Source organism: Enterococcus sp. DIV1421a (assembly GCF_051711025.1).
In the GTDB taxonomy this organism is placed as follows: Bacteria; Bacillota; Bacilli; order Lactobacillales; family Enterococcaceae; genus Enterococcus_B; species Enterococcus_B hirae.
The window spans coordinates 2,247,501-2,362,843 of the sequence record NZ_JBIOLU010000001.1 but is presented as its reverse complement, the minus strand read 5'-3'; the positions used below and the strand labels follow the sequence as shown (position 1 = coordinate 2,362,843).

The 115,343-nt window shown below is 37.1% G+C and carries 101 protein-coding genes, 2 rRNA genes, 1 other RNA gene, 4 pseudogenes, 2 riboswitches and 1 other annotated feature (2 of these 111 cut by a window edge); of the genes and pseudogenes, 85 read left to right on the top strand and 23 right to left on the bottom strand.

The features are described 5' to 3' along the window. From IGK21_RS10710 to IGK21_RS10700, 3 genes are all read left to right on the top strand, one after another. On the top strand, nucleotides 1-135 hold the 3' portion of the coding sequence (locus IGK21_RS10710; protein ID WP_034700648.1) for a ribose-phosphate diphosphokinase. Its footprint begins 840 nt before the window's first position; only the last 135 of its 975 coding nucleotides appear in the window; its start codon lies off the left edge, out of view; it ends in the stop codon at nucleotides 133-135. A 176-nt stretch (nucleotides 136-311) separates the two neighbouring features. Further along, nucleotides 312-1,442: a cysteine desulfurase family protein gene (locus IGK21_RS10705; RefSeq protein WP_034700646.1), complete on the top strand. Its 1,131-nt coding sequence runs from the start codon at nucleotides 312-314 to the stop codon at nucleotides 1,440-1,442. Nucleotides 1,443-1,517: 75 nt separating this feature from the next. Then, nucleotides 1,518-1,859: a DUF1831 domain-containing protein gene (locus IGK21_RS10700; protein WP_010720816.1), complete on the top strand. Its 342-nt coding sequence runs from the start codon at nucleotides 1,518-1,520 to the stop codon at nucleotides 1,857-1,859. Between the two features lie 124 nt (nucleotides 1,860-1,983). On the opposite strand, the gene IGK21_RS10695 is transcribed toward IGK21_RS10700, so the two are convergent. Then, nucleotides 1,984-2,760 carry a hypothetical protein gene (locus tag IGK21_RS10695; RefSeq protein ID WP_034700645.1) on the bottom strand — a complete coding sequence of 259 codons (777 nt, stop codon included), beginning with the start codon at nucleotides 2,758-2,760 and terminating at the stop codon, nucleotides 1,984-1,986. Nucleotides 2,761-2,966: 206 nt separating this feature from the next. On the opposite strand from IGK21_RS10695, the gene IGK21_RS10690 reads away from it, so the two are divergent. Continuing rightward, nucleotides 2,967-3,578: a metallophosphoesterase gene (locus IGK21_RS10690; protein WP_034700644.1), complete on the top strand. Its 612-nt coding sequence runs from the start codon at nucleotides 2,967-2,969 to the stop codon at nucleotides 3,576-3,578. A 119-nt stretch (nucleotides 3,579-3,697) separates the two neighbouring features. On the opposite strand, the gene IGK21_RS10685 is transcribed toward IGK21_RS10690, so the two are convergent. Further along, nucleotides 3,698-5,638 (bottom strand): YiiX/YebB-like N1pC/P60 family cysteine hydrolase, encoded by a 1,941-nt coding sequence (locus IGK21_RS10685; protein ID WP_034700643.1) that lies wholly within the window; start codon nucleotides 5,636-5,638, stop codon nucleotides 3,698-3,700. A 664-nt stretch (nucleotides 5,639-6,302) separates the two neighbouring features. Between IGK21_RS10685 and IGK21_RS10680 the strand changes: the two genes are divergently transcribed. The 9 genes from IGK21_RS10680 (at nucleotide 6,303) to IGK21_RS10640 (ending at nucleotide 14,398) form a co-directional block, all read left to right on the top strand. Next, entirely contained in the window at nucleotides 6,303-6,923 is a 621-nt protein-coding gene (locus IGK21_RS10680; RefSeq protein WP_034700642.1) for a hypothetical protein, read from the top strand. A 230-nt stretch (nucleotides 6,924-7,153) separates the two neighbouring features. Further along, on the top strand, nucleotides 7,154-7,933 hold the full coding sequence (locus IGK21_RS10675) for a hypothetical protein (RefSeq protein WP_252703171.1): 780 nt from the start codon (nucleotides 7,154-7,156) through the stop codon (nucleotides 7,931-7,933). Nucleotides 7,934-8,031: 98 nt separating this feature from the next. Continuing rightward, nucleotides 8,032-8,316 carry a hypothetical protein gene (locus tag IGK21_RS10670; protein WP_010720808.1) on the top strand — a complete coding sequence of 95 codons (285 nt, stop codon included), beginning with the start codon at nucleotides 8,032-8,034 and terminating at the stop codon, nucleotides 8,314-8,316. Between the two features lie 38 nt (nucleotides 8,317-8,354). Continuing rightward, a complete protein-coding gene (locus tag IGK21_RS10665) occupies nucleotides 8,355-8,618 on the top strand; it encodes a hypothetical protein (protein ID WP_051641786.1) in 264 nt (87 codons plus the stop codon). Nucleotides 8,619-8,745: 127 nt separating this feature from the next. Further along, entirely contained in the window at nucleotides 8,746-8,934 is a 189-nt protein-coding gene (locus tag IGK21_RS10660; RefSeq protein ID WP_181915102.1) for a hypothetical protein, read from the top strand. 11 nt (nucleotides 8,935-8,945) lie between these two features. Then, complete coding sequence (locus tag IGK21_RS10655; protein WP_181915101.1) at nucleotides 8,946-9,356, top strand: hypothetical protein; 411 nt, start codon at nucleotides 8,946-8,948, stop codon at nucleotides 9,354-9,356. Nucleotides 9,357-10,628: 1,272 nt separating this feature from the next. Continuing rightward, nucleotides 10,629-11,750, top strand: a complete 1,122-nt coding sequence (gene mnmA / locus IGK21_RS10650) for a tRNA 2-thiouridine(34) synthase MnmA (RefSeq protein ID WP_010720804.1) — start codon at nucleotides 10,629-10,631, stop codon at nucleotides 11,748-11,750. A 438-nt stretch (nucleotides 11,751-12,188) separates the two neighbouring features. Then, on the top strand, nucleotides 12,189-13,316 hold the full coding sequence (locus IGK21_RS10645) for an aminotransferase (RefSeq protein ID WP_034700652.1): 1,128 nt from the start codon (nucleotides 12,189-12,191) through the stop codon (nucleotides 13,314-13,316). Between the two features lie 380 nt (nucleotides 13,317-13,696). Continuing rightward, entirely contained in the window at nucleotides 13,697-14,398 is a 702-nt protein-coding gene (locus IGK21_RS10640) for a hypothetical protein (RefSeq protein ID WP_225792577.1), read from the top strand. Between the two features lie 301 nt (nucleotides 14,399-14,699). On the opposite strand, the gene IGK21_RS10635 is transcribed toward IGK21_RS10640, so the two are convergent. After that, nucleotides 14,700-16,001, bottom strand: a complete 1,302-nt coding sequence (locus tag IGK21_RS10635) for a multidrug efflux MFS transporter (protein ID WP_010737145.1) — start codon at nucleotides 15,999-16,001, stop codon at nucleotides 14,700-14,702. A 149-nt stretch (nucleotides 16,002-16,150) separates the two neighbouring features. Between IGK21_RS10635 and IGK21_RS10630 the strand changes: the two genes are divergently transcribed. The 3 genes from IGK21_RS10630 (at nucleotide 16,151) to IGK21_RS10620 (ending at nucleotide 19,223) form a co-directional block, all read left to right on the top strand. Next, on the top strand, nucleotides 16,151-16,717 hold the full coding sequence (locus IGK21_RS10630) for a TetR/AcrR family transcriptional regulator (protein ID WP_034700638.1): 567 nt from the start codon (nucleotides 16,151-16,153) through the stop codon (nucleotides 16,715-16,717). A gap of 123 nt (nucleotides 16,718-16,840) precedes the next feature. Further along, nucleotides 16,841-17,218 carry a DUF1033 family protein gene (locus tag IGK21_RS10625; RefSeq protein WP_010720800.1) on the top strand — a complete coding sequence of 126 codons (378 nt, stop codon included), beginning with the start codon at nucleotides 16,841-16,843 and terminating at the stop codon, nucleotides 17,216-17,218. Next, nucleotides 17,151-19,223: a DNA topoisomerase III gene (locus tag IGK21_RS10620; protein ID WP_080704624.1), complete on the top strand. Its 2,073-nt coding sequence runs from the start codon at nucleotides 17,151-17,153 to the stop codon at nucleotides 19,221-19,223. The genes IGK21_RS10625 and IGK21_RS10620 overlap by 68 nt, the downstream gene beginning before the upstream one ends. A gap of 230 nt (nucleotides 19,224-19,453) precedes the next feature. On the opposite strand, the gene IGK21_RS10615 is transcribed toward IGK21_RS10620, so the two are convergent. Next, a complete protein-coding gene (locus IGK21_RS10615; RefSeq protein WP_034700635.1) occupies nucleotides 19,454-19,939 on the bottom strand; it encodes a prolyl-tRNA synthetase associated domain-containing protein in 486 nt (161 codons plus the stop codon). A 92-nt stretch (nucleotides 19,940-20,031) separates the two neighbouring features. Continuing rightward, nucleotides 20,032-20,262: a binding site (T-box leader), on the top strand. A 203-nt stretch (nucleotides 20,263-20,465) separates the two neighbouring features. On the opposite strand from IGK21_RS10615, the gene IGK21_RS10610 reads away from it, so the two are divergent. The 6 genes from IGK21_RS10610 to rlmN all read left to right on the top strand — a co-directional run bounded on the left by IGK21_RS10610 (nucleotide 20,466) and on the right by rlmN (nucleotide 28,410). After that, entirely contained in the window at nucleotides 20,466-21,107 is a 642-nt protein-coding gene (locus tag IGK21_RS10610) for an amino acid ABC transporter permease (RefSeq protein WP_010720797.1), read from the top strand. A gap of 11 nt (nucleotides 21,108-21,118) precedes the next feature. Continuing rightward, a complete protein-coding gene (locus IGK21_RS10605) occupies nucleotides 21,119-21,754 on the top strand; it encodes an amino acid ABC transporter ATP-binding protein (RefSeq protein WP_034700633.1) in 636 nt (211 codons plus the stop codon). Between the two features lie 16 nt (nucleotides 21,755-21,770). Then, complete coding sequence (locus IGK21_RS10600; RefSeq protein ID WP_010720795.1) at nucleotides 21,771-22,589, top strand: amino acid ABC transporter substrate-binding protein; 819 nt, start codon at nucleotides 21,771-21,773, stop codon at nucleotides 22,587-22,589. Between the two features lie 272 nt (nucleotides 22,590-22,861). Then, nucleotides 22,862-24,298 carry a glycoside hydrolase family 1 protein gene (locus IGK21_RS10595; RefSeq protein ID WP_181915100.1) on the top strand — a complete coding sequence of 479 codons (1,437 nt, stop codon included), beginning with the start codon at nucleotides 22,862-22,864 and terminating at the stop codon, nucleotides 24,296-24,298. A gap of 346 nt (nucleotides 24,299-24,644) precedes the next feature. Beyond that, complete coding sequence (locus tag IGK21_RS10590) at nucleotides 24,645-27,086, top strand: DNA translocase FtsK (RefSeq protein ID WP_034700630.1); 2,442 nt, start codon at nucleotides 24,645-24,647, stop codon at nucleotides 27,084-27,086. 250 nt (nucleotides 27,087-27,336) lie between these two features. Then, nucleotides 27,337-28,410 (top strand): 23S rRNA (adenine(2503)-C(2))-methyltransferase RlmN, encoded by a 1,074-nt coding sequence (gene rlmN / locus IGK21_RS10585; protein WP_010737151.1) that lies wholly within the window; start codon nucleotides 27,337-27,339, stop codon nucleotides 28,408-28,410. 251 nt (nucleotides 28,411-28,661) lie between these two features. Here rlmN and IGK21_RS10580 read toward each other — a convergent pair whose 3' ends face one another. Beyond that, entirely contained in the window at nucleotides 28,662-29,273 is a 612-nt protein-coding gene (locus IGK21_RS10580) for a hypothetical protein (protein WP_034700628.1), read from the bottom strand. Between the two features lie 668 nt (nucleotides 29,274-29,941). Here IGK21_RS10580 and IGK21_RS10575 point away from each other — a divergent pair. After that, nucleotides 29,942-30,490, top strand: coding sequence for an aminoglycoside 6'-N-acetyltransferase (locus tag IGK21_RS10575; protein ID WP_034700626.1), 549 nt, complete (start codon nucleotides 29,942-29,944; stop codon nucleotides 30,488-30,490). 353 nt (nucleotides 30,491-30,843) lie between these two features. Beyond that, nucleotides 30,844-32,508, top strand: coding sequence for a peptide ABC transporter substrate-binding protein (locus tag IGK21_RS10570; protein ID WP_438719360.1), 1,665 nt, complete (start codon nucleotides 30,844-30,846; stop codon nucleotides 32,506-32,508). Between the two features lie 79 nt (nucleotides 32,509-32,587). Here IGK21_RS10570 and IGK21_RS10565 read toward each other — a convergent pair whose 3' ends face one another. Further along, a complete protein-coding gene (locus tag IGK21_RS10565) occupies nucleotides 32,588-32,932 on the bottom strand; it encodes a DUF3899 domain-containing protein (protein WP_010720788.1) in 345 nt (114 codons plus the stop codon). 83 nt (nucleotides 32,933-33,015) lie between these two features. Here IGK21_RS10565 and opp3b point away from each other — a divergent pair, with 83 nt between their 5' ends. From opp3b to IGK21_RS10540, 5 genes are read left to right on the top strand one after another with little or no spacing between them, the layout of a single operon-like run. Then, nucleotides 33,016-33,957: an oligopeptide ABC transporter permease gene (gene opp3b, locus IGK21_RS10560; RefSeq protein ID WP_010720787.1), complete on the top strand. Its 942-nt coding sequence runs from the start codon at nucleotides 33,016-33,018 to the stop codon at nucleotides 33,955-33,957. Further along, nucleotides 33,958-35,001 (top strand): ABC transporter permease, encoded by a 1,044-nt coding sequence (locus tag IGK21_RS10555; RefSeq protein ID WP_010737155.1) that lies wholly within the window; start codon nucleotides 33,958-33,960, stop codon nucleotides 34,999-35,001. A gap of 5 nt (nucleotides 35,002-35,006) precedes the next feature. After that, the gene (locus IGK21_RS10550) at nucleotides 35,007-36,083 is read left to right on the top strand and encodes an ABC transporter ATP-binding protein (RefSeq protein WP_010720785.1); all 1,077 of its coding nucleotides are present in this window, start codon (nucleotides 35,007-35,009) and stop codon (nucleotides 36,081-36,083) included. Then, nucleotides 36,058-37,014: an ABC transporter ATP-binding protein gene (locus IGK21_RS10545; RefSeq protein ID WP_010720784.1), complete on the top strand. Its 957-nt coding sequence runs from the start codon at nucleotides 36,058-36,060 to the stop codon at nucleotides 37,012-37,014. The genes IGK21_RS10550 and IGK21_RS10545 overlap by 26 nt, the downstream gene beginning before the upstream one ends. A 13-nt stretch (nucleotides 37,015-37,027) precedes the next feature. Further along, the gene (locus tag IGK21_RS10540) at nucleotides 37,028-38,035 is read left to right on the top strand and encodes an RNA-guided endonuclease TnpB family protein (protein WP_034700625.1); all 1,008 of its coding nucleotides are present in this window, start codon (nucleotides 37,028-37,030) and stop codon (nucleotides 38,033-38,035) included. A gap of 311 nt (nucleotides 38,036-38,346) precedes the next feature. Here the strand turns inward: IGK21_RS10540 and IGK21_RS10535 are convergent, their stop codons facing one another. Together IGK21_RS10535 and IGK21_RS10530 are read right to left on the bottom strand one after the other, a co-directional pair. Continuing rightward, nucleotides 38,347-39,168, bottom strand: coding sequence for an NUDIX domain-containing protein (locus IGK21_RS10535; RefSeq protein WP_010737158.1), 822 nt, complete (start codon nucleotides 39,166-39,168; stop codon nucleotides 38,347-38,349). A gap of 102 nt (nucleotides 39,169-39,270) precedes the next feature. Beyond that, entirely contained in the window at nucleotides 39,271-39,549 is a 279-nt protein-coding gene (locus IGK21_RS10530; protein WP_010720781.1) for a hypothetical protein, read from the bottom strand. Nucleotides 39,550-39,980: 431 nt separating this feature from the next. Here IGK21_RS10530 and metG point away from each other — a divergent pair, with 431 nt between their 5' ends. The 4 genes and pseudogenes from metG to IGK21_RS10510 all read left to right on the top strand — a co-directional run. Further along, nucleotides 39,981-41,990, top strand: a complete 2,010-nt coding sequence (metG, locus tag IGK21_RS10525) for a methionine--tRNA ligase (RefSeq protein ID WP_094940090.1) — start codon at nucleotides 39,981-39,983, stop codon at nucleotides 41,988-41,990. Nucleotides 41,991-42,562: 572 nt separating this feature from the next. Next, on the top strand, nucleotides 42,563-43,156 hold the full coding sequence (locus IGK21_RS10520; RefSeq protein ID WP_034700624.1) for a type IV toxin-antitoxin system AbiEi family antitoxin domain-containing protein: 594 nt from the start codon (nucleotides 42,563-42,565) through the stop codon (nucleotides 43,154-43,156). 12 nt (nucleotides 43,157-43,168) lie between these two features. Then, on the top strand, nucleotides 43,169-44,011 hold the full coding sequence (locus IGK21_RS10515) for a nucleotidyl transferase AbiEii/AbiGii toxin family protein (RefSeq protein WP_181915099.1): 843 nt from the start codon (nucleotides 43,169-43,171) through the stop codon (nucleotides 44,009-44,011). A 320-nt stretch (nucleotides 44,012-44,331) separates the two neighbouring features. After that, nucleotides 44,332-44,487 (top strand): annotated as a pseudogene (locus IGK21_RS10510) (P-loop NTPase fold protein); the annotation flags it as partial. 72 nt (nucleotides 44,488-44,559) lie between these two features. Here the strand turns inward: IGK21_RS10510 and IGK21_RS10505 are convergent. Continuing rightward, on the bottom strand, nucleotides 44,560-45,186 hold the full coding sequence (locus tag IGK21_RS10505; RefSeq protein WP_010720777.1) for a helix-turn-helix domain-containing protein: 627 nt from the start codon (nucleotides 45,184-45,186) through the stop codon (nucleotides 44,560-44,562). 344 nt (nucleotides 45,187-45,530) lie between these two features. Further along, nucleotides 45,531-45,664: riboswitch (FMN riboswitch) on the top strand. A 109-nt stretch (nucleotides 45,665-45,773) separates the two neighbouring features. On the opposite strand from IGK21_RS10505, the gene ribD reads away from it, so the two are divergent. The 4 genes from ribD to ribH are packed head-to-tail and all read left to right on the top strand — an operon-like array spanning nucleotide 45,774 to nucleotide 49,104. Next, complete coding sequence (gene ribD / locus IGK21_RS10500; protein WP_053766320.1) at nucleotides 45,774-46,847, top strand: bifunctional diaminohydroxyphosphoribosylaminopyrimidine deaminase/5-amino-6-(5-phosphoribosylamino)uracil reductase RibD; 1,074 nt, start codon at nucleotides 45,774-45,776, stop codon at nucleotides 46,845-46,847. Then, nucleotides 46,832-47,452 (top strand): riboflavin synthase, encoded by a 621-nt coding sequence (ribE, locus tag IGK21_RS10495; protein ID WP_438719354.1) that lies wholly within the window; start codon nucleotides 46,832-46,834, stop codon nucleotides 47,450-47,452. The genes ribD and ribE overlap by 16 nt, the downstream gene beginning before the upstream one ends. Next, the gene (locus IGK21_RS10490; RefSeq protein ID WP_034700614.1) at nucleotides 47,449-48,624 is read left to right on the top strand and encodes a bifunctional 3,4-dihydroxy-2-butanone-4-phosphate synthase/GTP cyclohydrolase II; all 1,176 of its coding nucleotides are present in this window, start codon (nucleotides 47,449-47,451) and stop codon (nucleotides 48,622-48,624) included. Before ribE ends, IGK21_RS10490 begins: the two co-directional genes overlap by 4 nt. An 18-nt stretch (nucleotides 48,625-48,642) precedes the next feature. After that, nucleotides 48,643-49,104 carry a 6,7-dimethyl-8-ribityllumazine synthase gene (gene ribH / locus IGK21_RS10485; RefSeq protein WP_010720773.1) on the top strand — a complete coding sequence of 154 codons (462 nt, stop codon included), beginning with the start codon at nucleotides 48,643-48,645 and terminating at the stop codon, nucleotides 49,102-49,104. Between the two features lie 180 nt (nucleotides 49,105-49,284). Here ribH and IGK21_RS10480 read toward each other — a convergent pair whose 3' ends face one another. Beyond that, entirely contained in the window at nucleotides 49,285-49,872 is a 588-nt protein-coding gene (locus IGK21_RS10480) for a hypothetical protein (RefSeq protein ID WP_034700613.1), read from the bottom strand. 172 nt (nucleotides 49,873-50,044) lie between these two features. Between IGK21_RS10480 and IGK21_RS10475 the strand changes: the two genes are divergently transcribed. From IGK21_RS10475 to IGK21_RS10450, 6 genes are all read left to right on the top strand, one after another. Then, nucleotides 50,045-51,364, top strand: a complete 1,320-nt coding sequence (locus tag IGK21_RS10475) for an APC family permease (protein WP_034700612.1) — start codon at nucleotides 50,045-50,047, stop codon at nucleotides 51,362-51,364. Between the two features lie 162 nt (nucleotides 51,365-51,526). Beyond that, nucleotides 51,527-52,303 (top strand): TatD family hydrolase, encoded by a 777-nt coding sequence (locus IGK21_RS10470; protein WP_034700611.1) that lies wholly within the window; start codon nucleotides 51,527-51,529, stop codon nucleotides 52,301-52,303. After that, a complete protein-coding gene (rnmV, locus tag IGK21_RS10465) occupies nucleotides 52,296-52,862 on the top strand; it encodes a ribonuclease M5 (protein ID WP_181915098.1) in 567 nt (188 codons plus the stop codon). The genes IGK21_RS10470 and rnmV overlap by 8 nt, the downstream gene beginning before the upstream one ends. Next, a complete protein-coding gene (rsmA, locus tag IGK21_RS10460) occupies nucleotides 52,855-53,745 on the top strand; it encodes a 16S rRNA (adenine(1518)-N(6)/adenine(1519)-N(6))-dimethyltransferase RsmA (RefSeq protein ID WP_034700610.1) in 891 nt (296 codons plus the stop codon). Before rnmV ends, rsmA begins: the two co-directional genes overlap by 8 nt. A gap of 328 nt (nucleotides 53,746-54,073) precedes the next feature. Next, a complete protein-coding gene (locus IGK21_RS10455; RefSeq protein ID WP_034700608.1) occupies nucleotides 54,074-54,538 on the top strand; it encodes a hypothetical protein in 465 nt (154 codons plus the stop codon). Nucleotides 54,539-55,242: 704 nt separating this feature from the next. Next, a complete protein-coding gene (locus IGK21_RS10450) occupies nucleotides 55,243-55,869 on the top strand; it encodes a hypothetical protein (protein ID WP_438719349.1) in 627 nt (208 codons plus the stop codon). A gap of 171 nt (nucleotides 55,870-56,040) precedes the next feature. Here the strand turns inward: IGK21_RS10450 and IGK21_RS10445 are convergent, their stop codons facing one another. Continuing rightward, complete coding sequence (locus IGK21_RS10445; RefSeq protein ID WP_010720765.1) at nucleotides 56,041-57,150, bottom strand: ABC transporter ATP-binding protein; 1,110 nt, start codon at nucleotides 57,148-57,150, stop codon at nucleotides 56,041-56,043. Nucleotides 57,151-57,323: 173 nt separating this feature from the next. On the opposite strand from IGK21_RS10445, the gene mgsA reads away from it, so the two are divergent. Both mgsA and IGK21_RS10435 read left to right on the top strand, forming a co-directional pair. Beyond that, the gene (gene mgsA, locus IGK21_RS10440) at nucleotides 57,324-57,749 is read left to right on the top strand and encodes a methylglyoxal synthase (protein ID WP_014834468.1); all 426 of its coding nucleotides are present in this window, start codon (nucleotides 57,324-57,326) and stop codon (nucleotides 57,747-57,749) included. Nucleotides 57,750-57,904: 155 nt separating this feature from the next. Next, nucleotides 57,905-58,003: riboswitch (THF riboswitch) on the top strand. A gap of 37 nt (nucleotides 58,004-58,040) precedes the next feature. After that, nucleotides 58,041-58,577 carry a folate family ECF transporter S component gene (locus tag IGK21_RS10435; protein ID WP_010720763.1) on the top strand — a complete coding sequence of 179 codons (537 nt, stop codon included), beginning with the start codon at nucleotides 58,041-58,043 and terminating at the stop codon, nucleotides 58,575-58,577. Between the two features lie 330 nt (nucleotides 58,578-58,907). On the opposite strand, the gene IGK21_RS10430 is transcribed toward IGK21_RS10435, so the two are convergent. Together IGK21_RS10430 and IGK21_RS10425 are read right to left on the bottom strand one after the other, a co-directional pair. Beyond that, nucleotides 58,908-59,339 (bottom strand): thioredoxin family protein, encoded by a 432-nt coding sequence (locus IGK21_RS10430; protein ID WP_034700606.1) that lies wholly within the window; start codon nucleotides 59,337-59,339, stop codon nucleotides 58,908-58,910. Nucleotides 59,340-59,352: 13 nt separating this feature from the next. Continuing rightward, nucleotides 59,353-60,195, bottom strand: coding sequence for a hypothetical protein (locus tag IGK21_RS10425; protein WP_034700604.1), 843 nt, complete (start codon nucleotides 60,193-60,195; stop codon nucleotides 59,353-59,355). A gap of 299 nt (nucleotides 60,196-60,494) precedes the next feature. Here IGK21_RS10425 and IGK21_RS10420 point away from each other — a divergent pair, with 299 nt between their 5' ends. Continuing rightward, nucleotides 60,495-61,385, top strand: coding sequence for a helix-turn-helix domain-containing protein (locus IGK21_RS10420; protein ID WP_034700603.1), 891 nt, complete (start codon nucleotides 60,495-60,497; stop codon nucleotides 61,383-61,385). A gap of 283 nt (nucleotides 61,386-61,668) precedes the next feature. On the opposite strand, the gene IGK21_RS10415 is transcribed toward IGK21_RS10420, so the two are convergent. Both IGK21_RS10415 and IGK21_RS10410 read right to left on the bottom strand, forming a co-directional pair. Then, entirely contained in the window at nucleotides 61,669-63,435 is a 1,767-nt protein-coding gene (locus tag IGK21_RS10415) for an ABC transporter ATP-binding protein (protein WP_010737174.1), read from the bottom strand. 1 nt (nucleotide 63,436) lies between these two features. Further along, complete coding sequence (locus tag IGK21_RS10410) at nucleotides 63,437-65,152, bottom strand: ABC transporter ATP-binding protein (RefSeq protein ID WP_034700600.1); 1,716 nt, start codon at nucleotides 65,150-65,152, stop codon at nucleotides 63,437-63,439. A 374-nt stretch (nucleotides 65,153-65,526) separates the two neighbouring features. On the opposite strand from IGK21_RS10410, the gene IGK21_RS10405 reads away from it, so the two are divergent. The 7 genes from IGK21_RS10405 (at nucleotide 65,527) to IGK21_RS10375 (ending at nucleotide 72,953) form a co-directional block, all read left to right on the top strand. Then, complete coding sequence (locus IGK21_RS10405) at nucleotides 65,527-68,295, top strand: sigma 54-interacting transcriptional regulator (protein ID WP_034700598.1); 2,769 nt, start codon at nucleotides 65,527-65,529, stop codon at nucleotides 68,293-68,295. A 76-nt stretch (nucleotides 68,296-68,371) separates the two neighbouring features. Further along, the gene (locus IGK21_RS10400) at nucleotides 68,372-68,791 is read left to right on the top strand and encodes a PTS sugar transporter subunit IIA (RefSeq protein WP_034700596.1); all 420 of its coding nucleotides are present in this window, start codon (nucleotides 68,372-68,374) and stop codon (nucleotides 68,789-68,791) included. Nucleotides 68,792-68,803: 12 nt separating this feature from the next. Continuing rightward, nucleotides 68,804-69,274 carry a PTS sugar transporter subunit IIB gene (locus IGK21_RS10395; protein ID WP_010720758.1) on the top strand — a complete coding sequence of 157 codons (471 nt, stop codon included), beginning with the start codon at nucleotides 68,804-68,806 and terminating at the stop codon, nucleotides 69,272-69,274. A 17-nt stretch (nucleotides 69,275-69,291) separates the two neighbouring features. Further along, on the top strand, nucleotides 69,292-70,065 hold the full coding sequence (locus IGK21_RS10390; RefSeq protein ID WP_181915097.1) for a PTS mannose/fructose/sorbose/N-acetylgalactosamine transporter subunit IIC: 774 nt from the start codon (nucleotides 69,292-69,294) through the stop codon (nucleotides 70,063-70,065). Continuing rightward, nucleotides 70,052-70,873, top strand: a complete 822-nt coding sequence (locus tag IGK21_RS10385; protein ID WP_010720756.1) for a PTS system mannose/fructose/sorbose family transporter subunit IID — start codon at nucleotides 70,052-70,054, stop codon at nucleotides 70,871-70,873. Before IGK21_RS10390 ends, IGK21_RS10385 begins: the two co-directional genes overlap by 14 nt. Before the next feature lie 16 nt (nucleotides 70,874-70,889). Next, nucleotides 70,890-71,939, top strand: coding sequence for an SIS domain-containing protein (locus tag IGK21_RS10380; RefSeq protein WP_034700594.1), 1,050 nt, complete (start codon nucleotides 70,890-70,892; stop codon nucleotides 71,937-71,939). A 12-nt stretch (nucleotides 71,940-71,951) separates the two neighbouring features. Further along, nucleotides 71,952-72,953, top strand: coding sequence for an SIS domain-containing protein (locus tag IGK21_RS10375; RefSeq protein WP_034700593.1), 1,002 nt, complete (start codon nucleotides 71,952-71,954; stop codon nucleotides 72,951-72,953). A 170-nt stretch (nucleotides 72,954-73,123) separates the two neighbouring features. Here IGK21_RS10375 and IGK21_RS10370 read toward each other — a convergent pair whose 3' ends face one another. The 3 genes from IGK21_RS10370 to IGK21_RS10360 all read right to left on the bottom strand — a co-directional run bounded on the left by IGK21_RS10370 (nucleotide 73,124) and on the right by IGK21_RS10360 (nucleotide 75,764). Beyond that, nucleotides 73,124-73,768: a lytic polysaccharide monooxygenase gene (locus IGK21_RS10370; RefSeq protein WP_034700590.1), complete on the bottom strand. Its 645-nt coding sequence runs from the start codon at nucleotides 73,766-73,768 to the stop codon at nucleotides 73,124-73,126. A gap of 343 nt (nucleotides 73,769-74,111) precedes the next feature. Continuing rightward, entirely contained in the window at nucleotides 74,112-74,759 is a 648-nt protein-coding gene (locus IGK21_RS10365) for a lytic polysaccharide monooxygenase auxiliary activity family 9 protein (protein WP_010737182.1), read from the bottom strand. Between the two features lie 132 nt (nucleotides 74,760-74,891). Next, nucleotides 74,892-75,764: a helix-turn-helix domain-containing protein gene (locus IGK21_RS10360; RefSeq protein ID WP_053766334.1), complete on the bottom strand. Its 873-nt coding sequence runs from the start codon at nucleotides 75,762-75,764 to the stop codon at nucleotides 74,892-74,894. A 217-nt stretch (nucleotides 75,765-75,981) separates the two neighbouring features. Between IGK21_RS10360 and IGK21_RS10355 the strand changes: the two genes are divergently transcribed. From IGK21_RS10355 to IGK21_RS10285, 15 genes are all read left to right on the top strand, one after another. Then, nucleotides 75,982-77,715, top strand: coding sequence for a fibronectin type III domain-containing protein (locus IGK21_RS10355; RefSeq protein ID WP_034700588.1), 1,734 nt, complete (start codon nucleotides 75,982-75,984; stop codon nucleotides 77,713-77,715). Between the two features lie 561 nt (nucleotides 77,716-78,276). Then, nucleotides 78,277-79,296, top strand: coding sequence for an NAD(P)H-dependent glycerol-3-phosphate dehydrogenase (locus tag IGK21_RS10350; RefSeq protein ID WP_034700587.1), 1,020 nt, complete (start codon nucleotides 78,277-78,279; stop codon nucleotides 79,294-79,296). A 31-nt stretch (nucleotides 79,297-79,327) separates the two neighbouring features. Beyond that, a complete protein-coding gene (gene galU / locus IGK21_RS10345; protein ID WP_034700586.1) occupies nucleotides 79,328-80,197 on the top strand; it encodes a UTP--glucose-1-phosphate uridylyltransferase GalU in 870 nt (289 codons plus the stop codon). Between the two features lie 169 nt (nucleotides 80,198-80,366). Next, on the top strand, nucleotides 80,367-80,723 hold the full coding sequence (locus IGK21_RS10340) for a hypothetical protein (RefSeq protein ID WP_010720747.1): 357 nt from the start codon (nucleotides 80,367-80,369) through the stop codon (nucleotides 80,721-80,723). A 779-nt stretch (nucleotides 80,724-81,502) separates the two neighbouring features. Continuing rightward, nucleotides 81,503-82,102, top strand: a complete 600-nt coding sequence (locus IGK21_RS10335; RefSeq protein ID WP_010737187.1) for an SIS domain-containing protein — start codon at nucleotides 81,503-81,505, stop codon at nucleotides 82,100-82,102. Between the two features lie 679 nt (nucleotides 82,103-82,781). Then, nucleotides 82,782-84,521 (top strand): putative basic amino acid antiporter YfcC, encoded by a 1,740-nt coding sequence (yfcC, locus tag IGK21_RS10330; RefSeq protein ID WP_010720745.1) that lies wholly within the window; start codon nucleotides 82,782-82,784, stop codon nucleotides 84,519-84,521. A gap of 235 nt (nucleotides 84,522-84,756) precedes the next feature. Continuing rightward, entirely contained in the window at nucleotides 84,757-85,941 is a 1,185-nt protein-coding gene (gene iadA / locus IGK21_RS10325) for a beta-aspartyl-peptidase (protein ID WP_034700585.1), read from the top strand. 88 nt (nucleotides 85,942-86,029) lie between these two features. Beyond that, nucleotides 86,030-86,254 (top strand): CsbD family protein, encoded by a 225-nt coding sequence (locus IGK21_RS10320; protein ID WP_010720743.1) that lies wholly within the window; start codon nucleotides 86,030-86,032, stop codon nucleotides 86,252-86,254. 756 nt (nucleotides 86,255-87,010) lie between these two features. After that, on the top strand, nucleotides 87,011-88,690 hold the full coding sequence (locus IGK21_RS10315) for a ribonuclease J (protein WP_034700583.1): 1,680 nt from the start codon (nucleotides 87,011-87,013) through the stop codon (nucleotides 88,688-88,690). A gap of 154 nt (nucleotides 88,691-88,844) precedes the next feature. After that, nucleotides 88,845-89,318, top strand: a complete 474-nt coding sequence (locus IGK21_RS10310) for a YbaK/EbsC family protein (protein WP_034700582.1) — start codon at nucleotides 88,845-88,847, stop codon at nucleotides 89,316-89,318. Between the two features lie 153 nt (nucleotides 89,319-89,471). Continuing rightward, entirely contained in the window at nucleotides 89,472-90,152 is a 681-nt protein-coding gene (locus IGK21_RS10305; RefSeq protein ID WP_010720740.1) for a metal-dependent hydrolase, read from the top strand. A gap of 9 nt (nucleotides 90,153-90,161) precedes the next feature. Beyond that, nucleotides 90,162-91,493, top strand: a complete 1,332-nt coding sequence (locus IGK21_RS10300) for a DRTGG domain-containing protein (protein ID WP_034700581.1) — start codon at nucleotides 90,162-90,164, stop codon at nucleotides 91,491-91,493. A gap of 14 nt (nucleotides 91,494-91,507) precedes the next feature. Next, a complete protein-coding gene (locus IGK21_RS10295; RefSeq protein WP_034700579.1) occupies nucleotides 91,508-92,458 on the top strand; it encodes a DHH family phosphoesterase in 951 nt (316 codons plus the stop codon). 140 nt (nucleotides 92,459-92,598) lie between these two features. After that, nucleotides 92,599-92,931 carry a zinc ribbon domain-containing protein YjdM gene (locus IGK21_RS10290; protein WP_010720737.1) on the top strand — a complete coding sequence of 111 codons (333 nt, stop codon included), beginning with the start codon at nucleotides 92,599-92,601 and terminating at the stop codon, nucleotides 92,929-92,931. 77 nt (nucleotides 92,932-93,008) lie between these two features. Further along, complete coding sequence (locus IGK21_RS10285; RefSeq protein ID WP_010720736.1) at nucleotides 93,009-93,716, top strand: zinc metallopeptidase; 708 nt, start codon at nucleotides 93,009-93,011, stop codon at nucleotides 93,714-93,716. A gap of 201 nt (nucleotides 93,717-93,917) precedes the next feature. Here the strand turns inward: IGK21_RS10285 and IGK21_RS10280 are convergent, their stop codons facing one another. Further along, entirely contained in the window at nucleotides 93,918-95,381 is a 1,464-nt protein-coding gene (locus tag IGK21_RS10280; protein WP_010737192.1) for a helix-turn-helix domain-containing protein, read from the bottom strand. Nucleotides 95,382-95,825: 444 nt separating this feature from the next. On the opposite strand from IGK21_RS10280, the gene IGK21_RS10275 reads away from it, so the two are divergent. Together IGK21_RS10275 and IGK21_RS10270 are read left to right on the top strand one after the other, a co-directional pair. After that, nucleotides 95,826-96,368 carry a hypothetical protein gene (locus IGK21_RS10275; RefSeq protein WP_010720734.1) on the top strand — a complete coding sequence of 181 codons (543 nt, stop codon included), beginning with the start codon at nucleotides 95,826-95,828 and terminating at the stop codon, nucleotides 96,366-96,368. Nucleotides 96,369-96,527: 159 nt separating this feature from the next. Then, the gene (locus tag IGK21_RS10270) at nucleotides 96,528-96,863 is read left to right on the top strand and encodes a hypothetical protein (protein ID WP_010737193.1); all 336 of its coding nucleotides are present in this window, start codon (nucleotides 96,528-96,530) and stop codon (nucleotides 96,861-96,863) included. Between the two features lie 106 nt (nucleotides 96,864-96,969). On the opposite strand, the gene IGK21_RS10265 is transcribed toward IGK21_RS10270, so the two are convergent. Then, complete coding sequence (locus IGK21_RS10265; RefSeq protein ID WP_010720732.1) at nucleotides 96,970-97,830, bottom strand: helix-turn-helix domain-containing protein; 861 nt, start codon at nucleotides 97,828-97,830, stop codon at nucleotides 96,970-96,972. Nucleotides 97,831-97,938: 108 nt separating this feature from the next. Here IGK21_RS10265 and tadA point away from each other — a divergent pair, with 108 nt between their 5' ends. The 10 genes and pseudogenes from tadA to IGK21_RS10215 all read left to right on the top strand — a co-directional run bounded on the left by tadA (nucleotide 97,939) and on the right by IGK21_RS10215 (nucleotide 106,178). Next, a complete protein-coding gene (gene tadA, locus IGK21_RS10260; protein ID WP_181915096.1) occupies nucleotides 97,939-98,430 on the top strand; it encodes a tRNA adenosine(34) deaminase TadA in 492 nt (163 codons plus the stop codon). Between the two features lie 40 nt (nucleotides 98,431-98,470). Continuing rightward, nucleotides 98,471-98,555: signal recognition particle sRNA small type (ffs, locus tag IGK21_RS10255), an RNA gene on the top strand. A gap of 205 nt (nucleotides 98,556-98,760) precedes the next feature. Then, nucleotides 98,761-99,207, top strand: coding sequence for a type II toxin-antitoxin system HicB family antitoxin (locus IGK21_RS10250; RefSeq protein WP_034700578.1), 447 nt, complete (start codon nucleotides 98,761-98,763; stop codon nucleotides 99,205-99,207). Between the two features lie 433 nt (nucleotides 99,208-99,640). Then, entirely contained in the window at nucleotides 99,641-100,012 is a 372-nt protein-coding gene (locus IGK21_RS10245; protein ID WP_053766345.1) for a phage holin family protein, read from the top strand. 263 nt (nucleotides 100,013-100,275) lie between these two features. Next, nucleotides 100,276-100,683, top strand: a pseudogene (locus IGK21_RS10240) (phage tail tip lysozyme); the annotation flags it as partial. Between the two features lie 75 nt (nucleotides 100,684-100,758). Continuing rightward, nucleotides 100,759-101,727 (top strand): annotated as a pseudogene (locus IGK21_RS10235) (peptidoglycan amidohydrolase family protein); the annotation flags it as partial. A gap of 960 nt (nucleotides 101,728-102,687) precedes the next feature. Further along, nucleotides 102,688-104,073 carry a bifunctional metallophosphatase/5'-nucleotidase gene (locus IGK21_RS10230; RefSeq protein ID WP_034700573.1) on the top strand — a complete coding sequence of 462 codons (1,386 nt, stop codon included), beginning with the start codon at nucleotides 102,688-102,690 and terminating at the stop codon, nucleotides 104,071-104,073. Nucleotides 104,074-104,109: 36 nt separating this feature from the next. After that, nucleotides 104,110-104,768 (top strand): annotated as a pseudogene (locus IGK21_RS10225) (YutD family protein). A 2-nt stretch (nucleotides 104,769-104,770) separates the two neighbouring features. Next, a complete protein-coding gene (locus IGK21_RS10220; RefSeq protein WP_034700572.1) occupies nucleotides 104,771-105,535 on the top strand; it encodes a TIGR01457 family HAD-type hydrolase in 765 nt (254 codons plus the stop codon). 1 nt (nucleotide 105,536) lies between these two features. After that, nucleotides 105,537-106,178 carry a TIGR01906 family membrane protein gene (locus IGK21_RS10215; protein ID WP_034700571.1) on the top strand — a complete coding sequence of 214 codons (642 nt, stop codon included), beginning with the start codon at nucleotides 105,537-105,539 and terminating at the stop codon, nucleotides 106,176-106,178. A 577-nt stretch (nucleotides 106,179-106,755) separates the two neighbouring features. On the opposite strand, the gene IGK21_RS10210 is transcribed toward IGK21_RS10215, so the two are convergent. Both IGK21_RS10210 and IGK21_RS10205 read right to left on the bottom strand, forming a co-directional pair. After that, entirely contained in the window at nucleotides 106,756-107,265 is a 510-nt protein-coding gene (locus IGK21_RS10210) for a phosphatidylglycerophosphatase A family protein (protein ID WP_010720723.1), read from the bottom strand. 120 nt (nucleotides 107,266-107,385) lie between these two features. After that, nucleotides 107,386-108,384, bottom strand: a complete 999-nt coding sequence (locus IGK21_RS10205; protein ID WP_181915095.1) for an NAD(P)/FAD-dependent oxidoreductase — start codon at nucleotides 108,382-108,384, stop codon at nucleotides 107,386-107,388. A gap of 327 nt (nucleotides 108,385-108,711) precedes the next feature. Between IGK21_RS10205 and IGK21_RS10200 the strand changes: the two genes are divergently transcribed. Beyond that, nucleotides 108,712-109,296, top strand: coding sequence for a peptidylprolyl isomerase (locus IGK21_RS10200; protein ID WP_010720721.1), 585 nt, complete (start codon nucleotides 108,712-108,714; stop codon nucleotides 109,294-109,296). A 141-nt stretch (nucleotides 109,297-109,437) separates the two neighbouring features. Here IGK21_RS10200 and IGK21_RS10195 read toward each other — a convergent pair whose 3' ends face one another. Next, entirely contained in the window at nucleotides 109,438-110,604 is a 1,167-nt protein-coding gene (locus IGK21_RS10195) for a MalY/PatB family protein (protein ID WP_034700567.1), read from the bottom strand. Between the two features lie 91 nt (nucleotides 110,605-110,695). On the opposite strand from IGK21_RS10195, the gene IGK21_RS10190 reads away from it, so the two are divergent. From IGK21_RS10190 to IGK21_RS10175, 4 genes are all read left to right on the top strand, one after another. Beyond that, nucleotides 110,696-111,076, top strand: a complete 381-nt coding sequence (locus tag IGK21_RS10190; protein ID WP_010720719.1) for a CvfD/Ygs/GSP13 family RNA-binding post-transcriptional regulator — start codon at nucleotides 110,696-110,698, stop codon at nucleotides 111,074-111,076. A 73-nt stretch (nucleotides 111,077-111,149) separates the two neighbouring features. After that, nucleotides 111,150-111,512 carry a hypothetical protein gene (locus IGK21_RS10185; protein WP_010720718.1) on the top strand — a complete coding sequence of 121 codons (363 nt, stop codon included), beginning with the start codon at nucleotides 111,150-111,152 and terminating at the stop codon, nucleotides 111,510-111,512. A 691-nt stretch (nucleotides 111,513-112,203) separates the two neighbouring features. Further along, nucleotides 112,204-113,763: ribosomal RNA gene (locus IGK21_RS10180) — 16S ribosomal RNA — on the top strand. 232 nt (nucleotides 113,764-113,995) lie between these two features. After that, nucleotides 113,996-115,343 (top strand): 23S ribosomal RNA (locus IGK21_RS10175) (it continues 1,566 nt past the right edge of the window). Together the 16S and 23S rRNA genes form the textbook arrangement of a ribosomal RNA operon.

The following is a 115,343-nucleotide window of genomic DNA, read 5'->3' as shown; positions in this document are numbered from 1 at the left end:
ACTCAAGAAGAACGTCATCCTAACAATTTAACGATTGTTACTTGTTCAGAGTTGATGGGAGAAGCGGTTAAACGAATTCATGAAAATACACCAATGAGTCCATTGTTCCGTCTAGAAGAAAAAGTATTTGATTAATCATTTTTTGTTATGTGATGAAATAAAATTCGTTCGACAATCGTGGTAGCACGAATTGTGGAACGAATTTTTTTCTAAAAGTTGGGAAACTATCCTGGTTTAGTGATTGTTTCTTTGGTAACTTGCTTATTTTATGCTAGAATGTGCCTAGTTCTATTTGGAAGGGATGAAAGAAGTTGGAAAAAATCTATTTGGATCATGCAGCGACGACGCCCATGCATCCCTACGTCATTCAAGAAATGACCACAATGATGCAAGAAACCTTTGGGAATCCTTCGAGTATCCATGGCTTCGGCCGAATTGCCCATGAAAAGTTAGAAACAGCAAGACAACTTATTGCTGATAGTTTACAAGTCAATGATCATGAAATCATTTTTAATAGTGGAGGGACAGAAGGCGATAATACAGCGATCCTTGAAACGGCTTTTTCACGAAAAAAAGACGGGAATCATTTGATCACTACCGCTATCGAACATCCTGCTGTCTTGAATACAATGAAATATCTGGAAACACAAGGCTTTGAAGTCACGTATTTACCAGTAGATGAAAAAGGCAATATTTCACTAACTGACTTTGATGAAGCATTAAGTGATGAAACGATTTTAGTCTCGATCATGTTTGGGAATAATGAAATCGGGAATTTGATGCCAATCAAAGAAATCGGCGAACGGTTGCGGGAACACCCTGCTTATTTTCATACCGATGCGGTTCAAGCTTATGGGAATCAGACGATTCATCCAAGGGAGTTAGGTGTTGATTTACTTAGCATCTCTGCCCATAAAATCAATGGACCAAAAGGCGTAGGATTTTTATATAAAAAAGATGGCATAAATATTCCTTCACTACTTTTAGGTGGAGAACAGGAAGAAAAGCGGCGAGCAGGTACTGAAAATCTCGCAGGTATCTGGGGAATGGCGCAAGCGGTCAAGCTTCTAACCGCTGAAGAACGTGAAGCTCGAAGTGAAAAATATGCTGGATTCCAAGAATTGATTTTGAATACCTTGGAAAAAGAAGGAATTTCTTATCAAGTCAATGGTGATTTAAACAACAAATTACCACATGTGTTAAACCTTCGATTACTTGGTGTTGCGAATGACTTACTTTTGATGAAGTTGGATCTTAATGGGATTGCGATATCTACTGGGTCAGCATGTACAGCTGGTAATATCGAACCTTCGCATGTGCTGGAGGCAATGTATGGGAAAGATACACCAATCCTTAAAGAATCCATACGAATCAGTTTTGGTTACGGTAATACCAAAGAAGAAGTCCAACGTTTTCTTGATGTATTGATCCAATCAATCTAAGTTGGAAAAAACCTAGTAAATGATGCAAGAAACTTTTATAATAAAAGTAGAAATCAATTTACCGAGGTGAAAATCATGGCATTTGAAAAAACAGCCACAGTTTTAGGAGCAAAAACAAGTTATCGTTTACATCCAGATGCAAAACGTTATACATTGAGAGACAATGGGTTTACCGAAACAAATGGCGGCAACTATCAGTTGATCCGTCCGCTAGATGCAACCCCACAAAGCAAAGAAGGGTTTAAACTAAAAATCACTGTTTCAAAGGATATCCAAACACTAAAAATGTCTATTACGACAGCTAACGGATTGAAAGCAGTCAATATTTTTAAAGACGACCGACAAAAAATGAGTCAAGATAAATTTTATTTTTTGATGGATGGTATGATCAGCCGAGGATTATTTGAAAAAGTCTAAGGAAGTCTAACGTATCTATCATTGTTGCCAGTAAAAAAAGCAAAGAGAACAGCTAGTAAAGCTGATTTCTTTGCTTTTTTACTATCTATTGAAACGGGACAATCGCTAGAGAATAACCATTCCTCTATTCTACTTTTGTCCACTCATCTAAGGATTTACCATTTTCATCAATGATTTCTAACCAGCTGTTTGTTCCACCGAAGTAGAGTAACAGACTTGCTTCATTGACGCTTTTGACGATAATATCTTTGATTGTTTTATTTCCTACAATGCTATCTTTATAATCATCACGTAATTTATCCCCATATTTTGCCGCATAACTGACGGAACCGTCTTTATTTAAAGGAGCTTCCGCTAATAGTATAGCCCCCTTTTTGATCAATAGTTCATTTCGACTGATCCAATAAAGTGTTGCCTGACTGTTTCTAAAATTAACGGTAAAAGGGATCTCACTAACTTCCTTTGTCCAACGATGTCTTGCTTTTGCCGGCTTTTTCTTTTGAGGACTGCTTTTTTCTAAAGAGTAACCAAATACTGCCAAGATTTTTGTGATTTCTTCGACTGGTTCCGCTAACTTTTTGACTTGTACTTGAGGGATCGTTTCTTTTGCGGAATCATCGATTTCTACTGTCAATCCCGTTGATTCTGCCTGTTCTTGAAGTAGGTAGCTTAGATGACTGGCTTCAAGATCCCAAGGAAGTTGAACCAATACGATGTGATCCCAACTTTTAGGTGCCACGGTTTGACCGATTGCGATACATTGTTTGTTTTTGAAAAATAGATAAAGTGAATGATCAGGTAGAGCTGGTTTTTCTTTTGTGATAGTCATCTTCCCATGTTCATTTGGTAACGTAATCTCGATTGCTGAAGGAGTCAGAGTAGTATGAAAGCTGATAGGCATAATCAATACCTCCTGTTTTTCCTTAAGTTTACCATGATTTACTTGTGATTACTTTTTTCTAGCATTGTACACAATAGGCAATGGGAACAATGAATAACCGCTTTTTAGTTAAACAGACAATCACTTTTGCTAGAAAAAGAGCTAACATTTGTTTAATTCTTTGATGTTGTTTACCCTAAAAGAAAAGGAAGTAAGAAGGGATCAGTATGAATTTTTTTATTAGTGATATGCACTTTTTTCATAAAAACTTGTTAGGCAAAAATGATTTTGCCCCTCGTTTATTTGCTAGTGTGGAAGAAATGAATCAGCAACTAATAGATAGTTGGAATAAAGTTGTCAAAGAAACCGATCACGTGTATCACTTAGGCGATCTGGCGATGCACCCACAATATGAAAAAGGTGGCCAAGACATACTGGAGTTGGTGCAACAACTCAATGGGACAATCCATTTGATCAAGGGGAACCATGACAGTCGTGCTTTTTTCAGATATTTAGAAAAACATGATCCAGGAAATAAGACCGGTTCAAAAAAATTTTATTTTTATGATGTCGGAACTATCATCAAATTCAATCATCAGCAATACTATTTGACTCATTATCCAATGTTGTTGGGATCAAACGATAGTATCCGTAATCTTCATGGACATATCCATCATTATAGTGTACCGATCGGTAATGATGTGAATGTCGGTGTAGATGCGCCAGAAAGAGAACTGTTGAAAGTGCAACAACCCTTTGGCACCCCATTATCAGAAGATGACATTGAAGAAATTTACGAAGCCAAACAACAAGAATTAGCACGTCTTCAACAAAAATAAGAACGTAAAACATTTCTGCTAGTCTAGAAAAAATAATCCTCTTAAGTTCGCTGTTAAAGCGACCTTAAGAGGATTTTTAATCATATGATGGATAGTGATTTTTTTGTTCAGTCTAGTCCTTATAAAATGCAATAGACATATTGACCATTGTCATTATACCCTTTAGAGACTGTTGCGGTACCTTGATTTAGTTTGCTCACGTCTTGCGCGATATCTTTTGAATAAACGATCAAAGTTTTTTCTGTCGTATGTTGATTCAACCAATCGATCCCGTAATCAACTGTTTGGTTCTTGATGATATTGTTGTAATATTTGCCGTATTTTTCTTTAGCTTCTGCGGTCATATGGTAATCATAATTCAGACCATAGCCATTTCGGTAAGCGACGGCAGTTGAAAAAGAACCATGGAATCGCAGATACGTCGCATAACGATAGGTGCCATTTTCTAGTTTGACTAAGGCGTAAAAATTGTTGTAGAAATAATACCAGCCACCCGCCATTTTATTATGAGAAACATCGGCATTTAAGGGATTAGGGTTGCTCAATTCATAAAGTTCATAGATCGACAAGTTATCCGTATAATCAAACCGTTGTTGAGTAAAAGCCGGTGGCGTATGAATGATTTGATTGACTTGATAACTATGGATCGGATGAGCTTTTTCGGCGATTTTCGTATAACTAGGATTGTAACTTAAGTGATTAAAATCGGTCGTGATATCTGAAGAATAGACGACCTCAAAGGAACATTCGGTATAAACGTTGATCCAATTCATGACGTAGTTCGCCCTGTCTTCTGGAGTGACCATTTTGGGAATCACAGGGATTTTGGGATCTGCATATTTTTGTTCGGCTTCTTTAGTTAACTGGAAGTTGGCAAAAGCATTTAATTGCGCCACCACTTTCCCAAAAACATTACGACCTAAAGTCAATTCCGTGCTCCGGTAAGGTTTATGGGTGTTTTGGTCGATGGCGATGAAGTAATAGTCATTTCTTAGGTTGTGCATGTTAGAAGTTTCACTAAAAGTAAAATCGGCCAGTTCGCTACCAGATACTCCAATTGGTGAACTGATAATATTTTGCAAGTAATATTGATAATCTACAAAGGAAGGGCTGGTTTCTTTCACTTTATCCGAGTGTTTTATTTCATTGGGAGAAACGATATCTGATTCCAGTATATTTTTAGCTTCTAGATCGATTCCTTGAAACCGACTATCATTTTCATCAGTTATTTCATCGATTCGTCCATCAGGTGTAGCATTCATATAAGCAGCCCAGACTAACATAGAGCAATACCAGTCTTCTCTATTCGATGTTCGATCTCGGTTAATTGTATCTAATCCTAAATGATACGGCTTTCCTAGTTGATCACGCATAAATGTAATTGCCGCTTTTTTCTGTAGAGTGGTAGCTTCCGGGACTCGTAAAATCGTTGCTTCAGTATAATCAAATCGTTGATCATCTAATACTCCATAGACCACTCCTCCTGCCTTATCTGGAAGGCCCTTACTTTTATTAGTTGCTTCGATAGTCCGAATATATCGGAAAGTTTCTGCTTTCCCATTAATCATATGGGTTTCTTCATAAATTCCTTCGACAATCATCACATGATGAAGAAAGTAGAGAGTTGGTAGGATTTCAGCCCGATTTTCCTCAAAAATAATGTCCCCTGGTTGCACGGTATTCAATAAATCATAGGTTCCGTAAGTCGGCTTTTCTTCAAAAGTAATATTGTCTAATGAATTGCCGATATTAAAGGACCACAACGGAGCGATTTTTGCTAAACGTTCTGCTTCTGCTGGTAAATATTGGTCGTTGACGGATTGCAGATACTCTTTTAATTGGTCTTCGTCTGACAAGGTATCTTTCAAGGTGGTTTGCTGATAATAATTAGCGGTGAATTCTTCAAAGGTTTGATCGAAGGAAGCGTATTCATTTTTGAAAAAATCATAGTATTCAGTCAGTTGTTCATCAGTTGTGATATCTCCATGGGCATTGGTGACAGGAACAGCAAACAAAAGTGTCCATAAAAAGGTGACAATAAAAAATAATTTAAATTTCACGGGTATTCCTCCTAATTTTTATGATAAAATAATAACATATAAAAAATAATCTAGCATCTATAAACGCTCGTTAGTTATGTTTTTTATTGACGTGAAATACGAGACATAACAGCTAGAATGGAATAAATTAAAATAAGATTGTAAGCGTTGTTATTTTGTTTTTATGATAATGACGGAGTTTTTTTGTTGTTTTTGTAGCTTTTATTTAGGGTTTTATAGAAGGGGGAATAAAAAAGAATATAACCTAGTTAATGCGTATAATGATTATTTGTTATTAAATTTTAGGTTTTATTTAATTTAAGATAACATTTTTTAAATAAAAAAGTTTAACCTTTTTGCTGAATCTAGATTTTGTAATCGATTATTTCTAGAAAAAATGGTAACAGGGTAGTTTTTTTAATAAATTTTTTTTTCACAGATTATGATAATTCTATTTTACTTTGTTCATTAATATAAAAGGAGAAGATGAGAATGAAGGCTTATCTAGTTGGTTTGGTGCTATCCATGGCGGTGTCTCTTAGGTATGTGACAGCGCTTTACATGTATTATCTTGTTCTTAAAACTTTGGTTCCGTTCTTTCTTATCATGGTGTCAGGATTGGTCGGTTTATTTTTTGCTACATTTTTAAAAAATTAGTTAGGAAAATAAAAAAGGAGTGGTACAAATGCTATCGCTAGACAGTAAAACGTGTATAAAGGTTTCAAGAAATTTCTTAATCGGTAGTTTTTTCTTAATGATGTTGATGATTGTTGGTTTGCTTGGTAAAGTTTATGGATTTATTCCGTTAAGTGATCTTCCAGAAGGAAGTCTGATGATTTTCTATTATCTTAGCTGTTTGCTCAGTGGGCTCAGTTTGATTTTTTCTACAGGTGCGCATTCAAAAATTTTAAAACGGACAGCGGCGATTGTCCATTTTAGTAGTGTTTATTGGTTTTCTCTCTTTATTTTTGCTTTTCTTTTCCATCTACTTTTTTTTATCATTCTTTATTTGTTCCTAGCTATCGTTTTACTGACAGCAAGCAAGCAGAAATGGCTAGCAATCACTTTCTTCGGGATACCGATGATTATTTCAATTGGCTTTTTTATCAAGCTCAATTACGAACTAATCCTTTATGGGGGGGAATGGTCATGGGACACCATTGGATACATAGTCATTCTTCATTTATCAGGTTTAAGTGGTCTGATTCTTTCAACGCAACTCGATAAGGGAAAAGCCAAGTGGGTACTTTTGGGTATTAATTATTTATTTGCAACTTATTACCATATCTACATCTTTCTTCATTGAGACGTCTTACATACATATCGATTACTGGAAAGGAAAGTAGCTTGTTAGAATATAAAAAGGTTTTTTGTTAGAAAGGAGTAGTATGGATGTTGTCGCTAACAAGTAAGACCTGTACGAAGTATTCTATGATTTTCTTCGTCTGTAGCATTTTTCTAGGTACATTATTGGTAATGAGGGGCTCTGTTGGGATAATTGTGAAATCTTTTCACAACCTTTCAGAAGTAAGTTTAGTGTTCATCTATTGTCTTTGCTTTTTACTCAGTGGACTTAGTTTGTTGTTTTCTACCGGAGTGTATGCCACCCCTTTAAAAAAATGGACAGCTATCGTTCATTTTGGCTGTCTTTATTGGGTTTTATATATTTTTATCGGTTTTATTGGCATTCAAAGATATGATTTAATTGCCTATTTGCTACTAACAATTTGGCTACTGAAAAAAAAGGATCAGAAACGCGAGGCGATCATTTGTTTGGGATTGCCAATGGCTTTGTCAGTCGGACTTTTTATAGAGATCAATCTAGTGTTCATCTATTATCTTTGTTGTTTACTCAGTGGACTAAGTTTACTTTTTTCTACTGGTGTGCATTCAAAACTTTTAAAAAGATGGGCAGCTTTCATTCATTTTGCTTGTGTTTTTGGAGTCGTATTTATTTTTATCGGCTTTGTTAGTATTGCAAGATTTGATTGGCTTATTGCGCTAATTGCTTATTTGCTACTATCTATCTGGTTACTGAAAACAAAAGATCAGAAACGAGTAGCGATCATTTGTTTAGGATTACCAATGATCTTGTCAGCTGGCTTTTTTATCAGGGTCCACTACAGTTACCTTACCTCTGGGGATTATTTGCGTACGCTTGGATTTTTGATTTTACTAAGTTTGTCTGGGTTGGTTGGTCTTATTCTTGCGGCGAACCTCAAGAACGAGAATAGAAAAGTCAAGTGGGTTCTCTTAGGGATCAATTATTTTTTTGCAACCTATTTCCATATCGTCGTTTGGATTTTTGGTCTATAACTATCAGGTATTTGACAAAGGCAAGTGTTTAGGAGAGATGGGTATTCTTATTAAAAATACTAAAAAATGTGTTTGAAGAATGAAAAGGAGAGAAGAAAATGATCCCATTAAAAAGTAAAACCTGTACCATCATTTCATTTGTTTTGTTAGCGTTATCTTTTAGTGTTGCTTATGTTGGCTATATCCAAACAGATGAGCTTAATTTTCTATTGTTAGTGAGGATTACGTGTTGGTTATTAGGTGGCGCTAGCCTTTTCTTTGCTACCAAGATCAAATCTAATTATCTAAAAATAGTAGTGATCCTTCTAAATTTTATCAGTCTCTATAATTGGCTGTATAGCTGGCTTGATAATTGGTTTGATATTTGGCGAAGATTTAATTGAATCGGTTTGGCATTTTTAAAATTATTGAAGGAGAAAAGATGAAAAAAATAGTTGACCATAAAGGGCTATGTCTTGCTATGATTCTATCGATTAGTTGTTTCCTAACGCTGTACTATATTTATGATTTTTACTTAGATATCGAAGGGTTATTTTTAGAATTATTGATGATTATTCTTGGTATTACAGGAATTTACTTATCAATGAAGATCCGACAGACACGTTGGCGATGGTTCTTATTAGGGATCAATTATTTTTTTTTGCTACCCATTTGCAAATACTTGTCGTTTTCAATACCTTTGTGAAATTTTTTTGGCAATGAGCGTAAAAATAAGAGCAAACGAACTTAAATGAGTAAGAACCAAGCAATGAACGGTGAGAGAAATGTTTCTATTGAAATTAGATCCAGTCTATAAAAAAGGAGCTGTGTGGATGATTTCAAAAAATAGTAAAACCTGTACGATTGTTTCGTTGGGGGTGTTAGGTAGTTGTATCGCTTTAGGTGTTGTGCCATTCGTTATAAAGGAACAAGCAGCGTGGTTGCTCTTATCCTATTATTCTTGTTGCGTGTTGAGTGGAGTCAGCTTGATTTTTTCGAGAGGTAGCCGGTCTAATTCTTAAGAGGATTCGTCGTGATTGTCCATTTTCTTTGTGTCCATGGACTTGCCATTTTTATCGTTTTAGGACTTTTTATTTTTGAACCCTCTGGTTGGTTAATAATTATGGTAGGATTGTGCTATTTATTTGTATCAACGATGCTATTTTTTAGTTCACAAAAAAAATGGGGAAAAATGGTTATAGTTAGTTTACCATTGCTATTTTCACTTGCCTGTTTTATTTGGGGGAATTACTTATTAGCTGGACATTTTTCTTGGGAGATAATTGGGGCGTTGATTTTACTGACTTACTTTGGCTTGATTGGACTTATTCTTTCCGCACAACTCGAGGATGGAAAAATTAAGTGGGTATTAGTAGGCATTAGTTACTTCTTTGCTACTTATTTTCACGTGGTTCTTTTGATTAACGAAATTTTTTGGCTATAAGGAATAAGTTAGGAGTGGGGGAAAAGCAAAAAATTAATTGGCTAACAGGTAGTAATTAGTTCTTCACCACCTACTTTAAGCAATTTATTTATTAATAGAAGGCTATATTTTTTAGGAATATCCCTTGGTTTTATTATGCTTATTGTACAAGATACAACGTTGATTTTCTTATGCGATCGATTGTTTCTTGTTGGAGATGTAGTAGAGGGAGCTTGCTTTTTTTGAAAGTATTGCTTCTCAAGGATTAAAAAGATTAGTGATTATACTTAATCTTATTTGTATCTATGGTTGGATTTGGCTTTATTGTCATAGCGGATGAAAGGAGGAAAAAAGTGAATAAAAAATTTTATTTAATATGTCTAGGTTTGTCTATGTTTTGGTCAATTAGTAGCTTAGTATGTGTGCATTTTTATTATGGAGTAAATAGCCCCCAAGGACTGTTTTTAATCATGAGTATGATTATACCTGGAATAATTGGGCTCTACTGCTCCACCAAGGTTAGCCATCAAAAAATAAGAGGGATCTTACTTTTTACCAACTATCTATTTTTTACATATTTCAATTTTATGCAACTTATGGAAATTATAGGTTATTTACTTAACTTTTTACAAAACAAATAAACAAAAAACATCACTTTTATTTCAAAGGAGAAAAAAGATGCCGTCATTAAAATTAAAAAAAGCTACAATGCTAACATCGTTTTTGTTACTTAGTCCGATTGTTTTGACTAGTTTGTACTTCATTCCACGTATCAACAACTATCATTACGTCTTTTTTATATTCGTGATGATGAGTTGTTGGATCATCGGAGGGGTTAACTTGTTTTTATCCACAAAAATTGAATCCAAATTCTTAAAAAGAATCATTATTTTCCTTAACCTAATCTGTATTTTGGGCTGGCTTTTTTTTGGGGGGTGAAAAAAATGATACAAATTGAAAAGAAGAAAAATCATTTTATTTAATGTATCAGGTATATCTTTTAACAAAGATGGTGCTATTAATCCTCAATTATTTGTTTGCTACTTATATTCTTTCCTTACGCTTATTTTCTTCATGTGGATAGTCTTTAACTATGATCAATCGACTGAACAAAAGCAAATGATAAAAAGACGATTCCAATTTTTTTGAAAGTCATTAAAAGGCTCTACTGATACTTTGATAAATAAGGGATGAAATTTTCAAAAATATATCGTATAATGTAAAGCACTGAAAAGTTGCGACCTTCAACTCGTAGATGATTTCAGAAAATCTAATTGAAATGATGGTGATACCATGAAAGACAACAGCAAGACACGTGTTGTCGTTGGGATGAGTGGCGGTGTCGACTCATCTGTAACAGCACTTTTACTAAAGGAACAAGGCTACGACGTCATTGGGATCTTTATGAAAAACTGGGATGACACGGATGAAAATGGTGTATGTACAGCTACGGAAGATTATAAGGATGTAGCGAAAGTTGCTTCACAAATCGGGATTCCTTATTATTCTGTCAATTTTGAAAAAGAATATTGGGATCGTGTATTTGAATATTTCTTAGCTGAATACCGAGCAGGACGGACACCTAATCCAGATGTGATGTGTAATAAAGAAATCAAATTTAAAGCATTTTTAGATTATGCGATGGATCTAGGTGCTGAATACGTAGCGACTGGGCATTATGCGCAAGTAGTGCGTGACGAAAATGGCGTAGCACATATGCTTCGCGGTGTAGATAACAACAAAGATCAAACTTATTTCTTAAGCCAATTGTCACAAGAACAATTAGCGAAAACAATGTTCCCACTAGGTGGTATGGAAAAAACACAAGTACGTGAAATTGCGGAACGTGCAGGTTTAGCAACTGCTAAAAAGAAAGATTCCACTGGGATTTGTTTTATAGGCGAAAAGAATTTTAAACAATTTTTAAGTAATTATTTACCAGCTAAAAAAGGAAATATGGTGACACTTGATGGAGAAGTCAAAGGTCAACATGCTGGATTGATGTATTACACGATCGGTCAAAGACAAGGCCTAGGGATTGGTGGTGGCGGTGCATCACAAGAACCTTGGTTTGTAGTCGGAAAAGATCTTGCAACGAATACGTTATATGTAGGACAAGGATTTCATCATCCTGCCTTATATGCAACAAGCCTTGATGCGAGCGAAATCCATTTTACAACGAATGAACCAATGCCAAAGGAATTTAAATGTACAGCTAAATTCCGCTACCGCCAACAAGATGTGCCGGTAACGGTTCGGTTATTAGAAGGCGATCGTGCCGAAGTGATTTTTGATGAACCTGTACGGGCGATCACACCAGGTCAAGCTGTCGTCTTTTATGATGGAATGGAGTGCCTTGGTGGTGGCTTGATTGATCATGCCTACAACAAAGAAAAAGTCTTGCAATATGTGTAAATCTTGCTTGCGAACAGCTCTTTGAACAACTTTCTTTTGTTAGAAGAACAAGAAAAGAGTTAAGACAAGTTTAGTTCTGAGAAATAAGCCGAAGAATCCGAAAATAGTTTCGCCTATTTTTGGTATTCCTCGGCTTTTTTTGCTAGAGTGTCTTCTGAAATATCAGTAAGAGGTTTTTGAAGCAAAGAGTTTTCAGATTTTTGTCTAATAATTTTTTCTGAAGAAAACAGTGTCAGGCGACTTTTTCAACAGGCGGTTCTATCTATTTGAAAGCGTTATTTTTAAAAAGAGAGTATAATAAAAAAGGAAACCGACCGTTTATCTCATTTACATGGCATCTAGGATTAGGAGAGACGAATGGTTCTTGGTTTGTTTGAGTATCAACGAATAGAAAGTAGTGAATCAAAAATATTGAAGAAAGCAAAAGGAGCGAAAAAGATGGAAATCACACATTTTGGACTGGAAGAATGGTTGAATAAGTGGGAAAAAGAAGCAGTATATGACCTTGCACAAAGTTCCATCGAAGCACTGACGTTAGAAGAACTGATTGGGTTAGACGGAACGACAGTTACTGATTTTTTTCAATCTTTGAGTAAAACGTCGTTGGATTATGGGTGGAGCGAGGGGACGGCAACTTTCAAAAAAGAAGTCGCTTCTTTGTATCAATCGCTTTCTTCAGAAAACATTATTCAAACCAATGGGGCGACTGGGGCGAACCTTTTGGCGCTGTATGGATTGATTGAACCAGGAGATCATGTGGTCTCCATGTTGCCAACCTATCAGCAATTGTATGACTTACCCAAATCTTTAGGTGCAACTGTTGATTTCGTACCACTCACAGAAGAAGAGGAATGGCGTTTTGATAGTGTGAAATTAGTTGATGTGATCCAACCAAATACTAAAATGATTTGTTTAAACAGTGCCAATAATCCAACAGGTACATTGTTGGATCGCCAAACATTGGAAGAAATTATCGAAATTGCCGAAAAAGTCGATGCGTATATTTTGATGGATGAGGTGTATGCCCCATTAGCAGGGGGAGATTTTGTCTCAATCGTGGATCTGTATGACAAGGGGATTACGACTAATTCATTGTCAAAGACTTATTCTGTTCCTGGTATACGCATCGGCTGGGTAGCAGCGAATCAAGAAATCATTGAGCGTTTAAGAAAATACCATACCTATTTAGTACTTAGCGGTGGTGTTTTGTCAGATGCATTAGCGGTTCACGCACTGAGGAATAAAGAAAAGATCCTTGCACGAAATAAAAAAATCGTTTCGGAGAATTTAGCCATCGTTGAAAAATGGCTGGCTGATGAACCAAATGTCCAATTAGTGTTGCCGAATCACGTGTCAACGTCATTCATTCGCTTGAACATAACAGAAGATGATGAGCAATTTTGTATTGATCTTCTGAGAGAAACTGGTGTCTTACTGGTCCCAGGTAGTGCCTATGGGGTGCCTCAACATGCGCGCTTAGGGTATTGTTGCAGGAAAGAAACATTAGAAAAAGGGTTAGCCTTACTTTCAGAATATCTAAAAGAACGTGGAAATAACAAAGCTTGAGAAATTGAAGAGATCTCCAAACGTTAGATTTTTTGGTCTATCTTTTGGAGGTCTCTTTAATTTAAGGTGTGTTTTTATCAATTTTGTTAGGAATAAAATAATTATTTTTGATGTTGCCAAACACGCTCTTTTTTATTTTTTGTTCTTCAAATTTTTTATAATATAAGTGATAGAGAGGACTACTAAAATAATAACTAAAAATGTAAAAATAAGTCTAAAAGATAACACGAGTTTTATAATTAAATTCCCCATTTTAATTATTCTCCTTTTTATAAAAAAGCTTTATTTTACTACAAGAGAGCGTTTTCTTTGTATATTTTTTAATAAGTGTTATTATAACCTTGTGGAAAATAATATCATATACTATAGGAGGAATGCAAATGTTTTTTAGGAAGATGGTTGGATTAGGAATATTAAGTGTTACAGCTTTAACATGTTTTAATGGTGTTACTAATGTTCATGCTTCAGATATAATTTCATCACAAGCCAATGAACCATTAGAATTAAGTCTTGATAATGTTTATAATTTGGAACAAAAAACTTCAAGAATAAGCAAATATGTGTTTGAAACAAAAAATTATACTAATAACAGAACGACAAGCACATTTGAAAAGATTCAGGTAGATTTTACGGATGCAGTATTTTATGATGAAGAGGGAAATATAGTCAATAAAAATAGTGTAATAGAAAATATCGCAAAGGATATTGAAGACTCTCAAAATACAAATCAAAAACGTAGTACTTGGAGAGAAGGTGGAAGTTGGACTAGCGGATCTGGGTATTCTATTTGTAAAGGGACAGCTATTCATGGATTTTCATTTGGGTTTGAATTAGTTTTTAAAGCTGATTATACAAGTGTGCAAGGTGGATATGATCAAATTGATAGAATCTATGGTGTAAACTTTGCTGGTTTTGGCTCTTGGTCTCCGATTTCTAGTGGGATATTTAGAAAAAAAGAACAAGCAGGTTATTCAGCATATGGTGGAGTAAAAGGTGCCTTGTCTAGCAATGGGCTCACTAAGTCAATGTACCTTTATCTTCGAGTAGGTAATGATACTGCTTGGATTGACAGTAATATGTAAAATGATCATTCATTTATAACTTAGAAAATATAAAATTTATGAGTGTGGAACAATAATCCTTTCTCAAAAAGAAGATAAGTCTAATTTTGATTTATAACATCAAAATTAGACTTATCTTTCCTATTATTGACACCTTGTCCTTTATTTTCCAAATTTTATCAATCTAAATCGATATCAATCGTTGCTCCTTGTTTCCAAATGTAAATAAAAGCAATGGAACGCCAATTGAGCTTTTGGGGGTCTCTTCAATCTGGAATATGACGATAGTTCTTGTTTATCCAGATTGACTATTAGTAAGCAATCAATGTCCATGAGGTTGTGTGTGTTTGTCTGAAGAAAGGACAGGTGTATCGGATGTTTCTGATGAGTCAACAAGCTCATTGTCATGGATTTCTTGTGTGTTACGACGTACTAGTAAGAAGTTCACTAAAACAAGTAAAGAAGTGGAAAGAAAGACTCCTCGGTAACCAAACACGCTTGAAACGCTCGAACCAATCATTGGACCAACGACATTCCCAGTTGCTTGGAAGGATTGATTGTAGCTAAAAATCCGACCGGCGGCGTGATGTGGGGAATATTTGGTGATCAAAGCTTGGACAGCTGGAAGCAAACAAGCATCTGAAATACCGATCAAAAAACGCAACGCAGCCAGTTCCCAGACATTCGTCACAAAGGCCATTGGGATATAAACTAAAATTGCAAATCCTAAGCCAATGGCTAAAATACGTTCACTCCCGATTTTATCGCCTAAGCGACCAAAACGAGGAGCGGCGATCAATGTGGCAATTCCTGGGATCGAAGCAATGATCCCACTAATCAGCGTGACACTGCCATGTCCATTTAGTAATTGACGAATATATAAACTAATGATTGGGCTAATAGAATTATTCGAAGCTTGAATAATCATTGTTGTGACGAACATACCAATCACGACATGGGGATATTTCAATTCTTTGAATATTTGTTTGGCAGAAGCCATATTTTCCTTTTTAATAGGTACAAATGTTTCATGAACAAAGAAAAGACTTAATAAAAAGACGAAAAATAAAATGATTCCTGTGATGAAGAAAGTTGGACGATAACCAAATGCTGAGGCTGAAATCCCCCCAAGTAAAGGACCAAGCAACGTTCCTGTGACGGAACCAGTAGCCAATGTTCCTAGGACTTGACCACTTTTTTCTTTCGGCGTACCAGTAGCGACAAGGGCAGTAGCATTACTGATGTAACCAGAAAAGATCCCTTGTAACAACCGAAGTGCAACGAGTTGATACACACTGGTCACACAACCCATCAAGGCAATAACGACAGCCATCCCTAAGGAAGCACGCAAGAGCATCAATTTTCTGCCTTTCTGATCGGCTAATTTGCCCCACCAAGGAGAAATCAATGTGGTGACGAAGAACGTAGAAGAAAAGGTCAACCCACTCCAAAAATTCAATTGCGACGTACTATAGTTACCTAACGTATCTATGTATAGTGACATAAACGGCATGACTAAGCTAAACCCAATTCCTGCCATAAAAGTCCCAAACCATAAGACAAATAAGTTTTGTTCCCAAGTTTCTCTTTTCCTAAATAATTTTTCTTTGATGCGTGTGGTCACTGTTATGTCCTTCTTTCTGAAAATTTTCATTTACATTCGCTTATTATAAACTACAATGTGTAGTTTATCAATGGAAGCCTCTTTTTTAAGTTCGTTTTTCATGGTAAACTAAAGTTGTTAAGTAGTTAACATACGAGAGGAACAACGAAATGAAAAAAAGAAATCTATCTCAAGAAAAAATCATCGCTTGCTTTCGTGGACTAGCGGAAGAGATGGATGTTCAACAAGTCACTTTTCAACACCTGGCTAAGGCGCTAGACGTCAAGTCTCCTTCCCTCTATAATCATTTTAAAAATATGCGTGATGTAAAGACCGCATTAACTGCAAAATTATTACAAGAGTTAAACGATGCGTTGCGTCGTTCTTTGGTTGGAAAAAGCGGAGCAGAGGCGCTGCGTGTCTATGCACAAGTCTATCAGTCTTTTGCCTTTGCGAACCAGGCCGTTTACGAGTTACTGATCAGTGTCCCTCACACCAATGAGGAGATTTTGTTAGAAGGAATCTATGAAACGAACCAGATCATTCTACAATTATTTGATGCCTTTGACTTGACCCGAAAAGAAAAAACGCATCGCAGCAGAGAATTGCGAAGTATCATCCATGGCTATTTGTCTTTACGATTTTTAGGCTATTTCACAAAGGAAGCAACTGTGTCTCCTGAAGAGAGTTATTCTTGGATGATCAATGACTTTATTGCCACTTTACCAAGTAAATAAGTAGTACGTTTCTTTAAAATAGACAAATTCATAAAATGTCCCTTTTATAAGAGAAATTTCTTGCAACTTTCTTGAAAAGTGTCTAAGATGAGTCTAGTAAAATCGTAGAGAAGGAGCACGAGTATGTATCAAGTAGTGACAATGTTCGGAGATAATGAGCCTTGGTGGTTCTTTGAGAATTGGGAAGAGGATATCGAAGTAGAAGAAACATTTGATTCTTTTGAAGAAGCACAGGTTAATTATGAACAAAAATGGCTTGCAATCAAAAATAAATACGAATATATCCATGCAAAAAGCAACTTTCTAAGTGCCTTCTGGAATGACGGAGACGAGCGCTGGTGTGAAGAATGTGATGATGATCTTCAACAATATAAAGGGTTAGCCTTATTGAAAAATCATCAGCCAATCACTTTAGAAAGCAGAAAGGAATTTTATGAAACAACTAATTCTAGCGGAAAAACCAAGCGTTGCGAAAGACCTAAGCAAGGTGCTTGGTGCTAATCAAAAACACAAAAATTATTACGAAGGACCCAAGGTGATCGTTACTTGGGCCCTTGGTCATTTGTTAGGGCTGAAAATGCCTGAAGACCTCAATAAAGAATGGCAAAGTTGGCAAATGGAAACGTTGCCGATGATTCCTAAAAATTTAGGAATCAAACCACTGCCTAAAACAGGTCACCAATTAAAAACAATCAAGCAATTGGCGCAACGTAAAGATGTGTCAGAGGCTGTGATCGCTACGGATGCCGGAAGAGAAGGGGAATTGGTTGCTCGGTGGATCTTGGAATATGTCCGCTTCAATAAACCAGTGAAACGTCTTTGGATTTCTTCCCAAACAGATAAAGCAATCAAGACAGGATTCAAACAATTGAAGCCCGCAAAAGACTATGATGCACTTTACTATTCGGCGCTAGCTAGAGCAAAGGCTGACTGGTTAGTAGGATTGAACGTGACACGGGCGCTGACTGTGAAGTATCAAGATAATCTATCTGCTGGTCGAGTTCAAACTCCAACACTCGCATTGGTTAGAACACAAGAACGGAAAATTGAGACATTTAGACCACAAACCTATTTTTCAATTTTATTAGATGTGCAAAAACAACAAGCAAAGATGGTTCAAAAAAATCAATTCGCATTGAAATCTCATGAAGAAGCTCAATCATTAGTGAAAGAGTTAGCTAAAAATAAAGGGACTGTGACAGCCATCCAAGAAAAAGTAAAAGTGGAGCCGGCACCATTACCTTATGATCTAACGGAGATCCAGCGAGAAGCAAACCAACGTTATGGCTACTCTGCTAAAAAAACTTTGGGACTGGTCCAAAGTTTATATGAAACGCATAAAATCGTGACGTACCCTCGTACAGATAGCAAATATCTGACGAGTGATATGAAAAGTACGATGAAAGAGCGTTTACAGGCGGTCAGCGATTTTTCTCCAGAAGTGAAACAGTATTTAAAAAATGGGGCAGTTGTTCGACAAACAAAAGTCTTCCAAGACAGTAAAGTCACTGATCACCATGCGTTATTACCAACTGAAAATCGTCCACGCTATGAGAAACTTAGCAACGAAGAACAAAAAATCTATCAGATGATTGTTACTCGATTCTTAGGATTATTCGCTGAACCACACAAAATCAGTCAAACAAAAGTGACTGTGACATTTGGCAAAGAACAATTTGTATTCCATCAAAATCAAGTCCTTCAAGCTGGTTGGAAAGATGTCAGTCAAAAGGAGAGCAATGAAGTGGACTGGATGGAGGGAATGCGTATCCAACCAGAATTTACGATCAAGAAAGAACTATCGGCACCGCCTAAGCCTTTGACAGAGGCGAGTTTACTAGGACTTATGGAAAAACATAGTTTAGGAACACCGGCAACTCGCGCCGAAATCATTGAAAAGTTGATCAAATCGGAATTGATGGAACGAACACCGCAAGGCTTGCAAGTCTCACCAAAAGGGAAGCAATTATTGGAATTAGTCAATCCTTCCTTAGTGACCCCTGATTTAACAGAAAGTTGGGAGAAAGACTTAGAAGCGATTGCAGCGGGGCAAAAACAAGCTAGCCAATTTTTAAGGGGCATTGAAAAAGAAACAAAACGATTGGTACAAGAAATCAAAACAAGTAAACAATCTTACCAAGATTTCTCGATCACACAGAAAAAATGTCCAGACTGCGGTTCCAATCTTAGAGAAAAAAATACTCGAGATGGCAAAATCTATGTCTGCACGAATCAAGATTGTCATTACCGTAGAAGAAAAGATCCAAAAGTCTCGAACCATCGTTGTCCACAATGTCATCGGAAAATGGAGATCATCGAAGGCAAAAATGGCGCTTATTTCCGTTGTAAATATGATGGGACGACCGAAAAAATGTTAGATAAAAAAGAACAAAAGAAAAAAATGACGAAGCACGAAGAACGTCGTTTATTGAAAAAGTACACGCAAGCAGAAGAACCGGAAGAAAGCCCACTTGCTGCAGCTTTAAAAGCAGCAATGAAGAAATAGCGTGTCGTTTGTTGAAAATCAGCAATGGTTTTTGAGACCACTATTGTATGTTAAAAAATGGTGATTGGTTTCAAGTGATTGCTGTTTATATAACATGGTTTAGAATGTGAAAGAAGCTTAGTCTGAGACATAAGTCATGAGGTTCCTCTTAGAAATTGTTGTTTTTACGTACAATTTTAGGAGGAACCTCATTTTTTGTATGTTGGGTTTTTTATCACAAATAGCCGTGCTTATAAATCTTCGTAGATAGGTGGATGTTCAAGGTATTCTAAAATCTTGATGAAATCTAAAAATGATAAGATCAATGTTGTCGTGTTGACATTTGGATGAAATCCTACGGTAGAGGTTTGATCAATGGCTGAGTCAATGACTACTTGAATCGCTTTTTCTTGATCATGCATCAATGCAAAAGGTGTAACAGTACCGGGAGCTACCCCTAATAAATCAAGGAGCTGTTCTTCTGAAAGAAAAGACAAACGCTTCTCATTCAGATGTTCTGCAAGTTGTTTCAAATTTGCCTGCTTTTCATCAGGTAAGATAACAAGATAAATTTGTTTCCCTTTTTTTGCTTTTAACACGAGATTCTTCACTTGAGGTCCTGGTAGTGTAAATGGCAGATTTTTGACAGAAGTAATCGGTGGATGATCCACCTTTTGATAGGAAATGCCTAGTAAATCAAGTAATTGATAGGCTTCTTTTTCAGTAGCAAAAACCATCGATTGATCGCTTCCTTTCTTTTTCTTTCATTCATTATAAAAAAATAATTGACAAAAGAAAAATAATCGTGTAAATTACACGTAAGTTAAAATCAACGACATCGAAAAGAAGAGTAGCGATTAAATGTTTGAAGAGAGTCTCTGGCAGGTGGAAAGAGATAGCAGTTAATGGTGAAACACATCTTGGAGTCGATTTTCTGAAATACAGTAGGAAAATCCGGGAAGCCCGTTACAGCTGCGGTCATTGTTTGATGACCAGATAAGGTTAGTTTCCGTGAGGGACTAGCAAAAAAAGGTGGAACCACGTAATTTACGTCCTTTGGTCATTTGACCGAAGGACGTTTTTTTTTTATTTTCGTGTGAAGTAAATGTCCAACAACAATTACTTTTGTTTTACCTCATTTTCTGGAATGACTGCGTGAGGTTTCTTTTGTGAAAAAGAAACAAACAGAGGTGGGAACACGTGTAATGCGTCCTCTTGACGAGAGTCAAGGGGATTTTTTTATTTAAAAGGAGGAAGAAAAAAATGAATTATTTGCTGGAAGTCATGCCACAACTATTAGTAGGGGCTCTTACAACGTTGAAATTATTTATTTTTACCTTGATTGGTTCATTGCCATTAGGGATCATTTTAGCATTAGGGTTGTCTTTACATTTTAAACCAATTCGTTATATCTTGCAGACCTATGTCTGGGTCATGCGTGGTACACCGTTATTACTACAATTGATTTTTGTTTTTTATGGATTGCCAACGATCGGGATCGTCTTTGACCGTTTTGAGGCAGCATTATTGGCTTTTGTTTTAAATTATGCCGCTTATTTTGCTGAGATTTTTCGTGGGGGGATTCAATCGATTCCCCAAGGACAATATGAAGCTGCGCAAGTGTTACAGTTGAGTCCTTTTCAAACCGTCACAAAAATCATTATCCCACAAGTGACAAAAATCGTTTTACCATCGGTTGGGAACGAAGTGATTAACTTAGTGAAAGACTCTTCATTGATCTATATCTTAGGACTAGGAGACGTTATGCGAGCAGGGAAGATTGCGATGGAACGTGATGCAACATTGCTACCATTACTAGGTGTGGCTTTCATCTATCTAGCACTAACCGGGATCTTAACGATCATCATGAAACAAGTAGAAGGAAAATTAAACTATTATCGCTAGGAGGAATGGACATGATTGAATTAAAGAAAGTAAATAAAGCATTTGGAGAAAAGAAAGTAATCAACGCGTTAGATCTAGTCATTCCAGATGGTCAAACCATGGCGATCGTCGGTCCTTCTGGTGGAGGGAAAACGACACTTTTGAGAATCTTAGCAGGATTGGAAAAAGCAGACAGTGGGGAATTTTATCTGGATGGTGTAGCCTTTGACCCATTTGAATTGAAAACGAAAGAGCAAGTCGTAGGTGTTGTTTTCCAAGATTTTCAACTGTTTCCACACTTAAGTATTTTTGACAATATCACTTTAGCGCCTAAAATGGTGTTGAAGCAATCGAAAGAAACGTATACGAAAAAAGCACAGGAATTAGCCGATTCACTTGGGATCAGTGATTTACTCAACAACTATCCTTATCAATTATCTGGCGGTCAAAAACAACGGGTAGCGATCGCACGTGCCTTGGCAATGAATCCTCGAGTTCTTGCTTATGATGAACCGACAAGTGCCTTAGACCCTGAGCTGCGACAACAAGTAGAAAACTTGATCGTCTCATTGAAGGCAGAAGGTGTGACACAAATCATCGTAACCCATGATTTGGTGTTTGCGGAAAATGTGGGAGATCAACTCGTGAAGGTCATCCCAAACAAGTAAGAAGGAGGGACACTTGATGAAAAAAATCAGTTTGCTACTTGCGATAGTTGCAGGGATCGTCTTTCTTTCTGGTTGTAGGAATGAAAAGACAGATAAAGACAATTGGTCAACGATTCAATCAGAAAAAAAGATCATCATCGGGTTAGATGACACCTTTGTACCGATGGGGTTTCGTGATAAAGAAGGAAAACTAACAGGTTTTGATATTGACCTTGCTAGAGCAGTTTTTAGAGAATATGACATCAAAGTCGTTTTCCAACCCATTGACTGGTCCATGAAAGAGTTTGAATTGAATAATGGGACGATTGATCTCATTTGGAATGGGTATACTAAAACAGCTGAAAGAGCAAAAAAAGTCCAATTTTCAAAACCTTATATGCAAAACGAACAAGTCCTGATCACTACGAAAAAATCAGGGATCACCAGCTTTGCTCAAATGAAGGACAAAATCCTAGGAGCTCAAAATGGTTCTTCTGGTTATGATGCCTTTATCAAACAACCAAAAATATTAAAAGATATTGTAAAAAATCAGGATGCTGTTTTATATGATAGCTTTAATGAAGCATTGATCGATTTGAAGAGTGGACGGATCGATGGGTTATTGATGGATAAAGTATATGCTGGTTATTACTTGAAGCAAAAAAATGAGTTGGATCAGTTCAATATGATCAAAGGGGATTATCAAAGCGAAGATTTTGTCGTGGGTGCCCGAAAGAAAGACAAGGAATTAGTGAAGAAAATCAATGAAGGGATTGCGGAATTAGAAAAAACAGGAGAATTCCAACAAATCTCAGACAAATGGTTTGGTGAAGACGTGACACCCGTTCAGAAGTAAACAGGCAATCTAACATCATTGAGTGTCTTAAAAAGAAGCGTGGTAATTTGAGTGTCTCTCAGTTCACACGATGAAACCTATGAAATTAACCTGCGCCAAATGAATAAGCAAGAATTTTTGAAACACATATTTTAAAAAATTCTTGCTTATTTTTTGTCTGAAAAATTCCAATGATCATAAAATTGTTCAATGATTGATTTCTCCTTTTGTATTGAAAGGGGTTTCGTGTTATCCTTTTTTAGTAAGGATTGAAGCAAGAAAGGAAGAGATTGATGGAACACCAAAAATTAACTGAATTTCCCCAAGATTTTCTTTGGGGATCAGCCTCAGCGGCTTATCAAGTTGAAGGAGCCTGGCAAGAAGACGGCAAAGGAGAATCGGTCTGGGATCGTTTTGTCCGTATTCCAGGGAAAACTTTTAAAGGAACAAACGGCGATCTAGCGGTTGATCACTATCATCGCTTTAAAGAAGATATTGCTTTAATGAAAGAACAAGGATTGAAAGCGTATCGTTTTTCAGTTGCTTGGACTCGCATTTTTCCTAATGGTCGTGGGGAAATCAATCAAGCAGGGTTAGCTTTTTATGAAGAGCTGATCGACGAGTTGATTGAAAACGGGATTGAACCAATGTTGACATTGTATCATTGGGATCTTCCACAAGCCTTGCAAGATGAGTATGCAGGTTGGGAATCACGCCAAATCATTGAAGATTTCACTAATTATGCTGAAACATTATTTAATGCTTTTCGAGGAAAAGTCCATTATTGGATCAGCTTGAATGAACAAAATATTTTTACTTCACTAGGCTATTTATTAGCTGCTCATCCACCAGGTGTTACTGATCCGAAACGGATGTATCAAGTGAACCATATTGCTAACTTAGCAAATGCAACAGTGATCAATAAGTTTCATGAATTAGGAATGCCAGGTAAAATCGGTCCAAGTTTTGCTTACACACCTAATTATCCAATCAACAGCGATCCTAAAAATATTTTAGCTGCAGAAAATGCGGAAGATTTGATGGCTCATTACTGGATGGATGTCTACATGTGGGGCAAGTACCCGATCGCCGCTATGAAATTTTTAGAAGAACGTGACTGGGCACCTGAAATGGTTGAAGGAGACGCAGAACTGCTTGAATCTGCTAAACCAGACTTCTTGGGGATCAACTATTATCAAACAGCGACTAATGCCTTTAATCCGTTGGATGGTGTAGGAGCTGGCAAAATGAATACCACTGGGAAAAAAGGATCTTCTGAAGAAACAGGCGTCCCAGGGATGTACAAAAAAGTCGACAATCCTTTCGTTGAACGTACGAATTGGGATTGGGAGATCGACCCAGAAGGATTGAGGATCGCTTTAAGAAGGATTACGAGTCGCTACCGGATGCCTGTATTGATTACTGAAAATGGTTTAGGGGAATACGATGAATTGACAGAGGACAAAAAGATCCACGATGAGTATCGTATCGCTTACCTTTCAAGTCATGTCAAAGCGATTAAAGAAGCGATCTCAGATGGTGCTGAAGTCCTTGGCTATTGTACGTGGTCTTACACTGATCTGTTAAGTTGGTTGAATGGCTACCAAAAACGTTATGGATTTGTTTATGTCGATCAAGATGAAACTCAAGCAGGATCATTGGATCGCTACAAGAAAGATAGTTACTATTGGTACCAACAAGTGATCAAAGAAAATGGCTCAACGATCTGACCTTTTTGATAGTAAACGTTCAGGGAAATAAAGCGTGATCGCTTTTTTCTAAAAATAGAAGCAGTGAGGATAAAACTTTCCAGCTTCATTGAGTTCACTGAATGAACCAAATGAATTGAATGAACCGAAATTCCCAAAAACTTTCTTGGTTTTTGTGGAATTTCGGTTTTTTTATCATAGTTTCTCGATAGGGGTGCAGGACCTAGCCATTGGTTATTTGAAAAAGTTTCTTAAAGTATTTGGCATAAATACAGTGTTCGAAAAGAAAAACTTTAAACTTAGAAACAAAACTTTTGTTCCCTCGCTTTTTTTTGTATAATGGAACTTGATGAAATGAGGGATAAAAATGGCAAAGAAAAAACGTCCTGCAAAGAAAAAGAAAAAGACGAAAAAGCAACAACAGCAGCAGGAACAACTTCTTGCGATCAGTATCGGATTTGCATTGATCTTATTTGCCGTATTTGGCTTTTTAAAACTAGGTTTTTTAGGTATTTTAGTGGCAAATGGTTTTCGGATCATTGCAGGGAACACTTATCAGCTTCTCTGTATATTATTAGCTATTTTAGGTTTTTGGGTCGTTGTAAAAAATACCGATTTTAAAATCGGTAAAAGCCGTCGATGGTTTGGAGGCATTCTTTTTTACTTAGGAATTCTTCTCTTTTTACATGCCCATCTATTCGGAAAACTCCATAGTGGCGAACCAAACATTCTAGGAACCACTTGGGATCTGTTAGCAAGTGACATCCAGCATGCTCGAGTCAGCAGTAATGTTGGTGGTGGGATGGTTGGAGCAGCACTCTATAATTTTACGTATTTCTTGATTGCTCAACCTGGTAGTTACTTTGTTGCCATTTTATTATTAATAAGTGGTGCAATTTTATTTAGCAATATCGAAGGCTATCAATTAGTCAATAGCTTGCAAGTGATGGGAGAACGAATGCAAGAACTGCTGGAAGGAGATCCTGCAAAGCAAGCGAAGAAACAAGCGGCGAAAGAAGAACGGCAAAAGCAACGAGCGAAAGCACGAGAAGAGAAAAAATTAGCAGCAAAAGAAGCGGCAGAAGCTGAGATTGCTGAGCTGGAAAAACGTCGTTCCGCTGAACAACAAGCAAAGTCTGCGCCTTCTTATGAAAAAATAGCAGATGATGAACCAGAACAACTCAGTTTTGTACCGATCGATAGTTTTCAAGGAACTGTCCCATCTGCGACAATGGATATGCCAAAAGCAGAGCCAACGGTCACAACGCCTACTGCATCTGAACCGTTAGAAGCAGAGAGCTTAGAAGATGATGGGACAGCATTAGAATTTGAAATCGAAGCAGAGCAGGAAAATCAAGATTATGAGTTACCGTCAATCGATTTACTCGATTCAGTAAAAACGACGGATCAAAGTGACGAGTATAAAAAAATCGAGAAAAATATCGGAGTCTTGGAACAAACTTTTCAAAGTTTTGGCGTAGATGCGAAAGTTGTTAAAGCAAGTTTAGGACCCTCTGTGACAAAATTTGAAGTCCAACCAGCAGTGGGTGTCAAAGTAAGTAAAATCGTCAGTTTAACGGATGACATTGCATTAGCATTAGCGGCTAAAGATGTTCGGATGGAAGCACCGATCCCAGGTAAATCATTGATCGGAATCGAAGTACCGAATAGCAAGATCAGCATGGTGTCATTTAGAGAAATCATCGAAGCGCAACCCAATCATCCAGATAAGCTGTTAGAAGTACCATTAGGAAGAGATGTTTCTGGGCGAGTCCAAACCGCAGACCTTTCTAAAATGCCTCACTTATTAGTAGCCGGATCGACAGGTAGTGGGAAATCGGTAGCAATCAATGGGATCATTACCAGCATTTTGATGCGAGCAAAACCCCATGAAGTCAAATTGATGATGATCGACCCCAAAATGGTGGAATTGAACATGTACAATGGGATTCCTCATCTTTTGACGCCAGTTGTGACTAACCCGAGAAAAGCTGCTCAAGCGTTGCAGAAAGTTGTTCAAGAAATGGAAGAACGTTATGAAAAATTCGCTGCTACTGGTGTTAGAAATATTACTGGTTATAATGAATTTGTCCAACAAAAAAACTTGGAAAATGGAACGAAACATCCTACCTTGCCATTTATCGTGGTGATCGTGGATGAATTAGCTGACTTGATGATGGTTGCCAGCAATGAAGTCGAAGATGCTATTATTCGTTTGGCACAAATGGCACGGGCAGCGGGAATCCATATGATTTTAGCGACCCAACGTCCAAGTGTGGATGTTATCACAGGGATCATCAAAGCGAATGTTCCTTCTCGTATGGCATTTGCAGTCTCAAGTGGAACGGACTCACGTACGATCATTGACTCCAATGGTGCGGAAAAGCTTCTCGGACGTGGGGATATGCTCTTCTTGCCAATGGGTGAAAACAAACCGATACGGGTTCAAGGTGCGTTTATTTCTGACCACGAAGTAGAACGAGTGGTCAACTTTGTAACAGATCAACAAGAAGCACATTATGAAGAAAAAATGATGCCTTCTGATGAAGTAGAATCAGGCGGTACCGCAGAACAACCACAAGATGAATTATTTGAAGAAGCTAAAGCACTTGTCATTGAAATGCAGACAGCAAGTATTTCATTATTGCAAAGAAGATTTAGAATTGGTTATAATCGGGCAGCACGCTTAGTCGATGAATTAGAAGCGCATGGCGTAGTAGGACCTTCAGAAGGAAGTAAGCCAAGAAAAGTCTTCATTGAGCAAGTCGAAGAACCAATGGATATGATGCCAACGGATCACGAAACATAGAAAAAGTGCGTATGTGCTTGTCAGTTCTAACAATGAAACCGAAGAAACGCCAAAAGTAATTTTGGGTGTTCTTCGGTTTTTTTATGAGATTGATCACTTATTCATAAAAATCAAAAAAACGATAGCTAAAAAAGGAGGAGCATTCATAAACAGCCTAAGATTTGGTATCTTTGTTTTGTGAACTATTGCATTAGTTGTTAGAATCAGTTATAGTATGTAGCGATACTTTGAAAAAAAGAGGGAAACGATTTTGGAAAAACAATCCATTTATGGTTTAACAATCGAAGAATTAACCAATTGGTTTTTAGAAAACGGCGAAAAAAAATTCCGTGCCGCCCAAGTGTGGGAATGGCTTTATCAAAAGCGTGTCAAAGACTTCTCCGAAATGACCAACTTGTCAAAAAACTTGATAACAAAGTTAACGGATCAGTTTGTGATCAATCCGTTAAAACAAATAGTGGTTCAAGAAGCAACGGATGGCACAGTCAAATATCTATTTGAATTACCAGATAAAAATATGATCGAAACAGTCTTGATGAGACAAGAATATGGATTATCTGTATGTGTGACGACACAAGTCGGCTGTAATATTGGTTGTACTTTTTGTGCAAGTGGTCTGTTAAAAAAGAATCGAGATTTGACAGCTGGAGAAATCGTGGCACAGATCATGATGGTTCAACACTATTTTGATGAACGACAAGAAGGAGAAAGAGTGTCCCATGTGGTTGTGATGGGCATTGGCGAACCGTTCGACAATTATGATAATGTCATGAACTTCTTACACATCATCAATGATGCCAAAGGGTTGGCAATTGGCGCACGACACATTACTGTTTCAACAAGTGGTTTGGCAAATAAGATCAAAGAATTTGCTGATAATGGGTTGCAAGTCAATTTAGCGATCTCATTACATGCACCAAATAACGAGATTCGGACCTCCATCATGCGGATCAATCGGAGTTTCCCAATTGAAAAATTGATGGCTGCAGTAGATGAATATCTTGAAAAAACCAATCGACGAATCACGTTTGAATACATCATGTTGAATCAAGTCAATGATCGTCCGGAGCATGCACAACAATTAGCGGATCTATTAAAAGACAAAAAGAAATTAACGTATGTGAATTTGATCCCTTATAATCCAGTCAGTGAACATGACCAATACTCTCGCAGTCCTAAAGCAGATGTGCTGAAATTTTATGATGTATTGAAAAAGAATGGCATCAATTGCGTGATCCGTAAAGAACACGGTACAGATATCGACGCTGCGTGTGGTCAATTACGGAGTAAACAAATGAAAAAAGAAAAAGCAACGACTAAATAGCATTAGCTAATATCCAGCATCTATGGAGAAGAAACAACAAAGACGACAAAGCCTTATGCTTTGTCGTCTTTTGCTGAGTTTTCTTAGAACCTCAATTTACTGTTTGTTCTTGCGGTTCATCCCAATGCCATACAATATCCATGAGAGAACAAAACAGGATAATGCATACAGAATATCTTTTGTCACGTTCAAGACAGCGAGACTTGAGATGATTGATAATGATAAAAATATCAGAAACTTTCTATTATTCATTATACCAAACATTTGATACTCATTAAGCCTAAAGCAGCAACTACTACTGGGATGGTAAATTCGGCACCAGCTACTTCAAAAACAAGAGCAGCTATTTCTTGCCATGCTTTTTTCTGGATCAATGCCCATAATCCACCAGCAGTTAGACTCATATAGATCGTATCTCCTACATACTCTTTAATACTCTTGCCCATACAATCGGTAAAGCCTCTTCCATTTATAGAATCGATTTCATGCATGGAGCGTTCATTTTCGAAAAATTGCTTAAATAGATAATATGAATTTGAGTTAATTTGTTCAGGAAATTGTGATTCAATTCTAGTGAAATTAATTCCGATAACTTCACCAACACTATTTTTTATTGGTGCTTTTTCAAACATAAACGCTAGCTCTTTAGCAATTTTGTTGATTTCTATTTGCTTTTGATCCTCAGATAATAGGGGTAATCGATTATTTTTGATATCCATACTCAATTGTTTTTGAAATTCTTCAGGGGAAGTACTCTCGTTGGCATAAACAACTGTACCTGTACTAATCAGTAGATTTAAAACCATCAAAAATGACATTGCCAAACAAAAAAATTTTGAATTTCTTGATACATGTAATTCCATCTATAATCACTCTCCTATTTTTTTGGTAACAAGCACTTGTTGTAATAATCTTAATAGAATATACATATTTATACATTAAATCAGTATTTAATTTTTATTAAAATATAATATTTATATCATTTGTTTTTTAAATTTTTTTATTTTTAAATTAAATTTTTGTCAACTTTTATATACAATATTTCTTTATTATAATTATAAAAAATAACGAAATGTATTGAAATGTTGGGTCTGGTATTTATTTATTATAAGATGCTTATATGTATTTTTATTTATTTCGAGAGAGTTAAACATAAAAATTGATATTTCGTTTTCTATTATCTATTTAAAAAAGCAAAATTTTAAAGTAAATCGTTTCTGTTATGACCTCCTTTACGGCGTTCAAGAAGCAACTCCTCAGCAATAAGCGATGATTTTCTAAAATATGAGAAGCTATTTTAAAAAATCCTCTCTTATTCGCTCGGAGCTGAACGCTTCTTTCACGACCTTATCCACGGCGTTCAAAGAGCTGCCCTTCGGTATTAAGTCAAAAAATCTCAAAACATGAAAAGCTGTTTCGAGATTTTCATCCTTAATACTCAGGGCAAACCGCTCTTTTCACGACCTTAAGCATAAACTTTTCTTTTTTCTTTCTAGTACTGCTAAAATAGGCAGAAAAGGGAGGGATAGCGATGATTATCAGTGAGTTTGATCGTGAGAATATTGTCTTGCGAGATCAGCTTGCAGATCTTTTAAGATTGACTTGGCCTGATGAGTATGGAACAGAGCCGATGAAAGAAGTCGAACAGTTGATGGCTCCAGAACGGATTGCTGTATCGGCGATTGAAGGGGAGGAATTGGTCGGTTTTGTTGGAGCGATCCCTCAATATGGCAAAACAGGGTGGGAGTTACATCCTTTGGTAGTAGCAAGCGCGCATCGCAAACAACAAATCGGGACACGATTGGTTTCCTATCTGGAAAAAGAAGTCGCTTCATATGGTGGCCTGGTCATCTATCTAGGGACAGATGATGTTGAAGGACAAACAAATTTAGTTGAAACGGATTTATTTGAAGATACCTTTGCAAAGTTACAAGAAATCAAAAATATCAATCATCATCCCTATACATTTTATGAGAAACTTGGCTATCAGATCATCGGTGTGATCCCAGATGCGAATGGGTGGAACCAGCCTGATATTTGGTTAGCAAAACGAGTGGCCAAAAGAGAGCCAACGGAATAAATTAAGACACTAATATTAGAGAAATGAACGATCCATTTTGTTCTCTAGTATTAGTGTTTTTTTGTTAGAATAAAAAATTATAATCTTTTTATGAGCTAAATCCGAACATTATAGCTGTTTTTACGATTTATTTTTTTTTGATGAAAATTATTTTATTTTTTTATCAAGTAGAAATAAAACCTTATAAAATAAGTGTATTTTCAGAAAAGAACAATAAATATTTCACTATAATGACATTATTTAAAAAAAAACCGAGAAAAAAGTATTGCTTTTTTAATAATTATTCATTAAACTCTTAAACAACTCAGAAAAAACTAATTATTCTGAAAATTTCGACAAAAGGGGTACGGGAAATGAAAAAGAAATGGGCATTTAGTGTTGTAGCCTTGAGTGGGCTGGTACTTGCAGGCTGTTATGGCGGAAGTGCAAATACAAAAAGTAGTAATTCAGCGAGTGGCAACTCTACAGATGGAGGCGGAGTATTCAATTTAGTCGTACCTCAAGAAATGCCAACAGCAGATTTATCGTTAGCAACGGATACAATTAGTTTTACTGCATTAAATAATGTGTATGAGGGAATCTATCGTTTAGATAAGGATAGTAAACCACAACCAGCAGGAGCGAGTGAGCTGGCAGAAGTTAGTGAAGATGGGTTGACTTACAAGATCAAATTGCGTGAAGACGCTAAATGGTCCAATGGTGATCCAGTAGTTGCGGCTGATTATGTTTATGGTTGGCAACGTACAGTGGATGCTGCCACAGCTTCTGAATATGCGTATCTTTTTGCTCCAGTAGCGAATGCAGAAGAAATCACAGCAGGCAAAAAAGATAAATCAGAATTAGGAATCAAAGCAGTAGGCGATCATGAATTAGAAATTACATTAACGAAACAAACGCCATACTTCCAATATTTACTTGCTTTCCCATTATTCTTCCCGCAAAAACAATCAGTGGTGGAAGAAAACGGTGATGCTTACGCTTCAGCAAGTGATAAAGCAGTATACAATGGACCGTTTACCTTAACAGATTTTGACGGACCAGGGACAGATACTGAATGGTCATACAAGAAAAATGATAATTATTGGGATAAAGATGCAGTGAAGTTATCTGAAATCAAAGTTAGCGTGGTCAAAGAATCTTCTACAGCGTTGAATCTCTTTAAAGACGGACAAGCAGATGACGTCATCCTTTCAGGGGAACTCGCTCAACAAAATGCGAATGATCCAGCATATACGTCAGTCAAAGAAGCACGTACGAGCTATATTGAGTTGAACCAACGTGAAGCTGATTCACCATTTAAAAATGTCAACTTAAGAAAAGCTATTTCATACTCAATCAATCGTGATGCGTTAGTGAAACAAGTTCTAGGAGATGGATCGGTTGTGTCAACTGGCTTGATCCCAGCGGATATGTCTAAAAATCCAGAAACAAATGAAGATTTTGCGAAAGAAGCAGGCAAACTTGTTTCTTACGATAAAGACAAAGCAAAAGAATATTGGGAAAAAGCGAAAAAAGAACTTGGCATTGATTCCCTTGAATTCAATTTGATGGCTTCAGATGATGATGCATCGAAAAAAGTGATCGAGTATATCCAAAACTCAATCCAAGAAAATTTAGATGGCGTAAAAGTTAAACCAACACCAGTCCCATTCTCTGTTCGTTTAGACCGTTCGTCTTCAGGAGATTTTGATACTGTATTAGGCGGTTGGGCAGCAGACTATGCTGATCCAAGCAGCTTTACGGACCTATTTGTTGCAGGTAACTCTTATAACCGTGGACAATGGAGTAATGCGGACTACGACAAAGTAGTAGATGACTCAGGGAATAAAGATGCGGGCGATGAGCAAGCACGTTGGGCGGATCTACAAGAAGCAACTAAAATCATGGCAGATGATATGGGTGTGATCCCAGTTTACCAAAAAGCTGAAGGACACTTAGTCAATGAAAAAATCAAAGGAATTGTCCATCACGCTGCAGGAGCTTCATGGGATTACAAATGGACTTATGTAGAAGAATAGGCAAACATTAAGACAAAAAAAGCGGACTAGAGATTAAGGCAGTTGTCTTAATCTCTCTCCACTTTTTAAAGGTTACGTATCATAGAAACGAAAAAATCACCAGCACGATAGAAAGAGCAAGCAAGATTCCGGCAATGATCAGCCAAAAGGTATACATACCATAGCTGGCAGACGAGAGTGAAGAAAATTCTGGTTTTTTCTTGCGGTTTCTTGTTCGGGCTAAATAGATCGATCGTTGAAAATGATCAAAGAAACCCGAGGAAAAAACCCATAAAAATCCGCCGATAATCAAAAACGGCATCGCACATAAAAATAAATCATTTGATAATTGAGTGAGTGTTAGTTGATGATTCAAACTATTTTTTACAATAATCAGGAGAATCAAGACACCAGCAATCAGGTAGGGAAGAGACTTCTTTTTCATCAGTTTGCTCCTTTATCTTTGGTTCATTCATTAATAATGTAGCGAAACATTTGTCAGAAGTCAAAAGCTAGGGGGAAACATTAGTGAATAGTTATCTAAAATATGTATTGAAACGTGTCTTCTTTATGGCCATTACGCTTTGGTTGATTGCCACAATCACGTTCTTCTTAATGCAATTATTACCAGGAACACCTTATACCAACCAAGAGCGCTTGAGTCCTGAAACGATCGCTATGTTGAATCAACAAGTTGGACTGGATAAACCTGTGATCGTCCAATATGGTATTTACTTGTCAAATTTACTTCAAGGAGATTTCGGTATCTCTTTCCAATTTAAAAATCAGCCTGTCGCTCATTTATTAGCTGGTAGAGTAGGTCCTTCATTACAACTAGGACTACAAGCGATTATTTTTGGAACAGTGATCGGTACGATCTTAGGAACGATTTCAGCAATGAAGCAAAACACTTGGGCAGATACTTCTTCCACGTTGGTTGCTATTTTGGGTCGCTCGATCCCTAACTTTGTTTTTGCAGTCTTATTACAATATATTTTTGCGATCCGCTTGCATGTACTGCCGATTGCTAAATGGGACGGCTTCATTTATACGATCCTTCCAACCATTGCATTGGCTATGTCACCTTTAGCCGATTCAGCTCGTTTTATCCGAACAGAAATGGTCGAAGTATTACACAGCGATTACGTGGAATTAGCGAGAGCCAAAGGATTAAGCCGTTGGGAGATCGCCTTTAAACATGGTCTTCGTAATAGTTTGATCCCATTAATGACATTGTTAGGACCGTTAGCAGTTGCTTTGATGACTGGTTCGTTAGTAGTCGAAAACATTTTTGCCATCCCCGGTATTGGTGAGCAATTCGTTAAATCGATCACGACGAATGATTATCCAACGATCATGGCAGTAACGATCCTTTACTCATTTATGTTGATCTTTGTGATTTTAGTCGTTGACCTGCTGTATGGTTTAGTTGATCCAAGAATCCGTGTTTCAGAAGGGAGTCGAAGCTAGATGGAACTGATACCAAAACGTTATGAAACAATAGCAGATATTCCTGCAGATAAATTTCTTCCGCTACAAAAAAACACTGAAGAAGAACGAGAACAAATTGCAGCTCCATCGCTAAATTTCATTCAAGATTCTTGGCGACGTTTAAAGAAAAACAAAGCTGCAGTCGTTTCGATGATTTTACTATCAGTGATCATTTTGATCTCGATCGTTACGATCTTTGTTTCGCCACACAACCCAACAGCACAAAATATTGATTACATCAATCTACCCCCACGTATTCCAGGGTTAAATATCGATGGATTGAATGGAAAAGCGATGGTTGGTGGTGAGTTAGTCGATAAATATGCCCAAGCAAATGTTCCAGCAAATGTGAATTTCTTTTTAGGAACGGATGGTCTAGGACGTGACGTATTAAGTCGGCTATTCATGGGAACACGAATTTCCTTACTGATCGCTTTTATTGCTGCATTATTAGATGTGACGATCGGTGTTGCTTATGGGCTGATTTCTGGTCTGCTAGGCGGACGAATCGACAACGGAATGCAACGTTTCTTAGAGATCTTATCTGGGATTCCTAATCTGGTAGTCATGATTTTAATGTTGGTTGTTTTTGAACCAGGTATTTTTTCCATCGTGGCAGCAATGGCGATCACGAACTGGATTCCGATGGCTCGTATCGTTCGAGCGCAAACCCTGAAACTGAAAGATCAAGAATATGTGTTAGCTGGTATGACATTAGGTGAATCGAAATTGAAAATTGCCTTCAAACATATTTTACCGAACATTTCCAGTGTAATCATTATTCAAATGATGTTTAGTATTCCATCGGCAATTTTCTTTGAAGCCTTTTTAAGTTTCATTGGATTGGGGCTAACGCCACCATCTGCTTCATTGGGAACAATGCTGAGTGATGGCTATAAAACTTTCTTGTACCTGCCATATCTATTATGGATCCCTGCGGCAACGTTGTCTGTTATCATGATCGGCTTCAATTTACTAGCGGACGGATTACGTGATGCCTTTGACCCTAAAATGAAAGAGTGAGGAATATGACAAAAGTTCTTGAAGTTAAAAATTTGCAAATCTCATTTGATACGTACGCTGGGAAAGTCCGAGCGATCCGTGGTGTCAATTTTCATTTAAACAAAGGCGAGACTCTAGCAATTGTTGGAGAATCTGGTAGTGGGAAATCAGTCACTACCAGAAGTATCATGAGATTGTTATCAAGTAATGCTACGATCGATTCGGGCGAGATTTTATTCAAAGGAAAAAATATTGTCGATCAATCAGAAAAAGCCATGCAAAAAATTCGTGGGAAAGAAATCGCAATGATTTTCCAAGATCCAATGACTTCTCTCGATCCTACGATGACGATTGGGAAACAAGTGGCTGAATCCTTGCGAAAACACAATAAAGTTTCGAAAAAAGAAGGACAAAAAGCAGCATTGGAATTACTAAACTTAGTCGGGATTCCTGAGGCTGAAAAACGGATCAACAGTTATCCTCACCAATTTTCAGGAGGACAACGGCAACGGATCGTCATTGCGATTGCGTTGATCTGTTACCCGGAGATCTTGATCGCTGATGAACCAACAACTGCATTAGATGTTACGATTCAAGCCCAGATTTTAGAACTGCTAAAAGAAATCCAAACGAAAATCGATACCTCGATTATCTTTATCACACATGACTTAGGTGTAGTAGCAAATGTAGCGGATCGGGTAGCGGTGATGTATGGCGGAAAGATCATTGAAGTCGGTACCTCGGAAGAAATTTTTTATCATCCGCAACATCCTTACACTTGGGGCTTGTTAGGTTCGATGCCGACCTTAGATAGTGCGAATGAACGACTTTATGCGATCCCAGGTTCACCACCTGATTTATTGAATCCACCTAAAGGCGATGCCTTTTATCCACGGAATGAATATGCCCTGCAGATTGATGCAGAAGAAGAACCACCATTTTTTGAATTATCAAAAACACATCAAGCAGCAACTTGGCTTTTAGCACCTCAAGCACCAAAAGTAGAGCCACCTGAAGAAATCAAACGTCGTTGGGCGATTTTTGAAGAAAAGCAAAAAGCGAATGGAGGGATGACGAATGCCAAAAAAACTGCTAGAGGTTAATGGTCTAAAACAATATTTCAATATTGGAAAGAAAAATGAAGTTCACGCAGTCAATGATATTAGCTTTCATATTTATGAAGGGGAAACCTTTGGCTTAGTTGGTGAATCAGGTAGTGGTAAATCAACCACTGGGCGGACAGTCATTCGCTTAAATGAACCGACCGATGGCGAGATTTTCTTTGATGGAAAAGATGTCACCAAGCTAAAAGGAAAACAAGAAATGGCTAAGTTTCGCCGTGAGGTTCAGATGATCTTCCAAGACCCTTATGCATCATTGAATCCCCGAATGAAAGTTCGTGACATCATTGCAGAAGGGATCGATGTCAATGGATTGGTCAAGTCTCCTGAAGAACGTTCAGAAAAAGTGGATGAGCTTCTTCGAACGGTAGGATTGAATCCGAGCCATGGTACACGTTATCCTCATGAATTTTCAGGTGGACAACGACAACGGATTGGGATTGCACGTGCCTTAGCAGTTAACCCTCGTTTTATTATTTGTGATGAGCCGATTTCGGCTTTAGACGTATCGATTCAAGCACAAGTGGTCAATTTATTACAGGATCTGCAAAAACAACAACAACTAACGTACTTATTCATTGCTCATGATTTATCCATGGTCAAACATATCAGTGATCGGATCGGTGTCATGCACAACGGTCGTTTATTGGAAATGGGAACAAGTGATGAGATTTACCACCATGGGGTTCATCCTTATACGGAAAGTTTATTATCTGCAATTCCACTACCAGATCCCGATCATGAAAGACAGCGGAAAAGAATCAAGTATCAACCAGAACCAGAAGATGGGCAAAAACGGACATTAAGAGAAATTGCCCCAGAGCATTTTGTCTATGCGACAGAGCAAGAAGTGGCTTATTACGCAAAAAAATTGAAACGGCAAAAAGAAGCGAGCTTACTTGTGACGTCTTAGGAGGTAAGTGCTGATGCTAAAAGCCTTTAAATTCCGAATTTATCCCACGGCTTCACAAAAGCAATGGTTTGTTCAAAATTTTGGCTGTGTTCGTTTTACGTATAACCACTTACTAAAAGCCCGTCAGGAAAGCTACGCTAAAACAGGTGTCATCGATTATACACTGACTCCTGCTTCTTTAAAAAAGCAATATGATTTTTTAAAAAAAGCAGACAGCTTAGCGCTTGCGAATGCACAACTAAATCTAGATCGTGCGTTTCGTAATTATTTTAAAAAACGTGCCAGTTTTCCAAAATTGAAAAATAAAAAAAGTATGTGGCAGTCTTATACAACAAATAATCAAAAAGGCACAATTTATTTGAAAGATAAGTATCTAAAACTGCCAAAACAGAAAGAACTCATTCAGGTAAACCTCCATCGACCGATCGAAGGAGAGATTCGTTCAGCGACGATCTCCTCACGGTATAATGAAGCTTTTTATGTTTCTTTACTCTGTGAGGTTTCAGCGAAAGAAATAACAGAGTCTCGTCGTTGGATCGGTGTGGCTTATGATCCGCAAAAACTAATCGAGACATCCTCTCCAGTTGATGTACCATTACCATTGTTGAAAAAAACTGAAAAAGAAATGCAGCTGGCTAAGAGAAAATTAGGGATTAAGGGACGGGCAGCTCAGAAACGAAAAGCTCGTTTGGAACGATCGAAGAACTATCAAAAACAAAAGCGTAAAGTAATGGATCTTTATTTAAAACAAAAATTTCAAAAAGAAAATTATTTGGAACAGTTATCTGGCAAATTGATTCGTTATTATGACTATTTGTTTGTAGAAGCTGTCCCTAATGAAACTTTCTTGTCAGACTTCTCACTTCAAGATTGGTATAAATTAGTGACTAAGCTGAGGTATAAAGCAAACTGGTATAATAAAACGTTGATTTTGATTAATATGAATGAACAAACCGATCCTTTAGTGATTAAAAAAAGTCTAGAACTAGAAAAAATCGGGAAACAAGTGATTTTTGAATAAATGAACTGGTAGGAGCGCTAGGGATCGCCTTGTTGATAAAAAACACTTGCTGTTTTTGTTTCTAGGAATTTTCTTCTCAAGAAAAGCTCACTAATTATGATAAACCAAACAAGGAGGTAATGACCTTTCTGGCTAACCTCTAAAATAAGCCGAAGAATACCAAAAGCATTGCTTTTGTGTAATTCTTCGGCTTATTTATGAGAAGTATTTATCCATCAGATGGTCATTAATGGGTGACTGATCAGGTATTTGCTGATTGCAGAAAAATCGAATAAAAATCTTTGGTATTTCAGCTTTCTGAAATCTTCACCTTATTCATAGTTTCCAGGCTTCAACTGATAAATCTTGGATGGACGACCAATTCCTACTGGTCGTTCACCAATTTCATCAAAGTATTGCAGCATCGCTTTTTTGAAATTTGAATGATCAATCATTTTAAAATCGATCCCTAAAAATTTTGCAAATACTTTTCGGGCTTCTGTGATCGTAAAATCTTTACCTAATACTTGTAAGACTTGTGGTTCATGTTCCATTTTATTTGTCACTCGATTAAATGCTTTCGTAATGATCTCACTATGGTCAAATGCTAAAGTATCTTTGCCAGAAGATTCACTTGTCAGTAAATCTAAAGAAATAGCAACTTCATCACTCGTTAGATGGATTTTGTTTCCTTGGCGTGTCAAGGTAAACCATCGGACTTCTTCTGCATCGTCACCAGCAATCAACGGTTCTTCACCAATAAAAGCCAAGTAACTGACAGTTACGACCCAGCCTCGAGGGTCTCGGTTCGGTGTGCTGAAGGTGTGTAGCTGCTCAATATTTTCCTGAGAAATCACGACACCCGTTTCCTCTTTGGTTTCACGTAAGACACTTTCACCAGTGGATTCATTCTTTTGGACAAAACCACCTGGTAAAGCCCATGAATTTCGGTAGGGATGCCCTTTTCTTTGGATCAGTAAAATTTTTAACTGGTCTTCTTCCTTGTTGTAACACATCAACACGATATCAACAGTCAAAGAAGGTTTGTCATATTCTGGGCGTTCTTGCTTTTGATACCAGTCAAGAAAATCAGCTTCACTTGCTTCATGTTCATAATATAACTTTTCCTCTTCTTTAGAAGCAAATTGTTTCATCTTTTAACCTCCTGATGACGTTCTTGTTTAAATATACTTTTATCTTATTTTAGCAGACTCCAAAAAAAAACCAAAGTTTTCCTTGGAGAAAGACTTCTATACTTAGATAGGGAATAAAAACGGTAGGAGTAAATTGAACAAGAAGAAAAGTAAATAGATCAGTAACAGTTTTCTATTTTCTTCACGAAGCGTTACATACCCACAAAAAATGATATAAAAATTGAGAACAAAACGAAAAACTTGGGTAAATAAAAGAAACTGATTCAAGCTTCCTTGGAGGTTAAAATAACCATATAATCGTATATAAAAATAGCTGAACAGCCAGTGTAACACTGAAAGCAGTGCAATACTGATTGTAAAATAAAGATGTTTTTTTTGCATAAAATTTCAGCCTTTCTTGGACAATGGAATGTCTATTAGTCGTAAACATAAACAACCGAGTTCAGATCCACTTGCTTTTGGGTTGTTATAAAAAGGTTTATTTAGAAGGGAGAACGATGTATTCTTCCTATAAGCAGCTACTAAGTCGAAACCATGTTTCATCAAAATAAAACAACAGAACTGCTACAAGATTCCGTGACATTGTGAGAGATAACCTACATGTAAACATGCTGCTTACTAAAAATGAAACTTACTGATTCCTAGGTTTCTTCTCACACACTATTAATTATTATAGCATGTTTTACTAGGAAAATAATAAAGAGGAAAGGCATTTGTTAGAGGGTAGCGAAAAAATCGTCGCAGTCTTTTTGATTTATGGTATACTAGCAAGGAAATGAATTCGCATCATGCGATAAAGGAGGAAGAGCCCCATGGCAGAAAAGGAAACTTTTTATATTACGACGCCAATCTATTATCCAAGTGGCAAACTGCATATTGGTAATTCGTATACAACGATTGCCTGTGATGCAGTTGCACGTTATAAGCGATTGATGGGCTTTGATGTGTTTTATCTAACTGGGGTGGATGAACACGGTCAAAAAATAGAAAAAAAAGCAGCAGAATTAGGTGTTGAACCACAAGCCTATGTCGATAAGATGGCTGCGGATGTGAAAAAACTTTGGAAAACGCTGGATATCAGTTATGACAAATTCATTCGAACAACGGATGATTATCATAAAGCGGCTGTTCAAAAAATCTTTGATCGTCTAGTTGAACAAGGCGATATTTATCTTGGCGAATATGAAGGCTGGTATTCTGTTTCGGATGAAGAATTTTTCACTGAAACACAATTAGCAGAAGTTTATAAAGACGAAGAAGGAAATGTAATCGGTGGGAAAGCTCCAAGTGGGCATGAAGTCGAATTAGTCAAAGAAGAATCTTATTTCTTCCGTATGAGCAAATATGCTGATCGTCTTTTAGAGTATTACCAAGAGCATCCTGAATTTATCCAACCAGAATCTCGTAAGAAAGAAATGATCAATAACTTTATCAAACCAGGGTTAGAAGATCTTGCTGTTTCCAGAACGACATTTAGTTGGGGGATCCCTGTGAAAGACGACCCTAAACATGTCGTTTATGTTTGGATCGATGCGTTATCCAACTATATTACTGCATTAGGTTACGGCTCTGATGATGATAGCTTATTCCAAAAATATTGGCCGGCAGATGTCCATATGGTTGGAAAAGAAATTGTCCGTTTCCATACGATCTATTGGCCGATCATGTTGATGGCATTAGATTTACCGTTACCGAAAAAAGTCTTTGGTCACGGTTGGTTGTTGATGAAAGACGGAAAAATGTCTAAGTCAAAAGGAAACGTTGTTTATCCAGAGATGCTAGTTGAACGTTATGGTCTCGATGCGCTGCGTTACTATTTACTTCGTGCTGTTCCATTTGGTTCAGATGGCGTATTTACACCAGAAGATTTTGTTTCTCGGGTCAACTATGACTTGGCGAACGATCTTGGAAACCTATTGAATCGTACCGTTGCAATGATCAATAAATATTGTGATGGGATCGTTCCTGACTATGCTTCTTTAGTGACGCCTTTTGATAGTGAATTATCAACAACAGCTGCAAATGTCGTCGGGCGATATCATGATGCGATGGAAAAAATGGAGTTCAATACGGCATTAGCTGAAATTTGGGTCTTGATTTCTCGTGCAAATAAATATATCGATGAAACAGAGCCATGGGTTTTAGTCAAAGACGAGGACAAGAAAAAAGAATTAGCGAGTGTAATGATCCATCTAGCAGAATCATTACGGATCACTGCGATCTTATTGCAACCGATCATGACAGAAACGCCAATTAAAATCTTTAATCAATTAGGACTAGACCCAGAAACGATGAATCTTCAAGGCTTGCACTTTGGAGAATTTCCTTCTGGAACAAAAGTAGTTGCTAAAGGTACGCCAATTTTCCCACGGTTGGACATGGAAGAAGAAATCAGCTATATCCAAGCGAAAATGTCTGAAGGAACACAAACGAATGAAGAATCAGTGAAATGGGACCCCGAAGAAACTGAGCTTGTTTCAACTAAAGACAAACAAATCAAATTTGATATATTTGAAAAAGTGGAATTAAAAGTAGCTGAAGTCATCAACTGTCAAAAAGTTGAAGGAGCAGATAAGCTATTGCAATTCCGTTTAGATGCGGGAGATAACCAAGACCGCCAAATTTTATCAGGTATCGCTGAATTTTATCCTGATCCAAGTGAATTGATCGGCAAAAAACTAGTGATCGTAGCGAATTTGAAACCACGTAAGATGCGTGGACAAATCAGTCAAGGGATGATTCTTTCTGCAGAAGCACCAGATGGCACGTTACAAGTAGTCGAAGCGCCAAAATCAATGCCAAATGGTTCAGAAATTGGGTAAGATGAACATCCATATGATTTAGGTCAATAATCAGTAAGCGTGAATGGTGAGCCAATCATCATAAAAAGTAGTGTAGTCAAATGATGTTGGTAAAGAATAATCTTAGAATAATTTGGACAGAAAGAAGAAATACTTCTTTCTGTCTTTTTTATTTGGTTGGTTTTAATAGGACGAATTATAAATCGTCGCAATAATTGTCCTTCTAATAAATGATCCTAGAGGAGACGACAAATAACAATGTGGATATTCTTCGGGCGTGTATTGAAGAGTATCTTTGCCAATCAATTAAATTTGCCATTATATTTTTTTGGGTTAAATTATTTTCCTCAAAATAGATAATTAGGTTTAGAATATTTAAAGTCCTTCGATAAGCTGAGTATAAGACATTTTGAGTCCTCCTATGAATTGATTCGTCAAATTAATTCTAAAGGATTCCAGGTGTCTTTTTTACCCTTTTACATCATAAAAAAGATGTTGGCGAATTTCATCGACATCAAAGTTCATCTTGTTACAATTAAACTACCATGATATAATTTAAGTAGTGTATTTGTAACGAAAGAAGAGGTAAGTAAATGCAAGATAAATTGAAAGAATTGTTGGCTATTCGCGATGGAAATTTATCTATGAAGGAAGCCAGAAAATTTGGAATCGCAGCAACCACTGTACAAAGATTGGTGAACCAAGGAAATTTGATCAAAGTTGATCGTGGTTATTATGTAGAGGATGGTCATGGAATAGATGATTTATTTTGGCTTCAGCAACGATTTTCCAGGGGAATCTTTTCTCATGAAACGACTTTAGATATTTACCAGCTTTCTACGAATATGCCGAAATTCATTCATTTAACTTTTCCCCATGGATACAATGTTGATCGTTCAATTACAAAAGAGCAGCAGTTACAATTTCATTTCGTGAAGAAAGAAGTTTATGAGCTAGGAAAAGTAGAGGGAACTTCCTTCCAAGGGAATCCTATTACTATGTATGATAAAGAGCGTACACTTTGTGATATTTGGAATCCGAGATATGAAATTGAATACGAAATGAAATTAGCAGCATTAAAAGAGTACATGGAAGATCCATTGAGAGATCCGAGCAAATTAAGAGATTATATGACAAAACTACATGTAGAAAAAGAAATGAAATACCACATGCAAAGCTTATATTAATGGAGGGAAAAGATGACACCGACACAATTTGCATCAAAAACCAGAAATTTAGCAAAGAGTACAGGGCTAAATGCACAGTTAGTACAACGGCATTTTATGATGGATCGTTTAATTGAACAAATTTCTGAATCAAAGTACAAAAATGACTTCATTTTGAAAGGTGGCTTTTTATTAGGATCAAAATATGGAATCGATAGAAGGACAACAATTGATATCGACACGACATTTAGAAATAGCAAATTAACTGAAGAAAAATTGAAGAATATTTTTAATGATTTGATTAGGAAGCCCACGAAAGAAGGTATTGTTTTCTCTATTCAAGGAATGAAGGAAACAAGAGAAGCCGATTTTTATCCTGGATTTCAAATTAAATTGGTGGCTAATTTAGAGAAAGTGCGTGTGCCGTTTAAAATGGACGTGACAACAGGAGATTCTATTTATCCTGAAGTAGATACACACTATCACCAATTAATGTTTGAAGATAAAAAAGTGGAGATTCCAGCTTATCCAACAGAACAAATTATTGCAGAAAAGCTAAGTGCTACGTTCAGCTTTGGTACAGATAATTCGAGAGTAAAAGATTACTATGACTTATTTACCATACCAAAATTAGAAAATATTGATACGAAAGAGTTATATAAAAGTGTTCGAAATACATTCACAAAACGTGGAGATACCGAATCTTTGTCTTTTTATTATGAAAGAGAAATGGAAAAGATCAGAGGAAACGACTACTTGGAAGAACAGTGGGAAAAATATCGTTCAGTTAACACGTTTGCGAAATCCATTTCATTTACAGATACAGTCAACGAAATTGAGCACCTAATGAAAAGCATGATTAAAATTGAAAAGTGAGAAACGAAGAGATTAAGCTGATAAATAATGTAACTTTAGAACGTATAGTACCATAACTAAGTTGAGCAATAGGAAATAAATCGCTAGTTAGTATTAGTACCAAATTGTGCTAAATTCTTATTTGGCAGTTATGTGAATCGCAAACTATTTTTACTATATATAATTCTAATGAACTGAAATATATTAAAAAAGATACACTTGGGAAATTTATTTCTTAGGAGGGGATTGTCATAAAGCAAATAGAGTTAGAAAGAATTGATACTACAGAAGCAGTAAAAATGTTTTCAAAATTAATTAAAGAAAAATAGACATTTTTTTTAAATGGAACTTGGGGATCTGGAAAAACTGAATTTTTAAATAGGGTAAGCAATCAAGCAGAAGAAAAAAATTTTATATTTTTAAAATTGTGGGAGTTGAAAGATGAGATTGTCGATAGTCATTCAAGAATGTCGTTTTGGACACACCGACATTTTTGAATGACTATTGACAGTCTTTATCAAAATTAGGACTTATTAACTTGATTTTAAACTGACGAAATTAATAATAAATTAATTAGGAGAATAAGCGATATAAATATTTTTTAAGCGAGGGTATTCGATTAAATCGATAGTAAACACTCCATCGTATGGGATAAGTTTATTTGATTTCAAAGATTTATTTTTTGTTTTATAGAGGCTAACTGTCATTTCGTCAGCACCACTTTCTACATAATACCCAGCTTCATTTCCTGTGATATGTAAAATAATTTTTAATTGATGGTCTTCAAGAAAAACTTCCTTTATTTCATGTTTCTTTAAGGTGGAAATTTCAGAATTTTTTGGAAGAACATCCTTAACAAAAATTATCGTAGGTTTTTTTGGATATAAAAGAAAAATGATAGTCCCAATAGCCACTAATAGTAATCCAGCCAAAATAACAGAGATCTTTTTTATCTTTTTTTTCTTTGTTAAATCATTATCCACGGCTTCCATTATTTTTTGATCTTCATTCAAAAGATAATCAAGAGATACACCTAAAACATTAGATATATCAATAATTGTTTGAATATCGGGATAATTTCTACCAATTTCCCAATTTGAAATCGCTGAACGACTTACATTTAACTGTTCAGCCAAATCCGCTTGGGTCAAATTCATTTTCTTCCTTTCTTGTTTTAACAGTTTTCCAAATTCCATAAAAACCTCCTATATTTCTTTTTCCTTTTTAATTATATTTAAACATAAAAAGAGGTACAATTAGTCAGAAATTGTGGAATATGACCATTATCATGATGTCACAGATTGTGACTTCATACAATCGAGATAACCAAGTTTTTGTAAACGATTTCAAAAGACGGAAAATAACAAAGCTGATATTTATGTAAAATGAATCAATTTTTAGGAGACTATTTTATAAATATGTAATACTTGTTCTAATCATATGATTAGCATTAAATAAACGCGGACGTCCATACGCCATTTTCTCTTTATTTTTTAGGTTGACACAATTAAGCTTTAAGAATATACTCTAAACGAATTGAATATTTCTTCGGGGCAGGGTGTAATTCCCGACCGACGGTGACGAGTTTACTCGAAGTCCGTGACCCACATTTTTGTGGTTGAGCCAGTGAGAATCTGGCACCGACAGTTAAAGTCTGGATGGGAGAAGAAAAATCGACTGAAGATCGGTTTTATTTGTATTAAAATCGATTATCTTTAGGTTTATTTAGTTATGCCCTGTGAATAATTTCGCAGGGCTTTTTTTGTTGAAAGGGGGAATTTATATGCACCAGTCTTTCATGATGGCTGCGATTGAAGAGGCAAGAAAAGGAAAGGGAAATACCTTTACCAATCCATTAGTTGGAGCAGCGATTGTAAAAGAAGGAAAGCTACTCTCACTAGGTGCCCATTTACAATATGGCGAGTCCCACGCTGAAGTAAATGCTATTCAAAATTGTGATTCCCCCGAAGAACTGTTTAATTCAACTCTATATGTTACCTTAGAACCTTGTAACCACCAAGGGAAACAGCCGCCTTGTACGCAAGCCATTATTCAGTCTGGTATCTCAACGGTAGTCATAGGTCAGCTTGACCCAAATCCTTTAGTAGCAGGAAAAGGGAAAGAATTTCTACAAAAGCATGGAATCAAAGTAATTGTAGGTGTGGAAGAAGAGAAATGTAGAGCACTGAACCCTTTTTATAACCATTTTTTTGAAAGGGATCGTCCCTATATCACATTAAAACAAGCTATTACACTAGATGGAAAGATTTCTTTAAAAGAAGGTTCGCGGTACTCAATAACAGGTACAGAGGCAATCTCAAGAGTACGGAAAGAGCGAGGAGAACATCAAGGAATTGTAGTGGGAAGCGAAACCGTTCTAGTTGATAACCCTATTTTGTTGCCTGATATCGTAACTAACTTTCCACCAGTGCGCATTGTTTTGGATCGTAGAGGGCGGATTCTTAAAAATCCTAAACTCAATCTTTTTCAAACGACAACAAATCCAGTCTGGATATTTACGGAAAACCCTAAGCTAAAGGAACTGTTTCCCCATGTAACTATTTTTTATACGCCTAAGTTTTCTTTTACCTTCTTTATTGAGACCATGAGAAAAAGAGGTGTTCAGTCGCTGTATATAGAAGGTGGAGCGAAAATTCATGATGCTTTTTTAGCAGAAAATCTCTGGGATGAAGTCATCAGTTATATTGCGCCCAAACTTTTTGGTGGAAAAAGTCCGATGTCCTTTCATAGTGAACGTTTAGTTTCTAAAGAACAACAATTAGTATTTTTGGAAGTTGAACAGCTTGGAAAAGACATTCGAGTTAGGGGGAAACGAAAGCAATGTTCACAGGATTAATCGCCGAGCAAGGAAAAGTCAAAGAAATTAGACGAAACCAACAAATGATCCAACTCACTTTCCAAGCTTCAAACAGTATACTAAGTGATTACAAAATTGGAGATAGCATGGCAGTCAATGGCGTGTGTTTAACTGCTATTGAGGTTTCAAGCACATTTTTTAAAGCTGAAATAATGCCTGAAACTTTTAAACGGACTACTTTCTCCACCGTAAAAGTTGGAGAGAGGGTAAATCTAGAACGAGCAGTTTTGATGACGCAACGCTTTGAAGGACATTTTGTTTCGGGACATATTGATACTGTTACAAGATTTATCAAAAAAATAGAGAATCAAAACGCATTAATTTTGACGTTTGCTTATCCAACCAAATATGCAGGTGAAATCATTCCGCAAGGATCAATTGCAATTAATGGAGTAAGTTTAACAGTTACGGATACTACAGCAGCAAGCTTTTCAGTTAGTCTGATTCCACATTCTAAATCCTTAACAAATCTGGGGAATTTAGGTGTAGGACATCTTGTGAATATAGAAACGGATATCGTTGGGAAATATGTAAAGGCACAGAGAAATAAATTTGAAATGTACAAGGAGAAGGACTTACTATGAGTAATATTACTGAAGCAATCAAGACTTTGAAAAAGGGTGGTCTAATCATTGTAGCTGATGATGAAGATAGAGAATCAGAAGGAGATTTGGTTGGTTTAGCCGAATATGTGACACCTGAGGCAGTAAATTTCATGACCAAATTTGGTCGAGGATTAATCTGTGCGCCAATATCGAAGAAGATTGCGCAACGCTTATCTTTAGGAGAAATGACAACTCATAATACTGATGCGTTTGGTACAGCTTTTACGATTAGTGTGGATCATAAACATACGAAGACTGGTATTTCAGTATTTGATCGAGCTACTTCCATTAAAGCATTGGCTGATCCTCATTCGAAATCAAGTGATTTTCTTAGACCAGGACATATTTTTCCTTTGATTAGTGTAGATGGCGGAACGCTTATACGTCGAGGACACACCGAAGCTGCAATTGATTTAGCCAAATTAGCTAATAGTGTAGAGGCTGCTTATATCTGTGAGATTCTGAAAGAAGATGGAACGATGGCAAGAATGAAAGATTTGACCCGTTTATCTGAAGAATGGCAATTACCCTTAATTACGATTGAAGAGTTGGCAAATTATTTAGAAGAAAATAGTCATATAACCGTAAATTTACCGACAGATTATGGTGATTTCAAATTGACTATTTATGAAGACGAAGAAAAACGGGAGCATCTATTGTTAACAAAGGGAGATATTCAAAATAGTCAGTTTCCTACATTAGTCCGAGTTCATTCGGAATGTCTAACTGGTGATGTCTTCGGGTCTCAGCGTTGCGATTGTGGGGAACAGTTACATGAAGCGATGAGAATGATCGAGGAAGAGGGGACTGGAGCTATTCTTTATCTTCGTCAAGAAGGCCGCGGAATCGGATTGAGGAATAAGTTAAAAGCGTATCAATTGCAGGAAAAAGGATTGGATACTTATGAAGCAAATACTGAATTGGGTTTTGCTCCGGATGAACGGGATTATCACTTTGCAGCAGAAATTTTAAAATCAATTGGTGTAACGTCCATTCGTTTACTTACAAACAATCCCGATAAAGTAATAGAGTTACAACAAGATGGAATTACGATTGTCGATAGGGTACCAATTGAAACCGTTCCGAAAAAGGAAAACCAAGCCTATTTAAAAACAAAAAAAGATAAGTTTCACCATTACTTATCAGTATAAAAATAAAGGAGCAAGAAAATGACAATTTTTGAAGGAAATTATTCTCCAAAGGATCTTCGAATCGGAATTGTAGTCGCGCGTTTTAATGAATTTATCAATCAAAAATTATTACAAGGAGCATTGGATAATTTAAAAAGGCACGGTGTGAAAGAAGAACAAATTGATATTTATTGGGTACCAGGAGCTTTTGAAATTCCTTTTATTACCAAAAAGCTCAGCAAAAAGGACAGTTACGATGGGTTGATTACGTTGGGGACAGTTATCAGAGGTGCAACTACTCATTATGAATTGGTTTCCAATGAGGTAGCCAAAGGAGTCGCACATATTAACCTGGAGTCCAATATTCCAGTGATGTTCGGGGTATTAACCACGGAATCCATTGAACAAGCAATTGAACGAGCAGGGACGAAAGCAGGGAATAAAGGCAGTGAAGCTGCGCAAGGGTTAATTGAGATGATTTCTCTTTCACAACAAATTTAAGAATTCCTATTTTTTAGAGTATGATGAGTTTACTGTGTAAATAGCATCCCATCAGTTTATTAAATGTAACAAACGTAAATATTAATCTTAGTATGTTTTGCCTGGAATAGATACATTAAAGCGACCACCTAAAGTTAGAGCAAAAAATCTAACTTTAGGTGGTCGCTATACAAATTGACACTATTTTTTTGAGGGTATTTTTTTGAATCGCTCTTTTAAACGAGTTGGTAACAAGAAACTTAAAAGAGTAAAAGGTATCGATACAATGTACCAAAAAATCGTTCGGCCAATCCCATAGCGTTGGTAAAGTTTTTGCAACATCAAATGGAGTAGCACTAACCCAGCGAATAAACTGCTATAAAGGAACCAAGGATTATCGAGATGTGAGAGCGTTCTTAACGACATGATCGTTGCAGGGTAAAAATAAAAGAAACCAGCAACTAAAGTGACTCGCCAATTTTTGGTGAAAGTACTGAGATTCAATAGAAAGAAAAGCGCAGATAAAATGATACCTAGAGGAGGAAAAAGGCTGATTAAAAAAGCATAAATGGCTCCCCATAGAATCATTCCGGAACCTTTGATCAGTGCAACGAGCAGAATCAAGCTAAACAACAAAAGCAACTGTTGAGTGAAAGTAGCAAGAATGAATGTCCCGAACAAAATCAGTATGAACCAATGCCAAAGTGATTGTTGTTGTGATTTTCTGGAAATGGCAAAATGATCCTTTAGGAAAGATGCCAGTTTTGGGTAAGAACGATTAAATTCCATAATTGGTCCTCCTTTATCTAACCTACATTAATTATAATTGAGGTGAATGGAGGATTCATAGGTCTAAGGTGGTATCTTTCAATAAATTTACTGAAAAAAATGATGGTAAAACAAAATATTCTCCGTTATACTGAAAATTATATTAAAAACTGCGGGGAAAAGGGGAATGTGAATGAAAGGCAAGTTAAAACGAGAGATCAACTTATTTGGCGCATTAGCAACTGTTATGGGAACTGTAATTGGGGCAGGAGTTTTCTTTAAAACAGCGGCTGTTACGGCAAGTACACAATCGACTAGTTTGACCTTATTGGCATGGCTATTAGGAGGATTTTTAACGATCTGTGCTGGTCTAACGGTAGCTGAGTTGGCAACTGCGATCCCAGAAACGGGTGGTGCAGTCAAATATATTGAAGCCGCTTATGGAAAATTACCGAGCTTTTTACTGGGTTGGTCCCAAAGCTTGATTTATTTTCCAGCGAATATTGCGGCACTTTCGATTATTTTTGCGACACAAATGACGAACTTATTACAAATATCTACGGATTATCTTCTATTAATTGCGATTATTACTGCTATTTCTGTTACTGGTTTGAATTTACTAGGAACAAAAGTGGGTACGACTGTCCAGTCTGCGACACTGATTATCAAATTGATTCCATTAGCTGTCATCGTTATTTGGGGACTGTTGACACCAGGTAGTGGAACGATCCAACTATTCCCATTTGAAGCAGGGAAAGATGTGTCGTTTGCAGAAGGCTTAAGTAGTGCTTTACTAGCAACTTTATTCGCTTATGATGGCTGGCTTGGTGTCGGCGCAATGGCGGGGGAAATGAAACGTCCCGAAAAAGATTTACCTAAAGCAATTATTTTAGGGTTAAGTTTTGTAACAGTGGTTTACTTATTGATCAACTTTGTTTTCTTAAAAACTCTGCCAATTGATCAGATTGCAGGTAACCTTAATGCAGCATCTGATGCATCAGCGGTTATTTTTGGAAATATCGGTGGAAAGATCGTGACGATCGGTATCTTGATTTCTGTTTATGGGGCACTGAATGGGTACACGTTGACCGGAATCCGTATTCCTTATGCGATGGCTTTGGAAGGTGAGTTACCTTTTAGTAAACAGTTAACGAAATTATCAAAAAAATTCACAGTGCCATATGTTCCAGCACTTTTTCAATTAGTGATTGCGTGCATTATGATGAGTTTAGGTTCATTCGACTTTTTAACTGATATGCTAATTTTTGTTATGTGGCTGTTTAGCTTATTGATATTTATTGGTGTATTTGTTTTAAGAAAAAAACAACCAGACTTACCAAGACCATACAAAGTACCTTTGTATCCCGTGATTCCATTGATTGCAATCTTTGGCGCTGTCTTTATTTTAGGGATGACTTTATTTACTCAAACAGCTTTGGCAATGATCGGGATCGTTGTCACATTACTAGGTATCCCAGTGTATTATTACAAGAAAAAACAAGAAGCGCGTTAATTTAATAGTCATGTAAAAGGACTTAAGAGAGGGAACTTGCTTAAGTCCTTTTATTTACAACTAGAAATTTGCATTTCAATAAATTTGACCTGATTTTTGTCTTTCCTACTTCTGCCATAGCCACTTATATGCTAAAGTAATGAAGAAAAGGAGCGATAAAAAATGATATTTGATTCTCATACCCATTTGAATGCGGAACAATTTAATGATGATATTCCTGAAACTATTGAACGGGCCAAAGAGTTGGGCGTGACAAAAATGGCGGTAGTAGGTTTCGATACCCCAACGATCGAAAAATCATTACAGCTTAGTCACGATTATTCAAACATATATAGTATTATTGGTTGGCATCCTACTGAAGCAGGAAGTTATACTAAAGACATTGAGAAAAAATTACAAGTGCAATTAACGATGCCAAAAGTGGTAGCGTTAGGTGAAATCGGCTTAGATTATTACTGGATGGAAGATCCGAAAGAAGTGCAAGCTGAAGTTTTTCGTAGACAAATTGCGATTGCGAAAGAAATGAATCTGCCGATCAGTATCCATACCAGAGAAGCGTTAGCAGATACTTATCAAATTTTAAAAGAAGAAGATATTCGTGATATTGGTGGAATCATGCACAGTTTTAGTGGCGATTTTGAATGGGCCAAACGATTTCTTGATTTAGGAATGCACATTTCATTTAGTGGGGTCGTGACTTTCAAAAAAGCGCAAGATGTTCAAGAAGCAGCCACTCATGTTCCACTCGATCGATTGCTAGTAGAAACGGATGCGCCTTACTTAGCTCCAGTACCTTATCGTGGGAAACGAAACGAGCCAGGTTATACCCGTTATACAGTTGAAAAAATTGCCGAATTACGTAATCTTCCGGTAGAAGAAGTGGCGCTCCAAACTTGGAAAAATGCTCATCGTCTATTTAGGATCGCTGAAAATGACTAAATTAAAAATCCAAGAAATTGTAGTCGTTGAGGGAAAAGACGATACTAGAAGACTCCAAGAAGTAGTCGACGTCGACACGATCGAAACGATTGGTTCAGCGATCAATGATGAAATACTCATGCAGATTGAACATGCGCAGGAAACACGTGGTGTAATCATTTTTACTGATCCTGATTTTTCTGGTGAGAAAATCCGCAAGACGATCATGGAAGTCGTTCCTCAGGCAAAACATGCTTTCTTACCTCGTCAACAAGCACGTCCCAAAAAACAAGGAAGTCTTGGCGTTGAACATGCTAGTGATGAGGCCATCTTAGAAGCATTGAAAAAAGTAATCACCCCATCTTTTGAGGAAGACGAAACGGAAATTACTAGACAAGTGCTGATTTCTCATTGTTTAATAGCGGGAGCGCAAGCAAAAGAAAAACGTGAAAAACTAGGGGACGAATTAAGAATTGGTTATACCAATGGGAAACAACTGGAGAAGCGTTTGAAAATGTTTCGAATCACACCAGAGGAATTTGCCCAAGCAATGAAAAAAGTGGAGGAACAACATGAGTGAACAGCGTGATATTGCGACACCTTCTAGAACAAAAGAAATCTTATTGAAACATGGATTTTCATTTAAAAAAAGTTTAGGTCAAAATTTTTTGACTGAGCCCAATATCTTAAGAAAAATCGTGGAAACTGGCGAAATCGATCAACAAACAAATGTCATCGAAGTTGGTCCAGGTATTGGAGCGTTGACGGAACAACTAGCACGTAATGCCAATCAAGTCGTTGCCTTTGAAATCGATGATCGCTTGATTCCTGTGTTAAAAGATACGTTAGCTCCTTATCCTAATGTGACTGTTGTTCATCAAGATATTTTAAAAACCAATTTAGATCAGGCAGCAACAACCTATTTTGAACAAGCTTTACCGATCAAAGTTGTTGCAAATTTACCTTATTATATTACGACACCGATCATGATGCATTTTTTAGAATCAGATCTGCAAGTAGAAGAAATGGTTGTGATGATGCAAAAAGAAGTCGCTGACCGTATTTCTGCTAAGCCTGGTACAAAAGCATATGGCTCATTATCAATCGCTGTACAGTATTATATGGAAGCATCTGTTGCTTTCATCGTACCTAAGACTGTTTTTGTTCCACAACCGAATGTCGATTCAGCTATCTTGAAACTAACCAGAAGAAAGCAACCAGCTGTAGCGGTTACTGATGAAAAGGCATTTTTCCGATTGACAAAAGCAGCGTTTCAGCAACGAAGAAAAACATTATGGAATAACTTACAATCTTCATATGGCAAAGATGAAGCAACGAAAGCTTGGTTAACGACTAGTTTAGAAAAAGCTAACATCGATCCTAAACGTCGTGGAGAAACCCTCTCATTAGCCGAATTTGCTGCATTAAGTAATGCAATGGAAGAGCTGAGCGAGAAAAATTAATTTCTAATCTAATTCAATAAAGAAAGCAAAACGCCTAAAAGTCTAGCATGCTAGCTTTTAGGCGTTTTGTTTATCTAAGTCCAATAAAATGAGTTGGATGGTCATCACTAATTGAAAAATAAGTAAATGACTACTGTAACCCGATTCCTGTAATCTCAGTTTAAGATCATAATCGTTCATGTATTTAAGAATGGCTAACGGTTTAGACCGAAAAATAGTTTCTTATGAAAATAAATTTTTTTAGAATAAAACGATACTATAATCATAAATGAACACGATGAATTTTTAGAACTGATTTTGATTACTAAGGAGAAAGAAGGGTGAGTTAATGAACAAAATGAACCAATCGATTGTTTTGGGGTTAACATTGATTACCGTTGGCGGATCAATTGCCCCTGTTACCAATGTATTTGCTTCAGAAAAAGCTACGAACTTTACCGCCACAAACGAATTTGATAAATACTACAACGATTTATCAAATGAAAAGAAAGCAGAATTTGAACGATTAGTATCCGGGGCTCACTTATCCCAAGTGGAGCAATTACAAATATTAAAAGAAAAATACGAGTCCGATAGACAACCAACTCCTCGCTGGAAAATTGCCGTCATTAAAAAGATAGCCAAATGGTTAGTAGCTAAAACAGGTGAAAAAACGGTAAGTGATGTTACTAATTACTTATTCGAATGGCAAGATAATTTAGAACAAGGTGCAGAAAATTGGTTAGTGAATCATGGGTGGAATAGAACCGCAGCTCATTGGACTGTTAAGACTGCTAGCTTCATTTTCTTATAGGATGAGTGTAAGAAAATGAAAGGAACAAAGAGACTGATTTTTTGGGGACTGACACTATTTTTTTGTGTATCTAATTTCATTAGATTATTCATTCATGATGATTTTGGAAAAACAATAAGAGTTTATTTCAGGGATGTTCCTGTCTATTTAAAAGTAATTTTTTTTATCGTGTTCATACTGTTGTTTTGGTGGAGCTATCCTTATAAAAAAGAAAAAAATTTTTTTGATTGAAGTAAAATAACCAAAAATAAACCTGTCATAAACTTCAGTGAGGGTGGACGGGTTTATTTTTGTATTAAAATCAGCAACCATTAAAATGGACTATACTTCAAGAGGGTGAGCCCAGTGTATCTCGTTGTTTTAGTGTATACCTTAGGGTAGGGAATTAGAATGATACTGGGGCTAAATAGGGTTCCAGGAAATATTGTTGTTGACATGTACATAGGGCGTACTTCTTTTTTGTATTTATCTTTCATCTATATAGACAAAAATTGAAGGAGATGATGTAGCTAGCAGAGACTGTAGTTTAAAACATATTTCTTGTATAAGCTTCATTCAAAATTTACTTTATCTGGTGTCGGATAATTGAATACATGAAAAAGGCTCATTCAACGTTTTTCTGATTGATGTGTCTTGACACATTTTGTTGTTAAAGTTAAAATAAGACATCATAAAGGTGTCAAGACACATTAGGAGAGAAAAAAATGAAAAAAAAATCAGTACGATCCCTGACTATTTCTGCCTTGTTGATAGCTATGGGGGTTATTATTCCAATGGTTATGCCAAAAATCATGATTCCACCTGCTTCTTTTACTTTGGCTTCTCATGTACCAATATTTATTGCGATGTTTTTTTCACCAGGAATTGCGATTACCGTTGCTTTGGGTACAACATTTGGCTTCTTTTTGACCACACCAGTAATTATTGCGCTGCGTGCATTATCTCATTTGATTTTTGCAGTGATTGGTTCTTGGTATTTGCAAAAGAAACCAGAAATCGTTTTAAAAAATGGCCAATTTACTTTAGCCAACTGGCGCTTCCAAAGTTTCAATTTTGTGATAGGTATCATTCATTCGATTGCGGAAATGTTAGTGGTTAGTGTCTTTTTCTTTTTAGGGAACATGCCAGAAACTTATTATTCTGAAGGCTATTTTTATACAGTCTTTATCCTAATGGGGATTGGTGGGTTGATCCATAGTTTAGTCGATTACAATATTGCTTATTTTGTAGCCGGAACATTGAGCAAATACTTTGATATTCCAGTTTTCACTAAAGCTAAGCAAGTAAGTCAGAAGACACCTTCAACGAAATCAATCAAGAAAATGGCTTGAAAAAAGTACCATTATCAATCAGTTTTTCCTCTTTAACTAGAGATAACTCCTTTAAAATGAATAAGCCGAAAGTGCTGTGTATGAACACAGCACTTTCGGCTTATTTGTTATAGTTCTAGCTTTTGGCATAGTTTCTGCCAAAATTTACATCAAAAGCTGATTTTTTAATTTTTATGGCAATCCGATCACTTCTTCAGTTGATTTGTCAAAGAAATGTCCTTTGCTGATATTGAATGCTAAGTCGACCATTTCCCCTGGTTTATGGAAGTCACGTGCATCGACTTTTGAAATAAATTCAGTTGTACCTGTTCGGGTATAAAGCATGGTTTCTGCACCTAACAATTCTGATACAACAACTTCTGAATGAACAACTGCTTCGGGTTGTGCTTCTAACACCACTTGTTCACTGTGGATATCTTCAGGGCGAATACCAAAAACAACTTCTTTCCCTTCATAGCCTTTTTCAACTAAGACTTTGTTTTTTCCTTCAGGGATTTTTAATTTTAAGCCATGACCGTCACTGATTACTCCATTGTTTAAAGTAACGTTGAAGAAGTTCATTGCGGGTGAACCGATAAAGCCTGCGACGAACATATTGACTGGTGTGTCATACACTTCTTTTGGCGTACCAATTTGTTGGATAAAGCCATCTTTCATGATAACGATACGATCTGCCATCGTCATTGCTTCTGTTTGGTCATGGGTTACATAGATGGTTGTTGTTTCTAAACGTTGATGGAGTTTGGCGATCTCAGCACGCATCGCTACCCGTAATTTTGCATCTAAGTTTGATAATGGTTCATCCATCAAGAAAACTTTTGCATCACGAACGATGGCACGTCCTAAAGCAACCCGTTGACGTTGTCCACCTGAGAGAGCAGCAGGTTTACGTTTCAAATATTCAGTAAGCCCTAAAATCTCAGCAGCATTTTCTACCCGTTTTTTGATGTCTGCTTTGTCATACTTTCTCAACTTCAACCCAAAAGCCATATTGTCAAATACAGTCATGTGTGGGTATAACGCATAGTTCTGGAATACCATAGCGATATCACGATCTTTTGGTGCTACATCGTTCATTACTTTACCGCCGATGCTTAATTCTCCTTCCGAGATATCTTCTAGCCCAGCAATCATTCTTAATGTAGTTGATTTTCCACAACCAGAAGGTCCAACAAAGACAATAAATTCACGATCATCGATTGCTAAGTTAAAATCCGTTACGGAATAATTTTCTGCGTTGTCATATTGTTTGTATACATGTTTCAGTGCCATTTCTACCATGATTCATTCCACGCTTTCTGTTTAGTTTTAATGTTGAATTAAGTATAAATGAAAGCGTTATCTATGCTCAATGGCAACTTGAACAAGAATTGATTGTCTTTTTGGGCAATATGCTACACCTTGAGGTAGAATAGAGTAGGAACAAGATGTTGAGAGAGGAAAGGATGATCAATATGAAAATTGCTTTAATTGCTCATGACCGCAAAAAGCCCTTGATGATCAAGTTGACAACCGCCTATAAGGCAATCCTGGAAAAACATGAATTATTCGCAACTGGGACAACAGGTGGTAAAATCACCGAAGCAACTGGCTTAAAAGTCCATCGCTTTAAATCCGGTCCTTTAGGTGGTGACCAACAAATTGGTGCAATGATCTCAGAAGATCAATTAGACCTCGTGATTTTTCTGCGAGATCCGTTGGCTGCACAGCCTCATGAACCGGATGTGACTGCACTGATCCGCTTATCGGATGTTTACGAAATTCCTTTAGCAACTAATATTGGAACAGCAGAAGTACTGTTGCGAGGACTAGAAGCTGGCTTTCTGGATTTCCGTACTGTAGTTCATGAGTTAGAAAATCGACCGTTGTCTCTGGAATAAAATTCGTTATTTGCTATTGATCGTCCATTTATGTTCGTTGAATGTGTGATTTTTCACGAACATGAATTACTTTTTATTCGGGAATGTATGTTTTTTTATTTACAGTCGTGTGTGATCTATGCTATAGTTTTGCTGGGAATGACTTCCCAAAAATAAACAGAGTAGAAAATAAAGCGTTAAGTGCTGAGAGGATGGGATGTTGCCTCTTTGACGAAGGACAAGTTGTTCGCGGTTTTATTTTCGCATTCGCTGCATGTAGGATGTAGCAGCTCTTAAAGGAGATGCTAAGAAATGAAGAAAAATCGGTTAGACGCACGCATGATCGCTATCATGGGATTGTTGATTGCTTTGATGGTCACTTTATCCCGTTTGGTATCGATCGAAACCCCTTTTGTGAAGATCAGTGTCACATTTATTCCACAAATGATCATGGGGATTTTATTTGGCCCGTTTTGGTCTGGAATTGGGGGTGTATTAGCTGACTTAGTAGGAATGGCGTTATTTTCAAAAACAGCTTTCTTCATTGGTTTTACTTTGAATGCCTTTATTGAAGGAGCAATTTATGGTTTCTTTTTTTATCGAAAAGAGATTACTTGGAAAAATTCGCTATTAGCTACACTTTCGGTCACGCTGATCATTAATTTGCTATTGACCCCTTTGTGGCTAGCGATGATGTATCATGTTCCATTATTTAGTTGGATCGTCTGGGCACCAAGGTTATTAAAAACAGTCGTTTGGATTCCTATTCAAACCATTGCGATGTATTACGTCGGACGTAGTATTCCATACAAAAAGATTTTAAGAAGTATGACTCTTCACGCAAAATAGTCAACTCAGAAACCAAAGAAGCAACCTTCCCATCCCAGAAGGTTGCTTCTTTTGCTTATTTATTGTAAGAAAGGAGACGTTTATTTCTATAAAATAGTGAACAACGATTGAAAGAGATGATATATGGCCATACCACCTAGAATACTACTGATGATGGTCAAAAGGATTGTGACACTTTTAGAGGGCTTTGTTAATGAAAGATAGTAATAGGCAAGCCCAATTTGAAGATTGAAGTAGAAAATAGCACTTCCAGATCTAAAATTAGGGAAAAGTGTCATAATAATATTTATACACAGTGATATCTTTAACAATTCTTTGTACCAATTCTTTTTAGCCATTTAGGATAAACTCCTCGATTGCTTTTTCATTTTTTAGGCCAATTATTCGATCAATAACTTTCCCATCCACAATTTTTATTATGGCCGGGATAGAATTAATTCCTAAGCTGTCAGCCATTATTTCCAACTTATCCTCATTCTCTTTACGAGCGTTATCTGTATTATAATATCCCATAGATTGGTGCTGGTTGTTTAGTACTTTTCGCAAAATAGGCTCAAATTCTTTACATTGGGGGCATGTAGGTCTCCCTACATAAACAAATAAAGTATCCTTTCCATTCATTATTTTTTCTAAAGAAATACTATTCACTTCATATAAACCTTCTTTAGATGTTGCCATTTGAGTATAGACATATAAAATAGTAGGTAAACTAAAAATAATTAAAATGAAACACATCAATTTTTTTGGATTAATATTTATCATAAACACAACCAGTTTATAATTTAAAACATGCGACTACTCCACCGATGGCACCACCAGCAAGAGCGACAAAACCTGTTATACAAGCAGCACATACTAATGGAACTGCAAGACAAGCAGCAGCACATGTAGGGGCAATGATGTTAGCAACTGCACGGATTATTCCTAAAACAATTGCTAGACAAGTTGCTTTTTCAGCCATTCCACGGGCTTGCTTCAAATGAAGAAACTCCCTTTGAACTTCTTGTAACTGTTTTTTCAATTCATTATTTGGTATAAATTTATCTTCAAGAATTTGGTGAGTCATTTCTTCGCCATTGGAAAATGTTCTAATCTCGAAAGTATCTTTTTCTGATTGAGTGATCAAAGATTCTTGGACTCCCTTAATGTTGTACATCATATCAAAGATTACCGTAACACTGCTGAATAGATTAGAGTGTTCATTTGTGATTGGTACAGTCAATGAATAATAATCTTTATTTTCTCCATTTTCACTTATAATTTGTAACGCTGTAGCATTGTCCAATGTTAAATATTTTTCTGAAACATGTAATTGAATAGTAGAGTCAAGTTTAGATGAAAATACGTCCATTAGTTTGTTTTTTTCTTTCGAGCTAATTTCTTTTGCTGTTTCAGACAAAATGACCATATTTTTAACGATTGATGTAGCTTCTTTCGAATTTATACCAGGAACCGTCACTGGATTACTTTCAAAATAGGTACTAATCGTTTGTGTCACTGGCACATAGTCAGTCTCTTGAATCATCTCTGCATTGACAATCATAGAAAAGTTAGGAATGATAAAGGAAGCTAGAGTTATAACAGCAATAAGACTTATAATGAATTTGTTTTTTAACATATTTTTTTAATTCCTTTCGATGATCCAGTTTAAGTAAAAAATAGTTACTCTTAGTCGTGTGAATTCTTACATAACATTTATTTTTTGTACTTTGCAGTAAAAATAAGCACTTTATAACAATTTAGTGAATAAAACATAATCACCAAATAACTATATTCACAAATCTCCTGATATTTTCTCCTTTACTATTATTTAAAGCGCTTTTATTGCTTGTATCCATAGTATAGAATGAAAACGAGTATATTATTTTATATGGTATCAATAGTCACATTGAATTTAAAAAAGGAAGTGAACGACGAATGGAAATTCATGAATTACTACGTAAATTTCGAAAGGAAAGGGGGTTATCTCAAAAAGAGTTAGCACATAAAATAACTTCTAGAGAATCTTTAGTAAAATACGAAAGTGGTAAAAATCAGATTCCATTGATTCCTTTATTAGCTTTTTTAAAAAAGATGAACATTGAGTTAGACGAATGTTTATTTTATTTAAATAAAATAAACGGAAATCATCCAAGACAAAAGTTAAATCAGCTACTTAGTCAATTGGAAGATGTCAAGTTACCAATTGACGACCGATTAAGAAATTTAGAATTAGATACCAAAAAAACAAAAAGCATTGTTGATAAGCGGAATTATCTAATAGCTAAAGGCTATCAATGGCATTTACTACCGAATGATGAAAGAAAGTTTACCCTACATGATAAGGTTTATATCAAAGCGATCATGAACCATCTAGAAAAAGTAGCAGAATATGGTCGTTTTGAAATAGTCACATTTACTTCACTGGCTTTTCTTTTTACAACAGAATTTATTCAAATGCAAGCTTCGAAAGTAGAAAGAATGGGTGATAACGAAAATTTTCTCTCTTCACTTTGCACGTTGTATCATGTTCTCTTTCTTTTAATGCTAGAAAGAAAAGAAAGCGGCTATTCAAAAGAATATCTAGAAAAATTAAAGATGGTTCGAGGTAGACTAGTGACACCACAAAAAACAGAGGTACACGAAAGGTTTGACGATTTGCTACTGAATAGCTTGGTCGAGCGTACAGCTAATCCTAAGCAATTAACAGATTTTTTTATGGGGATTAGGTTAATTGGTGCAACTCAACTTGAAAAGGAGTTTCTTTTAGCTTTAAAAAAATATGAGAGACTTTATGGTCTTTCTCTTTTACCTTCAATTATAGAATAAAAACCGTTGGTAGTAAGGAAGTTTTGGGCAGCTAAGCTATTTAAAGATGAGCTAGGGATGAAATGTTTTGCTTTTGTTTTTTTATGAAGAAGTATAGTTTTGATAACCATTTACATATAAAGTGAGTCATGTCGCAAAGACGTTGTTCATGTTTTAGGAGTGAATGAATAGGTTCTTTTAATGCTTTTCTCTAATAAAATAATAACTGTCCCACAAAAGTTAGTGAAAAACTAGCTCTTGAGGGACAGTTACACTGATTTATTACAACTACTTTTTGATTGAGTTAACTATTTTTAGTAAACTGCGCTTGATATAGTTGATGGTAGTACCCGTCTTTTTGTAGTAATTCATCGTGGGTACCCATCTCAACGATGGCGCCTTGCTCCATGACTAAGATTTGATCGGCATTTTTGATTGTCGATAAACGGTGGGCAATCACAAAGCTCGTTTTGCCTTCCATCATTGTTAAAAAGGCATCTTGAATTTTCTTTTCCGTCAAAGTATCGACTGAACTAGTTGCTTCATCTAGGATCAACATAGGAGGGTTGCTGATCATTGTACGGGCGATCGTTAACAATTGTCTTTGTCCGTCAGAGATTTTCAGTCCTTGTCCGCCGATTTTTGTTGCTAACTTTTCAGGCAAGCGTTCCACAAATTCATACATATACGAAGCTTTGAGTGCTTGATTGATTTCTTCATCACTAGCATCTGGATTGCCATACTGTAGATTTTCTTTTAACGTACTGTCAAAGAGCCAAGTATCTTGTAAAACCATTCCAAAGCTTTTTCGCAAGCTATCTCTTTGGATATCTCGAATATCATACCCGTCGATCGTAATGGTTCCACCTGTCGCATCATAAAAACGCATCAACAGGTTAACTAACGTGGATTTACCAGCACCAGTCTTACCTACAATCGCAATCGTTTGCCCTGGTTTAGCAACGAAACTGAAATTTTCGATCAATCGTTGACTTGGTTCATAAGAAAAGGATACATGATTGAACGCTACTTCACCTTTGATTGTTGCTGGATTCAACGCATAAGCATTAGGTTCATCTGGCGTTTCTTCGGGTTGATCGATGAGTTCAAAGGCACGTTCTAATCCAGAAAAAGCGGTTTGGATCTGTGTCGTGATTCCAGAAAGTTCAATAAACGGTTTAGAAAACTGACTAGAATAGATCGTGAAACTAGAGATCACACCGACTGTAATGGCTGAGCCACTTCTTAATGCTAGTAAACCACCAACTAATCCAATCGAAAGATAAGCCAAGTGATCCACAAAACGAGAAGACGGATTCGTCAAAGAAGAAGAAAATTGGGCACGTTGTCCTTTTTGATAAAGATCAGTGTTCAATGCTTGGAATTGTCGTTGATTCATTTCTTCTTGTTGAAAGGCTTTGACGATTTTCTGATTCCCGATCCGTTCGGTAACAAAGCCAGAGATATTCCCGATAATCTTTTGTTGATTGTCAAAGTCGTTTTGTGATGCACGGGCAACGATCCAACTCACAAGAAAAATGATCGGTGTGGAGCAAATCACGACGAGTGTCAATAACGGGCTAAGGCGTAACATAAATATAAAAGACAAGACGATGATAGCCACGCCGGCAAACATTTGGTTAAAAGCCGCAGAGATCGCAATGGAAATATTATCCATATCGTTGGTAAAACGACTAACGATATTCCCGTGTGAATTTTGATCATAGTAACGAAGCGGTAATTTATTCAAACGTGCAAAGGCATCTTTTCTTAATTTTGCTACGGAAAGATAAGCCAAGCGATTACTTAAGACTTGGATCAGCCATTGACTGATCACGTTGATCAATACGATCCCGCCAAATAATAATAAGAGGTGGAACAATTGAGCAAATCGAACTTGACCTGCGCCGATCATTTGGTCAATACTTTGACCAATCTGTAAAGTCATTACCACAGTAGCGATCCCGTTGATGATCCCTAAAAGGATCGCAAACCAGATATCTTTTGAATAGGCTGTAAGGTAAGGAACGAATCGTTTGAGGGTTTTCCAGGATAATTTTTTTGTTTTCATCTTATTCTTCCTCCTGTGATGCGACGATTTCGCGATACTCAACGGAATCCTTCAATAAATCTTCATGTTTCCCTTGCGCAACGATCTTTCCTTGATCCATCACGAGGATCTTATGTGCTTCTTGAATCGAGCGGATTCGTTGAGAAATAATAATGACTGTCGTATCTAGTGAGGTTTGTAATGCTTTTCTTAAGTTAAGATCGGTTTGATAATCTAACGCGCTTAAAGAATCATCTAAAATCAATAATTCAGGTTTGGCAATTAACGCACGTGCAATCGTTAGACGTTGTTTTTGACCGCCAGAAAAGTTTTTTCCGTTTTCCATTACCTTTGTTTCTAATCCTTTAGGAAGTTGTCGAACAAAATCTTCTGCTTGAGCAATTCTAAGAGCTTCCCAACATTCTTCATCTGTGGCATCTTCTTTTCCCCATTGAAGGTTTTCACGGATAGTTCCAGTGAATAAAACAGCGGTTTGAGGAACTTGTGAGATTTGGCTTCTTAAAGGATCAAGTTTCCATGAGCGAACATCCACGTCATCAAAAGCAACGGAACCTGCGTTGACGTCATAGAAACGTGGAATCAATTGAGTTAAAGTTGTTTTTCCGCTACCGGTTGGTCCAATGATCCCCAAAACCGTGTTTCGTTTCAAAGCAAAAGTAATGTCTTGTAAAGATAATCCTGACTTTTCAGTATAACGAAAGTCGACATGTTCAAATTGAACGATATTTTCGGATTGGAAATTCGGTGTCAAGGCATCTTCTGCATCTGTCAGTGTAATGTCAGTTTCTAGGACTTCTTTGACCCGATTACCTGAAGCTTCGGCCCGGGTAAAGATAACGACCAGGTTAGATACGACGATCAATGCCAGTAACATTTGATTCATGTAATTGATCAACGCAAGGACTTGACCTTGTTGCAAATGTCCGATATTGACTTTGAGCCCACCAACAGTCAACAAACAAATAATACCGATATTCATGATCAATGTAGTAGCCGGTGATAAGAGAGCTGAGATATTTGAAACACGTAAGTAGTTTTTAGCTAATTCATCGGTGTCCTCATCAAAAGTATCAATTTCTGTTTTTGTGCGGGAGAATGCTCGAATTACACGAACACCGCTTAGATTTTGACTAACCGTTTCATTTAAACGATCCAGTTTTTCTTGGACTTTTTGGTACAGTGGAATTGTTTTTTTGATGATAAAGTATAAAATGATTGAAAAAATCGGTAGGATAGCTAAGAAAAACAAGCCGATTTCCCAGTCAATCACAAAGGCCATGACGACTGAACCGATACTTAGAAATGGCGCACGGATCAATAAACGGATTACCATGGCTAATGCTAATTGGAGTTGGTTGATGTCGTTCGTCATTCGAGTGATCAATGTATCTGTACCAAAATGATTTAATTCACTATGTGAAAAGGAATTGATTTTCTTGATTAGTTGATTTCTAAGCTCAGTACCAAATCCTTGTGAAGCTATTGAAGCATAATATTGACAAATGATCGCACAAATCAATCCAACAACTGACATCACGACCATCCAGATCCCCATTTGGATGATCACACCACGATCATTCATCTTTAGACCGTTATCAATCAATGAGGCCATCAATAATGGCAAAATCAATTCAAAGACAGCTTCTAAGAATTTAAAAACGGGACCCAGAATGATTTGTTTACGGTAATCTTTTGCATAACGCAATAACTGAATCATATGATTCCTCCTAAAATATATTTACCATTAGCTAAGAAAAAGCCAAATAAATTTTCTCGAATTTCTTTCTTAGCTACTTAAACGGTAGGCACGGATTTAAGAGAAAGGGGAGTCAGTTGCAAGAAATTTCTGTCTATTTTACATTGATGACCCTTTGTCTTAAACGAGTACTTTCCTATGTATAAGTAGGTACTCTCACATTGTATCTTATGAAATTTAGAATGAAAAGTGAATAAGCCTTTTCATAAATGAAACTTTGAAGTGAATTAGCAAAAAAAGTCATTGACGAATCTCGTTTGTTTCTCCTTCTTTTTAGATAAAAATAGCTATTGACAAAATGAATGCGTTTCCTATGATGGAGAAGAGGTGAGAGAATGTTAAAAGAAGAAATCCAAGATTATTTAGAAAATCAAACGGCATTTATCGATTTAGCACAATTAAGTGATGTTTTTACAGCGAAATATTTAGCAGCATACTTTAAAGTGAAACGTAATACGGTCAGTCATTATCTTAATCAATTAAATGAAGCTAGCATTTTGGTTAAGATCAATTCTCGTCCGGTCTATTACTTTCATAAAATGGCTTTTGAACAGCAATTTTTTGCTTTAAGTAAAACGTACTATGCCTCAACTGAAGAAATAAGGGCTGAACAGCCTATTTTTTCAAGAAGTAAAGATCTTTTTTCTTTAGTGATCGGTCACGAAGCAAGCCTGAAAGAAAGCATTGAACAAATCAAAACAGCTCTTTTTTATCCAGATGGTGGGCTACCTGTGTTATTAACTGGAGAAAGTGGTACAGGGAAAAGCTTCTTAGTCAATATCGTTTATCAATACTGTTTAGAACATGATCTCTTACCAGAAAATGCGCCTTTCGTGACGTTGAATTGTGCCCAATATGCCGACAATCCAGAATTGTTGACGAGTAATTTATTTGGACATGTCAGTGGAGCATACACCGGTGCGACACAAGATAAGGTTGGCGCTTTTGAGGCAGCCGATGGGGGTTTATTATTTTTAGATGAAGTTCATCGACTTAGCCCTGAAGGACAAGAAAAATTGTTTACGTATCTGGATCAAGGGATTATTTATCGAATGGGAGAAACGAATCAGGGGAAAAAAGTCGATGTTCGGCTCTTCTTTGCTACGACTGAAGAAGTCACCAAACATTTTCTGCCCACTTTTATGCGTCGGATTCCTTTTAAGATTGATCTGCCTTCTTTACGTGCTCGTGGAAAAGAAGAACGATTGGAGCTGATTTATTCTTTTTTCTTAAATGAACAAAGAAAAATCGAGCGACCAATGAAAGTGAGTGGTCAAGTGCTGTCATTATTGACGAACCAAAGTTTTTCGGGAAACATCGGCGAATTGAAAAATAGCGTAAAAGTAGCTGTAGCCAAAGCATTCGCTGAACAAAAAGAGGAAGAGAGCCTATCGATCAAACTCCAACATTTACAAAGATATCTTTTGAAGGTTCCCCATCAAGACAGCCCAGCCCAATCAGCTGTGTGGATCACTGAGAAAAAAGAATTAGCTCATTTGGTTGAAAAAAGACAACCAGAACAGGAGCGAATGATCCGCTGCTTTGAACAACTATTATTGACCTTTAAGAAAAATGGCGCAACAGTAAGTAACTGTGAGGAAAAATTAAAAGAAGAAGTCGTTTATTTATTTGATTTTTTACTCTTTGAAACGAGTCGCCAAGAAAAACATGAACTACTAGTCTACTGGTTGCACTCCATTCGAGAAACGCTAAAACAAATGGAAAGTGCCTATCAGATCAAGTTTGATGGTAACAGCGTCTATGCGCTAAGTTATTATCTCTATCAAAGAAGCACAGTAAAGTGGTTACCAGAAGATGGAGAAATCGAACAATTAATCAAGGAACTAGACCGCCAGTTAGAACTAATGTATCCAGCAAACTATCACTACGCCCATCGGATCTTGGAATTGACACAAGCCAAGTTAGATTTAGAAGTTACTTTATTAGATCATATTTTATTAACGATCTATTTGAGACGGACGAAATGGACAAAAGAACAAAGTGTGCCTAAAGCAATCATTGCTGCTCATGGTTATGCTACCGCTAGTAGTATGGCAAACGTCGCTAATCGACTGTTGGGAAATGATCTGTTTGAATCCTTTGATATGCCCTTAGATGTGACACCCCAACAAATTGCGGATGAAATGATCGATTACAGTAATCGTCATGATATCTCTAATGGACTGATTATTTTAGTTGATATGGGCTCGCTAAAAGAAATCCATCAACTATTCAAAGATCAGGTCTTTGCCCCAATCGTTATTTTGAATAATGTGACAACACCATTAGTTATCAGTATTGGAGAAAAAATGCAAAAAATGACTGATCTGGAAGAAATCGTCAAGGAAGCGGTGGCCTCCTTGGAAGCAGAGTGGACGATCATTTACCCTCAAAAAAATAAACAAAAAGCATTACTGATCACTTGCATGACGGGGATCGGAACGGCTGTCCATATGAGTGAACTACTTGAAAAAAGTTTACCAGCAAACAGCGCACTTAAAATCATCCCTTATGAATACCAAGTATTAACCCAAAGAAAATTAACGGAATCGGTTTTTTCGATGTACGATGTGATTGGCATCATTGGGACAACGAATCCTCAAATCGACACGATGCCATATCTTTCGTTAGAGTCATTGATTTCAGGAGAGAAAATGGATGAACTTGTTCAATGGCTGGCTCCTATTTTTTCATTGAAAGAACAAGCTAACTTTGATCAGCAATTTGTCCGAAATTTTTCATTAGAAAAAGTACTGGAGTCGGTGACGATCCTTGATACAGAAAAAGTGATGACAGAAATCGAGCTGTTTATGCGTGAATTGGAGATGCGTTTTGATAAGAACATCACGACGCCACAAAAGATCGCCCTTTTTGTCCATGTCAGTTGTTTGATCGAGCGATTGATCAGGCAGATCCCGATTGAAAGTTACCATGGTCAAGAACAGTTGTTACAGTGTCAAAAAGAAACCTTGGATCGAATCAAAGAAGCATTTAGTGTCATCGAAGAACATTATAGTGTCACGATCCCACCATCAGAAGTCGCTTATATTTATGATATTCTCGAAAATGTAGAGGATAAAATAGGCTCAGAAGAAGAATTTTAATCGTAAGCAAGATACCGCCACTATGTTGGCACGTATCTTGCTTTATTTGTAGTGAGAGTAAGAAAGAGGTGGAAACATGGAAAGAACAATTATTCTAGCCTCCCATGGACGTTTTGCTTCAGGGATTTTAGATTCTTTGGAACTTATTTTTGGTAAAACGCATTCGATCCTAGCGTTAGATTGCTATGGAACTGAAACGTTTGATTTAGCAAAATCAGTGCAGCAATTGATCAACGATCATCAAGGGCAGGAGTTGATCATCATCACTGACTTATTTGGTGGCAGTGTAAACAATGAATTTTTGCAGTACGTTAACCGACCGAATATCTACTTGATTGCTGGTTTGAATCTGCCATTGTTGATCGAGATTGCCACAAAAATTGAGACAGCTGATTCAATCGTTGAATTGATCCATCAGGTATTGAATGATTCAAAAGAAATGATCCAATTTTGTAATGAAAGTATTGAAAAAAAAATGGAAGAAGAAGAATTTTAGGAGGGATTGGAAATGATTATTTTAACAAGAGTCGATCATCGTTTATTACATGGTCAAGTCGCTTTTTCTTGGACACAGTCAATTGGCGCAGATTGTATTTTGATCGCAAATGATGATGTGCCAAACAATGAAATACGCAAAACAACCATTAAGCTGGCAAAGCCACAAGGAGTGAAACTAGTGATCAAATCGATTGAAGATTCGATCGCTGCATTACAAAGTGGCGTAACGGATAAATATAAACTATTTATCGTAGTAGAGTCTGTGAAAGATGCGTATCAATTAGCAAAAGCTTGTCCACAGATCAAGCAAATCAATTTAGGTGGGATTAAAGCAAAGGAAGGAACGCGGAGTCTAGGTAAAGCGGTCAACGTATTACCTGAAGAAGAAAAATTGTTGGAACAAATGATCGCTGATGGGATAGAAGTAGAAATTCGTCAAGTACCAGCAGATAAAAAAATAGCAGCAAAGGAAGTCTTATGAGAAAGGAAGAATAAAAGATGATCCTACAAGCAATTCTTTTAGGTCTGGTTGCCTTTATTGCGCAATCAGAGTATGCGTTAGGAACTTCCCTGCTTTCTCGTCCGATCGTAACGGGATTATTTACAGGGATTGTTTTGGGAGATGTAAAAACAGGTATCATTATGGGAGCAACTTTGGAATTAGCTTTTATTGGTTCATTCTCAGTTGGAGCATCGATTCCACCAGACGTTGTGACCGGTGGAATCTTAGGAACTGCATTTGCCATTACTGCAGGAGCAGAAACAGCATTACTATTAGGTTTACCAATTGCGACACTTACCCTTATTTTAAAAAATGTTTATTTAGGACTATTGATTCCGATCATGAACCACAGAGCAGATCGTTATGCGGAGGATGGGAATTATAAAGGGGTCGAACACATGCACTTACTAGCTGGTTTCGGCTTGTCATTGATGCTTGGTCTGGTAGTCATGATTTCTTATTTAGTCGGAAGTCAAACGATCGGGAATCTCTTAGCGAAAATACCAGATTTTGTGCAAAACGGCTTGACCGTTGCAACTGGGTTGATTCCAGCGCTTGGATTTGCCATGCTGGCACGTTTATTGATCAATAAAAAAGTAGCACCTTATTTCTTTTTAGGCTTTGCTATAGCAGCTTACTTAGAGATTCCAGTAACAGGTATTGCCATCTTTGGGGCGATCTTAGCCGTCGTTGTCGTCAATATCATGAACGTACGTCAAGTATCCGTTCAAACTTCAGCAGGGGAGGTAGAAGAGGATGAAGACTTCTAATCAAGAAGAACACAAAGTGACCAAAAAAGAATTGAATCAGGTCTTTTGGCGCTCATTTCAAATGGAATTTTCATGGAACTATGAAAGACAGATGAATATGGCCTATGTCTTTGCCATCATTCCCATCTTGAAAAAGCTCTATCATACCAAAGAAGAAATGTCAGCGGCGCTTAAACGACACTTGGAATTTTTTAACACGACACCACATATCGTGACCCTGATCTTAGGGATCAATGCAGCAATGGAAGAAGAAAATAAAAATGACCCAGAGTTTGATGTAACAGCTATCGATAGTATCAAGACCTCACTAATGGGTCCTTTAGCAGGGTTAGGCGATTCATTCTTTTGGGGAACGTTGCGTTTGATTGCGACGGGTGTTGGGACTTCGCTAGCACTACAAGGAAATATTTTAGGACCAATTTTATTCCTTTTGATTTTCAATATCCCTCATGTTTTGTTTCGTTACTTGGCAACAAGTTGGGGCTATCGACTAGGTACTGGATTTTTAAAGAAAATCCAAGCAAACGGAATGATGGAAAGTTTAACGTTAGGTGCTTCAATCATTGGATTGATGGTAGTTGGCGGAATGACTGCGACGATGATCGATATCAATATTCCTTTGAAAATCGGAACAGGTGAAAATGCCGTCACGATCCAAAGTATTTTTGATGATATCGTTCCTCATATTTTAAGTTTAGGTGCCTTTGGAGCAGTCTTTTATTTATTGAAAAAAGAAGTCAAACCATTGATGATTTTGATTGGATTAGCTATTTTTGGGATCGCTGGTTCATGGATTGGTATCTTTTAGAAAAGGAGAGAACAAGATGGTCACAATGCTTGATTATATTCATGAAGAAAAAACAGCTTTATCAGCGATTCTTGAAAAGAATGATTCGTCACTTCATGTGTCTTATCAAAACATGCAACACGTTCTGATTCTGGCGACAGGCTCTTCGTATAATGCTTGTCTTGCTGCAAAGCCGGCACTAGAAAGCTATGGAGACATCACTGTGGATATCCAAGAACCTTATCATTTTAATCATTATGGGAAATTGTCAGAAGAAGTTGATACAGTCATCGCTGTTTCTCAAAGTGGGAAAAGTGCTTCGACAGTCGATGCCATTCGAAAGATCCGATCATCAAAACGACGGACGATCGCTTTAACTGGAGATGATCAAAGTCCGATCACCAAAGAAGTGGATCAAGTGATTGACTTGAATATGGGCGTGGAAAAAGTGGGATTTGTTACCAAGGGCTATTCAGCAACCGTTCTTCAGTTGATTCTCTTAGGTCTAGCGATTGGAACCAGTAAAGATCGAATAACAGCAGCGCAAAAAGAAGAAAAACTAGTTCAACTAAGAGAAATCGTGATGAAAATTCCTCAGATCATTGCGCAAACAGAACAATTTTTTGAAAAAAATGAAGCACTCTTTCGTGTAGCAAAACGATTTATTGCGATCGGGTATGGACCGAATTGGGGAACAGCGAAAGAGTTTGAAACCAAGTTTACGGAAACTGTTCGGGAACCTTCCCAAGGCTTTGAATTAGAGGCATACATGCACGGTCCGTATTTAGAAGCCAATCCTGGTCATATCCTATTCTTCTTGGAAACCAACAGTGATAGTCAGCAACGTTCCCAGCGATTAGCACAATACATGAAACAATATGTTGGACAGGTCATTGTTGTAACGACTGAAGGAGAAACGACTGAGAATCAGCTTAGTCTGGGAATCACTAGCGAAGAAGATCTTTCTGTTTTAGCTTTAGTTGTACCGATCCAAGTTTTGGCTTATAAAATTGCGACTGCCAAAGGGATTGATTTAGGACAAAGAATTTTTGATGATTTTGATGAAGTATTAAAAAGTAAAATTTAAGAGGTGGAGACTATGTTAAAATTCAATGAACAAAAACAAATCGAGGATATCAATGGGGCGCTCGCTTTACGTCCGCAAGTGGAACAAATCATTGACGGATTGGGAGAGGGATTCGATGCAATTTATTATTTAGGAATCGGCGGAACCTACGCGTCAGCGATGCAAGCTGTGACTTATATGAATGGTAAAAGTAACCTACCTGTTTATGTCCAACATGCAGCAGAATATTACACAACTGGCAACAAACGCCTAACAGAAAAATCAATTGTTGTCTTGTCTTCAGTTACTGGTACCACGCAAGAAGTCGTGCAAGCGGTCAAAGAAATCAAAACAGTGGGTGCGACACTGATCGGGTTTATTGATACAAAAGAGAGTATTCTCGCTGAACTTTGTGACCATACAATCACTTATCCTGCACCTGGAACCGAACAAATCAAATTCTTTATGGTCGCAGATCGTTTGATGTATAATCATGGCGAATTTGAAGACTACGAAACCTATTATCAACAATTAGAAGAGCACTTAGCAGTTGGCTTAGTCGAAGCCGAAAAACAAGCAGATGCTTTTGGATTAGTGTTTGCTGAAAAACATCGTCATGATTCGATGCACTATTTTATCGGTGCTGGGAACCAATGGGGCGCTGTCTATTCTTATGCGATGTGTTATTGGGAAGAGCAAAGTTGGTTGCCTTCTAAATCGATCCACGCTGCTGAATTTTTACATGGTACGCTAGAAGTGATTGAAGAAACGACACCAGTGACGTTGTTCTTAGGAGAAGATGAACAACGTGTACTTGCAGAAAGAGTCGCAAACCTATTACCAAAAATCTGTGCAAATTATACATTGATTGATACAAAAGACTATCCAATTGAAGGAATTGACGAAAGTTATCGTGGACGTGTCCTTTCTTATTTGCTGATGCATGCGGTGACACAACGAATCGATGCACATATCGAGCAATTAAATTGTCACCCCTTAGAAATCAGAAGATATTACCGTCAATTTGAGTATTAAGCGACACATTCAGTTCTAAGAGGAACGATTTCGTAAAATAATAAAATAAAACATACCAATATGAATCGTCTGTCAGTGAAATAAACGGTTCATGCTGGTATGTTTTTTGGTTATGACATGGATCAAGTGAGCGATTTGATCCGTGTATTGATATGTTGATAGAAGAATTTTTATGAATTGTTTGATAAGTCAGTTAAGAGATTACGAGGTTGGATATTCGCATCAATCACATTGTAAAAGGCATTTGAAGTATCATTCACATCCCAAACGGCTAAGATGACATGATAACCGAGATGATCACTTGGAATAGTGATCGTGTGTGTTAGATTTGTGTCGGCATCTTTCCCGTGACCGTCTACCTCACCTATAAATTGAAATTCATCGCGGGATAATGGTTTGTTTGGATTCCAATTATTTTTCGTGATATAGTAATGCCATTTAGCTGTTTTATGCGCGGCAGTATAAGACCAAGTGAATTTCGTTGGACCAGTTGAAAGGTTTTGTTTTGTCCAAATAGTAGCAGTTTGTTTGTCTAATTCAAATCCTTTGACGCCATTTGCGGAAGCAATTTTTCCATCTGCAGGTCCACCATTTGGGAATCCTTTAGGTGCTTCTAGTGATTGTGGCTCAGTAATTATTTCACCGTATTTTTCAAGAGCTGCATGCCAATTCTTCTTACTGTCTAATTCTCCTTGATAGGCACGACTGATAGGTTTCTCCACATAACCGTGAGCATCCACATTAACTGTCGATAAGGCAGTTAAACCAGTTGTTGCTAAAACGAGACCTAATCCTACGACTAAACTTTTTTTCATCTTGATTCCCTCCATCAATTGCTTATTATGTGAAATAAATTTTTTCACAAAAATAGTATAAAACGATAGGAGAAGAGGGTTAAATATTGTTTGTTATTGCAACAAAAAAAGTATGGTTCCTAAAAAAGTACACTCAGTTCGCTATCATGAAAAAGCATTCGATAAAAGATAACTTCTTTCTGATACGCTCTTATTATTGATGAGTGGCAAAAGTGAAACGAAAAAGATCCCACGATGTTGAGCCTAGCGATACTAGAACTACCCATCGTGGGAAAGAATGAGCAAATGTTTTCAATAAACAGTAAAGAAAATGAAGAATGATTGATTGTTCAGTTAAAGAGAATCACATGGATTCATTTAAATCATTTAAGATACTACGAGGTTGGATATTCGCATCAATGACATTGTAGAAGGCATTTGATGTATCACTTACATCCCAAACTGCTAAAATCACATGATAACCTATCCGGTCATTTGGGATCGTAATGGTGTGAGTTGGACTCGTGCTAGCTTGCGCACCTTTTCCTTGGACTTCGCCGATCAATTGAAGTTCATTGCGAGAAAGTGGTTTATTCTGGTTCCAACCTGGTTTAGTGATATAGTAATGCCATTTACTAGTTGGGTGTGATTGCGTATACTTCCAAGTGAATTTTGTCGCTCCCCCTGTTAAATTTTGTTTAGTCCATAGACTAGAAGTTTGCTTATCTAATTCAAATCCTCTTGCACCATTTGCAGAAGCGATTTTTCCATCTGCTGGTCCACCTTTAGGGAATCCCTGAGGAGCTTCTAGTGATTGTGGTTCATTAATGATCGGACCATATTTTTGAACTGCGAAATCATAGCCAATGTTTTCTTTATCCAATTGACCTTGATAGGCACGGCTAATTGGCGAGATAACATAACCATGTGCTGAAACATTGACGGAAGATAATGTTGTCAATCCTGTCGTTGCTAAAACCAAACCTAACCCTAATAAAGAACTTTTTTTCATATTATAACTTTCCTCCAAATGATTTTTATGAAAAGGTTTTCTTTTCATGAATTTAGTATAACGGGGAGAACAATAAGCTTAGATTGTTTGTCTAGCATTACAACAAAAATAACATCTTCCGGTTCGTAATTGTTAATTAGCTTTGTTTTGTAAACTGCTTTCAATCAATGAATTTTTGAGATTACTAAAATATTCTTTAGCATTAGTCAAATCTAACCACTCAAAAAAACGAAGACCCTTTTCGATTTCCGGAATGGCTGAATGATCGCCATCTGCTAATCGATCCAAAGCCGCAAATAATTTATACTGGGCAAGATCAATTGACTGTTTGTGATTTTGCGTTAATCTTTTCAGTTCGCATAGAAAAAGTTTTCTAAGAATCGCAGAATGACGGTTAAATGAGAGGCGTAAACCATTTAGAATAAAATTAGAGAAAAGTTCTGAATAGTAGGTAGCGTCTATGTACGTTTTCATTTTTGATACACTGGTTTGAAAGAGATGGATGATGTATTGATCATCAAAAATAAACAAACAGTTTGAAAAAATCGTTAGTTCAAAATGTCCCCAGGTTTCAATTTTTTCAAGATAATTTTTGATCACAAAAATTTCTTCTTCTATTTTCAAAGTGGTATCAGTATGGTTGTAGAGGTAGTTCATAATCAATTTTCGTTGGGCATAAATCAAACGATAGTAGATGCTGCCTGTTTTTTCGTATTCGTTTAGTAGTTCTAATTCTTGTTCGTGAGTGATTTTTTTGGATGAGATGAGATAGTTGGTTAATTTTTGTTTATTCGTAAGTGAATTGCTATTAAGAAGAAATTGATACTCTTCTAAAGTAATGTTCATTCGTTCAAGGTAGTTAACTAATAGTTCAAAACTGATCTTTGTTCCTCTTGATTCAAACGCAGCAAGGGTTCCTCGTTGTGAGATACCTCGTGTCAACTGTTCTTGTGTTAAGCCACGTTCTTTTCTTAACTTACGAATCAGAGACGAATGGTTAGTCATATCTTTATCCTCCTAGTGTTTTTTTATATATATTGTTGATGTTTTTTTAAATATATCACAAATGTAATAAAATTTAAATAAAGCGTCATTTTTGCGCGCTTTTAAAGAAAAAGTGCGTAATCGATTATTTGGGTGTTGCAATACTATGCAAATAATTGTAATCGTTTTAATTGATGGTGTAATATGTTATGTAATAAAGAATAATGGAGGCGGTTTGATGAAGAAAAAACTAGTATTATTTTCTGTAGGCGTGTTTAGTGCAATAGTAAGTGGAGGTACGACGGTTTTTGCAGCTGATGCAGCAGACACAATGCCTGACCTCGCGAATAAACAAATTGCAGTCGGATACTATCATAACTGGCAAGCGGAACAAGGCGCAGGCTATCAAGGAGGTCGTCCAGCCGACATTGATTTGGCCAAAATAAATCCTTTTTACAATGTAGTGACGGTTTCGTTTATGAAAGGAGAAGGGATTCCTACTTTTAAACCTTATAATATGACGGATCAGGCCTTTCGTGAAAAAGTAGCAACATTGAATGCGCAAGGGCGAGCAGTCATTATTTCTCTAGGAGGAGCAGATTCACATATTGAATTACATCGCGGCCAGGAACAAGCTTTTGCGAATGAAATCATTCGGTTAGTAGAAGTATATGGCTTTGATGGATTAGATATTGATTTGGAACAAACTGCGGTGGCTGCTGGGGATAATCAAACAGTCATTCCGGCGGCATTAAAAATCGTTCGTGAGCATTACAAGAAAGAAAACAAACATTTTATTATCTCAATGGCGCCTGAATTTCCATACTTAAGAACAAATGGGGCATATGTACCATATATTACAGCTTTACAAAATGAATATGACTTTATTGCCCCTCAATTGTATAATCAAGCAGGCGATGGGATTAGTGTTGGGACGGAATGGATTGCCCAAAACAATGACAATAAAAAGTATGAATTTTTGTACGGGATTTCAAAATCATTTAATGAAGGAAGCGGTGGCTTTATCCAAATTCCGGCAAGTAAACTAGCTCTAGGGATCCCAGCTAACGAAGATGCCGCAGCGAATGGCTATGTTAAAGATCCTTCAAAGGTCTACCAAGTGTTTGAACAAATGACAAAAGATCAAACGCCATTAAAAGGAATCATGACATGGAGTGTCAACTGGGACGAGGGCAGAAATAAAGCTGGGATTGCCTATAATCAGTCGTTTGCGAATGCTTATCAAGGATTGTTCAAAGAGCAAGTACCAGATACTGAGAAACCTTCTAAACCAGAAAATTTAAAAGGAACTGCAACGCAATCAAGCATTTCATTAAGCTGGTCAGCTTCTACTGATAATGTGCGTGTTTCTCATTATAATGTTTATCAAAACAAACAACTTATTGGCACTAGTAACACAACCAATTATACGGTGAGCAACTTATCCCCTGACACAACCTATTCATTTACGGTTGAAGCAGTCGATACATCAGGAAATCGCTCAACATCGTCTGATGTATTAACGATCAGAACACAAGCTGGTTCACAATTACCAGCCCCTTCGATGCCAACTGGTTTAGTAGTAAAAGGTGTATCGCAAAACTCTGTGACACTCGGTTGGTCTGCAAATGATCCGAAAGAAGAGGTCATCGGCTATGAAATCTATCGAAATGGCGTGCTATTAACAACCACGATGACACCAGATTTTATAGACAAGGGATTAATGTCTGATACGACATACACTTATCAAATCGCAGCAGTCAATTCTTCTGGTATTTCTAAGAAAAGTCAACAAGTGACAGCGAAAACGACAGCAGATAATCAAGCAGAAGAATGGAAAATTGGGAAATTATATAATATTGGTGATATTGTGACCTATAAAGGAAATCTTTACCGTTGTCGTAACATCCACATGGGACAAATCGGTTGGGAACCTGATGTGGCTTTAGCATTATGGCTGAAGATCAGTTAATAAAGTTAACAAAATAAAAAAAGAGTCAGAGTGCAGTATGTCAGGGCTATTACAATGAGGATGTAATGAGGACATAGACATATAAGGCGCACTCTGATTTTTTTACATAAAATTGTCAGAATCAAAATATAAGATAAGCCACGCAACCATTTTACATGCTCTGATCTAAATAGTTATTTTCAGTTGTTTAGGATGAGAGAATAAACAAAAGAAGAAAACACACAGTTCAATCTGAATTCTGGTGTTTTCTTCTTTTATCATTTAGTAACGATCGTACAAAAGTGATGGGACAAACGATGCAACCCATATCGCTGGAATAAAAATAACTGAAACATTAATTAAAATGGCGGTGTAACAGACCACATATTCTAGCCCCCCTTTCTAGTTGATTCAATGATTATTTATATGATAATTATAACGCTTTGAATGACATAAAATTAAAATGTATCTTAATACAACAATGTCAAGTGTTAAACAAACTGTTAAAACGGGAAAAATAGTTTTCAACATTTAGAGTATCTATACTATAATAGTTACTATCAACTATTTGGAGGAATATCAATGAAACAAAAAATTGCAGTTTTAGGCCCAGGCTCTTGGGGGACTGCTTTAGCGCAAACCTTAGCAGAAAACGGACATGACGTTCGTATTTGGGGAAATGTTCCTGAACAAATCGATGAAATTAATCAGTATCATACAAATAAACAATTTTTACCTAACCTAAAGATTTCCGAAGCGATTATCGGTTATAAAGAATTAGCAGAAGCAGTGAAGGATGTCGATGCGGTTTTATTCGTTGTACCAACGAAAGCCATTCGTTCAGTTGCTCAAGAATTGATTGAGAAAATGAATACTAAACCAATCATCATTCATGCAAGTAAAGGGTTAGAGCAAGGAACACATAAACGCATTTCTGAAGTTATTGCTGAAGAGATTCCAGAGGAAAAAAGAAAGGCAATCGTCGTGCTTTCTGGACCAAGCCACGCGGAAGAAGTTGCTGTTCATGATATTACGACCATTACTGCTGCAAGTATTGATCAGCAAGCGGCAATCTATGTGCAAGATCTGTTCATGAATGATTATTTTAGAATTTATACGAATAATGATGTCATCGGAGTTGAAACGGGTGCGGCTTTAAAAAATATCATTGCTATCGGTGCTGGTGCCATCCATGGATTAGGTTTTGGTGATGATGCAAAAGCGGCGATCATGACTCGAGGATTAGCGGAGATTAGCCGTCTAGGAGTGGCAATGGGTGCCAATCCATTGACATTTATTGGCTTGAGTGGTGTAGGTGACTTGATCGTGACTTGTACAAGTGTTCATTCTCGTAACTGGCGAGCAGGAAATTTGCTTGGTCAAGGACATAAATTAGAAGAAGTACTTGAGAATATGGGAATGGTGGTTGAAGGAGTCTCTACCACTAAAGCTGCGGTTGAATTAGCGGAACAACTAGGGGTAGAGATGCCGATCACACAGACAATCTACAATGTATTATATAATGGAGAAGACATCAAACAAGCAGCCAAAGAAATCATGTTGCGAGATGGTAAAATAGAGAATGAATTTTCATTAAGCTAAGGGCTTATATTGAAATGAGAGGACGGGGTGTATGAAAGTTAAGAAAGCAATCATACCGGCAGGTGGTTTAGGTACGCGTTTTTTACCTGCGACAAAAGCAATGGCTAAAGAAATGCTTCCTATTGTTGACAAACCAACGATCCAATTCATTGTTGAAGAAGCATTAAAATCTGGGATTGAAGATATTTTAATTGTTACTGGGAAAGAAAAACGTCCTATCGAAGATCATTTTGATGCTAACCTTGAATTGGAATTAAATCTGCGTGAGAAGGGAAAACTCGATTTATTAAGTACCATCAAGGAAACGGAAGCTGTTAATCTTCATTTTATCCGACAATCTTACCCCAAAGGATTAGGGCATGCAGTTCTTCAGGCCAAAGCATTTGTAGGAGATGAACCATTTGTTGTCATGTTAGGGGACGACTTGATGGTGGATCAAGTCCCTTTGACAAAACAGCTAATGATGGACTTCGAGGAAACTCATTCATCAACGATTGCAGTGATGGAAGTTTTGCCAGAAGATACAGGAAAATATGGAATCATTGATCCTGGAGAGGAAGAAAAAACTGGGTTATATCGAGTAAGAAAAATGGTAGAAAAACCTACTCCTCAAGAGGCGCCTAGTAACCTTGCCATTATTGGACGCTATTTATTAACACCAGACATTTTTCCAATACTCGAAACGCAAACACCAGGTGCGGGCAATGAAATCCAATTAACGGATGCGATTGATACATTAAATCGCCATCAAAAAGTCTATGCAAGAAATTTTAAAGGGCGACGATATGATGTTGGTGATAAATATGGTTACATGCGAACCAATATTGATTATGGGTTACAACATCCAGAAATCGGCGCTGCCCTTAAAGAGTATCTGATACAACTTAGTAAAGAGTTATAATTTCTAAACTAAGGTACTTTTACTTGGTCTTATCTAGTTCGTTGCTTAAATTTTAGTAAAATACTTTTTGTTAGCTATTAAAATAAACGTCATTTTTCTTATTATGTAGTAATATAAAAGAGTTATGGCAAAATTGACTTTTAAATACAGAAAAGGTGTGTAGCTTTGTATGGGAAAATTGATTACAATCGGTCAAACACTTCTTGATGGATTGAAATGGCTGATGGAAGGAAATAACTGGTTGTTTTTGACTCCATTGGTGCTAATTTGTGGATATGTTTTCATTCAAATGGCTAGAAAAAAAGAGAAATTATTGATTTTTATCTGGTATTTAGCAACAATTTCTATTTTAAGTGTTATGCTTGAACTTGCTTTAGGTGCGTGGGAAGCTATGATTTTTGCTTTGATATTTATCATAGGTTATTTCATCATCTTTATCCCTTATTTCTTTAGAGGCGTTCATATCGGCAAAAAAGGCAGACACACGGCTTCTCATCGCAGAACAAAACGATCAGATAAACGCTAAAAGCAGTGAGTTAAGAAAGTTGATCCATGTAGCTTGCAACTACGGTTATTGCTCGATTGAGTTTTTCGTTAGAACAAAGCAATCGCTGGTTAAATCCATTTTATTTGGATGAGCGGTTGCTTTTTTGTCTGGTTTTAGGGTCTGAGTATACCATTTAAGGAATAGGAGTTAGCAAAAAGCAGTAGGGGAGAGTCATCCTGGTAGGCTAAACAAAAAATGATCATGACATGTCTAATTGTGGACGGCAAATTTATTTATTTAAGTAGATATTGGCTGTTATCATTGTTAAAAAATAAATCTAAAAACAAGAATCCTATCGTGATAGGATTCTTGTTCAGTTAAAAAAGTTGATTTATATGTCAAGAAAACAGACCGTGTTTTTTTTATTTTTTCGGACTTGCACTTGTCTGATAGATTACTTAAAATGATTGAAGATAGAAACAGCAGAATAAAAAAAGGCTCCCTGATAGTTAGCGGCAACTAACTATCAGGGAATGACCAGTCACACGTATACACCCTGACCGATCATTTGCCATAGTCAATGCAAGGCATCGACCGTATTTATTGTACCTAATTTCTGGGGAGATTTCTACCCTTGTGTCGGTTTTTCGATGGTCGGTAGCTCGTTTATTTACTATGTCAAGGTATTGGGCAGTATGCTCAATGCCTTTTTTTATCTTTTATTTTCAAGCAAAAGGTTGATACGTCTTAACTGATTTCTTTTTTTATGTTTTAGCGCACTTGCTGTTTTTGTTGTGAAATTAAAGGTGGAGAAATAAATGAGTTTACGCTATTTTGATTATTATCAGCAACTAGAAAAGAAATTAAGAATCGAAGAACCCTTGATGGTTCAAGCTGCTTCTTTAATTGCTCGTCAAGTTTCATTAGGTGGACGTTTACAAATCTTTGCTAGTCGTACACTAAGCGGGATAGCATTTGAGTTTTGGGAACATTTACCTGAAATGATACCGGGCAAGTTAATTGAAAATCCGGCAAATGGGATATATGAAACTTTGGAAGGAACAGGAAAAGCGATCATTGATCAGCTCTCTGTCAAACAAGCAGATATTTTTCTACTTCTTTCCAATGAAGGCAGGGATCCAAGTATTGTGGAGCTAGCTCAATGGATCAAGTCAAATGGTCATTTACTGATTATTGTTACTGGATTTGATCTCTCGCGAAGTATCAAATCACAACACAGTAATGGGTTGCGACTGTTTGAATTTGCTGACCTAGTATTGGATAACCATGCACAAATGAATGATACCGCTTTATCATTGTCAGAAGTTGAGCTTGCTCTTTGTGATAGTTCCTCTATCGCTACCATATTACTATTGCAGCAAACCCTATATTTTACAGTCTGCCAGCTGATTCGTTAGGGAACGTAAAAATAGAATGAATGGAAACATTGCCTTGAAGTAGATGAAAAAGGGACACCTTTGAATAAAACTAGGAACATTCGGCGATTTCTAAGTGTTAGTGTAAAAAGTAGAGCAAGGTAACATCTTTTTTCAATAGTTAAAACAAGCAAAATATCACAAAGAAGAGACAAAAAAGAATTCACTTGAATTCTTTTTTGTCTCTTAATACACGTTGATGAAAGAGTCTTCCCCAAAACTCTTTACATTGCAATTATAGTACATTAGTTATGATTATTGCAATGAAGATTGTTTATAGATTAAAAAAAGTCTGAAGCAGCTATTTTTTCTAATACACTATCTGTTTTTTTATTCGTTTTTTTTCGGATAAATAATGAATAAAAAATTCTATTTATATCGAATGTTGAAAAAATATACATATTTTAAAAATGATAAAATATAATTGGTTTTTCTTCATAAATAATAAAACAAGTAAAGATATCATATGAAACTAATTGATTATATGCTTGCATCACAAAATACAAGAGAGTTATTTAACTTTTTTGGTTGTTTTTAACAAAAATAAAAAAGATTGCTTTAATAGATAATTAATGTGTTTAGCGTTTTTTTGCTGTATAATCTAATCTGATATTGATTGTTTTATTCATAAAAAATTAAAGATAGAAAGGAAGACTTCATAGTGAAGAAACAAGTGTCTTCGGGGAAATCCAAACGGGATCTCACAAAAATGACGACACCTCATACTTATGTCATCATTTTTGGAGTGGTCATCCTTGCTTGGTTGCTGACATTTATTGTACCAGCAGGAAAATTTAGTACACAAGATATCGAATACCAAGATGCAAATGGAGAAACAAGTACGCGAACTGTATTACGCCAAGATTCATTTCGTTATGCTTATGCCTTGGATCGCTCCTATGTATTTGATCAATTAGAGAAGTTACAAAATGATCCGACGGAAAGAGAGAAATTAAAAGTCCCTGAAAAAGGGTTAGAAGAAGTGATTTCTGAAGGTGAAAAGAAATTAACGCAAGAAAAGTTAGATGAAATCTCTTTAACAGATGATGTACTTTATGACCAATTTGGAGAACGCATTTATGATACTTCAAAAAAACTCCATAAAACGGCTCGAGTATGGGGGACCGACGATTTTGGTGGTTTCGGATTTTTGAATTTTGTCTTTGAAGGATTAGTCTCAGGAGACAAGTATGGATCGGCTGTCGGAATCGCTGCACTTATTTTAGTTGTTGGTGGTGCTTTTGGAATTATCATGCGCACCGGGGCAATTGATGCAGGGATCTATGCTTTCATCAGTAAGACAAGGGGACTGGAGCGTTTAGCCTTACCGCTATTATTTTTTGCTTTTTCATTCGGTGGCGCGACATTCGGCATGGCAGAGGAAGTCATTCCTTTTTCTATGGTGATGGTCCCATTTGTGATAGCTCTTGGTTATGACTCGATCGTTGCAGTAACAGTCACGTATGTCGCCTCTCAAGTCGGAAATGCGACTTCCTGGATGAGTCCGTTTAGTGTAGCAGTTGCTCAAGGGATCGCTGGCATTCCAGTGTTATCGGGTGCGACGTTCCGATTGATCATGTGGGTCGTTATCACAGCGTTATCTGCTGGCTATTTGATGATTTATGGGGAGAAAATCCGTAAAAACCCTGAAAGCTCATTGACGTATAAATCAGATGATTATTTCAGAAGTCATTTGAAAAAAACAACCGACGAGAAAAAAGCGTTTATGTTGGGACACAAATTGATTTTACTTGAAATGCTCATCGTATTGGTTTGGATCGTTTGGGGTGTTACGCAAGAAGGGTATTATATCCCAGAAATTGCTTCACAATTTTTTGTTATGGGATTAGTCGCAGGGATCATTGCAGTAATCTTCAAATTGGATGGCATGCGGATCAATGATATTGCCTCTTCTTTCCAATCGGGTGCTGCTGATCTAGCTGGAACAGCAATCGTTGTAGGGATGGCAAAAGGGATCTTATTAGTATTAGGTGGCTCAGATGCTTCTGTTCCTTCTGCTTTAAACACCATTCTACATGGTATCGGTACAGCTTTAGCAGGAGTACCAGCGGCTATCGGAGCGTGGGCAATGTATATTTTCCAAAGCCTGTTTAATTTAGTCGTGACATCCAATTCTGGTCAAGCGGCGTTAACGATGCCAATCATGGCACCACTTGCTGACTTAGTAGGGGTCTCTCGTCAAGTAGCTGTATTAGCTTATCAATTAGGCGCTGGATTTATGGATGCCTTTACCCCTGTATCAGCTAGTTTGATTGGTGTCTTAGGTGTTGCACGTATCGAGTGGGCAAAATGGGCAAGATTCCAAATCAAAATGCAAGGATTCTTTTTTGTCCTAGGTACTATCTTTATCATGATTGCGATAGCAATCGGCTTACAATAGCGAAGCAATAAAGTTAAGGCTAGTGAAGAATACACGAATCGTGTTTTTTCTGATGACAGAGGAGCTCGATGCTTTTTCAAACTTACTAGCCAAAAAGTTGACTTATAGAAAGCAAGCCGAAGAGACTGAAAATAGTTTGTCTTATTTTCATTATTCTTCGGCTTTTTTATACTAAAAATAGTTACTTTTGAAACAAAGAAAACCAAAATATCGGTATCAGAAAGGATGAAGTCAAATGAAAATCATTCGTCAAATTGAGGTCTATGCACCAGATTATTTAGGGGTCATGGATGTATTGATTGCCGGGGATAAAATTATTGCGCTTGAAGAAGCGTTGACCGGTGGCTATGCTGAGTTAGAAGTGGAAGAAATTTCCGGTAGTGGGAAAGTGTTGACACCGGGCTTTATTGATTGCCATTTTCACCTTTTAGGTGGAGGTGGAGAGGGCGGTTTTCAAAATCGTACGCCAGAAGTAACTTTAAGCCAATTGACGACAGCGGGTGTAACAACAGTTGTTGGGTGTTTGGGAACAGATGGTGAAGGTCGTGACATGACTGCGCTTATCAGTAAGGCAAAAGGCTTAGAAGCAGAAGGAATTTCAACTTACGTCTATGAAGGTTCTTATCGGTTACCACTCAAAACGGTTACGGACTCAATCATCAAAGATTTTTTGACAATTGATAAAATCATCGGAATTGGCGAAATTGCTGTTTCTGACCATCGATCATCTCAGCCTACATTTGAAGAATTTTCTCGAGCAACTGCTGATGCCCGAGTAGGAGGTATGTTGTCTGGTAAAGCTGGTATCGTCAATGTCCATTTAGGTGGAGGAAAACGTAAACTAGAGTTATTAACACGGGTAGTTGAGGAAACCGAGATTCCGATTACGCAATTTTTACCTACCCATGCCAACCGCACGCCAGAACTTTTAACAGCTTGTATCGAATTTGCGAAAAAAGGTGGGACAATTGACTTCACAGCGAGCGAAGATCCTGATTTTTGGGAACGAACAGATGGGGAAGTCCGCTTTAGTAAAGCTTTAAAACAGTTGATCGAAGCTGGAGTTTCCCTTGATCATTTTACAATGTCATCTGATGGACAAGGAAGTTTACCTTACTTTGATGAAAAAAATCACTTTCTTGGTATGGGTGTCGGAAGCGCAAAATCACTACTGGTAGGTATCAAAGAAGCGGTAGAAAAAGAAGAGATTCCACTTGAAGTAGCCTTGCGAGCAATCACAGTCAATCCCGCTCGTGTGTTAAAGCTGGAGCGAAAAGGAACAATCAAAGTAGGGAACGATGCTGATTTATGTATACTTGACAAAGAAACCTTAGCCATCGAAACAGTGATCGCCAAAGGACAAGTAATGGTTGAAAACAAAGAAGTTAAAGTGTGGGGAACCTTTGAAAAAACGATCTAAGAGCATACTGTTTGTCTGTTTTTCAAGTTGATGATACCCTGATAATAGTTAGATAGTTAGAAATGAGAAATTCAAGGGAGGAATTAAGATGGCAGATTTAAAAGGACGTTCTGAAGATGCAAAAGACAAAGTAGTTGGTAAAGGAAAAGAAGCTTACGGTAAAGCAACAGATGATAAAAGCAAAGAAGCAGAAGGAAAAGCACAATCACTTGGTGCAGATATCAAAGAAAAAGCTCGTAATTTAGGCGATGATATCAAAGAAGGCTTTGAAGATGTCAAAGAAAAATTCTCCAAAAAAGATGATAAAAAATAGTTTCTCCAAAAGAGAAGTTTGGTTAAAACTTTGAGAATGATCCTCTGGTTTTGTCCAAAGCGAGTTCTTAAGGAAGATTGATTGTAAAAGACGATAGATTGGTTTATTGTGTTTTGCACCTCTTATAGTTAGTAAACGAACTTTTGAGGTGCGTCACGATACCAATTCTACCGTCTTTTTTAGTATGCGTTCCAGCAAATCTATCGATGTACTCTCTCGAATTATGATAAGTATAATTATAAGTCAATGAACTTAATAGAGCTTTGAAGTGATTTGTAGTAAGAAAGCTTTTATTGAGATCGAAAATCCTACTATAGTTATTTCTAAAAATATGGTAAAATAGACGGAGTATGTTTGTAACAGAAGAACGGATAAAAGTAGACAGTTTGTTAAATTGAGACTGTTTTAATCAACGACTTGAGGCAAGATTGGTTGTGCTGTATAAAACCAGGCTTTTTTTCTTGAAAATAGCAGATGCTAGCGATTTATCTAATTTGTTGTATAATGATGGGGAGTAGTCGAATCCATTGCTTTCGACTTTTGTGTTAAAAATAATCGATTCATCGCTTTAATGAAACTTATTCAAAAATGGCAGAAGATAAACAAGAGGACTGTCAATCAGCTGCTTTTTCTTGCTAAGCAATAGAAGAAGTCAGCTAAAATTTTGTGAGTTGCTCATTGAGATGAATCATCTATTTAGTTAAAGAAGAGAATCGATGTCTTTAAACTTGGGCATCATAAGAAGAGGTGAAATTTGTGAGTACCATTAAAATTATCCCTTTAGGCGGCGTACGTGAAAATGGAAAAAATATGTACATCGCTGAAGTGGGAGAAGATATTTTTGTTTTAGACTGTGGTTTAAAATATCCTGAAAACGAATTGTTAGGTATTGATGTAGTCATTCCTGACTTTACGTATCTGGAAGAAAACATTGATCGGGTAGCGGGAGTCTTTTTGACACATGGACATGCAGATGCGATCGGAGCGTTACCTTATTTACTTTCTAAGCTCTCTGTACCAGTATTTGGAACCGAGTTAACGATCGAGCTTGCTAAATTGAGTGTGGGACGAAATGATGCAGCAAAAGGTTTCAAAGATTTCCATGTAGTCGATGAACACACGGAGATTGATTTTGGCGAGACGATCGTCAGCTTTTTCCGAACCACCCACACGATTCCAGACTCAGTCGGGATCAACTTGAAAACCAAAGAGGGCAGTATCGTCTACACAGGCGATTTTAAATTCGATCAGACAGCTATTCCAATGTATCAAACTGATTATGCTCGTTTGGCAGAAATCGGTAAAGAAGGCGTATTGGCATTACTTAGTGAATCAGCGAACGCTGAAAACCCAGTTCCTGTAGCATCAGAGCTACAGATTGCGGATGAAGTCTTCGATACGATCAAGTATTGGGAAGGTAGAATCATCGTTGCTTGTGTGGCAAGTAATCTACAGCGGGTTCAACAAGTCTTGGATGCAGCCGAAAAGGCACAAAGAAAAGTAGTATTGACAGGGCAAGATTTTGAGCGGATCATCCGAACAGCAATGCGTCTGGAAAAACTACAACTTCCGAGTGAAGATTTGCTTGTGACCTTGAAGGACATGAAGAAATACAAACCAGAAGAAATCATCATTTTAGAAACTGGACGGATGGGTGAACCAATTAAGTCATTGCAAAAAATGGCCAATAAAACCCACCGTAATATCAAAATCGAAGAAGGCGACTTAGTCTATATCACAACTACTCCAAGTATTGCGATGGAAACGATGGTAGCTAAAACAGAAGATATCATTTATCGTGCAGGTGGTACGGTCAAATTGATCTCTGAGAACATGCGAGTGTCTGGACATGCGAACCCTAACGATCTTCAGTTGATGCTTAATTTGATGAGACCAACTTATTTTATTCCTGTTCAAGGTGAATATCGTGAATTAGCTGCTCATGCTGATTTAGCTCATGCCGTCGGGATCCCTTACAAAAACATTTACATCACAGGACGTGGTGATGTGTTGGAATATAAAAATAAACGGATGAGTGTCGCTGGAACGATCAGTGCTGAAAATGTGATGATCGATGGTTTAGGAATTGGTGATATTGGTAATATTGTGTTACGTGACCGTAAAATCTTGTCAGAAGATGGTATTTTTGTAGCTGTAGTTACTATTAGTCGCCGTGAAAAGAAAATTGTCTCAAAACCACAAATCACATCTCGCGGTTTCGTTTATGTCAAAGCTAGTCGTGATTTGATGAAAGAAAGTGGGACGATGATCGAAGAAATCGTGGAAAAACACTTGGAAAGTAACGACTTTGAGTGGAGTAAATTAAAACAAGACATTCGAGATCAATTAGGACGCTACCTATTTGAACAAACAAAACGTCGTCCAGTGATTTTACCAGTGATCATGGAAGCAACACAACGTAGAGGCAAAAAATAATTGAAACAATAATGGTGTGGAAAAGGTCGTAATCTTTTAAAGAGGCGACTTTTCCATACCATTTTTTGTATCAGTTGAACCAAAGTTCTTGCTCGTTCTTTTTTTTCTATTTTTTTGTAAAATAAAAGAGAAGGAAATGGAAGGAAGATAGTAGATGAAAACAAAAGTAGAAGAATATTTAGAAAAAGAAAGAATTTCTTACGAAGCTCTGACATTTAATCAGACAGAATGGAATGATTTTCAAAAAATACTCAAGCAAAAACAGATTGATCAAAACAGTGTTTGTAAAACATTAGTTTTGAAAGGGGATAAAACAGGTGTAATCATTGCTGTTGTTCCATTGTCGGAACATTTAGATTACAAAAAAACCAGGAAAATTTCTGGTGATCACAAAGTCGGTTTTCCCGGAATGGATTTTGTGATGGCATCTACTGGTTATCCACATGGTGCAAATACACCGATCGGCATTTATCGTAAACACCCAGATTATCTTTTTTTAGTTGATGCATCTTTCAAAGAAAAGCAAATGTTGGTCATGTCAAGTGGCGAAATTGGCAGAAGCATTAAGATCGCTAGAACAGACTTCGAAAAAATAGTTCCTTTTACGTATGCAGAGTTAGTGGAGTAGCGTACTTAGAGTGGTTTGAGCTGATTTGCCACTTGGTACAAACTGTATTATCTGTTACAATGATTACGTATGTACTGTACTATTATTTAGGATTATTCTCTAAATGAAATCGGTTTATTTAATGTATGAAAGAAAGTAAAAGGAGTGAGAAAAGTGAAAATTACTTATCACGGACATTCATGTGTGTCGATCGAAATGAAAAATGGTGAACGCTTGATTATCGACCCGTTTATTACAGGCAATCCGTTAACAGATTTAACAGTGGATAAGGTAGAAGTAGACTGGGTTTTAGTTACTCATGGGCACAACGATCATGTAGGAGACATGGTGCCGATTGCTAAACAAAATGATGCAACGATTATCAGCATTGTTGAGATTACAAATTATGCGGAACAGTTAGGTGCCAAAGGACATGGGATGAATATTGGTGGAAAATATGAATTTCCATTTGGGATCGTAAAATTTGTTCCTGCCCAGCACAGCTCAAGTTATGAGGTAGCTGGCACACCGCTTTATATGGGCGAACCTAGTGGGATTGTGATCCAAGCAGAAGGAAAAACGATCTATCACGCAGGAGATACCGCTGATTTTAGTGATTTGGCTTTACTTGCCGAACAATTTACCATTGACGTTGCCTTTTTACCAATTGGTGATAATTTTACAATGGGACCAGAAGATGCAGCGAGAGCAGCAAAACGGATTGGCGCTAAGCTAGTCGTTCCTATCCATTACAATACATTTCCTGTTATCCAACAAGATCCTCAACTATTTATTGAGAAGTTGGCAGGGAACGAAGGAAAAATAATGAGCGTTTCTGAAACGCTGGAAGTGTAGGTTAAAGATATGGCGACGAAACATGACTTGATTTTAGAATATATCGAAAGCTTACCGGTTGGAAATCGTATTTCAGTCAGAAGTATAGCAAAAGAATTAAACGTAAGTGAAGGAACGGCCTATCGTGCCATCAAGGATGCTGAAAATATCGGATTAGTTTCAACGATCCAACGTGTCGGAACAATCCGGATTGAGCGGAAATTGAAAAAACATATTGAACGACTGACGTTTGGGGAAGTCGTCAGGATCATTGAAGGAGATGTATTGGGAGGCGCAACAGGATTAGACAAAGTATTGAATAAATTTGTGATCGGTGCGATGACGAAACATGCGATGGAACGCTATATCACACCAGGATCACTGATGATCGTCGGTAACCGCTCGGAAGTTCAAAAATTAGCTTTAGAAGATGGAGCCGCCGTGCTGATTACTGGTGGATTTGACACTACCCCCGAGATTGCTCGCTTAGCAGACAAATTAGCGATGCCGATTCTTCGTACGACTTATGATACCTTTACCGTAGCAACGATGATCAACCGTGCTTTGAGTGATCAATTGATTAAAAAAGACATTATGCTTGTCAGTGATATCTATATGTCAGCAGAAAAGACACACTACCTGCTACAAACAGATACGATCGCCGATTATCAAAAACTATCAGAGGAAACGCACCATTCACGATTTCCAGTAGTGAACCGTCACATGCGCTTGATGGGAATTATTACTGCTAAAGATGTACTTGGTAAAGCAGATACACAAGTAATTGAGCGGGTCATGACAAAAGACCCGATCAGTGTGAAAAAAACCATGAGTGTTGCTTCTGTCAGCCATCAAATGATCTGGGATGGTTTAGAAGTCATGCCAGTCGTTTCGGATGATTTGACACTTGAAGGGCTGATTACTCGGCAAGATGTGATGAAAGCCATGCAGTTAGTTCAGCGACAACCGCAAATTGCAGATACGATCTCTGACCAAATCTCAGGAGGAATCCAAACGATCGATCGAGACCGAGACGGGAATCTTTTGGCAAATCCAAAGTTTAAATTTGTGGTTACCCCTCAAATGGTCAATGGGGTCGGTACGATTTCATTTGGTGTATTAAGTGAGATCCTTTCTGATGTTGCACAAAAAACCATGGTATTAAATCAACGCAGAAATATCATGATCGAACAGATGAGTCTCCATTATCTGCGTTTAATCCAACTTGAAAGCGAATTGGATATTCGTCCAAGAGTGCTTGAAATTGGTCGGAGATCAGCCAAACTAGACATTGAAGTATATATCGAAAATACGATCGTTTCCAAGGCAATCGTTGTTTGCCAAGTAATGGAACGTTCATAGAAAGCAGGGAAATAATGACTGTCCAATCTGAAATTTTAGCAGAAATAAAAACATATGATCGAATCATCATCCATCGACATCAACGTCCTGACCCAGATGCTTTAGGTTCTCAAGTAGGTTTAGCAGAGATTTTAAGAGCAACGTTTCCTCAAAAAGAAATTTACCAAGTCGGGGAAACTGTGGAGGGCTTGCGCTTTTTAGCAGAAATGCAAATAGTTGATGATCAAGTGTATGAAGGAGCTTTGGTCATCGTCACTGATACAGCAAATGCGCCTAGAATCAGTGATAATCGTTTTAAGTTAGGTGAGAAATTGATAAAAATTGATCATCATCCAAATGATGAACCGTATGGTGATCTGGTCTGGGTCGATACGAAAGCTAGCAGTTGTAGTGAGATGATTACGGAGTTTGCCCTCATGTTTCCAAATGAGTTAACGTTGAATACCAGTGCAGCGCGTTTGCTTTATGCTGGGATTGTAGGAGATACAGGACGCTTCCTATATCCAGCTACAACCGCCAGGACGTTGGAAATTGCAGCAGATTTAAGACGTTATTCTTTTGATGCCAGTGCATTGAATCGTGAAATTGAACAAATGCCGATGAAAGTTGCTAAACTTTCAGGTTATTTATACCAAAATATCCAGGTTGATGAAAATGGCGCAGGAAAAGTGATTTTATCACAAGAACTCCTTTCGCAATACGGAATTGATGATTCTGAAACAGCAGCTGTTGTTTCCTTGCCTGGTGTCATTGATGAGGTATTAGCTTGGGGAATCTTTGTGCAACAACCAGAAGGATATTACCGTGTACGGTTACGTTCGAAAGGTCCGATCATTAATGAATTAGCGAAAAAGCATCATGGTGGTGGGCATCCGCTCGCAAGTGGCGCAAGTGCGAAAGATTTAGCGGAAGTGGCAGAAATTTATGACGAAATCAAAGAGATTTGTCATGCGTATCAAAGATAGTAACTATTTTAGAAGAGAGAGTTGTTCGTTGTAAAAATGATTTTTACTAAACTTTGTTTTAAAAATCACAAGTCTCTCTTTTCAAAAGACACGTTATCCGTTACAATAATGCTCAACGCTATTTTTAAAGGAGAAAGAAGATGACATTACCAAACTGCCCACAATGTGGCTCTGAATACACTTACGAAGATCGAGGATTATTTATTTGTCCTGAATGTGCAAATGAATGGACAAATGAAGAACAGGACCAAGTAGATGGCTTGATCGTTCTTGATGCTAATGGTAATCCTTTGGCAGAAGGCGATAGTGTGACAGTGATCAAAGATTTAAAAGTGAAAGGTGCATCTGGTGCCATCAAACAAGGAACAAAAGTGAAAAATATTCGTCTAGTGGAAGGCGACCATAACATTGATTGTAAAGTCGATGGATTTGGACCGATGAAATTAAAATCAGAATTTGTTAAAAAACTCTAATACACTCAAGGTATTTTCACCTTCTTTTTAGATCACTCATGGTAAAATAAGTTAAAATAAAAAGGAGTGGATTTATCATGTATGGATATGGCATGTATGGCTTTTTTGATCCTACATTTTTGTTAGTGATCATCGGATTAGTTATTTCCGGTATTGCCTCAGCTTATGTGAACAGTACTTTTCGTAAATATGACAAAATCAGAAGTAAGAATAACGTGACGGGTACTCAAGCAGCGCAATACATTTTACAAAGTCAACAAATTAATGATGTCGGTGTCCAACAAATTGCAGGAGATTTGACCGATAATTATAATTCAGGAAATAAAATGTTGAGCTTATCACAAGCAACGGCACAGTCTACTTCGGTAGCTGCAATTGGTGTTGCTGCCCATGAATGTGGGCATGCGGTACAAGATGCTGTTGGTTATGCGCCACTAAAGATTCGTGCCGCACTGGTTCCAGTGGCTAATTTTGGTTCGATGATTTCATTTCCATTGATTTTGATTGGTGTTTTACTGAGCTGGAATGATACATTGATCAACATCGGTATTTTTGCTTTTTCACTTGCGCTTTTGTTTCAGCTAGTTACATTACCAGTCGAATTTAATGCATCCAGACGAGCCATTCAAATTCTAAGCGAAGGTGGTCTTCTGACAGCAGAAGAAGTACCAATGGCTAGACACGTACTCTTTGCCGCAGCATTGACATACGTAGCTGCAGCACTTGCCACTTTCTTACAATTGCTTCGTTTGATCTTATTATTCGGTGGTAATCGTAGAGACTAGTACATGGGACATTATTAAGGTCCTTACTAGCAATGAAAAATCGTAAGTAATTATCGTTAAACCGCTTTGGCCTGGTTCAAACGCGAAGAGTTGAATAAGATAGGGCTATCTATCAAGATAATAGTTAAGTATAGGACAACAGGCTGTCCTATACTTTTTTGGCTTGTTTCAGCTATTTTCCAGCTTAAGGAAACAAAAGGATTATTTTTGGTGGAGTCTTTGTATTAGATGGAATAAATGGAGCCAAAGTTCATCTTCACGTTCAGGGTCAAGATAAAAGATATCTGCCGTTTGTTGTTGGGTATCGAACCAATCAGTGACGATTAAATCAGCTTCTTCAGGGTTTTCGGTGATTTGTAAAAACTGATGATTAAAAATATTTTTTAATAATTTTTCGATGTGGTAGTTTCCCGAAAAGACCTTGCTTATCTGTAGATGTATTGCTAATTTTTTATTTTCTTCCGATTTTAAAAGTGTATAGATCAGGCGACTAAGATGTTCGTGCAGTAAATTTTGGCTTGGTTGAGAAGTAAACGTGTCAGCGATGATCATTTGTATTTTTTTTAATCGTTGATCCGAGGCATCGATTTTCATATTTTCAGAAGGATAATAAAGTGCATGGAAGTAATCGATTTTTTCTTGGAATAAAAAAATAAACGTCGTCAGCATCATAATCAAATAATGGTAATAATATTTCTTTTCACCAGCAGATATCGAAGGGAATGACTCAGCTATTTTTTTGATCAGAAAAGAAACTTGTCGACAAAGCGAATGATTACTTTTAGAAAACTCATAGCCAAAGAGTGTTTTTTGTTGTTCGGGAATGAGGTTAGGAAAAAAATAGCAAAGTAAAAAATTAAAGTATAGTACTTCATTTTGGACAAGACTTTCAGGCAAGGATTGGGACAATTGTTTTTTCAATTCGCCGCTAAAATCTTTTGTAGAAGTTAAAATTTTCATTGTTTCATAGCTTTCTAAGAGGCTAGCATCTGGTAATTGATGATGAGCAGATCGCATTAAAAAGATTGCCACTAATAAGTAAACTTTTTCTTGTATCTTTGATGTTTTCTTGGTCATCAAAAGCTCATTGGATAAATGAGTATGCTTTACTTGGGAAAGTTTCATATTTGTCAAAGGCCAATCAATCCCCTGAAAAGCATCAGAAAAAAAGAAATACATATAAATTCTAATCGATAATTCATCGCCTTTCAAAATGTAACAATTTTGGCGAGAGATGATTTGCAGATGGAACTTTTTAAGTGATTTGTTTAATTGATTAGTTAGTTTTTCTAAATAAGAAGGAGATATGTACAACTTTTCCAATAATATTTTTTTTGAAACACGACTGTGTGGCGAATCAAAAAGTAACAATAAAAAATTAAAACGATTTGATTCGCGTAGAAAAAACAATTTTATATAATGAAAGATCGCCATTTTTTCATCTTTATGTTGTGAATCTAATTTCAATTCGCCTTTGGCAGTTGAGTAAATGAATCTAGGGATACTTAGTTGTTGAAAAATAGTCCCGTTTAATTTGCGGATGATTTCTTTGATCGTTCTCTTAGGGATTGATAGAACCTGAGATAATTCACGTAAGGAACATTTATTGGTTTGAACAATGGTATAGAATACTAACAATTCTTTCTTTTTTGCGTCCGTTAACATAAGTTGCTCCTTTTCCTTTTATTTTTTGTCCATGGGAGGACATAAACTGTGAGTGGAAAGAGTTTTTAATGTATGTTATTCTCACATAGTAGTAGTTGTTGTATGTACATGTTGTTATTTAAATGGTATATAACAATCGTTTATTCTATTGTTGTTTTTTTCGCTCATTTTGTCAAGTTATAACAGATTAAATAATCAATTTATATAACAAAAACATTGTTATTTAGCTGATTTTGTTATGTTGGGTTTTGAGTATTGAAGAAAGTTATTAATAAAATAAGCTTCTTGTTGAAATTGTACCTAAATATATTTTTTTGATGTTATGTTGTTATTTTTAATGGGGGATTATTACTGTCCTCTAAATAATAATACCTTTAATTTAGAGATGACTAAAAATAATGTCTTTTTAAAAAAAATGATCAAAAGTGAGAAAGGAAGAATTGTATGAGTAGAGTAACAAATTTTAGCAAAGAGTATTTACTCTTTAAAAGTATGGTATATGCTGAAGAAAATGGCTTATCAAAGATAACAGCTAGGAGTTTAGCTTCTTTTTGTGGCTGTTCCACTTATCCGATTTATGCCCACTTTAAATCAATACGTATATTAAAAGAAAAAATACTTGAAGAAATAACGATCTGTTTTGATCGCTATTTATCAGAATATGTCATTGATGATTTCTTCAGTATCGTCCATCTACTAAAAGAGTTCTTTTCAATCCATGAAAGTATTCGTGGAGTAGTGATTAAGTCTGAGTTAGATATGGCTTCCTTATTTAAACGTGCGTTTTCAGAATATGTCAAAGAACATACTGGGATCAAAGAGCCTTACTTATTAGAATTACTTTGGCTCAATGCATTAGGCAGTTTGAACTCAGATCGATCTTCTCATGAATTTTTTGAAACAATGACATTGATTTGGAATAAATTGGCTGAGTTGGAAGAGAACTTGCCTGAAGTATTAACAAATATTGAATATTCCCCTAAGTAAATGGATGAAACGATGCTGAAGCGTCCTTTCATATAGATGATTAGAAAAATTGGTGGTAGCGTTTTATCTTTCGGCGATTTTGAAAGTGAAAAAGGGTAAATAGTTCGTTTATCTTTTTATCTATGCTATGATTAATATAGATAAAAGGAGCTGATAATGATGAAAACATCAACAAAAGTAACAATTGGATTAGGTGTCGCAGCAGCAGCAAGCGTAGCGACAGCAGTAGTTGTTTCGGGAAAAGTCATTGAAAAAATCCATCATTTGACGAACCGGGCAAAAGTAAAAAAGTTCGTTAATGAGACATTTGATGGAAACGAAAAGCTACTAGATATCGTTGAACATTTATCGGATAGTGATTTAGATTCTTTGATGGGAATCCTGGCGAAGATCAAGTCAGGCAAAAAGAAAATTTCTGTCTACGGAGATTCTCTAAAAGGATCAACGGAAGATGTGAAAGACCGTTTACTCCATTACGTTGATAAAATCATGTGATGCAACAAAAAAAGTAAAGTTAAAAGTACAAAAAGAGCGAAAGTATTAGAAAATGGGACAAACATTATTGGTTTGTCTCATGAACGAATACTTTCGCTTTTTGTGTTCAATGTGTTTGTTCTTGCAGTAAGAGCAAATGACAAAACAGTAAATCATTTGCTTCTTTTAAGTTGAACCCAGTTTGTTCTTGGAATTTTTCGATTTTGTATTTCAATGTATTTCGATGAAGAAAGAGTGATTTAGCTGTCGAACTAATATTACCTAAATTTTTCCATAACACTGAAATGATCTCTTCCATTTCTGTCCGTTTGACCATCTCCTGATAACTTGCAATTAACTGATTGTTGTTCATTGTTCCTTTTGTATAATGATGTAAAGCCACCTCCGATAATGAGATTGCGCCACCATGTAAAGCAAAGTGCTTTTTTTCTTCAAAAAATATTTTCCGCTCTTCAAAAAACAGTTCTGAAAAATTGGGAGAAGGCAAATGAAATGAGCCAATAAATACTTGGGTAGTAATTTCAAAGTCTGCATCTAATGAAAGAAAAATACCTCTTAGCTCAGAAATTTCTAGATAACTAGGACATTTTTTTTCAATCAGTACAGCATCGGTTTCTGTATAAAAGAAAAAATCTTCTAAGTGGAAAAACATTTCACCGATTGTTTCTTGCCATTGGCGCTTAAGAAATTCTCCTCTTGGATCAATGTGAAATTGAATCATGCGAAAGCTTTCTTCTGCTACTAGCGGTTTATTTTCAAATAGATAATGATACCATGGATGATTATCTTCGACAGTAGCTACAGGGAATAACGCTTTCAAAATATTTGTTTCTTGTGTCGAAATCGTCGATTGATCGATCCATAAAAAATAATCATCAATTGCTAAAGAGAGAATTCCTTTATCGGAAGCAGGGGAATTTTTTTTCTGTGCATTAGGATAAAGTGTTATCAGTTTTGTCAAGTCCATCAAAGTCACCTCATGTTTTATTTTACCATAAGACAAAAAGCTAGTTACAACCTTTTTGACTTATGCTAAAGTTAAGCAAGAAAACGAAAAGTAGGGGATCGATTGGAAATGAAGAAAATCGATAATGAAAAACATGAAAAATGGATGCGTTTAGCCATTGAAGAAGCTCAGAAAGCCCAACAATTAGCGGAAGTACCAATTGGAGCGATTGTTGTTTTAAATGATGAAATCATTGGAAGAGGCTACAATTTAAGAGAAACCACGCAAGATGCAACCACGCATGCGGAAATGATTGCGATCCGTGAAGCTTGTCAAAATGTTGGAAGTTGGCGTTTAGAAGAAGCCCAATTATATGTGACACTCGAGCCTTGTCCTATGTGTAGCGGTGCGATGATTTTATCTCGAGTCAAAGAAGTATACTTCGGTGCGTATGATCCAAAGGGCGGAACAGCGGGAACATTAATGAATTTGTTGACAGATGAACGCTTTAACCACCAAGCCCATGTAGTAGGAGGCGTTTTGGAAACGGAATGTGGCCAACTTTTAACGGATTTTTTTAGAGAGTTGCGCTTAAGAAAAAAGAAATTAAAAAAAGGCTAGCCAAATAAAAAAAAATCAGGTATACTATTATTTGCCGAAAGGCTAGGACAATGGCGGGCTTGTGAAGCGTGTCAGATCTGGAAGGAAGCAGCACTAAGCAGGATCCGCCATGTGTCTGATTAAAACGAATCTTAAAAGCGTGATAGGTAGTACTTTACTACTTGTTACGTTTTTTTTGTCTAATGAACCAGAGCCTCTTTAGTTTTTTAGGTACTTTATTTGTATTTTATAGAGAAGTAAATAGCTATAGAGAGTATAATTGTTATTGGCAGAAAGATACAGTTTCATACCAATGACCTAAAAATAAATAATCGAAAGAGGTACATATTGATGGTATTAACGTATCCAGCTGTTTTTTATTTAATGACCGATGATAAAGAACCATACTATTTTATACATTTTCCTGATATTGATGGAAACGGAACACAAGCAAATGATATAAACGACGGTATACAGATGGCTAGTGACTATCTTGGGCTACAATTGTCTTATTATATTGAGGAAGAAAATAAATTGCCGTCTAGCTCAAGTGTAAACAATATTAATGTAGAAAACTATTTCCCTTTTGAGCAGACGAATACATACAATAAAGAGGATTCATTTGTCACGCTTGTTTCAGTTAATATAAAAGAATATCTGGACATGGAAAAGAGAGAACGTAAAAATGTGTCTATTCCTAAGTGGGCAGATAAATTAGGCAAAGAATTGAAGATCAATTTTTCTGAAACATTGACACATGCGATTTTAAAGAAAGCAGAAGAAGTAAAAAATAATTAAAATAAATGACAAGAAAAAAGCCTGGAATAAAATTTAACTTTAGTCCAAAATATGGATTTTACAAATATTCACAACGAATATTTTGTAAAATTCTTTTTTTGAATAAGCAGAGAACTTGATAAAATGACAGCTCTAAATTTAATAGTGAACGAATAAATTGACTTAAGAACAGTGAAAAGTTGAAAGAATCATTTGAGTGATTTTGCTCAAATGATTCTTTTTTTTGTCACAAATTTTATTATTTTCCAACATATCTAAATGGAAACAAAAATCTTTAGCAAAGTAGTGAAAGGAAGGTCTGACAATGTAAAAAGAAGAATAGTGTATCAAACAAATGATGAAAGCTAAAAGCAAGGGACTCAAAACTGCAAACTAATGTCTGTTATGGAGGGCATTTCTTTCGCAGTCATTACGTTTAAAAGGAGGTGTTAGTATGACGGCATTAACGAAAGTCTTTGCTAGTGATCAAGCATTAATTCACAGTTTTTTTCTAGTGGTTCTATTAGATCTCATAACAGGTTGGCTTAAAGCAAAAGTCAATCATGTTTGGTATTCAACGCTAAGTTGGCGAGGACTTTGGAAAAAACTCAGTCATTTTGTGTTATTGATCCTGACGGGAGTCGTTGATTTTGTGTTGATCCAAAACGGCGTTCATTTTGAATTTACGTTAGTAAAGGTTTTTACGACTTGCCTGATTTTCACTGAGATTGGGAGCATTTTGACTAATATTGCTGAGTCAGAAGTAACGACTTATTTTGAGGGGATTTTAAAATCAATTCAAGACAAAATGAAACCAAAACAATAACGAAATAGAGAACGATTAGGAAGAATCAAAGTGAATTTACCGAGATACTACGTGATAATGACTTTTTTATTTACTAACAAAGCAACCTAGGCACAGCTTTTTAGAAAAAAGTGAAAGATTTTATTTTTTCTGTCACAAATCACTAAAATAGCTCACATATCTATGTGATTCGAATCAAATGATCAAAATAATTTTTTAGGAGGATGAAAGATAACAGTAAGTAATAAGCTGTGTACATTTAAAGGCGCAACTAATATGAAAAAATGATTGAAAGTAAGGAGCGAACAACTATTATGGGACAATTTGAAACAGCAAAAACAATTTGGGATTACTTGGTCAGTCAAGGTTGGTCAAAAACCGCAGTTGCTGGATTATTAGGGAACATGCAATCAGAAAGTGGCATTATTGCCGACCGATGGGAGAGCGACATTGTCGGAAATATGTCTGGTGGATACGGACTAGTGCAATGGACACCAGCATCTAAATATATCAATTGGGCAAATGCGAATGGATTAAATTACAAAGACGTCATTTCTCAATGCAAACGTATTGAGTGGGAGGTAGCAAACAATCAACAATTTTATAATATATCTATGACGTTTCAACAATTTAAGACAAGTAACAAATCTCCAGAAGAACTGGCGAATATTTTCATTCAATACTATGAAAGACCGGCAAATGCAAACCAACCAGCAAGAGCGCAACAAGCTAGATACTGGTACCAACAATTAAACCGAACAAAAGTCGTGGATTGGTTCAATAAACATCGTGGACAGATAACCTATTCCATGACTGGCTCAAGAAACGGTACAGATGGAACGGCAGATTGTTCTGGAAGTATTACTCAAGCAGTCAAAGACAGCTCTGGAATTCCTTATAGCTATTTATATAATACGGTTACCCTTGGTGGTTATCTCCAAAGATGTGGTTATATATTAGTTTTAGTCGGAAATTCAAACGCTTCCAATCTCTCTCAGCTGAAAGATGAGGATATTGTTTTACTTTCTGGTGGGTCCTCGATGGCTGATTCAGGTGGTGCGATTGGACATACAGGTGTGATTACTGGTGGTGGTAAAAACATCACTTCAACTTGTTACTATACGCAAGGAGAAAAAAATACTGCGATTCAAGAATTACGTTTTGATAAAAATTATATCGTTGCAAATGGGTTTCATTATTATGAAGTTTGGCGTTTTTCTGGCGGTTTTAATCAATCAAGTTCAACAGGAATAACTAATGACCCAACGCCACCTTCATTTTCGACAAATGTTCATTATAGTTTACGAGTGTTGGGGGGAGCTTGGTTAGGAGAAATCACTAACTTTAACAATTCAGATTCTAATGGTTTTTCAGGATTACCGAATCATCAACACGATATGCTATACATCAAGGTTGATAAAGGAACATTACGTTATCGAGTACACACGATGACAAGCGGTTGGTTAGATTGGGTTAGTAAAGGTGATCCAAATGACATGGTCAATGGATGTGCAGGGAATCCTGGAGAAGCGATTGATGGTGTACAAATTTATTACACAACACCTGCTGGAGAAACTTATTCACAAGCATATTACCGTTCACAAACGACCGCTCGTGCTGACTGGTTACAAACTTGTTGCGATGATGGAACATCGATCGTCGGTTATGATGGTTGGGCGGGGATGTTTGGCGAACCGCTAGACCGTCTGCAAATCGGGATTGCGAAATCCAATCCTTTATTTACTTATTCACCAGGGGTAAATAATGGGGGAAGTTTTTCTACCAATGTTCACTATGGGTTACGTGTGTTGGGCGGAAGTTGGTTAGGAGAAATTACCAATTTCAATGATGTCGATTCCAACGGTTTTTCAGGATTGCCAAATAATCAACATGACATGCTTTATATCAAAGTAGATGCGGGAACGATTCGTTATCGAGTCCATACGGTAAAAAGTGGTTGGTTAGATTGGGTCAGCAAAGGTGATCCAAATGATATGGTCAATGGATGTGCAGGAAATCCTGGTGAAGCCATCGATGGTGTGCAACTTTACTATACAACACCTACAGGTAAGACATTATCGCAAGCCTACTACCGTTCCCAAACGACTGCCCGAGCTGGTTGGCTAGGAGTATGTTGTGATGATGGCACCTCTATTGCTGGCTACGATGGCTGGGCAGGAATGTTTGGCGAACCATTGGATCGTCTACAAATCAGCATAGCTGCATCTAATCAATTTTTTGATTAAAAAAACTTTAATTAGTTGTCTGAAAAGAGAAAAATGAGAAACTGATTGCTACTTGATTACTACTTGATTATTACTGAAGAAGTAGTGATAGAAGAGTTAGTTTTAAGAAATAAGCCGAAGAATTCCGACATTCGTCCTGCGTATATTGGAAATTCTACGGCTTATTTCTGTCGATTTGATTGAACGTTGGTTGACGAATAAATGGGCAATGCCGATAGAATTATATCTATTGATCATGTTTTGCTGTAACGTATTTTTTCATCACTTTTCTACCCCGAATCGCTAGCTAGAGATAGACTGATTATTAGCTTGATCCGATATTATCCACAAGGCTAACGTTTAGAATGGAGTCTATTCACAGCGGAGGAATTTGATTTTCTTTAAAATCTTTCAAAGTGAACAAAGAAAAAGCCTATGGTATGATAAAGAAAAGTGAGGCGAAAGAATAAGATGGAAAAAATAGTTCTATTACATACGAATGATTTACACTCGCATCTAGAAAACTGGCCTAAAATCAGAAGGTTTATTGAGCAAAAAAAGCGTGAAAACGAAAAAAAAGAAAATACCACGACCATCACTGTTGATTTAGGTGACTTTGTTGATCGCTGGCACCCGCTATCAGAAGCAACCGATGGACAAGCAAATGTTGAACTAATGAATAACGTAGGCTATGATGCTGTGACGATAGGTAATAATGAAGGCGTGGGAAATGCCAAGGATCAATTGAATCATCTTTATGATCAGGCAAACTTTGATATTTTATTGGATAATTTGTTTGATAAACATCTGTTGCAACCGCCGGAATGGGCAAAAAAGTACAAGATCATTGAAACTCCTCAACAGACTAAAATCGGCTTACTGGCTTTGACGGCTCCTTTTCCCTTAACATATAGTCCAAATGGTTGGGATATCAGAAACCCTTATGATATTTTGCCTGAATTGGTGGAAGAACTAAGACCAAAAGTAGACATCTTGGTATTGATGAGCCATCTAGGTATCCAAGACGATCGTCAGATTGCCCAAGAACTTCCGTCAATCGATGTAATCTTAGGCTCACATACGCATCATTTGCTGATTGATGGTCAAATCGTTAATGGTGTTCAGCTTGCAGCAGCGGGAAAATATGGACAATACGTTGGAGAGGTTCACCTCACCGTTGATGAGCATAAAAACATCATCCAAAAATCAGCTCGGGCTATCCCAACAGAAACGATGACGACGTTTATTGAAGATGAGCAGGAAAGCCATGATTATTTAACTAAAGGGCACGAACTATTAGCGGCAAAAAAAGTAGCCAAGTTACCTTATGATTTATCAGTAGATATTTTTTCGGAACATTCTTTTATCTATGAGGCGTTAGAAGCAGTCAAGTATCGTGGGCAAACACAAGGCGCAATGCTAAATAGTGGGTTGTTTTTAACTGGATTACCAGCAGGGCTGATCAATCAGGATCAACTGCATACGGCATTGCCTCATCCAATGCATTTACTGAATGTCACACTTAAAGGAAGTGATTTGATTCGATTGGTATTAGAAATCGAAAAAAATCGTGCCTTTTTACGCAATTACCCAATCAGAGGTATGGGATTTCGGGGAAAAATTTTTGGACAAGTAGTTTATAGTGGGATCTCTTATGATGCAGTGAATCATCAAGTTCACTGGCTGAATCAGCCGATAGATAACGAGCGTCGATATACATTTACAACAGTGGATCATTTTATGTTTGTACCTTTCTTTCCAACGATTGAGATTGCTGGTGAAAATGAATTTTTATTTCCGGAATTTATTCGTAGCGTAGTAGGGGAATACTTAAATGCTCACTATCCAATAAAATAAAAACAAGGTATAATAGGAACGATAGGTGGTGAAAGCATGTCGGCAAAACAAAAAGAGCAACACGCCGTTGAAGCTAAAACAAAAGAAAAACAGACAGCGAAAAATGTCGAGGACCATACGGTGACAGAAGAAATCACCGCCGTGTTAGAAGAAATTATCGAAGAACCCAAACCGGAGAAAGTAAAGGGAGAAATCATTACTTTCATCGATGAGAAGAATTTTTTGATTGGCGAACAGCACTATCGCCTAGTAAAGGATCATCGAGAGGGGTTCAATCCAGAAAAACTTGGCGAAAGATATAGTGAAGTCTTGTCGCGTTATGACTATATCGTTGGTGATTGGGGCTATGAACAATTAAGATTAAAAGGATTTTTCCGAGTAGATAACAGACGTGCTCATCCCGACCAACGAATTGATGCTTTGGAAGATTATTTGTATGAGTATTGTAATTTTGGTTGCGCTTATTTTGTGATTGAACAAATCGGAGGTAAGAAGGAAAAAAATACTCCTCGCCGAAGAAAAAAGAAAAATCAAAACCAACATCGTGCGTACATTGATGAGAAAAAAGGACCCGTTTCTTCAAATCACAAAAAACCGGTCATCAAAAAAGAAAAACAGAACAAAAAAAGACTGAAAAAACATCAACTAAACCAAAAGCCAACACTAATTTTACGATAAGACAAAGGGAAGAGTAAAGATGGATTATAAAGGATATTTGATTGATTTAGATGGAACGATTTATCGGGGGACTGAACCTATACCTGCTGGGAAACGTTTTGTGGAGGCTCTTCAGGCAAAAAAACAGCCTTTTCTGTTTGTTACGAATAACACCACAAAAAGTCCACAGGCAGTAGCCAATCGCTTGGCAGATGAATTTGATATACACGTTAGCCCAGAAACTGTTTATACAGCTTCTTTAGCAACGATCGATTTTATGCACGCTGCCGGGAAAGGAAACACGTTTTATGCCATAGGTGAAGCTGGTTTGATCGATTTGATTTTAGAAGCAGGGTTTGTCTGGAACGAAGAAAATCCCGATTATGTAGTAGTCGGTCTAGATAATTATCTGACGTATGAAAAAGTAGTCAAAGCGACTCTTGCGATCCAAAAAGGGGCAACATTTATTGGAACAAATCCAGATAAAAATATTCCAACTGAGCGTGGGTTGTTGCCAGGTGCAGGATCGGTTATTTCGTTTGTGGAGACAGCTACGCAGACGCCGCCGATTTATATTGGCAAACCAGAAGCGATCATTATGGATAAGGCGGTAGAAAAATTAGGTTTAACGAAAGCAGATGTCATCATGGTTGGAGACAACTATGAAACAGACATCCAAGCAGGGATTCGAAATGGGATTGATACGTTGTTGGTGCTCTCAGGATTTACGAAAGCTGAGGATGTACCTTTATTACCGGTACCTGCTACACACGTTCTCTGTTCGTTAGATGAGTGGAGTTTCTAGAATGAGAAAAACAAAATGGGTGTGGGGAGAATATGCTGGTTTGGTTTGTCTATTCTTCATGCTGATCAGTCTGGCGATCGCGATAACAATCAATTTTCGCTTTCTCTATGAACTAGACATCAAATATCTGAACATATTGGATCATACTACGCTTGATCAAGAAACTTTATTGAAAAATTTTGATCAATTAATGGCTTATTTAAATAATCCTTTTCAGAAGGAATTAAGTCTGCAAAATTTTCCTATTTCTGCAAGTGGAGCACATCATTTTTATGAAGTCAAAAAACTTTTTTTACTTAACTATTTTGTGCTGCTGTTGACGTTGATACCTAGTATCTACTATCTCTTTTATCTGAAACGTCATAAGCGTTTTTGGCGTTTAGTTCAACCGTTTAAGATTGGAATGCTCGTACCGATTGTTTTTGGCTTTTTTATGTTGGTAGGATTTGATCGCTTTTTTATCTTGTTCCATGAAACATTTTTTAACAACGACGATTGGCTGTTTGATCCGACAACCGATCCAATCATTAACGTCTTACCAGAACAATTTTTTATGCATAGTTTTATTTTATTTTTTATTTTAATTGAACTCTTTTTTGCTTTTTTTGTGATCATTGGAAAAAGAGAGCTAAAAAGAAGTTAAAATCAAACATAGAATAGAACAAATCATAATGCCTATTTTGTTTCAATAGAATAAAAAAAGCCCGAGACAAGGAGATTGTCTCGGGTTTTTGCTTTAAACGGTGTTCAAAGAGCTGTCCTTCGGTATTAAGTCAAAAAATCTCAAAACATGAAAAGCTGTTTCGAGATTTTCGTCCTTAATACTCAGGACAAAACGCTCTTTTCACAACCTCTTTCTCTAAACGGTGTTCAAACATCAGCTCCTTGAAATAAGCCTGAATTTTTCAAAATATGAGAAGCTATTTTAAAAAATTCTTTCTTATTGTCATCGGAGCTATGCGATGTTTTCACAACCTCTGATTCACGGTGTTCAAACATCAGCTCCTTGAAATAAGCCTGAATTTTTCAAAATATGAGAAGCTATTTTAAAAAATTCTTTCTTATTGTCATCGGAGCTATACGATGTTTTCACAACCTCTGATTCACGGTGTTCAAGAAGCAACTCCTCAGCAATAAGCGATGATTTTCTAAAATATGAGAAGCTATTTTAAAAAATCCTCTCTTATTCGCTCGGAGCTGATCGCTTCTTTCACAACCTCTTATTGAGTCAAACGACTGCGTTTTTCTGGCTCTTGGTGAGCAAGACGACTGGCAGCAGAGGCAGCGATTGCACCCACGATGTCATCCAAGAAAGTATGCACATTTTTTCCGTCATGGCTATTTAATTTTTGTAAAATACCAGGCTTTACTTTATCGATATAGCCATAATTAGTGAAACCGATTGTCCCATAGACATTTACAATTGATAAGGCTAGTATTTCATCGATCCCATACAGTCCTTCATCATCTTCAATGATATGTTGGAGCGGTGACATCAACTTATTTTCTTCTGCTAAAATATCTAATTGAACCCCAGTTATGATCGCGTTATGGACTTCACGTTTGGTTAAGACAGCGTGAACACTTTGGATACAATCTGCTAAAGTAAGATCAGTAATGTAATCTTTTTGTAAAAACATCACTAGCTCAGCAATGTCTTCAAGGGTTACTCCACGCTCATTGAGCAATTCACGTGCTTTTTCTTCTAGCGTTTCAGTTTTGATAACCATTTTCTTCCTCCTTTTGCTTCTGTGAATCAACTATATTGTTAGCCTACCAAATAAAAAAGCAAGAAACAAATGTTGTCTCCTCTGCTTTGGACAAAATGGTCAAAAATCATACAAGCTATCCTATTTAGGAGGAACTTTTTTATCGTATAAACTGGTACTGTGTCCAGGTTGTGTGCGTTCTTTAGGGTTAATAAAGTGTAACGCATTATTGACAGCTGTAGGTGCTTCGCCAAATCCAGTAGCGATCAATTTTACTTTTCCTTTGTAAGAACAGATATCGCCAGCAGCATAAACGCCTGGTATCGAGGTTGACATATCTGAGTTTACTGAAATTGCATTTCTGGTACTTTCAAGTCCCCATGTTGAAAGATGTTCTAGATTTGAGGTGAACCCATAATTAACAATCAATGAATCAATCAGTAACTCAATTGTTTCCTCGCTTTTTACCCGTTTTAAGCGAACAGCAGTCAATTCCCCATTTTCTCCAGATAATTCATCAATGAGATAGGGAGTTAAAAGATTGACTGATGAAGCTTTCAATAAGTTTACACTATGCTCATGAGCTCTAAATTCTGGCCGGCGATGGATAAGATAAACTTCACTCGCAATCGGTTCTAGCATCAACGCCCAATCAATTGCTGAATCACCACCACCTGCAATTGCTACTTTTTTACCAGCATATTTCATTAAATCGTTCACAAAATAATCGAGACCGTGATGCTCATAAGTTGTTGCTTCTGGTACATTTAATTTTCTAGGTTGAAAAGAACCGCTTCCTAAAGTCAAAATGACTGCTTTTGAATAGTGGATTCCTTTAGTAGTTGTGATCTCAATTATTTCATCTTCTTTAGTAATAGAAAGAACTTCCTCATTCAAATGAAAAGAGTGATTGAATGTGGTTAACTGTTTTTCCAGATTTGCTACTAAGTCACTGGCTTTCACGGCGGGGTAGCCGGGAATATCATAAATATATTTTTCTGGGTAAAGCGTTGCTAATTGCCCACCTAGTTGAGGTAAACTGTCAATGATCTTAGTTTTTGCTTGACGCATACCTGCGTAAAACGCTGCAAACATCCCTACTGGTCCTGAACCGATAATTGTAATATCATAGATTTCCATAGAAAACTTCCTCCTCATACCCACACTATAGCAGAATTTAATTGAGAATACTTCTCAAACAAATGATTTATTTCTAATTCTTAAGGAGGTTGGGGCAGAAGCGAAAACGATCTCTCGTGAAATCTACTGGTTCACATATTTAAAAATACTCGTGGATTATTTTTTAAGTCAGAGAAACGCAGAAAAGTATCTATCATTTGATAAAAAGTATATAATCATTTTTACATAAGGATGAGTCTTTTTGTTTTCTTAAGTTTCATGTAACAGCGAATAGAGAGAATATGTTATTATTACCAATGAAGGAATAATTTTTAGGAGGAAAAAGATATGGTATTCCCACAATTAAGCTTAGAAAATGAAAAAGGACCAAAGGCAGTAATAAAAACAAACCGTGGTGACATTACGGTCCAATTATTCCCAGAATTAGCGCCTAAAACAGTTAAAAATTTTATTGAACTTGCTAAAAAAGGATATTACGACGGAGTAATTTTCCACCGTGTCATCCCTGATTTTATGATTCAAGGTGGCGATCCAACTGGTACAGGTATGGGTGGCGAAAGCATCTATGGTGAAAGTTTTGAAGATGAATTTAGTCGTGAGTTGTTCAACTTACGTGGGGCGTTATCGATGGCTAACTCTGGACCAAATACAAACGGTAGCCAGTTCTTTATCGTGAATAATGAAAATGTACCAGCGAATATGCTAGATCAATTAGAAGGTGCAGGCTTCCCGGCTGAAATCATCGAAGCATACAAAGGTGGTGGGACACCTTGGCTAGATTTCCGTCATACTGTATTTGGTCATGTGATTGATGGCATGACTACCGTAGATGAAATTGCTAACGTACAACGTGGTCCACAAGATCGTCCAGTACATGATGTAGTGATCGAGAAAGTTGAAGTATCAGAATAATCACTCGCAATAGTAAGGCATCTTAATTACTAACTAAGCACAAAATAAACCAACTGGTTTCAATCATTGACCCAGTTGGTTTATTTTATTTCTAATTAGAATAGAACCTCGTTTAAAAGTCGTCAAAAATGCTTTTGTTTTTTATGTGAAGGCTTTTTTTATCCGCATCAATCCATCTAGTAGTGTTTCTTCCGGACAAGCTAAATTCAATCGCATATGAGCATGACCGGCAGGACCAAATGAGATGCCAGGATTTAAAACAACTTTTCCTTTGGTAATCAATGTTTGTTCTAGCAACTCGTCATTCGCTTCATAAGCAGAAAAATCTAACCACATCAAATACGTTCCTTCAATCGTCATCACACCTAGTTGAGGTAAATGTTTTTCAAAAAAAGAAGTGGCAGTGGCCGCGTTTTTTTCTATATAAGGAAGCAGTTGACTAAGCCATTCTCTACCCGTTTCGTAAGCAGCTTGTGTACCGATTAGACCAAAAGTATTTATATCTTGTTGCTGATTCATTAGTAACCGCTGTTCAAATTGTTCTTTTAATTTAGGATTTTTTATAAACACCATTGAGTTTTTAATCGCTGCTAAATTAAAGGTCTTGGTTGCCGAAGTAAACGTGATTAAAGACTGACTTAGTGTTTCATCAATCGTTAACATCGAGTTAAAATGGTTCGTTGAAAAAACTAAGTCTTGATGAATTTCATCACTAAAAAGCAGCACTTTGTGTTTCAAACATAGTTCGCTTAGTTGTGATAATTCTTCTTTAGTCCAAACACGCCCCCCTGGATTGTGGGGATTACAAAGGATTACCACTTTTACTTGTTGTTCAACGATCTTTTTTTCCATATCTTGAAAGTCCATCATGAATTTATTGTTTTGTTCAATTAATTGACTCCGTATAAGCTGACGGTGATTACTCTCGACGATTGCAGAAAAAGGTGGGTAAACGGGGTCATGGATCAGCACACTGTCACCTGGTTCAGTAAAAGTTTGAATTGCAACAGCTAAACTAGATAAAACACCGCTAGTAAAGACAATGTGTTCTTTTGTTAAAGATACCTGATGCTGTTGTTTTTCCCAATTGATGACTGCGTGATATAATTTTTCTGAAACGGTAGAGTAACCAAAAAGACCTTGAGAAACATAATTTTCAAAAGCTTTTTTTACTCCAGCAGGTGATAAAAAATCCATGTCTGCAACCCATAAAGGCAATAAGTCGTCTCTTTGATAGGTTTCTTTAATTGAATCCCATTTTACGCTATCGGTATGTCTTCTTGAAACTTTCTTGTCAAATTCACTCATCTAAAGGACCCCTTTTTCTATTGAGTATTTTCAAAACTTCTTTTTTTAAATCATTTACAGTATAATGATAAATGCAAAGAGAGGGAAGTACATGACATATAAAATTGGACAAATAATTAAAGGAAAAATAACTGGAATACAGCCTTATGGTGCATTTGTGTCTTTAGACGAGGAAACACAAGGCTTGATTCACGTATCAGAAGTACAATCAGGTTACACGAAAAGTATTCACACATTGTTAAAAGTTGGTCAACCAGTAACTGTTCAAATCATTGATATTGATGAATATTCAAAAAAAATTAGTTTGTCGTTACGTACGTTGGAGAAGAAGAGCCCTGTTATTCCTTATCGAAGGAAAAGATACTTTACGAATAAAAATAAAAAGATCGGGTTTGCCACGATTGCGGAACAACTACCAAAATGGGTGGACGAAGCACTAGAAGAACTAGAACAGAAAGAAAATAAGAAATAAAAAGTGTATTTTTTCTGAAAATGTGCTAGAATTTTTATGTAAACCACAGAACAAGTTGATCGAGGTGGAAATTTTGGCAAGCAAAAAAGTAGCTGGTACAATCATGTTGCATTTGGAGGATGGATCAAAAAAATTTTTAGTCCATTCAATTGATGACAAGCTGGAGTTTGCATTAGCAGAGCTTTCAGAAGAAAAGACGGGATTAGCAAACATACTTAGCTTTTTAAAAGAAATCGTTCATATTGATGTTAGCAAAATTAATTTGATGGAGTTGACCAATACACATATTAATCACGAAAATGTTCCATTGTTTGTTTTTGAAACTGAGCAAAAAAGTCAAAGTGAAGACTTAGGTAAAGGCTATCTTTGGGAAGACCCAGATCAAATGCGCTCTGTCCTTGGCACTTACGAAGTGGAAGGAGTTCCTTTCTTTTAATGTAGAATTAGACACCAAAAGAAACTTGAAAAAAAATTCAAGTTTCTTTTTTTATGGTAACCGACCCTCCTTAAAGGATGAAACGTTCAGTTTATCATGGATTATATTCGATAATGCAAACTTTTTTATGCTTCTTTTGAAGTAAAAGCGAATGATGATCTTTTGCTTGAATATTTTTTTGAAAAATTAAGTGAAAATGCTTGTTGACGTACCTTGGTTTACGTGATAAATTTATTAACGTTGATTTAAGAAACAGCGTAATGAAACTTTCTAAAAAAATAGCAGAAAAGTTCTTGACGTTTCTAAAAACACATGATAAGATAACTAAGTCGTTAAAAAACGACAGCTTACGAAGCTTGATTCTATCGAAAAAAACTTCAAAAAAGTTGTTGACAAATAACAAACGACGAGTTATGATGAATGAGTTGCTGAAACACTTCTAAAAAATGAAGTCGAAAAAAACTTTTAAAAAAGAGTTGACAAACAAACGTCACTCTGATATGATATAAAAGTTGCTACGGCAATCTCAACTGATTAGCTTTTAATCAAGTAGACCTTTGAAAACTGAACAAAGCAAAGACAAACCAAATGTGTAGGGCGTCTTGATTGATTCAAGACAACAAACATTTTTAACAAGCAAGCAATATGCTAGCAAACAATTGAGCTTAACAATCGCAAGATTGTTCGAACTTTTTATGAGAGTTTGATCCTGGCTCAGGACGAACGCTGGCGGCGTGCCTAATACATGCAAGTCGAACGCTTCTTTTTCCACCGGAGCTTGCTCCACCGGAAAAAGAGGAGTGGCGAACGGGTGAGTAACACGTGGGTAACCTGCCCATCAGAAGGGGATAACACTTGGAAACAGGTGCTAATACCGTATAACAATCGAAACCGCATGGTTTTGATTTGAAAGGCGCTTTCGGGTGTCGCTGATGGATGGACCCGCGGTGCATTAGCTAGTTGGTGAGGTAACGGCTCACCAAGGCGACGATGCATAGCCGACCTGAGAGGGTGATCGGCCACATTGGGACTGAGACACGGCCCAAACTCCTACGGGAGGCAGCAGTAGGGAATCTTCGGCAATGGACGAAAGTCTGACCGAGCAACGCCGCGTGAGTGAAGAAGGTTTTCGGATCGTAAAACTCTGTTGTTAGAGAAGAACAAGGATGAGAGTAACTGTTCATCCCTTGACGGTATCTAACCAGAAAGCCACGGCTAACTACGTGCCAGCAGCCGCGGTAATACGTAGGTGGCAAGCGTTGTCCGGATTTATTGGGCGTAAAGCGAGCGCAGGCGGTTTCTTAAGTCTGATGTGAAAGCCCCCGGCTCAACCGGGGAGGGACATTGGAAACTGGGAGACTTGAGTGCAGAAGAGGAGAGTGGAATTCCATGTGTAGCGGTGAAATGCGTAGATATATGGAGGAACACCAGTGGCGAAGGCGGCTCTCTGGTCTGTAACTGACGCTGAGGCTCGAAAGCGTGGGGAGCAAACAGGATTAGATACCCTGGTAGTCCACGCCGTAAACGATGAGTGCTAAGTGTTGGAGGGTTTCCGCCCTTCAGTGCTGCAGCTAACGCATTAAGCACTCCGCCTGGGGAGTACGACCGCAAGGTTGAAACTCAAAGGAATTGACGGGGGCCCGCACAAGCGGTGGAGCATGTGGTTTAATTCGAAGCAACGCGAAGAACCTTACCAGGTCTTGACATCCTTTGACCACTCTAGAGATAGAGCTTCCCCTTCGGGGGCAAAGTGACAGGTGGTGCATGGTTGTCGTCAGCTCGTGTCGTGAGATGTTGGGTTAAGTCCCGCAACGAGCGCAACCCTTATTGTTAGTTGCCATCATTTAGTTGGGCACTCTAGCAAGACTGCCGGTGACAAACCGGAGGAAGGTGGGGATGACGTCAAATCATCATGCCCCTTATGACCTGGGCTACACACGTGCTACAATGGGAAGTACAACGAGTCGCAAAGTCGCGAGGCTAAGCTAATCTCTTAAAGCTTCTCTCAGTTCGGATTGTAGGCTGCAACTCGCCTACATGAAGCCGGAATCGCTAGTAATCGCGGATCAGCACGCCGCGGTGAATACGTTCCCGGGCCTTGTACACACCGCCCGTCACACCACGAGAGTTTGTAACACCCGAAGTCGGTGAGGTAACCTTTTGGAGCCAGCCGCCTAAGGTGGGATAGATGATTGGGGTGAAGTCGTAACAAGGTAGCCGTATCGGAAGGTGCGGCTGGATCACCTCCTTTCTAAGGAATATTACGGAGACTACACTGTTTGTTTTTCACTTTGTTCAGTTTTGAGAGGTTTACTCTCAAAGATATATTTTTGTTCATTGAAAACTGGATATTTGAAGTAAATTAGTAATACAAACCGAGAACACCGCGTTGAATGAGTTTTTTAATAAGTTCAATTGCTTATTTTCTTGATCGGACTTCTATCGCTAGAAGAAAGATCAAAACCCAACCGTAAGGTTGATAAGGTTAAGTGAATAAGGGCGCACGGTGGATGCCTTGGCACTAGGAGCCGATGAAGGACGGGACTAACACCGATATGCTTTGGGGAGCTGTACGTAAGCTATGATCCAGAGATTTCCGAATGGGGGAACCCAACATCTTTTATAGGATGTTACGTTTGCGTGAATACATAGCGCATTCGAGGTAGACGCAGAGAACTGAAACATCTAAGTACCTGCAGGAAGAGAAAGAAAATTCGATTCCCTGAGTAGCGGCGAGCGAAACGGGAAAAGCCCAAACCAATGAGCTTGCTCATTGGGGTTGTAGGACTCCAATATGGTAGTTCTTTCAGATAGTCGAATGACTTGGAAAAGTCAGTCAAAGAGGGTAAAAACCCCGTAGATGAAATTTGGAAGGCACCTAGGAGGATCCTGAGTACGGCGGAACACGAGGAATTCCGTCGGAATCCGGGAGGACCATCTCCCAAGGCTAAATACTCCCTAGTGACCGATAGTGAACCAGTACCGTGAGGGAAAGGTGAAAAGCACCCCGGAAGGGGAGTGAAATAGAACCTGAAACCGTGTGCCTACAACAAGTCAAAGCCCGTTAATGGGTGATGGCGTGCCTTTTGTAGAATGAACCGGCGAGTTACGATTGCATGCGAGGTTAAGTTGAAGAGACGGAGCCGCAGCGAAAGCGAGTCTGAATAGGGCGTTTGAGTATGTAGTCGTAGACCCGAAACCATGTGATCTACCCATGTCCAGGTTGAAGGTGCGGTAAAACGCACTGGAGGACCGAACCCACGTACGTTGAAAAGTGCGGGGATGAGGTGTGGGTAGCGGAGAAATTCCAAACGAACTTGGAGATAGCTGGTTCTCTCCGAAATAGCTTTAGGGCTAGCCTCGGAATTGAGAATGATGGAGGTAGAGCACTGTTTGGACTAGGGGCCCATCTCGGGTTACCGAATTCAGATAAACTCCGAATGCCATTCATTCATATCCGGGAGTCAGACTGTGAGTGATAAGATCCATAGTCGAAAGGGAAACAGCCCAGACCACCAGCTAAGGTCCCAAAATATATGTTAAGTGGAAAAGGATGTGGGGTTGCACAGACAACTAGGATGTTGGCTTAGAAGCAGCCACCATTTAAAGAGTGCGTAATAGCTCACTAGTCGAGTGACCCTGCGCCGAAAATGTACCGGGGCTAAACATATTACCGAAGCTGTGGAGTACACCTTTAGGTGTATTGGTAGGAGAGCGTTCTAAGGGCGTTGAAGGCAGATCGTGAGGACTGCTGGAGCGCTTAGAAGTGAGAATGCCGGTATGAGTAGCGAAAGACAGGTGAGAATCCTGTCCACCGAATGACTAAGGTTT

Bases quoted from the DNA above. Each gene is read 5' to 3' on its own strand.
- IGK21_RS10505 (WP_010720777.1), bottom strand. From the start codon at position 45,186: ATGGAATTTGGAAAACTGTTAAAACAAGAAAGGAAGAAAATGAATTTG.
- IGK21_RS10480 (WP_034700613.1), bottom strand. From the start codon at position 49,872: ATGGAATTTAATCGTTCTTACCCAAAACTGGCATCTTTCCTAAAGGAT.
- mnmA (WP_010720804.1), top strand. From the start codon at position 10,629: ATGAAAGACAACAGCAAGACACGTGTTGTCGTTGGGATGAGTGGCGGT.
- IGK21_RS10430 (WP_034700606.1), bottom strand. From the start codon at position 59,339: ATGATAAATATTAATCCAAAAAAATTGATGTGTTTCATTTTAATTATT.
- IGK21_RS10220 (WP_034700572.1), top strand. From the start codon at position 104,771: ATGGATTATAAAGGATATTTGATTGATTTAGATGGAACGATTTATCGG.
- IGK21_RS10425 (WP_034700604.1), bottom strand. From the start codon at position 60,195: ATGTTAAAAAACAAATTCATTATAAGTCTTATTGCTGTTATAACTCTA.
- IGK21_RS10195 (WP_034700567.1), bottom strand. From the start codon at position 110,604: ATGAGTGAATTTGACAAGAAAGTTTCAAGAAGACATACCGATAGCGTA.
- IGK21_RS10540 (WP_034700625.1), top strand. From the start codon at position 37,028: ATGCTAAAAGCCTTTAAATTCCGAATTTATCCCACGGCTTCACAAAAG.
- IGK21_RS10200 (WP_010720721.1), top strand. From the start codon at position 108,712: ATGGTATTCCCACAATTAAGCTTAGAAAATGAAAAAGGACCAAAGGCA.
- IGK21_RS10670 (WP_010720808.1), top strand. From the start codon at position 8,032: ATGATCCCATTAAAAAGTAAAACCTGTACCATCATTTCATTTGTTTTG.
- IGK21_RS10605 (WP_034700633.1), top strand. From the start codon at position 21,119: ATGATTGAATTAAAGAAAGTAAATAAAGCATTTGGAGAAAAGAAAGTA.
- mgsA (WP_014834468.1), top strand. From the start codon at position 57,324: ATGAAAATTGCTTTAATTGCTCATGACCGCAAAAAGCCCTTGATGATC.
- IGK21_RS10595 (WP_181915100.1), top strand. From the start codon at position 22,862: ATGGAACACCAAAAATTAACTGAATTTCCCCAAGATTTTCTTTGGGGA.
- IGK21_RS10285 (WP_010720736.1), top strand. From the start codon at position 93,009: ATGTATGGATATGGCATGTATGGCTTTTTTGATCCTACATTTTTGTTA.
- iadA (WP_034700585.1), top strand. From the start codon at position 84,757: ATGAAAATCATTCGTCAAATTGAGGTCTATGCACCAGATTATTTAGGG.
- IGK21_RS10575 (WP_034700626.1), top strand. From the start codon at position 29,942: ATGATTATCAGTGAGTTTGATCGTGAGAATATTGTCTTGCGAGATCAG.
- IGK21_RS10365 (WP_010737182.1), bottom strand. From the start codon at position 74,759: ATGAAAAAAAGTTCTTTATTAGGGTTAGGTTTGGTTTTAGCAACGACA.
- IGK21_RS10435 (WP_010720763.1), top strand. From the start codon at position 58,041: ATGAAGAAAAATCGGTTAGACGCACGCATGATCGCTATCATGGGATTG.
- IGK21_RS10415 (WP_010737174.1), bottom strand. From the start codon at position 63,435: ATGAAAACAAAAAAATTATCCTGGAAAACCCTCAAACGATTCGTTCCT.
- IGK21_RS10310 (WP_034700582.1), top strand. From the start codon at position 88,845: ATGAAAACAAAAGTAGAAGAATATTTAGAAAAAGAAAGAATTTCTTAC.
- IGK21_RS10530 (WP_010720781.1), bottom strand. From the start codon at position 39,549: ATGCAAAAAAAACATCTTTATTTTACAATCAGTATTGCACTGCTTTCA.
- IGK21_RS10565 (WP_010720788.1), bottom strand. From the start codon at position 32,932: ATGAAAAAGAAGTCTCTTCCCTACCTGATTGCTGGTGTCTTGATTCTC.
- IGK21_RS10340 (WP_010720747.1), top strand. From the start codon at position 80,367: ATGGGAAAATTGATTACAATCGGTCAAACACTTCTTGATGGATTGAAA.
- IGK21_RS10410 (WP_034700600.1), bottom strand. From the start codon at position 65,152: ATGATTCAGTTATTGCGTTATGCAAAAGATTACCGTAAACAAATCATT.
- IGK21_RS10205 (WP_181915095.1), bottom strand. From the start codon at position 108,384: ATGGAAATCTATGATATTACAATTATCGGTTCAGGACCAGTAGGGATG.
- IGK21_RS10580 (WP_034700628.1), bottom strand. From the start codon at position 29,273: ATGGAATTACATGTATCAAGAAATTCAAAATTTTTTTGTTTGGCAATG.
- tadA (WP_181915096.1), top strand. From the start codon at position 97,939: ATGAAGAAAATCGATAATGAAAAACATGAAAAATGGATGCGTTTAGCC.
- IGK21_RS10420 (WP_034700603.1), top strand. From the start codon at position 60,495: ATGGAAATTCATGAATTACTACGTAAATTTCGAAAGGAAAGGGGGTTA.
- IGK21_RS10515 (WP_181915099.1), top strand. From the start codon at position 43,169: ATGACACCGACACAATTTGCATCAAAAACCAGAAATTTAGCAAAGAGT.
- IGK21_RS10590 (WP_034700630.1), top strand. From the start codon at position 24,645: ATGGCAAAGAAAAAACGTCCTGCAAAGAAAAAGAAAAAGACGAAAAAG.
- IGK21_RS10445 (WP_010720765.1), bottom strand. From the start codon at position 57,150: ATGGTAGAAATGGCACTGAAACATGTATACAAACAATATGACAACGCA.
- IGK21_RS10265 (WP_010720732.1), bottom strand. From the start codon at position 97,830: ATGGACTTGACAAAACTGATAACACTTTATCCTAATGCACAGAAAAAA.
- IGK21_RS10695 (WP_034700645.1), bottom strand. From the start codon at position 2,760: ATGCCTATCAGCTTTCATACTACTCTGACTCCTTCAGCAATCGAGATT.
- IGK21_RS10490 (WP_034700614.1), top strand. From the start codon at position 47,449: ATGAGTAATATTACTGAAGCAATCAAGACTTTGAAAAAGGGTGGTCTA.
- IGK21_RS10370 (WP_034700590.1), bottom strand. From the start codon at position 73,768: ATGAAAAAAAGTTTAGTCGTAGGATTAGGTCTCGTTTTAGCAACAACT.
- IGK21_RS10550 (WP_010720785.1), top strand. From the start codon at position 35,007: ATGACAAAAGTTCTTGAAGTTAAAAATTTGCAAATCTCATTTGATACG.
- IGK21_RS10680 (WP_034700642.1), top strand. From the start codon at position 6,303: ATGCTATCGCTAGACAGTAAAACGTGTATAAAGGTTTCAAGAAATTTC.
- IGK21_RS10450 (WP_438719349.1), top strand. From the start codon at position 55,243: ATGAAAAAAAAATCAGTACGATCCCTGACTATTTCTGCCTTGTTGATA.
- IGK21_RS10625 (WP_010720800.1), top strand. From the start codon at position 16,841: ATGTATCAAGTAGTGACAATGTTCGGAGATAATGAGCCTTGGTGGTTC.
- IGK21_RS10190 (WP_010720719.1), top strand. From the start codon at position 110,696: ATGACATATAAAATTGGACAAATAATTAAAGGAAAAATAACTGGAATA.
- IGK21_RS10210 (WP_010720723.1), bottom strand. From the start codon at position 107,265: ATGGTTATCAAAACTGAAACGCTAGAAGAAAAAGCACGTGAATTGCTC.
- IGK21_RS10380 (WP_034700594.1), top strand. From the start codon at position 70,890: ATGGTCACAATGCTTGATTATATTCATGAAGAAAAAACAGCTTTATCA.
- IGK21_RS10600 (WP_010720795.1), top strand. From the start codon at position 21,771: ATGAAAAAAATCAGTTTGCTACTTGCGATAGTTGCAGGGATCGTCTTT.
- IGK21_RS10665 (WP_051641786.1), top strand. From the start codon at position 8,355: ATGAAAAAAATAGTTGACCATAAAGGGCTATGTCTTGCTATGATTCTA.
- IGK21_RS10360 (WP_053766334.1), bottom strand. From the start codon at position 75,764: ATGACTAACCATTCGTCTCTGATTCGTAAGTTAAGAAAAGAACGTGGC.
- ribH (WP_010720773.1), top strand. From the start codon at position 48,643: ATGACAATTTTTGAAGGAAATTATTCTCCAAAGGATCTTCGAATCGGA.
- IGK21_RS10535 (WP_010737158.1), bottom strand. From the start codon at position 39,168: ATGAAACAATTTGCTTCTAAAGAAGAGGAAAAGTTATATTATGAACAT.
- IGK21_RS10555 (WP_010737155.1), top strand. From the start codon at position 33,958: ATGGAACTGATACCAAAACGTTATGAAACAATAGCAGATATTCCTGCA.
- IGK21_RS10470 (WP_034700611.1), top strand. From the start codon at position 51,527: ATGATATTTGATTCTCATACCCATTTGAATGCGGAACAATTTAATGAT.
- IGK21_RS10645 (WP_034700652.1), top strand. From the start codon at position 12,189: ATGGAAATCACACATTTTGGACTGGAAGAATGGTTGAATAAGTGGGAA.
- ribE (WP_438719354.1), top strand. From the start codon at position 46,832: ATGTTCACAGGATTAATCGCCGAGCAAGGAAAAGTCAAAGAAATTAGA.
- IGK21_RS10335 (WP_010737187.1), top strand. From the start codon at position 81,503: ATGAGTTTACGCTATTTTGATTATTATCAGCAACTAGAAAAGAAATTA.
- IGK21_RS10350 (WP_034700587.1), top strand. From the start codon at position 78,277: ATGAAACAAAAAATTGCAGTTTTAGGCCCAGGCTCTTGGGGGACTGCT.
- IGK21_RS10250 (WP_034700578.1), top strand. From the start codon at position 98,761: ATGGTATTAACGTATCCAGCTGTTTTTTATTTAATGACCGATGATAAA.
- IGK21_RS10690 (WP_034700644.1), top strand. From the start codon at position 2,967: ATGAATTTTTTTATTAGTGATATGCACTTTTTTCATAAAAACTTGTTA.
- IGK21_RS10630 (WP_034700638.1), top strand. From the start codon at position 16,151: ATGAAAAAAAGAAATCTATCTCAAGAAAAAATCATCGCTTGCTTTCGT.
- IGK21_RS10215 (WP_034700571.1), top strand. From the start codon at position 105,537: ATGAGAAAAACAAAATGGGTGTGGGGAGAATATGCTGGTTTGGTTTGT.
- IGK21_RS10385 (WP_010720756.1), top strand. From the start codon at position 70,052: ATGAAGACTTCTAATCAAGAAGAACACAAAGTGACCAAAAAAGAATTG.
- IGK21_RS10620 (WP_080704624.1), top strand. From the start codon at position 17,151: ATGAAACAACTAATTCTAGCGGAAAAACCAAGCGTTGCGAAAGACCTA.
- IGK21_RS10320 (WP_010720743.1), top strand. From the start codon at position 86,030: ATGGCAGATTTAAAAGGACGTTCTGAAGATGCAAAAGACAAAGTAGTT.
- metG (WP_094940090.1), top strand. From the start codon at position 39,981: ATGGCAGAAAAGGAAACTTTTTATATTACGACGCCAATCTATTATCCA.
- IGK21_RS10455 (WP_034700608.1), top strand. From the start codon at position 54,074: ATGAACAAAATGAACCAATCGATTGTTTTGGGGTTAACATTGATTACC.
- rsmA (WP_034700610.1), top strand. From the start codon at position 52,855: ATGAGTGAACAGCGTGATATTGCGACACCTTCTAGAACAAAAGAAATC.
- IGK21_RS10290 (WP_010720737.1), top strand. From the start codon at position 92,599: ATGACATTACCAAACTGCCCACAATGTGGCTCTGAATACACTTACGAA.
- ribD (WP_053766320.1), top strand. From the start codon at position 45,774: ATGCACCAGTCTTTCATGATGGCTGCGATTGAAGAGGCAAGAAAAGGA.
- IGK21_RS10395 (WP_010720758.1), top strand. From the start codon at position 68,804: ATGATTATTTTAACAAGAGTCGATCATCGTTTATTACATGGTCAAGTC.
- IGK21_RS10390 (WP_181915097.1), top strand. From the start codon at position 69,292: ATGATCCTACAAGCAATTCTTTTAGGTCTGGTTGCCTTTATTGCGCAA.
- IGK21_RS10280 (WP_010737192.1), bottom strand. From the start codon at position 95,381: ATGTTAACGGACGCAAAAAAGAAAGAATTGTTAGTATTCTATACCATT.
- IGK21_RS10475 (WP_034700612.1), top strand. From the start codon at position 50,045: ATGAAAGGCAAGTTAAAACGAGAGATCAACTTATTTGGCGCATTAGCA.
- IGK21_RS10520 (WP_034700624.1), top strand. From the start codon at position 42,563: ATGCAAGATAAATTGAAAGAATTGTTGGCTATTCGCGATGGAAATTTA.
- IGK21_RS10275 (WP_010720734.1), top strand. From the start codon at position 95,826: ATGAGTAGAGTAACAAATTTTAGCAAAGAGTATTTACTCTTTAAAAGT.
- IGK21_RS10295 (WP_034700579.1), top strand. From the start codon at position 91,508: ATGACTGTCCAATCTGAAATTTTAGCAGAAATAAAAACATATGATCGA.
- IGK21_RS10230 (WP_034700573.1), top strand. From the start codon at position 102,688: ATGGAAAAAATAGTTCTATTACATACGAATGATTTACACTCGCATCTA.
- IGK21_RS10400 (WP_034700596.1), top strand. From the start codon at position 68,372: ATGGAAAGAACAATTATTCTAGCCTCCCATGGACGTTTTGCTTCAGGG.
- galU (WP_034700586.1), top strand. From the start codon at position 79,328: ATGAAAGTTAAGAAAGCAATCATACCGGCAGGTGGTTTAGGTACGCGT.
- IGK21_RS10270 (WP_010737193.1), top strand. From the start codon at position 96,528: ATGAAAACATCAACAAAAGTAACAATTGGATTAGGTGTCGCAGCAGCA.
- IGK21_RS10375 (WP_034700593.1), top strand. From the start codon at position 71,952: ATGTTAAAATTCAATGAACAAAAACAAATCGAGGATATCAATGGGGCG.
- IGK21_RS10570 (WP_438719360.1), top strand. From the start codon at position 30,844: ATGAAAAAGAAATGGGCATTTAGTGTTGTAGCCTTGAGTGGGCTGGTA.
- IGK21_RS10615 (WP_034700635.1), bottom strand. From the start codon at position 19,939: ATGGTTTTTGCTACTGAAAAAGAAGCCTATCAATTACTTGATTTACTA.
- rnmV (WP_181915098.1), top strand. From the start codon at position 52,296: ATGACTAAATTAAAAATCCAAGAAATTGTAGTCGTTGAGGGAAAAGAC.
- IGK21_RS10355 (WP_034700588.1), top strand. From the start codon at position 75,982: ATGAAGAAAAAACTAGTATTATTTTCTGTAGGCGTGTTTAGTGCAATA.
- IGK21_RS10610 (WP_010720797.1), top strand. From the start codon at position 20,466: ATGAATTATTTGCTGGAAGTCATGCCACAACTATTAGTAGGGGCTCTT.
- IGK21_RS10660 (WP_181915102.1), top strand. From the start codon at position 8,746: ATGATTTCAAAAAATAGTAAAACCTGTACGATTGTTTCGTTGGGGGTG.
- IGK21_RS10640 (WP_225792577.1), top strand. From the start codon at position 13,697: ATGTTTTTTAGGAAGATGGTTGGATTAGGAATATTAAGTGTTACAGCT.
- IGK21_RS10405 (WP_034700598.1), top strand. From the start codon at position 65,527: ATGTTAAAAGAAGAAATCCAAGATTATTTAGAAAATCAAACGGCATTT.
- IGK21_RS10545 (WP_010720784.1), top strand. From the start codon at position 36,058: ATGCCAAAAAAACTGCTAGAGGTTAATGGTCTAAAACAATATTTCAAT.
- IGK21_RS10700 (WP_010720816.1), top strand. From the start codon at position 1,518: ATGGCATTTGAAAAAACAGCCACAGTTTTAGGAGCAAAAACAAGTTAT.
- IGK21_RS10245 (WP_053766345.1), top strand. From the start codon at position 99,641: ATGACGGCATTAACGAAAGTCTTTGCTAGTGATCAAGCATTAATTCAC.
- IGK21_RS10300 (WP_034700581.1), top strand. From the start codon at position 90,162: ATGGCGACGAAACATGACTTGATTTTAGAATATATCGAAAGCTTACCG.